Source organism: Lacrimispora indolis DSM 755, from assembly GCF_000526995.1.
In the GTDB taxonomy this organism is placed as follows: domain Bacteria; phylum Bacillota; class Clostridia; order Lachnospirales; family Lachnospiraceae; genus Lacrimispora; species Lacrimispora indolis.
The window spans coordinates 576,714-692,056 of record NZ_AZUI01000001.1 but is presented as its reverse complement, the minus strand read 5'-3'; the positions used below and the strand labels follow the sequence as shown (position 1 = coordinate 692,056).

Genomic DNA, 115,343 nt, shown 5'->3' with positions numbered 1-115,343 from the left:
CAGAAAAATGCATCGGCCAATACCATTGGTGCAGCTTATGCAGATGCAGCCAATGCATTTATGAGCAAAAGCGCAGCCATTATATGCAACGGTTCCTGGATGGCCTCAGACTTTGATGAAGCATCAGCAGACAAGTGGTCCAACGGATTTACCGGTGAGGAAGTGACCTCAGATATTTATCCCGGCAACTTTGCCATTGCAAATCCAAGAGTATTTGGTGAATTCTGGATCGCGGATACCGCTTCTGATGAGGAAAAAGAGCTGGCAAAAGCTTTCTTTGCCTTCCGTGATTCCAAGGAAGAAATCGAACAGCTGGTCTTGACCGAAGGGGGAGTGGCTCCAAAGCTGGATTACAGCGACGAGTTTTTAAAGAAACAGGCGGAAAACCGAATCTTATCCCAGCTTGCTGAAAGCATGGATGGAAATACAAAATACACGGCATCAATTTTTGATGTGATGCCAGCCTCCGTTGCTGATACGGAATTTGGAAAGCTGCTTCCCAAGCTGGCGGATGGAACTCTTACGCCGGAGGAATTTTGCAGCCAGCTGACTCAGAAGGCTGAGGAAGCAAAAAACTAATAGCAATATGGGAATTAAATACTGTTGCAAAAAGCCTGTAATAGGGGTGTATTGCAGCAGTATTTTTTAGAAAGAAGGGAAGAAAATGAAAGCAGGAAAGTCAAATTCCACCGTTTTGGAGAGAAGGAATTATAAGTGGTGTTACTTATTTTTACTGCCCTCCCTCTTAATATTTTTGCTGTTTTACTTATCGCCCATCCTTACGGTGATCGCTACATCCTTTACCAAGTGGGATGGCTTTAACAAACCGGTTTTCATAGGACTTAAAAATTACATAGACCTTTTTCATTCAAAAACCTTTCTCATATCCTTGAAAAATCTTCTTGCCTGGTCAATGATTGCCGCCACCTTTCATGTGGGGTTTGGCGTACTTATGGCATTTGTTCTGTACGCAAAACCCAGGGGCTGGAAATTCACCAGAGTGATTTTTATGGTGCCTAACGTGATCTCAGCGGCTGCATGGGCCATGATCTATAAATTTATTTTCAATGATGATATGGGAATTTTAAATAACCTGATCCGAAGGTTTTCCCCGGACTTTCATGTCCAATGGTTTTTTCAGTCCCCGTATGCATTCTGGGCAGTTACATGTACATGGATCTTTTATGCGGTGATTGTAACTCTGGTTGTATTAAATGATTTGATGGCAGTACCTGAGGAAGTGGTGGAAGCTGCAAGAGTAGACGGGGCCTCCCCGTGGCAGCTGACCCGGCATATCATGCTTCCCCTTTGCAGGAATGCCATTGGAACAGGGGTGATCTGTTCCATTACTTCCAGAATTGCCATGTATGAGCAGATCAGGCTGACCACCGCAGGCGGCCCTGGAGACGATACCATGAATATACCGCTGATCCTGGTCAATTCCATATCCGATATGAAATACGGGTATGCCAATGCCAACGGTATGATCATGTTTGCCCTGGGTCTTATAATTCTGGCAGCTGTCAATGTTACATTCCGCATGAATGACAGTATCTATTAGGAGGAGGGCGTAATGAAGAAAAAAATCACTGTATTTTGCATGTATCTCCTTATGATCTTTACTGTGATCATATCGGTTTTTCCAATTCTCTGGGTGATCATGTCATCCTTTAAAACGAATGCGCAGATTCTTGGAAATCCATTTACGCTGCCTTCCGCTATAAGCTTTGAACCGTATATATACCTGTTTGAGAAATACGATTTTCTCCGGTATGCGGCCAATTCCTTTTTGGTGTGCATCTCCTCAACGCTCCTGTCTTTGTTGTTCTTTGCCATGGGTGCTTATGTGATCGGAAAATACCGTTTCCCGGGAAAGTCCCTGATTTTTGCCTTGTTTACCATTACCTTATTGGTCCCATCCCATTCCAAGGCACAGCCCATATTCTCTCTGATCATGAAGATGAATCTGTATGACAATATCTGGGGACTGGCAGTTGTTTACTTATCCATGGGGCTGGCAATGTCCATGTTTATTTTAAAATCCACCTTTATGTCCATTCCTTCATCCTTAGATGAGGCGGCAAGGCTGGAGGGGGCAGGCTTTCTCCGGGTATTTTTCCAGATCAACCTTCCCCTGGCAAAAGGCGGACTGGCTACGGCCGGAATCCTCATGTTTTTAAATAACTGGAATGAATTTTTCTACGCTTCCCTGCTGACCTCTTCCAATAAGAACAGGACTCTGCCGGTAGCACTGCAATTTTTCACCGAATCATTTTCTTATGATTATACAAAGCTGTTTGCCGCTTTGACCCTTGTCGTGCTTCCTGGCATTATTTTGTATGCGCTGGCCCAGGAGCAGGTACAGGCAAGTGTTGCAGCATCAGGAGTAAAAGGCTGACAATTTAGGAGGACAGAATGCTTAACACAATGAATTTTTTTAAGGGCCAGGGAGATTTGAAAAACTGGCTGATAGAGGAAACAGAATTTGATGCCCGGAATCTGGGAAAATACGAGGCAATTTTTGCCCAGGGAAACGGTTACATAGGGATGCGCAATGCTCTGGAGGAGCGGTATGTGGAAGAGGTGAGGAATACCTTTATTACCGGAACCTTCAATAAAGCAGGAGATGAGGAGGTAACTGAGCTTCCCAACATTCCGGATGTAACTGCCATGGACATTACTGTTAACGGATACCGTCTGAATCTCCAGTCAGGAAAGGTTGTGGAGTATTCCAGGGTTATGAACTTTAAAAACGGCGAAACCACCAGAAAGATTGTATGGAAATGCCCGGAAGGGACAGTGGTAACGGCCCTATTTAAACGGTTTGTTTCTCTGAAAAATGAACATGTAGCGGCGGAATACTTAGAACTCTCCTGTGATAGCAGCGCCCAGCTGGTGATTGAAACGGGGATTCATGGGGATGTGACAAACCATGGAGCCATGCATTTCGAGAATTTGAGGCGCAGAATTTATGATGGAGTTACTATGCAGTTCCTTTCGGAAACCACCCAGTCCCGGGTTCTGGCGGCAGTCCACAGTGCCTGCCGGATAAACCGGGAGGAAAAGCCCCTTCCCATTATGGGAAGAAGAAATATGGATCTGCGCTGGTCCATCACAGCAGAGGCCGGAGAACCCATCCGCCTGGAAAAGATATCCTGTTTTCATTCCTCCAGGGATCTGGCTTATGAAAAAGAAGAACACTCCGGCATGTCTGAGCGTTTGAAGGCCGACGGAATGGACTGCTTACGGATTGAGTTTGAAAAAGGATATGATAGACTGCTGGCGGAATCTGAAGCAGTGTGGGAAGATTTCTGGAAAGACCATGAGGTGACCATACGGGGAAATGATGATTTTGATCAGCTTGCCCTCCGTTTTGCCCAGTACCATTTGAATATTATGGTGAAAAAGGACGATAACCGGGTGGGAATCGGTGCAAAGGCCCTGACAGGAGAGGGGTATAAGGGCCATTCCTTTTGGGATACGGAAATGTTCATCTTACCCTACTTTACCCTTACGGAGCCAAAAACTGCAAGAACGCTTCTGGAATACCGCTACAGAAATCTCTATGGCGCCCGCAAAAAGGCTGGTGAAAACGGCTGGGAGGGAGCGATGTATCCATGGGAGTGCGCCTGGATCGACGACGGCGAGGTAACCCCCTTATACCTGGGCACCGACGTGGTAACGGGAAAAGTGCAAAAGTGCCTGACAGGCTTAATTGAGCACCATATCAGCGCGGATGTGGCCTATGCGGTGTGGCAATATTATCAGGCCTCCGGAGACCGAAACTATATGGAGCGGTACGGGTACGAGATCATACTGGATACAGCTCTTTTCTGGGCCAGCCGTCTGGAATGGAATGAGAATAAGGGCTGTTACGAGATACTTGATGTGATCGGCCCGGATGAGTATAAAGAGCATGTGGACAATAATGCTTATACCAATTATATGGCGGATTATAATATGGAGCTGGCAGAGCATATTATGGAAGCTTTGCCAAAGGAAAATAAGGAAGTTTCAGACCGGCTTGACCGGAAATTCCGTTTCAGCCAGTTAAAACAAAAGCTTATGGAAAAGAGGGCAAAGTTCTATTTGCCCGCACCCGATGAAAACGGCATTGTTCCTCAGACAGACCAGTATATGAGCCTGGAACCCATTGACCTGGCACCCTATAAGGCGTCAGGAAGGGTCCTGGGAATCCACCAGGATTATAATATGGAGCAGATGGGAAAACTGATGGTTTCCAAACAGGCTGATACGGTTATGCTGGATTTTTTGCTGCCTGATCTGTTCCCTCTGGAAACAAAAAGAAAGAATTTTGAATTTTATGAAGATAAGACCCTCCATGATTCTTCCTTAAGCCGCTGCGTTCATGCAGTTTTAGCCAATGATTACGGAATGGATGACATGGCCTACCAAATGCATCAGGCGGCATGCTACACTGATCTGGGACCTAATATGAAATCCTCAGAGGAAGGAATTCACAGTGCCTCCATCGGAGGGATCTGGTTAAGCTGTGTCATGGGCTTTGGAGGTGTGAGGATCCGCCATGACAGTCTGGAGCTTAATCCAAAGCTTCCAAAGGCCTGGGAGGAGCTTCGTTTTCCATTGGTTTGGAAGGGTCAGAAACTGACGGTTACAGTGGAAAAGAAAGGCGTCAGAATCGCAAACAACGGAAGCTGTCCGGTAAAGCTTGTGGTATTTGGAAGGAGCAGCAAGGTGGAACCAAAAGAGTCTGTCTACGTGGAGAAGAAAACTTATGAAGCAGTTATTTTTGATTTGGATGGAGTGATCTGCCATACCGACCATTACCACTATCTTGCTTGGAAAAAGGTGGCGGATGAGCTGGGAATTTATTTTGACGAAATCATCAATAACCGTCTGAGAGGAGTCAGCCGAAAGGAAAGCTTTGATATTATACTGGAACGATATGATAGGGTTATGAAGGAAGAAGAAAAGGAAACATATCTTACGAAAAAAAATGAGAGTTATAAAAAACTGCTGGAAGGCATGACCCCTTCCGATTTGTCTGTTGAAACAAAAGATACATTAACGGAGCTTAGAAAACGGGGGATCAAGCTGGCCATCGGCTCTTCCAGCAAGAATGCGGGACTGATCTTAAAGCAGTTAGGCTTGGAACACTTCTTTGATGCAGTTTCCGATGGAAATGCAATCACCCATTCAAAGCCTCATCCGGAAGTATTTCAAAAAGCAGCCTCAATGCTGAACTGCGAACCAGAAAACTGTCTTGTGGTAGAAGATGCGGAGGCCGGGCTGGCAGCAGCAAAATCCTGCGGAATGGATTGCGCGGCAGTGGAAGATGGGGTAAAATCTTCATTAGCAGAGTATAAACTGTCATCCTTCAGGCAGTTGCTGGAAATCGTGGAATGAGGAGGAGCGGTGATGGAAGACTACAGCATGGAACTGGATATCCGCTCCGTTCCCTTTAGCAGGTACGGCTCTTACCTGGCATTTTCCTACCCTCAGGATGGCACAAAGGAGTTTGACGGCCACATTGCGGTGCGGGTGCTTTACGGCGCTTTTTCCCAGCAGGAGACCTACCCCATCATACTTTTAAATGATGAAGGAAAGCCGGAAGAAAAGTTTGCTGTTTCCATGTCACCCTGGGAACTGAACGCAGCTTCTGAAACAGGAGGCTACTCCATATGCTTTAGGGATGAGGACACGTTTCTCTTAAAAGCGGACAGTCCCATATTGATCACAAAGACAAAAGCAGGCACCTATGACAGAGTGATGGAACATATGGATGGAAGCTTTGAAATTGCAGGAGATGATATGGCGCTGCGCGTGTCAATACAAAAGGGAAAAGCAAAGGATCAATCGGCCAGTCAGGGCAATGGCTTTGGAAGCAGCAGAACAGGGCTTCTTCTGAGCCCAAAGGAAGGGGAGCTGTTGGCAGCGGTCACTCTTACCGGTTTAAGCCCGCAAAAAGAGGAATATGAAAGCTATGATGTTTGCCGTCAGGCGGTAAAAGAGGAATATGAGAAATTTGAGTCAGGAATCATAAAAGGCCTTAAAAAGCCGGATCCTGCTTATGGAAAAGCCGGAAGAGAGGCTGCTTATATTTTGTGGCATTCCGTGCTCTATCCGTCCGGGTACATCAAAAGGCCGGTAATGGTCATGACAAAGAACTGGATGAATCTGGTATGGAGCTGGGATTATGCCTTTAACGGCCTTGCCCTGGTTTCCTCTCATCCGGACCTGGCATACGGCCAGTTTTTGGCCATGGCGGACCAACAGGATGAGTATGGGGCATATCCTGATGCTTATCAGGCGAGGAAGATCATACGCTCTTTTGTGAAGCCTCCTGTTCAGGGATTTATTCTGGAAAAAATGTTTCAGATCCATGATCCGGGCAGGGAGATCAAGGAAAGGCTGTATCATTCCACCGCCGCCTTTACCAACTGGTGGCTGACCTACCGGATGGAGGAAAACGGCATTCCTACCTATCATCATGGCAATGATTCCGGCTGGGACAATGCAACGGTTTTCCGCTTAGGCCTGCCGGTCCAGTCACCGGATTTATCGGCCTGGCTTGTTTTGCAGATGGAGTTTTTAGAACATACGGCAAGAGAGCTTGGGCGGCATTCTGAGGCTGAAACATGGAAGGAGAAAGGGGAAGAGCTTCTCTCTAAGCTGCAGGCTTATTTTGTCAGAAATAACCGCTTTATTGCAGTGAAAATTCCAGAGATGAAGGCGGTGCCCTCTGATTCTCTGATTCTGTACCTTCCTCTGATCCTTGGAAAGCGCCTGCCAAAGAAACTTCGGGAAGATCTCCTTTCAGGGCTCTTAAAGGACGGCCGTCTGGCCGGTATCTGGGGATTTGCATCAGAGCCTATGAACAGTGAGCTGTTTGAGGAGGACGGATACTGGCGGGGAGCTGTCTGGCCGGCTGCTGTCATGATTCTGACAGATGCGCTGAGACGGTGCGGCAGACAAAAAGAGGCACGGATTTACGCAGAACGTTTCTGCAGACTTTTGCGCGGAAAAGGGATTTTATGAGAATTACAGTGCACTGGACGGGAGTGGCCTGCGGGATCACGGCTTTACCTGGACAGCCAGCGTATTTTTCATTTTGCTTCGTGATTATATATTGAATTAGAAAGGGAAAAACTATGAAAAATTGGTGGAAAGAATCCGTAGTGTATCAAATTTACCCCAGAAGCTTCTGTGACAGCAATGGAGACGGGATCGGTGATATAGGGGGAATCATCAGCAAGCTGGATTATTTAAAGGAGCTGGGGATCGATGTGGTCTGGCTGTCTCCTGTATATGATTCTCCCAATGATGACAATGGCTACGATATCCGTGATTACCGTAAAATTATGAAAGAATTTGGAACCATGGAAGAGTTTGATAAGCTTTTAACGGAGCTTCATAATAGGGGAATCAGACTGGTCATGGATCTTGTGGTAAACCACACCTCTGATGAGCATTCATGGTTTGCGGAAAGCAGAAAGTCAAAGGACAATCCTTACCGTGATTATTACATATGGAGGGATGGAAAGGATGGAAAAGAGCCCAATAACTGGGGATCCTGCTTTTCCGGGCCTGCATGGAAATACGATGAGGAAACAAGCCAGTATTTCCTTCATCTTTTTTCTGAAAAGCAGCCTGACTTAAACTGGGATAATGAGAAAGTCCGGACAGAGGTATACGACATGATGAAATGGTGGCTGGATAAGGGCATTGACGGGTTCCGCATGGATGTGATCAGCCTGATTTCCAAGCGGGAAGGACTTCCTGACGGCCCGGCCATGATCAATGGGTATGCCAGCTTTAATGTTGCAGCCAACGGTCCCTTGGTCCACGAATATTTACAGGAAATGAACCGGGAGGTTTTATCCGGTTACGATATCATGACTGTGGGAGAGTGCTCAGGGGTCACTCTTGAGGAAGCCGCCAAATACGCATCTTCTGATGGTAAGGAGCTTAACATGGTATTCCAGTTCGAACATATGGATGTGGATGGGGACCCTGACAACAAGTGGACGGATAAGAAGATGCACCTGCCGGATTTAAAGGCGGTCATGACAAAGTGGCAGAAAGGGCTTGAGGGAATTGCCTGGAACAGTCTGTTCTGGGATAATCACGACCAGCCAAGAGTTGTTTCCCGCTTTGGCAGCGACTGTGAGGAATACAGAGAACGTTCAGCCAAGATGCTCGCCACCTGCCTTCATATGATGCAGGGGACTCCTTATGTATATCAGGGAGAGGAGCTAGGCATGACCAATGTTCCATTTGAAAGCATTGATGATTTCCGGGATCTTGACAGCATAAATGCATATCATGAGCTGACCGGAAAGGGGATTTTTACGGAAGAAGAAATGATGAAGTATATAAGGTACAAGAGCCGGGACAATGCCAGGACGCCTATGCAGTGGGATACAGGCGCTTATGCCGGATTTTCAGAAAGTGACCCGTGGATCATGGTAAATCCCAATTATAAAACCATCAATGCCAAAGAACAGATGAAACGGGAGACTTCTGTATTCCATTACTATAAAAAACTGATCGCTCTCCGCCATAAGTATGAGATCATTGTTTACGGCAGTTATGAGCTGCTTCTTCCGGATGACCCGGATATATATGCCTATGTGAGGACTTTGGGAGACAGGAAGCTTTTGGTGGTATGCAGCTTCAGCAGTAAGACCGTAAATTACTGCATACCGGAGGAATTTAAGTCAGGAACGGTTTTGATCAGCAATTATGAGGCAGGGGAGAAAAAGAGCAAAGAGCTTAGACCTTATGAAGCGCTGGTGATTTATCAATAGTTTTATATTATATAAAACAAAAAGGCTTTTGCAAAATGGGTCCGTATGAAACCATTTTGCAAAAGCCTTAAATTTATACAAAAATCCCATTCAGCGGGTTATTCTGAATGGGATAAAATTCTGTTCTATAAATTAAGCCATTGTGTTTACAGCTTTAGAGATTCTGGATACTTTTCTGGAAGCGGTATTCTTATGATATACGCCCTTTGTAGCAGCCTTATCGATCTCTGCGATAGCGCTTGCTAAAATTGCCTGTGCAGCAGCCTTGTCACCGGCAACAACAGCAGCCTCTACCTTCTTGATAGATGTTTTCACTTTGGATCTGATCGCTTTGTTTCTTGCAGCTTTTGTTTCGTTTACTAAAATTCTCTTTTTAGCAGATTTAATGTTAGCCAATCGGTACACCTCCAATAAAATGATATATGATTATTCTTTGTTTTGCATCAAAGCCTGGACACGGACAGTTCAATGTAAACATACTTTTTCATTCTATCGAATTTCGTCGCATATGTCAATACATAATTCCCGTATTTTTGCAGAAAATACCTTAGAAATGCTGGAAAGCCATACTGGCATAACTTTATGTCAAAAAGCATGGGCAATTAACAGGAAAGGTGGAAAAAATGGAAAATACATTTACAGTGCGCACAGATCTTGCAGTAGAAGAGAGAGAAAGCTTCCCAGGCGACGGCGGTGAAATATCGGGGGTATCCCTGCGGGAGTGGCACCGGGCAGACAGCCATATAAAGATGACCGAAGTAAAAATTCTTGATAAAAAGGGCGAAAAAGCCATGGGAAAACCAATTGGAACTTATATCACCCTGGAAGCCGATGAGCTTTCCATGAAAGACGAAGATTATCACAGGGAGGTTTCGGAAGAACTGGCGAGCCAGATCGAACGTCTCCTTGCGGGGAAAAATTACAGGAAGCCGGAATTTCATGTGCTGGTGGCAGGGCTTGGCAATTCTTCCGTGACCCCGGATTCCCTTGGTCCCAGAGTCCTTAAAAACCTTCAGGTGACAAGGCATTTGAAAGTCCAGTACGGGGATGATTTCTGGAAAGGAAGAAGTATGCCCACGATCAGCGGCATTGTTCCGGGGGTCATGGCTCAGACAGGCATGGAAAGCGCCGAGATTTTAAAGGGGATCATAAACGAAACAGAGCCTGATCTCATTATTGCAATTGATGCGCTTGCGGCCAGAAGCGTAAAGCGCCTTGGGACTACCATTCAGCTTACGGACACAGGGATCCACCCAGGTTCCGGAGTGGGCAATCACAGACACAGCCTTACCTTGGAAAGCCTTGGCGTGCCGGTCATGGCCATTGGAGTTCCCACCGTTGTAGGGGCTGCGGCCATTGTCCATGATACAGTTTCTGCCATGATAGGCGCACTTTCAAAAAGCATGGAAACAAAGGGAATGGGAGATTTTATGGGAAAGCTGAACTCCGATGAACAGTATGACCTTATTAGGGAATTGCTGGAGCCGGAGTTCGGACCTATGTATGTGACACCTCCGGATATTGATGAAACAGTAAAGGAATTGAGCTTCACCATCTCGGAAGGAATTCACTTGGCATTTTTGGGACAGGAAGTTTCGTAGTAAATGGCCGTCATTCTGCATAGGATATTATGAATAATTTATGCAGGAAGGCGGTTATGAAACAGAGAAACAAGGGAATTAACTGGTTTATAAGAAAAATGATGATTGCAGTAAGCCTGGTTCTGGCCGTTCTTCTCAGTATAAAAGAAGTATCAGAGGCCGGGAAAAAGGCCGATTTTAATAAAGCGGAAAATTGGGCAAAAGAAGGGGCCGGTCTTGGGGCTTCCTATATCTGGAGGCACCAGTATCCGGCCGTTGCTTGGGAAGAGGACGGACAGAACAGCATTTTGTCCGGAACACGTGAAAAATCCGTTATCAATGTGATCTGTGATTTCCTTTTCAACCAGTCTCCTCTATACCGGTATGCGGGCAGCAGTAAAAAGGCGGAAACAGATTATGGGGATATTGACCCAGCCTATGAGGGATATTTGGAAAGCGGGAGATTTTATGAGGAGCACAGCGTTCTGTTATATGACGGCGGAGAGGAAAGCGGAGAAGACGGAAGCATCAATGCCGGAACCAGCAAAGCGCAGCCCGAGGGGCAGCCGGCAAGCGGAGGATCGGAACAGAATCAGGCTGCTGAGACCAATCAGCCGACAGCTGAAAAAGGAAGTATCCAGACAACGGATAAGGACCCTTCCATGACCTGTGCGGTAAGCAATGTATGGCCCATATCAGGGACTTTATACCGCAAGGAACAGCTGGCTGACTATGACTTTCTGATACAGCATTTTTACAGCGTCCATACATCCACTACGGTTGGCAGGGATTTAATGAAGGCAGATAAATTCCTTTCCGAGGATTTTACCCTGGAAGGGGGAAATGACAAACCTCAGGTCCTTATTTACCATACCCATTCCCAGGAAGAATTTAAAGATCACGGGCCGGATAATCCCAATGCCACCGTAGTGGGAATCGGAAGCTATCTCACGGAACTTTTGACGGCAAAGGGCTATAATGTGATCCACGATACCTCGGTTTATGATTTACAGAACGGAAAACTGGACAGAAACAAGGCATATACTTATGCTCTTGATGGAATTACAGGCATCCTTCAGAATAATCCTTCCATTGAGGTGATCCTGGATGTCCACAGGGATGGGGTAAATGAGAATCTGCACATGGTAAACCAGGTCAATGGGAAACCCACAGCGCCCATTATGTTTTTCAATGGAGTCAGCCAGACACCAAAAGGGCCGATTGAATATCTTCCCAACCCATACAGGGATCAGAACCTTGCTTTCAGCTTTCAGATGCAGCTTGACGCAGCGGCCTATTTTCCAAATCTGACCCGGAAAATATACATAAAAGGACTTCGGTATAACCTGCATTTAAGAGCAAGGTCAGCCCTGATCGAGGTAGGCGCCCAGACCAATACATACCAGGAAGCGTTAAACGCTATGGAACCTCTGGCAGAAGTTTTAGATATGGTGCTGCAAGGAAATTAAAAACTGTAAGAACTATGTATATCCCGCCCTATCTGGTATAATGATAACAGGTGAACAGAATATTGACATAGTACCCCAGGCAACAACCTGGAAGCCATAATAAGGCGTGGGAATAGGATAATCCGGTTATGGATTTTCTTGTTTCTGCGCTTTTTTTGTTTGCATGATTCAGAGAGTGAGCAGTGGAAGGAATGTTTTCCGGAAACATAGAAGGGGCCGGCCAAAAGAAGGGTTACGGCTTTTTGATTGACCTGCTCCCACTGTACACTTGTCGAAATTTGACCGATAGGTGTTTTCTTTTGATATACATATTAGTAAGAATGGCATATATTGAATTAGAAGTTTATTTAGAGAGGAGAGTTTTTATGCCCAGCTTTGAAATCAAGGTATGGGGGTTTAAATACAAAGAGCCGTATCCCTCTAGATGTACAAGAAGAATTTGTTATTTAAAGGGTTGTCGGGAAGTCGAAGTGCCCTGCGGGCTAAAAGGAACCCAATTTTATGAAGTGATGGTCAGTTTTACTTTCCCGGATCTTGATGAAAAATATGAAGCGATCATCTTTCAGTGCGCTAATGAAGTTACGTATCTTGCAAGCGGCATTGTGGGTAATGCTCTCAGTTCTTGCGTGGAAATTGATGAATCATGTATGAAAGTTGTTCAAGATTCAGTTGCTTTGGCAAATGAAGTAGTGGAAAAAGCATATCATAAGTGTTTAAGCCAGTTGCGCATGCCTGAAGAAATAATTCGTAAAAGCGAAGTTAAAGTCTATATTAGAGAAAATTATATGTAAGTACGTACTTATCTGAAAAGTATGTCTGCACACAGAGGCGGTCAACCCCGTCTCTTTCTCATTCGGAAAATAAATGAATGGGACAAGACCGCTTAACTAGTAGCCTTTTCTCTGTATAGTTTATCAAAGACATAACAGAATATAGATATCCATCTTTTTGCTGCCAGGAAAGTAATTGCAGATGGAAATGGGATATGATACCATAGTGACAGGGACAATGGTGTCACTGCAAGGGCGTTGGCCTTCCATTATTAAAGTCCCGGTAATGAGCCCATCCTTGTAAACTTTGAAGAGTGAAAAGGGCGGATTTCTATCTTTTTATTGGCAACCCCTTGTATTGGGGCGGTTGTTTCTTTAATATTAACCTAACACAGATTTACTGTATTTGCATGTGAAGGAAATGTCATTTCAGTAACACTATAATACTAAAATGATACTGCTATTTTTAGCAAGGACAGCAAGACAGGCGGTCATTCATATTTTTCCAACGGAATTACAGGGAAATTCAATGCTTTCACGGTGGACAATCAGTCATTTTAATGGTATATTTTTAAAGATATCATAGTAATCTGGCGGATTTTGCCCTTTTGACGGGTGCTTGCCGGAGAACACCAGAAACATCAGAAAAGAGGAATTAATCATATGGCAGCTGCCCAGCAGAATAAGATACGCAACTTTTGTATTATCGCTCATATTGATCACGGAAAGTCAACCCTTGCGGACAGGATTATAGAAAAGACAGGGTTGTTGACCAGCAGGGAAATGCAGTCCCAGGTGCTTGATAACATGGATTTGGAACGAGAGAGGGGAATCACCATCAAGGCCCAGGCGGTCCGGACCGTTTACAAGGCTCAAAATGGCGAAGAATACATCTTTAACATGATCGATACACCGGGTCATGTGGACTTTAACTATGAGGTTTCCCGAAGCCTTGCAGCCTGCGACGGAGCCATCCTGGTGGTGGATGCATCCCAGGGGATCGAGGCACAGACTCTTGCCAACGTTTATATGGCTCTTGATCACGATCTTGACGTATTTCCGGTATTAAATAAAATTGATCTCCCAAGCGCAGAGCCGGAGCGTGTGGTGGAGGAGATCGAAGATGTAATAGGGATAGAGGCTCACAATGCTCCCAGGATTTCCGCAAAGACAGGAGAAAATGTGGAAGCAGTCCTGGAAGCCATAGTTGAAAAGATCCCGGCTCCTCTGGGAGACCCGGAAGCTCCCCTTCAGGCCCTGATTTTCGACTCTCTTTATGATTCCTATAAAGGCGTCATCGTTTTCTTCCGGGTAAAAGAAGGAACAGTGAGAAAAGGCGATAAGGTGCGCATGATGGCTACCGGAGCAATAGAAGAGGTGGTGGAGGTAGGTTATTTCGGTGCAGGACAGTTTCTTCCCTGTGAATTCTTAAGTGCAGGCATGGTAGGATATCTCACAGCCAGCATTAAGAATGTAAAGGATACTGCGGTGGGTGATACCATCACCCATGCGGACCGCCCCTGCAAGGTGCCCCTTCCGGGCTATAAGAAGGTGACTTCCATGGTTTACTGCGGCCTATATCCTGCGGATGGAGCCCGCTACAATGATTTGAGGGATGCCTTAGAAAAGCTGCAGCTTAACGATGCTTCCCTGTTCTTTGAACCTGAGACTTCCCTTGCCCTTGGCTTTGGTTTCCGCTGCGGATTTTTAGGTCTCCTTCATCTGGAAGTCATTCAGGAGCGTCTGGAGCGGGAATATAACCTGGATCTGGTGACAACGGCTCCCGGCGTTGTTTACCGTGTGTATAAAAAGAACGGGGAGAAGCTGGAACTGACAAACCCCTCCAACCTGCCTGATCCAACGGAAATTGAATATATGGAAGAGCCAATCGTCAGCGCGGAGATCATGGTGACCACGGAATTTGTAGGCGCCATCATGACTTTGTGCCAGGAACGGCGCGGTGTGTACCTTGGCATGGAATACATGGAAGCTACCAGGGCGCTCTTAAAATATGAGCTTCCTTTAAATGAAATCATTTACGATTTCTTTGATGCCTTAAAGTCCCGTTCCAGGGGATATGCGTCTTTTGACTATGAGCTGAAGGGCTACCAGCGGTCAGAGCTTGTAAAGCTGGACATCCTGGTGAACAAGGAAGAAGTGGATGCCCTTTCCTTTATTGTCCATGCATTATCCGCCTATGACAGGGGCCGGAGAATGTGCGAGAAGCTTAAGGATGAGATTCCCAGACAGCTTTTCGAAATCCCCATCCAGGCGGCCATCGGAGGCAAGATCATTGCCCGTGAGACGGTGAAGGCCATGAGAAAGGACGTTCTTGCCAAGTGTTATGGCGGTGATATTTCCCGTAAGAAAAAACTTCTTGAAAAGCAGAAGGAAGGTAAAAAACGTATGCGCCAGGTCGGTAACGTAGAGATACCGCAAAAGGCATTTATGAGCGTACTGAAATTAGATGATGAATAAAAAGAATCTGGAGATTTATGTGCATATCCCGTTCTGTGTACGTAAATGCGCTTACTGCGATTTCCTCTCTTTTCCCGGAAATCAGCAGATGCAGCGGGAATATACTGAAAAGTTAATAGAAGAAATCAGATGCCAGAGTGCCAAAGTCAAAGAATACCAGGTGATCAGTGTATTCATAGGGGGAGGCACTCCTTCTATATTAAATATGGAGGACATGGCAGCAGTACTTCAGGCTCTTGCCAGTGGGTTTGAGATTCTGGCTGATGCGGAGATCACCATGGAGGTAAATCCCGGCACGGTCACGGCCGAATCCCTTTCCTGTTACAGGAAAGCCGGGGTAAACCGGATCAGCATGGGCCTTCAGTCCGCTGATGACAAAGAACTGAGCTACCTGGGCAGAATCCATACTTTTGATGAATTCTTAAAAAGTTATCAGAGGGTCCGTATGGCAGGATTTGATAATGTGAATGTGGATCTGATTTCAGCAATTCCAGGACAGACCCTGGAATCATGGAAGAATACCTTAAAAAAGGTGACCATGCTGAAGCCGGAGCATATATCCGCCTATAGTCTGATCGTGGAAGAGGGAACCCCTTATTTTGAACGGTATGGGGAATGTGCTGAGAGGAAAAATCATTTTCTGTCACAAGAAGGCAATTGCCTTAAGTCTTTGCCGGATTTGCCTGACGAGGATACAGAGCGTGAAATGTATTACCTGACTCAGGAATTTTTAACTGAGCAGGGGTATGAAAGATATGAAATATCCAATTACTCTAAAAAAGGCAACGAGTGCAGGCACAACATCGGCTATTGGACAGGAACAGAGTATTTAGGCTTAGGCCTTGGCGCATCCTCCTATATAAACGGATGCCGTTTTCACAATACCCCTGTTTACAACCAGTATTGCAGCGCCTCCTTTGACCAGGAAGAAGCATTTCAGGGAGTGCTCAGGCAGGAGTTTGAGCGGCTGACCATAGAGGAAAAAATGGAAGAATACATGTTTTTGGGACTGCGCCTGACGCAAGGTGTCTCTGCCCAGGGGTTTGTCGGCAGCTTTGGCCACAATATCAGGAATGTTTACGGTACGGTGTTAAATGCCATGGAAAAGGAGGGCCTTATGGAGTATAAAAATGGTTGTTACTGTCTGACCTCCAGAGGGACCGACATCAGCAATTATGTCATGAGCCAGTTCTTAATATAAGCATATACCCCATACAGTAATGATAGCTGTTATTCAATACAATTAACCCCAAATTCAGAACATAAAACAAGTAATTTGATTTCAGTTAAAGTAAAGTAAAAGGCGAAGATAAGAAGAAAAATCTTGGATTTTATGTCTGATATTATCATACTATAACAAGAATCATGTAATTGAAATATGCTATGAATATGGACTTTTGTCTGATTGCATATGAGGTGAAGCTTTGTTAAAGACGATGGCACGGAAAGCAAATTGATTTGATGAGTTTTCTTTTCAATAACAGACAGAAATCTTCTTGTTCTTTTTTACAAGAGGGTTTCTGTTTTTTGTTCATAACTTTCCGGAAATGTAGAATATTTTTCCCCGAACTTGGGAACGATTCGTATTTAAAATATGGTATAGCATAATAGGAGGACAACATGGATAAGGCCTGTAAACGAAAAGAAAGAATCGTTACGGATACGCTGATCGATGAATATTGTACATGGTTGCATGGATGTGAAAAAAGCAAGGAAACAATACTGAGATACCGGCATCATCTTTGCTTATTCATGAACTATCTCAATGGAAGATCTGCTAACAAAGAAATTGTAATAATGTGGAAAGGTGCGTTGCGGGGAAATATGGCTCCTGTGACTGTTAATGGGGCTTTGGCTGCTCTTAATGGCTTTTTTAATTATTGCAATTGGGGGGATTGTAAAGTAAAGTTCCTTAAAATCAGCCGCAACACTTTTTGTTCAGAAAACAAAGAGCTGTCAAAGGCTGAGTATAAGAGATTGGTAAAGACTGCTTTGGATAAAGGCAATGAACGAATGGCTTTACTTCTGCAAACGATCTGTTCAACCGGAATTCGAGTGTCCGAATTACCTTATATTACGGTTGAGGCTGCTGTAAAAGGAAAGGCGGAAGTGGATTGTAAGGGGAAGGTGAGAACGGTATTTCTTACAAGACAGTTATCTCAGATGTTAATTAGATATGCACAGAAACAGCATATCAAAAGCGGTATGATTTTTATAACAAGGAATGGAGCTGCGCTGGACAGAAGCAATATCTGGAGAGATATGAAGGCATTGGGATCAGAGGCGGGAGTTGCACGGGAAAAAATTTATCCCCATAATTTGCGCCACTTATTTGCCAGGTCTTATTATGATTCAGAAAAAGATTTATCCAGGCTTGCGGATATATTGGGACATAGCAGCGTTAACACGACCCGTATTTATACTATGGAAAGCGGCTATAACCATATAAGGCAGCTGGAAGGTCTCCAATTGCTGGTTGGCATTGACGACAGAATTCCTCTTTTGTTGTAAAAGCAGAACAGTATCTTTAAATATTCTACTACATAAAGGAAATAAAATCCAGTATTTTTCTTTCAAATCTCCCTTTTTGAAAATTTGCGCACAATAAACAGGCTGGTCTGTATAAATCTTGTAAAACCAGCTTTTTTTTCGTGTTTATCTTTAAATTTTTACAACCAGAATGTAAAATCAGACCCGGCTTTTCTTTCTCTTATACAACAAAAGAGGAATTCTGTTGTAATTTGCAGGCAGATATCAATAGATGCGGCAAGTTTTTTTTGTGTAAAGGAAAATTTGTCTCCAAATGTAACTAAAGAGAAAGGAAGGTAATAATGAGGAATGAAAAAGAGGTTATGTGTATTGACAGTTCTTGCGTTTTCAATAGGATTTTTAACATCTTCTTTTTACGAAGATGCCTTAGCGGCGGAAGGCTGGAAAATCGAAAATGGTGAATGGTCATACCTGGATTCGGATGACCATCAGGTGACAAATGCCTGGAAAAAGTCAAAGGATAGCTGGTATTACTTATCATCCGAAGGGACGATTCTTAAGAACTGTATATTCAGTCTTGGAAGCACCAGTTATTTTGTGGATGAAGAGGGAAAGATGGTTCAAAACACCTGGATCCGGATCGATGAATCCAAGGATCCGGAAGGAAACTTTGAAGAAGGCTGGTACTATTTCGGAACAGACGGCAAGGCATATCAGAGGAAGAATAACAGTTTCAAAAAGAAGATCAACGGAAATACCTATATCTTTCACGAGGACGGTCGGATGATGACCGGCTGGTTTGATGAAAATGGAAATTCCGTCAATGATTCTGATGATCCCTTTGTGGAAGGGGCCTATTATTCTGGAGAAGACGGCATTCTGTATACAGACAAATGGCTGGATTATGGCGAAATCGGCAATGGAGTCGGCGGTTCAGAACTGCTAAGTGCCATTACTGACCGCTATTATTCAGATTATGAAAAAATGTGGATTTATTTTGACGGAAACTCCAAAAAGGTTTACAGCAAAGGAGAGAATTTACGGCAAAGGAACATTGGCGGATATACTTATGGATTTGACGAAAATGGAATTATGATCCCATGGTGGAGCAAAGTGGCTACCATCAGCAATGCGGATAAAAGCAATCCTACCAGTTCCACCTCCGCAAGATATTATTCCGCATATGATGGAGGCAGGCTTTTAAAAAATATGTGGTTCTGGATGTATCCGTCGGAAGATCTGGATGAAACGGATTATGATGATCAGGAATGCAGCTGGTGGCATACAGATGAAAGCGGAGAAGTCTACCGGAACCGGATCCGTAATATCAGCGGAAAGAATTATGCTTTTGACGGAATCGGAAGGATGAAGACCGGCTTTGTATTGTTTGACGGAAAATCAGAGTTTGTAGCCCAGTACGATATGGATGCCTGGAGTTCAGAGGACTTTATAAACGGCTCTTTATATGGGATCGAAAAATCTGACCTTTATCTGTTTTCTCCTGATGAATTAAACGACGGTTCCATGCAGACCGGAAAAGAAATCAAAGTGGAACTGGAAGACGGGGTCTTTACATTTGGATTTTCCGGAAACGGAAAGGCATATGGTAACAGGAACCAGCTTCAGAGAAAAGATGACCGGTATTACATCAACGGACTTAAGCTGGAAGCAGATGAGGGATATGGCTACGGTGTTGTAGAGGTCCGGAAAAATGATGAAACGTATTACCAGGTAGTTGATATCAACGGAAAGATTGTAAAGGGTGATAAAAAGGCGGTAAAGGATAAAGACGGGGGATATCTCCTTATCATAAATGACAGATTCGCAGCCTGGGTGGGAGATGATGAAAAACCCAGATGGAGAAATGGAGCTGATGGAACCGGTTTCTATCATTATGACAAGAATAACAAGGAGAACCCATATGAAGGAGGCATGATTGCCGGCTATGATACGGAGCCTTCCACAGATGAATTGCCTTCAGAAGAGAGACTTAATTTTTAGCATGAGTATTTCTAGAAAATAAACCATTTATTGCATATGGAAAAACAGTATCAGAACTGTTTGTTTTCCATAGAAATACTAATTGCGAGGAGGAAAGTCAGAGTGGGAATAAAAACAAGAATCAAGCGAATAATAGCTGGGCTGCTGGCCTTCTGTATTGTGCTTGGCGGGATCCCCGTTACAGGCGGGATCACTGCATATGCCTTGCCGGAGATTGATAATTCTCAAATTGCCAATGGACATAATGATAATACAATATGGGCAAGTTTAAGCAACGGAGCCAGATTTGATTTGGTCGGCATTAAAAAAAGCGGTGTATATGATTATCAAACAAGTAACAGCCAGGTTTTACAAACGGTTTTTAGTTTTGGAGGATATCACACCTACATGAATGATTCTGCGCTGAATAGCGGCCAAATCACCTATGTGCCTAATTCCGGTGCATACAATGGAGGTGTCATGGAATTTGCTTCCAACCATGCAAAGTTTCCCAATATGGAAGTGTCGGTGAAAACCAATACCAGCCCGGATGGACAGTATGTTTTTGTGGATTACTATATTTACAATAAAAATACTACCTCAAAGACCATGTATATTGGGACTACCGCAGATGTTCAGATAGGTGATGATGATGGTGCAAATCTCAGCAGAACCTTTGGGACAAGAGAAGGCTTTTACATGGTGAATGGAAAGTCCGGGGCTGATGCAATGGCCACGTTTGAATGCATTACCAATGATCCTGCCTTAAGGATCTATGGGGAAGAGTGGGGGGTAAAGCGATGGATCGGCGCATATAGTTCAGGTTACAATTGTAATCATTTGATTACAGCACCGGATGAATTTGAATCTACTTACCCAGCAAACCAAGGTTATCAGTATTATACATTTAAAGAGAATAAGAATGATTTTAATTCAAGTAATGACATTAAGACAAATGCAATGGGAAATGCAAGTGCATACCTGGATTCAGCATTTGCCTACTCATGGAAAGTAGAGGTCCGTCCATACGAGATTGCTCGCAGACGGGTGGCATACACAGTCAGGCCGACATCTTATTATGTTTCATCAGACAGAGGAGCTGACAGTACCTCCCGGGATGGTTCATATCTTAATCCATTTGCAACAATTGATTATGCAATGTCAAAGCTGAATGGTAAGAGGGGATACATTTATATTATGGACTATGATCCTATTAATGGATCAATAAATGTTCCCTCTGGAGCTGGAACAGATATTACAATTTTAAGCAGTAATTTTGATGAAAATGGTGAAACAATCTCAGACATTGTGGAACTGGAGCGTGGAACCAACCCCACCGGCCCCATGTTTCATGTCAGTTCAAATAACAGTAAATTAAGAGTCAATCATATCACCATAAATGGCAATGGTGTTGTAAGCAATTATCCATTAGTGAAAGCGAGTGCAGGGGAACTCTATATTAATGCAGAAACTACTTTTACGGGCAATAAGATAACAAATCCCGCATCAGGCAGTGCATTGGATGTAACAGGAAGTGCCAGCCTGATTATAAACTCAGGTACGGTTTCCAACAACATTTCAAATGGTTCAGGTGCTGTTAATTTCAATAGTACCGGAGAAATCTCAGTATTAAATGATATCCATATTACAGATAATACAAATACGGCAGGAGAAAAGGCAAATGTCTTTTTGTCTGCAGGAAAGTACATTACTGTAGAGGGAGACCTTGGCACTTCCCGGATCGGTGTGACTTCAGAACAGATTCCAGAGGCTTCTGTGGGAGAGTCAACGACTGCCGGGCAGGAAGTTGTTATAGCCGTTCCTTCGGCTGATTATTCCGGAAGTCTTTCCTCCTGTCCGTTCGCAGATAACTTTTTGGCGGACGCAGATAGCGGAAACGGGGCAGGGATTTATGCCACCATTGGCTCCTCCTCCTTAAGCAATTCCCGGAATACGGTCTTAAAGCGCAATGGATATGCCGTAAGCTTTGCTTACCGGGATTCCTCTTCGGGAGGAACCGTGACAGGTGCGCCGGATACCCCCAGCCTGTCCCTTGCATCGGGCGATGGAGTGGTTATTCCGCCGCCGTCAGCTATTTCCGGGTATGAACTGTCCGGAATCATCATTGAACAGGGGACCGGCAGTACCTTGACTGCGGTGGAAACAGCAGGGGATACCTTTGGAAAGATAACCGGTACCATGCCGGGGCAGGATGTAATGGTTACCTATGAGTACACCAGGATCAATGCCTCCATCGCCTTTGTCGTCAACGGAGGAACGCCCCAGCCGGAAATCCTGACCGGAACAGCCGGAAACAGCGTAAATGCTCTCCTTCCCAACGTAACCAGATATGGATATGTATTTAAGGGCTGGAGCAAGGTAAACAGCCAGTCCGGTCCGGAATACATTTCATCTCTTCCGGCCGTTTATCCGGAAGATCCGGTTACCTACTACGCCATATGGGAATCAGATCCTAATGTGAAGTTTGATTACACGGTGGATTACACCAACCAGAACGGTTCCATCGTGTTCCAGACAACGACCACGGAAAATACTTATTCCGTGGAGGCGGAGATCCAGTCCCAGAAAAAGAACATTCATGGGTATCTGTGGAGTCTTCTGGATTCCCATACCAGTCCGGTTGAATACAATTATGACGGGCTGGGGGCGGTGCCCATAGGAAACTTTAACGGCGCCACAGGTCAATTTACCGGAAAAATGCCGGGACAGGATGCCGCGGTGAAATACGCATACAAGGTAGACCGAAATAACCCGGATGCCAGATCCAGTTTAACAGTGCGCTATGTGACGGAGAACGGAACCGTGATTCATGAGCCTGGCGTAACGCCCTATTACCCGGAAGATGCCATAAGTACAGCTCCTTTGGACCTCTATGGATACCAGTTTGTGTCGGGACGCATAACAGCCGGAGATACTCCGGATGACGCAGATGGAAATCTGGTCAGTGCTGTTCAGGGAAGCTTTGGAAACAACGGAAGTTTTACGGGAGTTATGCCCAACCAGCCGGTGGAGATTACATATATATATGAAGCAACAGAAGAAGGATATGCCTTTGCCGTGAACTTCCTGGACAATGGTACCAGCGACAGCAGTTTAAAAAATATCATTAATCCGGAAGTTCAGCAGAAAACAGCGGATACAGCGGTCAGTGCAGAGTTCCGGGAGTTATACGGATACACCTATGAAAGTGCTGCGGCAGTTCCTGCTTCCGGCGGAAGCTTTGACGGAACCCATGACTTTACGGGAATCATGCCAAACGATGACCTGACCGTCAGCTACCGGTATGACCGTGTTCCGTCCCAGTGGACCCGGATCATTTTCAAATCAGGCATTAATGGTGCTATTTCCCACGGAAGCGGAGTTTCTTCTGATGTACAGGAACAGGGGAACGGAACCGGAGTCTATGAGGCTTCCGTATTGAAAAATGACGGCACTACAGCAGGCCAGACAGACAGCTATACCTGGAGCACCATAAAAGAAAAACGCCTGGTGCCACTGGCTCAGGCTGACCAGTACTACCGGTTTGCCGGTTGGTTTATTGACCAGAACGGAAACGGATCCTTAGATGCGGGAGAACAGCTTCTGGAAGAGGATCACCGCTTTACCGGAGATGAGACCGTTACGGCCCTGTTTGAAGAAGATCCGGAAAAGTGGATCAACATTCAGTTTGCGGCAGGAGAACACGGTTCCCTGGCAGACGGAAGTATTTCCTCCCTTCATATCCAGTATGACAGGACCTGGGGAGATATCGCAGGCCAGATCCCAGGCTATGTGCCGGAGGTCAACTATCTGGTGGATGGCTGGTATGACGGGGATACGGAAGTGGAATCAACAGATGGATTAAAGAACGGACACACCTATACCATACGCTTCTATCCGGATCCGGCAGTATTCGGAACGGATGTGGCAGCTCCCGATGCCTCTGGCGGACTTAACGGAGAAGGAAAGGGAAAGATTACGGTTTACCACACCACGGCAGGCTATCAGTATGTCATTACGGATCTAAGCGGAAAAATCGTGGGAGTGCAGACAGGAACCATTGCAGGCCGGGTGTATTTTGACGGACTTTATCCGGGAGCCAGATACCTTGTGTACGAGGCAGCAGGAACTGTGAATGCAGTCGTAGGAAACCAGATCGGAGAAACAGCAGGAAACATCAGTGATCCGGTGGAGGTGCTGACTCCGGTGGTGGAGACCAACTACCAGATCTTGTATGATGAGAACCACGAAGGAAAGACGGTGCTGGTGATCAAGCCTGCCGATAAGAAGTCGGATTACGCAGTCTTAAGTAAAGAAGGAACCGTGATCCTTACTCAGGAAACCGGAAGTGACGGATGGCAGACAGTGACAGGAAATCCGGGAAGCGTGACTTTTTCCGGGCTGAACTACAACGAGGAGTATATCGTAGTAGCCAGACCAAAAGGAGAGACAGGGATTACGGCAGAAAGCAGGCTGCCAGACGGATCGGCAATTACCACAGATCCGGGCGGTGCTCTGGAAATCCCCAACTATATCGTGGAGACTCTGGAAGGCCGTGTGGTGAGTGTTGATCAGGAAGAGATCGATGCAGCCAGATATGAAGAAGCCCATAAGGGAGACAAGGTAAAGATCACAGCAGACGCGTCCAAGGGAGCCGGGGAGACCTTCCTTTATTGGAAGATTACCATAGGATCGGTTCCGGGACTTACCGGAAAGCTTTATGAGAGAGAGCTGGCCTTTGACATGCCGGATACCAACCTGGTGTTTACCGCGTACTATTCCAGGCCGGTTGCCAGTCCGAGCATTGCAACGGTAGTGGATGAGGTCCGGGGTGGAAGCGGAAATGACATCGCCCTTGATCCGGGGGAGATACCGGATTTAGAAGAAGAGCTGACCACTGATGCAGACCGGATCCTGATGGATCAGAACCATGCGGATGTGACCTATAAGGTGGTATATACAAAGAATGCCGCAAAGGCAACGGAATCCAATGCAGTGAAGGCATCGCCAGAATACAACAGCGATCACAGCCAGGCGTTTAAGGCTGCTTGGGGACTGAATGTAGATATCGAAAGATATGTCAACGGAAGAAAGACGGCCATGGCCACGCCATCGGATGCAGAATTCGTCACCTATGTCCAGCTGAATAAGGATGATGTGGACATGATGGATTACCAGCTGTACCGGATCACTACGGACCCGGATGACGGATCAGCCCAGGCGGAACTGGTAGAACTGTCAGAGGACCCGGAAGAGACCGGCGGCTTATTCACCTTTACTGCCCAGGCAGGAACCCGTTATGTGCTGGTGTATTCCAAGGCATACCGGCTGTATTTCCTAAACCGGATAGCCATTCCTAAGTACCAGTATTATTTCAAGGTAAGAAAGGGAGAAGCCCCCAGTGACGGGTATTATAGCTTTGAATACGGGCAGGTAGAAGAACCGGAAGACCTTTTCATCAGTGAAGAGGGAGTGGAATATAACTATATAGGCTGGAGTTACCGTGAGGACCGTCTGAATGAATTCGATCCGGACCGTGAGATCAGCAGGAAAACCTACGTCTATGCCTATTACCAGGACAATCAGAAAGAAGTGGACCATGCCAGGAAAGAGCTGGAGGATGCCATAAAGGCTGCCATAGATAAGAGCGATGACTATTTCCTCACATTAAAGGAAACCGGTAAGTTAAAGGAAGCCATTGAAGAGGCCCTGGAGGTACTGGAGCGGACATCTCCGAAGGCAACGCTGGATGAGCTGTTAGAGGCCCTGGAAAAGCTTCAGGAAGTCACAAAGCCTTTGGATGAAGTATTGGAGGACCGCTATGACCACTATGACAAGATCCAGGGCTCCGGAAGCAAAGGAGGAAGCAAGGGCGGAGGAGGAAGCGGAAGCGGAATCAAAGCCAGCCCATACAATCCGTCAAGGAGCAGGAGCTATACCGTAGGAACCAATGGAAACTGGGAAGAACTGTCCGGAACCGGAAGGCAGTGGGTCTTTGTGTTAAACGGAGGGATCCGTCTGACGGGAATGTGGGCAAAGCTGGATTATGCAAGCGGAGACGTAAGCAAGAACGGCTGGTATCATTTCAATGCCAACGGGATCATGGATTACGGCTGGTTCCGTGACGAAAAGCTGGACTGGTATTACTGCAATACAGAAGCTGACGGATGGTTTGGAAAGATGAAGACAGGCTGGCACTATGACAAGGAAGACAGCCGCTGGTATTATTTAGACCCGGAAACCGGAATGATGGCAAAGGGCTGGAGGAACATCAACGGAAAGTGGTATTACTTTACAGAGCAGAACAGTATGGAAACCTATCATTACGATCCGGCAACGGAGAAATGGATCTATAAAAACAATGAAGGGAGACCGCTGGGCTCCATGTACATCAGCGAAATGACGCCGGACGGATACAGCGTCGGCGGAGATGGAGCATGGCTGCACTAAGGAGGAGACTATGAAAAACAGGAAGAAATGGAAAGCACAGACTGCTTTGATACTGGCAGCCGCCATGGTTATTACCATGGCGGCACCGCCCGCGTCAATGGCAGCATTGAATTACGGCGATCCTTCGATCATTCAATTTGATCCTCAGAGGGGGCCGAATCTGTCACATTCCACATATGCGAATGTGCCAAGATACGAAAACGGAATTTCATACGCAACCGGGCAGGCAGGGTATGCCCTGACGTCTGCACCCGTTTTTAGTGGAATTGAAACAGAAGACAGAGGATCCGGGCCAAGGCCCAAGCTGCCGGTATTTCAGGTTGAGTGGCCGGGCTATACCTTTGACGGCTGGTACAATGAAGACGGGAATAAGGTTCTTAATTTGCCTTACGCATTTCCCTATTTGTCACCGGAAACCTATAAAGCGGTGTGGAATGGAAACAGCAGCAGTCAGTTTAATTTTACTGTCATGCATTACCGCGATCTAAATGCGGCAAGAGACAGTATGACGGATGGCAGCAATCAGTCTGCCTGGCCATCAGCCGGCGACAGCCAGGCGATCCGATTTTTTGACGACGGAACCTGGGTCCATCCGGTAACGGCCAATACACCGGTTTCAGCCACATATAAAAGGAATATACCGGGGTATAAATTAAAATCAGTGCTGATTAAAAATAACAAAATCAGAAGATTTGATGATGAGAGCGGGGCAGGAACCCTGGATGAAGCGGCAACTGTCAACACTTCTACCAATGCGATCCGGGGATATATGCCCAATGACGATCTTACGGTTGCTTACCGCTATGAGCCGGATACCAGCAAGAAATTCACGCTGCGTGTGGAATATGTGGACGTAGACGGCACAGCAATAAAAACACCGGATGCTTATGCTTACTCTGCAGAAACTTCATTTTCAGTTTCTCCGGAAAGCATCACGGCATATGAACTTATTGATGCAGAAGTAAAGTCAGGATACGGTGATACGGATGATTTAAGCGGCAGAGGTATTTATTCTGCAGCTACCGCCGGCTGCGGATTTGATGAGGTTAAGGATTATACAGGGAAGATGCCCAATCAGATGGTGATCATTACTTATAAGTATCAGTTAGATCCGGATTACACGACTCATATCATCGTAAATACGGTGGACAATCACAATAACATTCTTTCAGAGCCTCAGAATCTGTCCGTTTCACCGGCTGATCCTGTTGAGCTGACGGTAGAAAGAAAATCAGGATACTCGTATCCGCCCAACATCACATGGAATGGCAATTTCACGAATCTCGCTCTGGATCAGACGGAAGAAAAGCTGACCTTTCAGACCGATGTTCTTGGAGGCGCCGTTACCATTACTTATAACGAAGACTTGACAGATCCCGATTATTGGGCCCGAATTGATTATTATAACAGTGCCAATGGAACTCTGTCCGGAGACACATCTCCCAAGTCCTTCCGCTTGAATACCTATTCAATTGACGAGCTGACTCAGAATATCACCCCGTCACCGGCATCTCACTACATATTTGACGGTTGGTATAAGGCCAATTTAAGTGGAACCGGAAAGACCGGAGCAAGGCTTACCGGTGATGTGGAGTTAAATGAGAACTTAAAGTTAATTGCAAATTTTGAAGAGGATCCTAATGAATGGTTTGATCTGGTCTTTGTATCCGGAAGCCATGGGAGCATTTCAGGAACCGCCACAGCCCATGTGGCTAAGGAGACGGCCTGGACCGATCTTGTGCTTCCTGAAACCCATGCGGACAACAACTATCTTTTTGCCGGTTGGTATGATGAAAATGGAAACCAGGTACAAAACAGCCTTCAGATTCTTTCAGATCAAAGATATACGGCCAGATTTACGCCAATTGCAGGAGACGACGGAATATTAAGTATTCCTGATGCTGCCGGAACCGTAGCAGCGAATGGAACCGGACAAATCCAGATAAATGGTGCAAATGAAGAGCGGAAGTATGTAGTTACGGATACCGAGGGCGTTGTGATATCTGTTATGACAGGTTCCCAGCTGCAAAACGGGAAATTTACAGGACTGGGTCCTTGTACCTATTATTATATTTATGAACTTTCATTAACCGCAGCTCCCGTTGCCGGTGACCTGCTGACCGATCATGTGGATGGATCCCTGACAAGCCAGCCTGCAAGAGTGGGCATTGTTACACTTGGCAGCAACTATTCCATTGCAAATGACGGAAATGAAGGCAGGAAAAAAATTACCATCAGTCCTGCGGCAGGGGATACGCTTTATGCGCTTCTTGATGGCGATGAGAATGTGGTTTTACCCGCCGGATCATCAGACGGCTGGCTGACAGCTTCAGGAAGTCCGTCTGCAGTCGTATTCCCGGATCTGGAATCAGGACGGGAATACACGGTAGTTGCAAAGCATTTGGGAGAGACAGAAGCTCCATCTGAGAAATTATTGCTGGGAAATCGGATCCTTTTAGAAGAATCAACCCAGACAGATAACAGGACTTATACTCTGTATATCACTAACGGAGGCTATGCAGCGGAAGTCATCAGAGATGGTGCAGCCCTGGAGATCGAAGAGGGAGCGACCCAAATAAGCGTCCGCAAAGGAGATAAAATTAGGATAAAAGCTCCGGATATAACCGGATACAACTTTGTAAAGTGGGAGTGCCTGCTTGGTTCTATGTCTATTTTTGCAGCCCAGCAGAATCAACAGGTTACCATGCCGGCCGGTGATGTAGTTCTTCAGGCTCGGTATGAGTCCATGACCGTAGCCACTGCCTCCAATGCAACCGTGGATTATTCACCTAAAAATGGAGCCTTTGCTCTTAATAAACAAACAGATCTGTTGGAAGCTTTAAAGCTGGATCTGATTGATAACACCTCCGATCCGAATTTACTGGTATCAGGACATGAGGTGGAATATACGGTCAAATTTGACCGGAGAAGTACGCCGACTGCCACGGTGTCCAATGCAGTGAGAGCAGCTGCATCAGTGGACAGTGAGGCATTAAAGATCCCCTGGGTTTTAGATATATCATTATCACGAAAGGTGGATGGCATTAATAAGAACCTGCCCTCCGATGGAAACCACACGCCTGATATACAGGTTTATGGAATCCTGGATGCCGGCATTCTGGGCCATATGGATTATCAGTTGTGGAAGGTTGAAAATGGGGATGACGATCCGGCATGCACGGAGATTATCCCCCTGGGACCTGATTTAAATGATCCGGATGCCGGTTTTACCGGTACGTTCCTGTTTGATGCAAATGTGGGAGACACGATTCTATTGACCTATTCCAAATCCTATAAGGTTACCATTGCCGATACAAAACGGGGAACAGTAGCAAGTCTTAAGGTAAGAGCCGGTAGTGCTCTTGAAGATGCGGACGGTTATATGGATCTTGAATGCCTGGAAGACTATACGGATCCGGTTACCGGCATCGTATATGAATTTGCAGGATTGGGAAAACAGGCAGGAGCTTCCGCTACGTATGATGTCACGGCTCCGGTTAACAAAGATCTCCAGCTTTATGCAGTGTATGAACAGGAAGATGATTCCTTGTGGCAGGCAGCAAAAAAACAGCTGGAGGATGAGATCGATATTGCCAATGCTTTGAAAAACAATGGCACGGTAAGTGAGGAAGACAGGAACTTACTGGCTGATGCGATCCAGGATGCAATCACCGTGCGGGATACCCTGCCCCGTCCTACGATTGAACAGCTGAATGATGCTTATCAAACATTAAAGGATATTGTTGACGGAATCAGAAACGGAAGTGGCTCTGGAGGAGAAAACGGCTCCGGAGGAGAAAACGGTTCCGGAGGAGGCAATGGTTCCGGCGGCGGGAATGGCTCTGGAGGAGGAAGTGGTTCCGGCGGCGGAAGCGGTTCCGGTGGCGGAAGCAGCTCCGGCAGAGGAAGCAGTTCCGGAAGCAGCGGCCTTGGACCAGGGGCTTACCGCTTTGGAAGCTATAAAACTTATACAAATGATGTGGATGGCTACTGGGATAATTTTGACGCCGCGAATAATGGCTGGTCCTTTGTTTTAAGCAGCGGAACGAAACTAAAAGGCCAGTGGGCGAATATCCGCTACTCTCATAACGGAACAACGCTGATTTATACATACCATTTTGATATGGAAGGAACAATGGACAGCGGCTGGTTTCTGGATGAAGAAGGAAAATGGTATTTCATGTCCACGATTCACGACGGCTGGTTTGGCCGCCTTAAAACCGGCTGGCATCTTGATGAAAATGACGGAAGATGGTACTACCTAAATCTGTTTAACGGTGCCATGCTTACCGGCTGGCAGAAAATAGACGGTGAATGGTATTATCTGGCACCGGAAAACAGCAGGCAGACATGGCATCTGGATCAGAAAACCGGAAAGTGGTTTTTTGCAGACAAATCAGAACGGCCATTGGGCTCCATGTACCGGAATGAAGTGACACCGGATGGATATTATGTGGAGGACAGCGGGGAATGGATACCGGAGACCCCGTAGCCTAAATTGAAATAATTCTTATAGAAAGGGAAAGTGTTTGAATTTTGCACTCTCCCTTTCTTAAAAGGACTACATATAAAAGTTGATACGAAATAAGCTTATCACCATGCAGGAGAGATTGCTGTAAGAATAAAGAAAAATGAGTGATGAGATCATTTTTCCTTGTATGAAATCCTTTATTTTGAATTATTGAATAGTCATAACAGATTTTTATGGTAGGAGATTTAAAAGTACAAATAAAATCAGGATTTTGTTGAAAAAAGATTTTATGGTTAGGAGGGAAGCAATTGAAGTTTATACATAGGCTGAAACGGATTGTAGCAAGAGTGTTGGCTTTTGCAATGTTACTGAATACGCTATCCATATCAGGAATTACTGCTTATGCCGATACTGAGCTGAATCCTGATACAAGTATGAAAAATAACGGAGGTGGTTTAAACTCTGCTTATTATTGGGGTAGGAACGATCCAAATGGACAAGTGTCTTATGATCGATGGTATGGGTTTAATATTCAGGGAATTCTTGATCCGGAGCGGATTGGGGCAGAGCATCCATATATCAATCTGGATCCTGGAAAATACCAGAATAACAATACTGGAGGTATCCAATTACAACCTCATGATGCAGTTCCTGTTACATGGGACTATTCTGGTTTTAAAACAGTAATCAGGTCTGGAAGTGAAAACGATACCATCGCCTATCCAATAACAATTGAGAATAATGGCGGTGTACAAAAGATTACTGACCGTGGTTATAATGTGGAAGTGCAGATGAAGGTATATCCCAGTGCTGACCGAAAATGGACCATGGTAGAGTATGTTATGTACAATAATGAAAATATTCCTAAAACCATGTACATGGCGACTGGTGCGGATATCATGGTAGGAGATGGAATCGGATATTCCGGGGGGCCTTCTGACCCGGCTGATGCATCTACCCTTTATCTTGATGACCAGGGATTCCATATGGTAAATGAAGCCACCAAGCAAACCTTTGATGTTGTTACAAATGGTGACAGCGAGGTGGGAAGGGAATTGGGGGTAACAACAGTAGATTCCAGATGGGCCGGAAGTGACTATATGGTATTTTCTAATTCGATAACCAACAACAGTAGCAGTTACCATAATGCCAGGTATTATGCTAACTTATCTGATGAGCCGACAAATGCGAATCATAAGACCGATGGAACAGTCCATTGGATTGAAAACATGGACACAAAAATGTCTTATTCATGGAAGCTTGATTTGGGTCCTTATCAGAAGGTGGTTAGAAAAGTTGCCTTTAAAGCGCAGGAACAAACTTATTATGTCTCGTCCGTTCATGGAGACGACGTAACTGGAACAGGTGAATATGATAAACCGTTTAATACAATAGAAAGAGCAAAACAGGCCATTGGTACAAAGAAAGGATATATCTATATTCAGGATTACGCTCCGGTTAACCAAACCATTGTAATTGGTGAAAGTGGGGGAAGCCCTGATATTACAATTAAAACTGCAGATGTTGACCATCAGCGGAACCGCATAACAACGCCGGTTGCATTAAAAAAAGACTGTGACGGACCACTGATTGAAATGGATCAGTCAGGAACAGGTTCTATTCTCCGCCTTGATGGGATTAACTTAAGCGGAGAAAATGTTTCCGACAAAAATGATCCGCTGATTCTGGCTGACCGGGGAACCATCCAATTAAATAAGGATGCTGTTCTGGAGAAAAATATTGTGACCAGCAGTGATCCTGATTCGGCTGTGGGCAGTGCAGTACATATTACCAACAGCGCAAATCTTATATTAGATGGTGCGGAGGTTAGGATGAACCAGTCTGCCTTACGGGGAGCGATTTATTTTAACAGCACAGGAAAGTTTCAGGTTTTAAATGAAGTTACCATTAAAGATAATGTAAATGCAGAAGGCAAAAAAGCAAATGTTTATCTGGCTGACGGGAAGTATATTACCGTAGACGGAGATCTTGGTTCGTCCCGGATCGGTATCACTTCGGAGCAGATTCCAGAGGCTTCCGTGGGAGAGACAACAATTTCGGGACAGGAAGTTGTTATAGCTGTACCTTCGGCTGATTATTCCGGAAGCTTTTCCTCCTGCCCGTTTGCAGACAACTTTTTTGCGGATGCAGATAGCGGAAACGGGGTCGGGATATATGCTACCGTCGGATCCTCCGCCTTAAATAATTCCCGGAATACGGTCTTAAAGCGCAATGGATATGCCGTAAGCTTTGCTTACCGGGATTCCTCTACAGGAGGAACCGTAACCAGTGCGCCGGATATCCCCAGCCTGTCTTTCGCATCGGGTGATGAGGTAGTAATCCCACCGCCGTCAGGTATTTCCGGGTATGAACTGACGGGAATTTCCATTGATCAGGGAACAGGCAGTACCTTGACTGCAGTGGAAACAGCAGGGGATACCTTTGGAAAAATAACCGGTACCATGCCGGGACAGGATGTGGTAGTCACCTATGAATATACCCGGCTTGAGGCCTCCATTGCTTTTGTGGTCAACGGAGGGACGCCTCAGCCTGAAACACTGACCGGAACAGCCGGAAACAGCGTAAACGCCCTCCTTCCCAGCGTAACCAGGTATGGATACGTGTTTAAGGGCTGGAGCAAGGTGAATAATCAGGCCAGCCCGGAATACATTTCATCCCTACCGGCTGTCTATCAGGCAGATCCGGTTACCTACTATGCCATATGGGAATCAGATCCGAATGTGAAGTTTGATTACACGGTGGATTACACCAACCAGAACGGTTCCATCGTGTTCCAGACAACGACCGCGGAAAGTGCTTATTCCGTGGAGGCGGAGATCCAGTCCCAGAAAAAGAGCATTCATGGATATCTGTGGAGTCTCCTGGATTCCCTTACCAGTCCGGTTGAATATAATTATGACGGGCTGGGGGCAGCGCCCATAGGAAACTTTGACGGCTCTACAGGACAATTTACAGGAAGGATGCCGGGACAGGATGCGGCGGTGAAATACGCATACAAGGTAGACCGGAACAATCCGTCAGCCAGATCCGATTTAACGGTGCGGTATGTGACGGAGAACGGAACCGTGATCCATGATCCTGCCGCAACCGCTTATTACCCGGAGGATGCTATAAATACAGCTCCTTTGGACCTCTATGGATACCAGTTTGTGTCGGGAAGCATAACAGCCGGAGATACTCCGGATGACGCAGATGGAAATCTGGTCAGTGCCGTTCAGGGAAGCTTTGGAAACAACGGCAGTTTTACGGGAGTTATGCCCAACCAGCCGGTGGAGATTACATATATATATGAAGCAACAGGCGAAGGGTATCGGTTTACGGTCAGTTATCTGGATAATAACACCCTTGATAATAACTTAAGGAATATCATTAATCCGGAGATACAGCAGAAAACAGCGGATACGGCGGTCAGTGCAGAGTTCCGGGAATTATACGGATACACCTATGAAAGTGCTGCGGCAGTACCGCTTTCCGGCGGAAGCTTTGACGGAACCCATGATTTTACGGGGATCATGCCAAACGATGACCTGACCGTCAGCTACCGGTATGACCGTGTTCCGTCCCAGTGGACCCGGATCATTTTCAAATCAGGCATTAATGGTGCTATTTCCCACGGAAGCGGAGTTTCTTCTGATGTACAGGAACAGGGGAACGGAACCGGAGTCTATGAGGCTTCCGTATTGAAAAATGACGGCACTACAGCAGGCCAGACAGACAGCTATACCTGGAGCACCATAAAAGAAAAACGCCTGGTGCCACTGGCTCAGGCTGACCAGTACTACCGGTTTGCCGGTTGGTTTATTGACCAGAACGGAAACGGATCCTTAGATGCGGGAGAACAGCTTCTGGAAGAGGATCACCGCTTTACCGGAGATGAGACCGTTACGGCCCTGTTTGAAGAAGATCCGGAAAAGTGGATCAACATTCAGTTTGCGGCAGGAGAACACGGTTCCCTGGCAGACGGAAGTATTTCCTCCCTTCATATCCAGTATGACAGGACCTGGGGAGATATCGCAGGCCAGATCCCAGGCTATGTGCCGGAGGTCAACTATCTGGTGGATGGCTGGTATGACGGGGATACGGAAGTGGAATCAACAGATGGATTAAAGAACGGACACACCTATACCATACGCTTCTATCCGGATCCGGCAGTATTCGGAACGGATGTGGCAGCTCCCGATGCCTCTGGCGGACTTAACGGAGAAGGAAAGGGAAAGATTACGGTTTACCACACCACGGCAGGCTATCAGTATGTCATTACGGATCTAAGCGGAAAAATCGTGGGAGTGCAGACAGGAACCATTGCAGGCCGGGTGTATTTTGACGGACTTTATCCGGGAGCCAGATACCTTGTGTACGAGGCAGCAGGAACTGTGAATGCAGTCGTAGGAAACCAGATCGGAGAAACAGCAGGAAACATCAGTGATCCGGTGGAGGTGCTGACTCCGGTGGTGGAGACCAACTACCAGATCTTGTATGATGAGAACCACGAAGGAAAGACGGTGCTGGTGATCAAGCCTGCCGATAAGAAGTCGGATTACGCAGTCTTAAGTAAAGAAGGAACCGTGATCCTTACTCAGGAAACCGGAAGTGACGGATGGCAGACAGTGACAGGAAATCCGGGAAGCGTGACTTTTTCCGGGCTGAACTACAACGAGGAGTATATCGTAGTAGCCAGACCAAAAGGAGAGACAGGGATTACGGCAGAAAGCAGGCTGCCAGACGGATCGGCAATTACCACAGATCCGGGCGGTGCTCTGGAAATCCCCAACTATATCGTGGAGACTCTGGAAGGCCGTGTGGTGAGTGTTGATCAGGAAGAGATCGATGCAGCCAGATATGAAGAAGCCCATAAGGGAGACAAGGTAAAGATCACAGCAGACGCGTCCAAGGGAGCCGGGGAGACCTTCCTTTATTGGAAGATTACCATAGGATCGGTTCCGGGACTTACCGGAAAGCTGTATGAGAGAGAGCTGGCCTTTGACATGCCGGATACCAATCTGGTGTTTACCGCGTACTATTCCAGGCCGGTTGCCAGTCCGAGCAATGCAACGGTAGTGGATGAGGTCCGGGGTGGAAGCGGAAATGACATCGCCCTTGATCCGGGGGAGATACCGGATTTAGAAGAAGAGCTGACCACTGATGCAGACCGGATCCTGATGGATCAGAACCATGCGGATGTGACCTATAAGGTGGTATATACAAAGAATGCCGCAAAGGCAACGGAATCCAATGCAGTGAAGGCATCACCAGAATACAACAGCGATCACAGCCAGGCGTTTAAGGCGGCCTGGGGACTGAATGTAGATATCGAGAGATACGTCAACGGAAGAAAGACGGCCATGGCCACACCATCGGATGCAGAGTTTACTACCTTTATCCAGTTGGGTAAGGATGATGTGGACATGATGGACTATCAGCTGTACCGGATTTTTACGGATCCGGATGATGGGTCAGTCCAGACAGAGCTTGTGGAGATGTCGGATGATCCGGAAGAGACCGGAGGGTTGTTTACCTTTACCGCCCAGGCGGGAATGAGGTATGTGATGGTGTATTCCAAGGCATACCGGCTGTATTTCTTAAACCAGATAGCCATTCCTAAGTACCAGTACTATTTCAAGGTAAGAAAGGGAGAAGCCCCCAGTGACGGGTATTATAGCTTTGAATACGGGCAGGTAGAAGAACCGGAAGACCTTTTCATCAGTGAAGAGGGAGTGGAATATAACTATGTAGGCTGGAGTTACCGTGAGGACCGTCTGAATGAATTCGATCCGGACCGTGAGATCAGCAGGAAAACCTACGTCTATGCCTATTACCAGGACAATCAGAAGGAAGTGGACCATGCCAGGAAAGAGCTGGAGGATGCCATAAAGGCTGCCATAGATAAGAGCGATGACTATTTCCTCACATTAAAGGAAACCGGTAAGTTAAAGGAAGCCATTGAAGAGGCCCTGGAGGTACTGGAGCGGACATCTCCGAAGGCAACGCTGGATGAGCTGTTAGAGGCCCTGGAAAAGCTTCAGGAAGTCACAAAGCCTTTGGATGAAGCATTGGAGGACCGCTATGACCACTATGACAAGATCCAGGGCTCCGGAAGCAAAGGAGGAAGCAAGGGCGGAGGAGGAAGCGGAAGCGGAATCAAAGCCAGCCCATACAATCCGTCAAGGAGCAGGAGCTATACCGTTGGAACCAATGGAAACTGGGAAGAACTGTCCGGAACCGGAAGGCAGTGGGCCTTTGTGTTAAACGGAGGGATCCGTCTGACGGGAATGTGGGCAAAGCTGGATTATGCAAGCGGAGACGTAAGCAAGAACGGCTGGTATCATTTCAATGCCAACGGGATCATGGATTACGGCTGGTTCCGTGACGAAAAGCTGGACTGGTATTACTGCAATACAGAAGCTGACGGATGGTTTGGAAAGATGAAGACAGGCTGGCACTATGACAAGGAAGACAGCCGCTGGTATTATTTAGACCCGGAAACCGGAATGATGGCAAAGGGCTGGAGAAACATCAACGGAAAGTGGTATTACTTTACAGAGCAGAACAGTATGGAAACCTATCATTACGATCCGGCAACGGAGAAATGGATCTATAAAAACAACGAAGGGAGACCGCTGGGCTCCATGTACATCAGCGAAATGACGCCGGACGGATACAGCGTCGGCGGAGATGGCGCCTGGCTGCAGTAAGGAGGAAACTTAAAAACCGGCCTAATCCCATTAACTCCTCTCATAAGGCTCCTCTGGAATCAGGACATAGGTGAAAAATAAATAGAAATAATTTATTGAAAGGGAAAGTATTCGGATCCTGTGCTTTCCCTTTCCGCAAAAAAGATCTGATAAAGCATGATAGATAAAGAGGATAAAAACATATGATAAAAAACGAAGAAATGCAGAACGTGTGCCACGGCATGATTGCAACGGACCGGGTCAGCACCATGCTTGTTTGTTTTCACGGAAAAAAAGAAGGAGATTTATATGGTGAAATTCTTAACAGTTACATAGACAGGCCTGTCTGGTTTTCCGGTGTAGGCGATTTAATTCTTAAATTAGATGAAATATGTGACTGGATCGGAACGCCCCATCCATCCACGGAACCAAGGTTTCTTACAAAAAAGATGTCGGAGGAATATGCATACAGAAATAAAAGGACAAACACTATACCGGTTAAGGCAAAGATTCAGCTGCAGGACAGCAAAACCTTAAGCTCCCGGGCTATTCTGGCAAAAGAAACGCTGATCATTAAAATAGAGCATCGTCAGAATGCCAGCATGCAGGGGAGAGTGATAGGAAAGCTTACATCAAAAGAGTATGTGGGATTTCGAAGCGCATTAGAATTGATGCGCATGATTAAAGAAGTTGCCGTAAGAACGGAAAGATGCGGAAACGGAATGAAGAGTTCCGTATAAATAAAAGCCTGGTGAAAGGTAAAATCTTCACCGGGCTTTTATACTGGGATCCTGCGTTATTGAACCAGATATGCTTCCACGCTCCTGGTGCCATAGGAGCGGGTCTCCCCATGGGTGTTGAAGAAAATATCAATGTGGTTTCCCTTGACTCCGCCTCCGCAGTCCTCCGCCGTATAGATGACTCCGTTGACCATGATGCGGCTTCCGTAGGGAATGACTCTTGGGTCAACAGAAATGGTATGGTTTGCAGTGGCAATGGTTCCTGTGCTGGTACGTCCGCCCCACCCTCCGGAGCATTTGCGGCAGGGGCAGTAAGCTGTGGTTTTAAATACTCCCAGAGAACGGAGGTTAGAACCGCTGTTTTGGAGGTTTGCGGCAGCGAGATCGCCCACAGGGTGGACTTTAGTGCCAGACAGCTTCTGACCGCCGGAATAGGCTTCTACCAGGTAGGTGCCGTCTCCGTAAGAACTCCATGGAACCGGTATCTCAAAACCATAATTTCCGGTCCCGTGGGATACTAAATCCTCCCGGTATTTGGAGGCAGCGGCAGTAAGCTCCGCCACAACCTGCCCGTTTGCCTGATTGGTAATAACAACTTTTACTTCTGCAGCAGTATTGGGATCAGAGTTGTTAAGGGCCCAGCCTCTGACGCTGCTTTCGTCGGCGTTGTCAATGATGCCAGCGGTCTGCGCTGCAAAAATGAGAAATGTATTTATCAGAAAAAATGTCATCATTAGTAAGGCTCCCAGGAACCAGTGAATTCGGTTTGTTTTATGCATATTACAAATACTTCCTTTCTTTTTTACAAACTGTAATATAATTTAATATATTTATAATTATATGTAACAGTTTTGTAATAAATGAGGTACAAGTAATCATTTTACACATTTTTCCAAATTTGTCAAGAATAAACACTAAAAAATCTCTCTGTGCTTCTTTTCTTAGTTGCCTCGGCATTTGTTTAATGAATATACAAGCATATTTGTCCGGCTCATTGTTTGCGCAAAAAAAACACCGCAGAACAGCGATGTGGTTCGCTGTTCTGCGGCGTAATGGGGACATTTTTACTGTTCAATGACTGCAAATAATTCTTTTGTCTGTCTTCCAAAATCCAGGGCTTCTGCGCGGCTTGCGAAGAAAATATCTACTTTATTTCCCTTCACACTGCTTCCGATATCCTCAACGGTATAGACGATACCGTCGATCATAACCTTGGTTCCGAGAGGAAGGATGGTGATATCTGCGGATATGGTATGCTGCGGCTTGGGAACCGTACCGGAATAGGTCAGGCCCTGCTTGCCGGTGTTTTCGCTGTTAGGGCAGTATGCAGTGGCGGTGAAGAACCCAAGAGATTCTCCTTTTTCATAAACGGGCGCCGCCGGCTCCTCCGGTTTTACCGGTTCCTTTTTCTTGATACCAGGTCCGATTTCCTCAGGAAGTGTCTCCGTATTGGCTGCTGCTGTCTGATTTTCGGTACCGGTTTGTATGGTTTGGTGATCTGTTCCAGAGCTTTCGGACTGTACTTGATTCACAGTTTGGTCTTTTCCCGTAGTTTCGGCTGCCAGTGCAGACATAGATAACAGCAGAATACAAAGAAGTGTCAGGAATCCGGTAATACATTTCTTCCCTGAAAAACTTTTCATAATTTTACCTCGCAATGAGCAGTGCGGATTGGAACAAGAACAAATTTTTCGTCGTGCCCGCACGTAAGAAAATTTGTTCTTGTTCCAATTCATAGGGCGAATGCCCGTAAGCCTGTGGAGCCGTAGGATTCACAGGCAACACTGCGGACTAGATCGTGTTGCTATGATCGTGTTGTTATGGTGTCTTCCTTACCATTATATTACAAAAGTGTTAAATGTCAAGAAAAAGTTGTCAACAGCTTTGTAATATTTAATAAAAGAATGAGGAAAAATGTACAAACAAGCCACAAAAACTTCACCAAAAATTTTTATAGGAATGTATTGACAAAAGTAGAAAAAAAGAATATATTATGAAAAGAAGATGTTAGCACTCCCAAACGTTGAGTGCTAACAAAAAACTCAGAAAGGAAGTGGAGCAGCTTGAGTGATAAGGATCAGTTAGATGAGCGGAAGGTAACCATATTAAAAGCCATCATCAAGACTTATCTGGAAACAGGAGAACCGGTCGGTTCCCGTACCATATCAAAGTATACGGATTTGAACTTGAGTTCCGCTACCATCCGGAATGAGATGTCTGATCTGGAGGAGCTGGGGTACATTATGCAGCCTCACACCTCGGCAGGAAGGATTCCTTCCGACAGAGGATACCGCTTTTATGTGGACCAGATCATGCAGGAAAAAGAAGAGGAAGTCACTGAGATCAAGGATATGATGCTGAAACGGGTAGACAGGGTGGAGCTGTTGTTAAAGCAGATGGCAAAGCTTCTTGCCCAGAACACCAATTACGCGGCAATGATCAGCGCTCCCCAGTACCACAGGAACAAACTGAAGTTTATCCAGCTTTCCAAGGTTGATGAAGAAAAGCTTCTTGTAGTAATCGTGGTGGAGGGAAACATCATTAAGAATACCATAATTCCCATTCATACGGAATTAAATGACGAAGGACTTCTGAATCTGAATATTCTTCTTAACAATGCCCTTAACGGGCTGACCATAGAAGAGATCAATCTTGAAGTGATCAGCAGGCTGAAAATTCAGGCAGGGCCCCACTGTGATGTGGTGGACCGGGTACTGACCGAGGTGGCAGGAGCCATCCAGGGCGATGATGAAGACCTTCAGATTTACACCAGCGGGGCCACCAATATTTTCAAGTATCCGGAGTTAAGTGATGGAGAAAGGGCCAGTAAGCTTATCGGCACGCTGGAACAAAAGGAGCTTTTGCAGGGGCTGATCGATGATGTGAACAGCTCGGAGAGCGGATCCGGAATCCAGGTATACATCGGTGATGAAGCACCCGTTAAGACCATGAAGGACTGCAGCATTGTAACTGCCAACTATGAGCTGGGCGAAGGCTTAAGGGGTACCATTGGAATCATAGGACCGAAACGCATGGATTATGAAAAGGTACTCAGCACATTGCGCAATCTCATGACGCAGCTGGATGCCATTTTGAAAAAAGATGAAAGGTAAAGGGAAGAGCATTGAGCATGGAAGATGTGAAAACAGATGAAAGACTGGCAGATGAGACTGTTCAGGCGGAAGATGCCGCTTTCACTGAAAAAGAAATAGAAGGCACAGAAGCCTGTGCAGACGACGGAATCCAGGAAGGCGTTTCAGAGGAAGAAACGGCGGAAGAGGATTCTAAGGAAGAATCCGTGAAAAAGGGTCTTTTCGGGAAAAAGAAAGAGAAAAAAGACCCAAGAGATGAAAAGATAGAAGAACTGACAGACCGCCTTCAGAGGAACATGGCTGAATTCGATAATTACCGCAAGAGAACAGAGAAGGAAAAGACAGCCATGTTTGAAATCGGGGCAAAGGATATTGTGGAACGGATCCTCCCTGTAGTAGATAATTTTGAAAGAGGCCTTGCAGCCATTTCCGAGGAGGAGAAGAACGCTCCTTTTGCAGATGGCATGGAAAAGATATACAAACAGCTGATGAAAACACTGGAAGAAGCAGGCGTAAAGCCCATTGAAGCAGTGGGAAAGCCGTTTGATCCCAATTTCCATAATGCGGTCATGCATATTGAAGATGAGTCACTGGGAGAGAATGTTGTTTCCCAGGAACTCCAGAAGGGTTACACCTACCGCGACACCGTGGTAAGACATTCCATGGTGCAGGTGGCGAATTAGTCATATAAAACTCAGAAAACAGATAACATTCACATTTGGTTTATTAAATAGGAGGAAAAAACTATGGGCAAGATCATTGGTATTGACTTAGGTACAACAAACAGCTGTGTGGCCGTTATGGAAGGCGGTAAACCGGTTGTAATCCCCAACAGCGAAGGCGTAAGAACCACACCATCCGTTGTTGCATTTACTAAGAACGGAGAGAGGCTTGTAGGCGAGCCTGCAAAGCGTCAGGCTGTAACAAACGCTGACCGCACCATCTCTTCCATCAAAAGACATATGGGTACGGACTACAAGGTAACCATTGACGGAAAGAATTACAGCCCTCAGGAGATTTCTGCCATGATCCTTCAGAAATTAAAGGCAGATGCAGAGGCTTATTTAGGAGAAAAGGTGACCGAAGCGGTTATTACCGTACCGGCATATTTTAACGACGCACAGCGTCAGGCAACCAAGGATGCAGGTAAGATCGCAGGCCTTGACGTAAAGCGTATCATCAACGAGCCGACGGCAGCAGCCCTGGCTTATGGACTTGATAATGAAAAAGAGCAGAAGATCATGGTGTATGACTTAGGCGGCGGTACCTTCGACGTTTCTATCATTGAGATCGGCGACGGCGTCATCGAAGTTCTTTCCACCAACGGTGATACCCGTCTGGGCGGTGATGATTTTGACAACCGCATTACCCAGTGGATGGTAGATGAATTCAAGAAAGCAGAAGGCGTTGACTTGTCCGGAGACAAGATGGCCATGCAGAGATTAAGAGAGGCGGCTGAAAAGGCAAAGAAGGAATTATCTTCTTCTACCACCACAAACATCAACCTGCCATTTATCACCGCTACCTCAGAGGGTCCAAAGCATCTGGATATGAACCTGACCAGAGCAAAATTTGATGAACTGACTGCTGACCTCATCGAGCGCACAGCAGTTCCGGTACAGAACGCGTTAAGAGATGCAGGCATTACTTCCGCAGAATTAGGAAAAGTACTGTTGGTAGGCGGATCTACCCGTATGCTGTCCGCTCAGGATAAAGTAAAACAGCTGACAGGCAAGGAGCCTTCCAAGTCCTTGAACCCGGATGAATGTGTTGCCATCGGCGCCAGCATCCAGGGCGGAAAGCTTGCAGGCGATGCAGGCGCAGGCGATATTCTTCTTCTGGACGTTACTCCTCTTTCCTTATCCATTGAGACCATGGGCGGCGTAGCTACCAGACTGATCGAGAGAAATACTACGATCCCGACAAAGAAGAGCCAGATCTTCTCCACAGCGGCAGATAACCAGACAGCGGTTGATATCCACGTGGTACAGGGTGAGAGACAGTTTGCAAGAGATAATAAGACGTTAGGCCAGTTCCGTCTGGATGGAATTCCGCCTGCAAGAAGAGGCGTTCCTCAGATCGAGGTTACATTTGATATCGATGCCAACGGTATTGTAAATGTTTCTGCAAAGGATCTTGGAACAGGCAAAGAACAGCATATTACCATTACTTCAGGCTCCAACATGTCTGATTCCGATATTGATAAGGCAGTAAGGGAAGCAGCCGAGTATGAGGCTCAGGATAAGAAGCGCAAGGAAGGCATTGATGCAAGAAACGATGCTGACTCCATGGTATTCCAGACAGAGAAGGCTCTGCAGGAAGTAGGAGACAAGATCGATGCAAACGATAAGGCAACTGTGGAAGCAGACTTAAATGCATTAAAAGAAGCGATTAACAGAGCTCCGATCGATGAGATGACCGATGCGCAGATTGAAGATATCAAGGCAGGCAGAGAAAGACTGATGAACAGCGCACAGGCCTTGTTTGCAAAGGTTTATGAGCAGGCACAGTCCCAGGCCGGAGCACAGGGTGCAGGCCCTGACATGGGAGCAGGAGACGCTTCCTATCAGGAGAGCGATGTGGTTGACGGAGATTACAAAGAGGTGTAAACTAGTCTGGACGGTTGACGGGACTTTGGGAAAAGTGTTGTAGCGATACAGCACTTTTTCCGGAGTCTTTCAGTGCAATTGCTGTGTCATCCTGTGCTCATATATGAATGCAGAATGCGGATTGAAACATGAAAGGTAGACCTAAGATGGCAGAGAATAAAAAAGATTATTATGAAACCCTGGGCGTTCCAAAGGATGCGGATGACGCAGCCATTAAGAAAGCTTACAGGGCATTAGCTAAGAAATACCATCCTGACACTAACCCCGGAGATGCCGCAGCTGCTGAGAAATTTAAGCAGGCTTCCGAAGCATACAGTGTCCTTAGCGACCCTGACAAGAGGCGTCAGTATGACCAGTTTGGTTCCGCTGCTTTTGACGGAAGCGGAGGAGCAGGCGGTTTCGGCGGCTTTGATTTCAACGGAGCGGACATGGGAGATATTTTCGGGGATATTTTCGGAGATATCTTTGGCGGAGGACGAAGAAGCAGCAGCGCCCGTTACAATGGGCCATCTAGGGGAGCCAATGTCAGAACCAGCATCCGAATTACTTTTGAGGATGCGATTTTCGGCTGTGAAAAAGAGATTGAGATGAACTATAAGGAAGAGTGTTCCTCCTGCCACGGAAGCGGTGCAAAGGCGGGAACCTCACCGGTTACATGTCCAAAATGTAATGGAAAAGGAAAGATCATGTATACCCAGCAATCCTTTTTCGGCCAGATACAGAATGTTCAGACCTGTCCGGATTGCGGCGGCACAGGGAAAATCGTTAAGGAAAAATGTCCGGACTGCTACGGCAGCGGATATATTACAAAGAGAAAGAAATTCAAAGTCACTATTCCTGCGGGAATTGACAACGGCCAGTCCGTGCGCCTTGCAGGTGCAGGAGAGCCGGGAACCAATGGCGGCGAGAGAGGCGATCTGCTGGTAGAGGCAGTGGTATCCAACCATCCCATCTTCAAGCGTCAGGATACCAGCATTTTCTCAACAGTGCCCATTTCCTTTACAAATGCTGCCTTAGGCGGAAGCATCCGCATTAAGACCGTGGATGGGGACGTGGAATACGAGGTGAAGCCGGGAACCCAGACCGATACTAAGGTGCGCTTAAAAGGAAAGGGCGTTCCCTCCTTACGCAACCGGACGATCCGGGGCGACCATTTTGTCACTTTGGTGGTTCAAGTGCCGGAGCGCATGAACGAGGCTCAAAAAGAAGCGCTTCGCAAGTTTGATGAAGCCATGAACGGCACAGGTGAAGGCGAAAAACATAAAAAGAAGGGGATCTTTAAATAGGAACTCCGGAAGGTACATGGGTAGGAAAGAAGGGAAAGTATGGGAAGGTTTACAAAAAAGCTGGCCTTAGGAGCTGTTGTATTGTGGCTGGCAGTTTTATTTCCTGCGGCCGTTTTGGCCGCTGACGGGCAGTCTGTCCGGGATTTTCCAGGATGGAACGGTTCCGGCACAAAAATCAAAGGGCCTATTGAAGGAAGTGAATCCTTTGATTTTTGGGATGACGACGATGATGACGATGACGGTCCAGGCAGCTACAGCTACCAGAGGGGCTGGCGGTACAGCCCTTCCGGCTGGTGGTTTCAGTACAGTGACGGAAGCTGGCCTTCCAACAGCTGGAAGTATCTTGACGGCAGATGGTACCGGTTTAACTGGGAAGGCCATATGCTCACCGGCTGGTATTCCGATGAAGGCGGCTTGCGGTACTACTTAAATCCCGTGGATGACGGAACATTAGGTGCCATGAGAACTGGCTGGCAGATCATTGACGGTAAGGCTTATTATTTTAACACCATGTCTGATGGTTATCTGGGGAGGCTGCTCACCAATACGGTGACTCCCGACGGATATAAGGTGGGGGCTGACGGTGCATGGATACAGTGAGTTTGATGGAACGGACTTAAAAGGTATGGCGGGAAATTTCTGCTGTACCTTTTTTATTTGATTTTTATGTATAATAATAATGAAATTTTCAGGTGAATATTTGAGCGGAGGAATTTCATGGAGCGGCATATGCAGGCAATAAATAATGCTTTAAAGGTACTTTGCAGTGAAGAATTTCTGCCTTATGCAGAGGCAGTTTATCTTTAGGGAGTTGTGCCGGAGGAAACCAAAGGTTTGACAATGCCGACGTGAAAGGAGGCATATAAAGCAGCCTTTTATTATGAATAAATGATAGTATTTTTAAAGTTTTTGAATCAAATATGATTTTTTATATTTTAGTGGAGATATTCCATATTCTTTTTTAAATAAATGATAGAAATGGCTGATGTTTTGAAAACCGCTTTCGTAAATAACATCTGCGATTTCCATATCTGTGTGGGATAGCAGGTTGGCGGCATAATTCAGCCGTTTTGCGTTGATATAGGCTGAGGGTGAGATTCCCAGATACTTACGGAAAGTTCGGCAGATGTGCTCAGGGGAGCGTTCTGTCTGCTGGATCAGATAATCCATTCCCATTACAAGGTTTGCTGCATTTAAAAGTCCATCTAAAGCAGACGAAAACCAGGCGGGCAGATCAGGAGACTGATCTGTCCGTTTCTGCCGCATTAGCTCCGGCATAAGGTAAGAATACAGAATATCGATTAAAATCGCCCGAAGATGGGTGTTTTTTTCTTCCATAGCAGATGTGGAAAACTGGTTGAGGAAGGCCAGGCGATTCTGGATCATAACGGTATCAATTGTGGTCAGGCGTGCAACGGGAACGTGAGAGCTTTCCGAAAGCTCCTGAAAAGGATTGGGAGAATTGTAGAGGTAGCAGAACAGTGCCTTCAATGTATAGGTGGGAAAAGCCAGGTTGATATGTGTCGCGGCTCCGTTTTGTATTTTTGTGTGGACATCCCCGGGGCGAATCAGAAGAAGATCTCCGCGGGAGAGTCTTAAATGATCATTATTTAACAAGATATCCAGTACATTTTCCGTTACTAGTATTATTTCATAAAAATCATGTATCTGAGGGTATTCATTTTTGTCAATAAGTGTACGAATGGAATAGTAAACTTCACAATCACTTGGAAATACCAATGGAGTATTGACGGTTTTAGGATCAGTTTGCATAGTAAACCTCCTGGAAGTTTATAGTAAAATCCAAATCATTTCCATATATATATCAATATAATACAAAAAATATCAAACGTAAAGAAGAAATCTGAACGGAATTAAGATATAGTATCAGTATAAAGAAATGAGCTTCTGTAAACAGTGGCAACAATTCATTTAATACTAGGAAAATAAATGATAGAATCGGTTTAGGAGGACAGAAATGAAGCTGGGAGTCGGTTTATACCGTTACATGCTAAAGGATGAAGAATTTACCTTTGCAAGGCAGTGCGGCTGTACGGATTTGATTATCCATCTTGCAAATTATTACGACGGCGAAGGGGATATTGTCAAAGCAACGAACGACAAGGAAAATTACGGAACAGCCAAAGCAGGGGAGTCTGTGTGGAGCCTGGAAAGCATGCTGGCCCTTCAGCAGAAGGCAAAGGATAAGGGACTTAACATTTACGGAATTGAAAACTTCAATCCGGCAGACTGGTACGATGTACTGTTAGATGGCCCTGGAAAAGAAGAACAGATGGAAAGCTTAAAGAGGATTATCCGTAATGCAGGAAAAGCGGGTATCCGTTGTTTCGGATATAATTTCAGCCTTGCGGGAGTGTGGGGACACCAGAAGACCACAGACGCAAGAGGTGGAGCGGTAAGTACCTGCTTTGACGCAGATCTTCTAGAACTGGATGCCAGGATTCCCAAAGGTGAAATATGGAATATGACCTATTCTGGAAATGAACAGGAAGGATATATTGAAGATATAGGATATGAGGAGCTTTGGAGACGGATGAGATGGTTTTTGGAAAACATTCTTCCTGTAGCTGAAGAAGCTGGGGTAATGATGGCGCTTCATCCCGATGATCCGCCTATGCCGTTTTTGAGAAATACGCCAAGGCTTGTTTATCAGCCGGAGCTGTACCAGAAGGTGCTGGATCTGGTTCCCAGCCCGTCAAACGGAATCGATTTCTGCATGGGCAGCATTCAGGAAATGACAAACGGAAATATTTATGATGCCCTGGAGCAGTACTCCTCCCAGGGAAAGATTGCCTATGCCCATGTGAGGAATGTACGGGGAAAGGTTCCAAAATATACAGAAGTATTCGTAGATGACGGAGATATTGACATAAGAAGAACTCTGGATATTCTATATAAAAACAATTTCACGGGCGTACTGGTTCCGGATCATACGCCTCAAATACAGTGCGGTGATTCATGGCATGCGGGCATGGCCTATGCCCTTGGATTTATAAAAGCAGAATTAATGAGTCTGAAGGACTGAAAATGCTGGAGAAGGAAATTTCTCTAAAGAATGGGGAAAGTGCTGTAACAATCAGGGAAAAAATCACAAACTTGGCGGAGGAGCCCATGGAACTTATGTGGGGGCATCATCCGACGGTGGGAAAGCCGTTTCTGGATGAAAGCTGTCAGATTCATACAAATGGAACCATAGGATTTACCATGGATGAAATGGATTTTGAGACCCAACGCGTAAAGCCGGGAACAAAGTTTGAATGGCTGGTGACAGACGATGAAACAGATCTTTCTCTGATTCCAGGAGAAAAAGCCGGAACAGCAGATATGCTGTATGTGACCGGTTTCCCGGAAAAGGCGTGGTACAGAGTATACAATGAAAACAAAGGCTTAAGCTATGGAATGAGCTGGGACAGCAGTTTTTTTCCATATATGTGGATGTGGCTGGTCTGCAGGCCTGGAAAAAGCGGTTGAAAATGGAGGTGCTTTCCGCCTGCAGGCAAATGAGGAGAAAAGAACAGAACTGTGCTTTTGGATTGAAAAAGGAGGAGATTTAAAATGGCGTTAGATAGACATGAATTGCTGGCAATTATGAAAAAAGAGCTTTACACTCCGGTTGTAGGTGATATACTGGATCAGATAGGACTGTATCATCAGTTCCTTCCTCAGGCAATCCGGCCTTTGAGGGAGGACATGAAGCTGGCAGGCTATGCTATGACAGTTTTGATGATTGACGTATATGGTGAGCAGAAAAAGCCTTTTGGACTTCTGACAGAGGCATTAGATGATTTGCAGGAGGATGAGATCTACCTGGCAACGGGAGGCGATATGCGCTGCGCCTATTGGGGAGAACTGCTGACAGCCACCGCAAAAAAGCGGGGAGCAGCAGGAGCAGTGGTCAACGGCTGGCACAGGGATACACCCCAGGTACTGGATCAGAACTGGCCTGTATTTTCCAGAGGCTGTTATGCTCAGGATTCCTCAGTACGGACGCAGGTAGTGGATTACCGCTGCAGGATTGAGCTGGACGGAGTCACCGTAATGCCCGGAGACCTGATTTTTGGCGATATTGATGGTGTTTTGGTGATTCCTGCAGAGCATATTGAATATGTAATTAAAAAGGCTCTTGAGAAGGCACGGGGAGAAAAAACGGTCAGAAAGGCCATTGAGGATGGAATGAGCGCAACAGAAGCCTTTGCAACATTTGGAATACTGTAAGGGAGAAATGATGGAGAGAGATTACGCGGTTTATGTGGGCACTTATGCAAACGAGAATGAGTCGGGAATTTTTAGGTATGAGCTGAATGGGGCTCAGAGAAAGCTTAAGCTTAGGCTGGAGCAGCAGGGAATTGCCAATCCATCCTATCTGGCACTTTCCGGGGATGATAACACCTGAACAGGAAATAACAGACTGCCGCTCTCCGGTATGTCTGACAGCTATAGCTGCTGACATATCTTAACATCGGCTTTTCAGCTTTACATGGACGTTAAATCAGTCCTTCCATATAATTATCAGACGGACATGAATTTTTTATCATAAAAAACAGGGGACGCGCCAGACAGCTGAAATGCTTCAGCCATATGACGCGCCTCCTGTTTTTCATTACAAATGTTTTTGGTTTGTAATTTGTGAAAATAGATCCTGTTCCGGTCCAATCACTCAGGCGGGTGTGATGGGGTGTAATGCATCAAGGAATTTCGTTTACTTGATATTTTTTTTGCCCTTGTTCTCGGAACGAAACAAAAGTATTTTCATCCGTTCAATTAGTTAATGCAGCAGCATCAATTTTTATTGCATCCTTTTTCAAAAAAAATTATTTATTTTAAAAAAGATGAAATATCCCTTCAAATTTCGTTCATGTTATACGCTTGCAACACATTTCATTGTATGTTATGATATCATGTGGTTTAATAATAAGAACGTTCGGTGCCCTGGCGGCTGACCGAGGGGCTGGTTTTCTGTTTTTTGAATTCAGCATTGCTTTTTTCGGGAAAACCATACCAAAGAAAGGAAACAATACATGTACCAGTATTTGATCGTCTGCCCTCTTGTTTTTCTGGCGGGTTTTGTAGATTCCATAGCCGGAGGGGGAGGGCTTATCTCCCTTCCGGCATATTTAGCGGCAGGAATACCGCCCCATTTTGCCATTGGTACCAATAAGCTGGGTTCTACCATGGGAACCGTTATCTCCACGGCCAGATATGCCAAAGACGGCTATATTAAAGCAAAGCTGTCGCTGTTTGCCGCCCTGTTTGCCGTGGTTGGTTCTGCCATTGGGGCGCATTTGTCAATGCTTGCCAGTGAGCGGGTATTAAAGGGAATGATGCTGGCAGTGCTTCCCATAGTCGCTTTTTATGTTCTCAAGAACAAAAATCTGGGAGAGCATGAGGCAGACACGGAATTGCCTGAGAAAAAAATGTTTTTGATCAGCATGTGTGCGGCCCTGATCATTGGCTGTTATGACGGATTTTACGGGCCGGGAACAGGGACCTTTTTGCTGCTGATCCTGACCGGACTTGCGAAAATGGATGTCAGGAGCGCATCAGGCACCACGAAGGTGATCAACTTATCATCCAACGTCGCGGCATTGGCAACTTTTTTAATAAACGGAAAGGTTTTGATTCCCTTAGGACTGGCGTCAGGTCTTTTCTGCATTGCAGGCCATTACATCGGGTCAGGCCTTGTGGTGAAAAATGGGTTAAAGGTCGTGCGCCCGGTGGTTTTAGTTGTGCTTTTGTGCCTGTTTGTGAAAATTATAAAAGGATAGGGAATTGCTATGAAATGGAAAAAGTTTACGCTGACCACTACCACGGAAGCCGTGGACTTGATCAGCAGCATGTTTGATGAGATCGGAATAGAAGGAATTGAAATTGAGGATAACACTCCCCTTACGGAAGCGGAGACAAAAGGCATGTTTATCGACATCCTGCCGGAGCTGCCGCCAGATGAAGGTCTTGCAAAGGTCAGCTTTTACTTAGAACCGGATTCTGACATAGATGGTATGTTAAAGCGGGTGGAAGAAGGACTTTCCCAGCTTTCCATGTTCACGGACTTGGGAGAATGTACCATAGAGTCCGGCGAGACAGAGGACAAGGACTGGATCAATAACTGGAAACAGTATTTTAAGCCGTTTACCGTTGACAATATTCTCATAAAACCCACCTGGGAGGAGATCCCGGAGGAACACAGGGACAAGCTTTTGATCCAAATTGATCCTGGAACTGCCTTTGGAACAGGACAGCATGAGACGACCCAGCTTTGTATCCGGCAGCTGCAAAAATACGTGACACCGGAGACCACTCTCCTTGACGTGGGCACCGGAAGCGGCATCCTTGGAATCACCGCCTTAAAGCTGGGGGTAAAAGAAGCATTTGGAACGGACCTTGACGAAAATGCCATTGCTGCTGTTAAGGAGAATATGGAAGCCAATGATATCCCCGGGGAGAAATTTAAAGTATTGCAGGGAAATATCATTGATGACAGGGACGTACAGGAGAAAGCCGGCTTTGAAAAGTATGATCTGGTTGTAGCCAATATTCTGGCGGACATCATCATCCTGCTTCAGAAGGAAATCTCCGTTCATATGAAGAAAAACGCTGTTTTCATCACTTCCGGCATCATCAATATGAAAGAGGAAGCTGTGAAGAAGGCATTTGAGGAAAATGAAGCCTTTGAGCTTGTGGAAACCACCTATCAGGGCGAATGGGTTTCCATAACTGTCAGAAAAAAATAGGAAGAGGAACGCCTTGCAGGCATATCTTTATGTCCAAAAGGCATGGACAGGGAAGAGGAAAGCGGATGTATCACTTTTTTGTAAATCCGGACCAGATCGGAGAGTCGGCGATACGGATTCTGGGACCGGATGTGAACCATATGAAAAATGTCCTGCGAATGGGAGCTGGGGAACAGATACTAATCAGCAATGGTGTGGATAAGGATTACTTATGTGAGGTCGTGGAAGTGGCTTCTTCAGAAGTTACGGCTAAGATCCTGTCTGTAGAAGAAGGCGGCGTGGAGCTTCCTGCCAGGCTTTATCTGTTTCAGGGACTGCCAAAGGGGGACAAGATGGAGCTGATCATCCAGAAGGCCGTGGAGCTTGGAGTATACCGGATCATTCCTGTGGAAACAAAGCGTACCGTGGTGCGTCTGGATAAAAAGAAGGAAGAATCAAAGCTCCGCCGCTGGAGGGCGGTTTCAGAAAGCGCTGCCAAGCAGTCCAAGCGGCTTATCATACCGGAGGTGGCCGGGATCATGACCTTTCAGGAGGCGCTGGCCTTTGCAGAAGAGCTGGACATGACTGTCATTCCCTTTGAACATGCAAAGGATATGGCTAAAACCAAAGAGATTCTGTCCGGAATCAAGCCGGCAATGAGCGCAGGGATATTTATCGGACCGGAAGGTGGATTTGAGGATTCTGAAATGGAGCTTGCAGAGCGTTTTGGAGCAAAGCAGATCACCCTGGGCAAACGGATCTTGAGAACGGAAACCGCCGGCCTTGCCATTTTATCCGTGCTGGCTTTCCAGCTGGAGGACTGACAGGCGCAGGAAATACCCTGCGGTATCCCTTGGCACCCGGTACACCCGATCATGCGGGGGGCACTGAAGCGGGGCGGCACTGCCGGAAATACGGGCAGTAAGAGGAACGCCTTTCAGGCATACCTTTATGTCCAAAAAGCATGGACAGGGAAGAGGAAGCACCCTTCGGGCATACCTTTATGTCCAAAAAGCATGGACAGGAAAGCAGAAAGGAAAGAGCCATATATGGAAGCTTACTTTGATAATTCGGCGACGACCAAGGTGTTGGAGCCTGTAAAAGATATTGTTGTAAAAATTATGACAGAGGACTATGGAAATCCTTCTGCCAAGCATAAAAAGGGAATGGAAGCGGAAAAGTATATTAAGGAAGCGGCGGAGATCATAGCCGGGACTTTAAAGGTAGCGGCAAAGGAGATCGTCTTTACCTCCGGAGGTTCCGAGTCCAACAACATGGCCTTAATTGAGGGGGCAATGGCCAATAAAAGGGCAGGAAACCACATCATCAGCACCGGCATTGAACACGCCTCTGTATACAATCCTCTGGCATATTTAGAAGAACAGGGTTTTTCCGTGACGTATCTGCCTGTGGATGCCCATGGCCATATCCGTCTGGAAGAACTGGAAGCGGCTATCCGCCCGGAGACCATTCTGGTTTCCATCATGTATGTGAATAATGAGATCGGCGCTGTGGAGCCTATCGAAGCTATTTCAAAGATCATTAAAAAGAAGAATCCGTCCATCCTGTTTCATGTAGATGCCATTCAGGCTTACGGAAAGTTTGTTATCAGGCCAAAGCGCCAGGGGATTGACCTTTTATCCGTCAGCGCCCATAAGATACACGGACCAAAAGGGGTGGGCTTTTTATACATTGACCAGAAAGTGAAAATAAGGCCCTTGATTTATGGAGGCGGCCAGCAGAGAGGCATGCGTTCCGGTACGGAAAATGTTCCGGGGATCGCAGGCATGGCAGCGGCGGCTAAAATCATGTATACGGATCATGGAGAGAAAATTCAGGCTTTGATTGCCCTTAAGGATTACATGATCAGCAGGCTTTCGGAGATCCATGGCGTTACGGTAAACAGCCTTCCCGGCGATTTATCAGCGCCTCAGATTGTCAGTGCCAGCTTTTCCGGCATCAGGAGCGAGGTGCTTTTGCATGCCCTTGAGGAACGGGATATTTATGTTTCCTCAGGTTCTGCCTGTTCTTCAAATCATCCGGCTGTCAGCGGAACTTTAAAGGGGATCGGCGTGAAAACGGAACTTTTAGATTCCACGCTGCGGTTCAGCTTTGGGGCTTATAACACAAAAGAGGAAGTGGATTACTGCATGGATGCGCTAAAGGAGCTTTTGCCTGTTTTAAGGCGGTATCAGAGAGGCTGAGGGAGTCTGCAGGAAAATAGTAATACCCTCCGGGTATACCTTTATGCCCAAAAGTCATGGGAAGGAAAGAGGAAAGGATAACAGATGCAATATCAATCATTTTTAATCAAATATGCGGAGATCGGAGTAAAAGGAAAAAACCGTTATCTGTTTGAGGATGCCCTGGTAGCCCAGATCCGCCACTCATTAAAAAGAGTGGAAGGCGATTTTGTGGTTTCCAAGGAGTCAGGACGTATTTATGTGACCGCTGAGTCGGAATATGACTTTGATGAGGTCGTGGAGGCTTTAAAATGCATTTTCGGCATTGCCGCCATCTGCCCCATGGTGCAGGTGGAGGACGATGGTTATGAGGATTTAAAAAAACAGGTGCTGTCCTATGTGGATGAATTCTACGAGGATAAGAATTTTACCTTTAAGGTCAATGCCCGCAGGGGAAATAAAAAGTATCCGGTAAATTCGGAACAGATCAACCGGGAACTGGGGGAACTGATCCTTAACGCTTTTCCGGAGACAAAGGTGGATGTCCATAAGCCGGATATGATGCTTCATGTGGAAGTACGGAATAAGATCAACATTTACTCCCATTCCATTCCAGGTCCCGGCGGAATGCCGGTAGGTACCAACGGAAAGGCCATGCTTCTTTTATCCGGAGGTATCGACAGCCCGGTGGCAGGTTATATGATCGCAAAACGGGGAGTGAAAATCGATGCCGTTTATTTCCATGCGCCTCCTTATACCAGCGAACGGGCAAAGCAGAAGGTGATCGATCTGGCTAAGCTGGTTTCTAAGTATTCCGGGCCGGTCCATCTGCATATTGTGAATTTCACGGATATTCAGCTTTATATTTACGATCAATGCCCTCATGAGGAGCTTACCATCATCATGAGGCGCTATATGATGCGGATCGCAGAACGGCTGGCAGGGGATTGCGGGGCAATGGCCCTTATAACCGGAGAGAGCATCGGACAGGTGGCTTCCCAGACCATGCAGTCCCTGGCAGCAACGGACGCAGCAACCACCATGCCTGTATTCCGCCCTGTCATTGGCTTTGACAAGCAGGAGATTGTGGATGTATCGGAAAAGATCGGTACTTATGAGACATCCGTGCTTCCTTTTGAGGATTGCTGTACCATTTTTGTGGCAAAGCATCCGGTGACAAAGCCCAATTTAAAGATGATTGAGCGGTCAGAGGAAAAATTAGAGGAAAAGATCGGGGAAATGGTTGAGACAGCCATAAGCACTGTGGAAAAGGTCTGGTGTTAAAAGAAAAATAAAATCGGGGTCCGGCTCCTTTTGGAAAAGGCCGGGCCCCGAAAGACATTAATTATGCTTAATCTACAATATATGGAGATAAAATATTTAAGATTTCATCGGCGTTGTTTTCGGAGTGAATATTTAAATCAATGGGTTTGGAAAGATCCAGGCTGAAAATGCCCATAATAGACTTTGCGTCGATTACGTATCTGCCGGAAACCAGATCAAAATCAGTATCAAATTTTGTTAAATCATTTACGAAAGATTTTACTTTGTCGATGGAATTTAAAGATATGCGAACTGTTTTCATGTGAAAAACCTCCTTAAGTGAGCTGTTTTTATTTTATCAGGGAACCGCCCCTTTTTCACTTCAATACTACTGATATATTGTATAAAAGTCAATGGTAATTTTACATGAAAATACTGAAAATAATCTGATTATTTAGATAGGAGAAAATAAAATGAAAAAGGCAGCCCTGCATAATCTTGGATGCAAGGTCAATTCCTATGAGACAGAGGCCATGCAGCAGCTTCTTGAAAACGCCGGATATGAAATTGTTCCCTTTGCAGAAGGTGCGGATGTTTATATCATCAATACCTGCTCCGTTACGAATATTGCAGACCGCAAATCCAGGCAGATGCTTCACAGAGCAAAGAAAATGAATCCTGAGGCAGTGGTGGTTGCGGCCGGGTGCTACGTTCAGGCAGCCGGGGAAGAGCTTAAAAAGGATGAGGCGGTGGATCTGGTCATCGGCAACAACAAAAAGACCGAGCTGGTTTCCGTTTTGGAGGATTATTTTGCCAGCAGGAAAGGGCCTGAAGAGGAAACAATTATTGATATCAGTGACACCAGGGAGTATGAGAACCTGTCCATTGGCAAGATTGCAGATCACACAAGGGCCTTTATCAAGGTCCAGGATGGCTGCAACCAGTTTTGCAGCTACTGCATCATTCCCTATACCAGAGGGCGGGTGAGGAGCCGGAAGCCGGCTGAAGTGGTGGAAGAGGTAAAACGTCTGACTTCCTCCGGTTATCAGGAGATCGTGCTCACGGGGATCCATTTAAGCTCTTATGGAATGGATTTTCCGGAGGAGGAGCGGCTTACCCTTTTGGATCTGGTGAAAAGCATTCATGAAGTGGAAGGCTTAAAACGGATCCGCCTTGGTTCCTTAGAACCAAGGATTGTGACCGAAGAGTTCGGCGGGGAGCTTGCAGGACTTCATAAAATATGCCCCCACTTCCATTTGTCCCTTCAAAGCGGGTGCGATGATACTTTAAAGAGGATGAACCGCCGCTACACCACGAAGGAGTATTTAAACTGCTGTAATATTTTGCGGAAGGTCTTTAAAAATCCTGCCATCACCACTGATGTGATCGTAGGATTTCCCGGGGAAAGGCCAGAGGAATTTAAGGCCACCAGGGAATACTTAGAAAAAGTCCGGTTCTATGAGATGCATGTTTTTAAATATTCTAAAAGAAACGGCACCAGAGCAGCGGTGATGCCGGAACAGATACCGGAATCCATCAAGGCGGAACGCAGCAATGAACTCCTTTGCCTGGAAAAGGAAATGTCCCTTGAGTACCGGAAATCGTGGCTGGGATGCAGGACAGAGGTGCTTATGGAAGAGGAATACTGGTGGAATGAGGCCCGTTACATGATCGGTCATACGAGAGAATATGTAAAGGCGGCGGTTCCATTTGAAGAAGGCTTAAAGGGTGCGGTGATAGAAGGAATTCTTGTGGAAATGATGAATGATGAAGTGGCATTTTTACAGCGCTGACAGACAAAATTTATTTTTGTCTTGCCGAATCCATAATTTTGGTTTAGAATATAGTAGAACAGTTAAAGGACGTGAGAAACATGGGCGATATTCATAATACGCAATTTTTCAAGGCAGTACAGGAAAACAAACTGAATGTAAGCCAGGTATTGGAACAGGTTTATATTGCCCTCACTGAAAAGGGCTATAATCCTATTAACCAGATCGTGGGTTATATTATGTCAGGGGATCCTACTTATATTACCAGCCATAAGAACGCCAGAAGTCTTATCATGAAAGTGGAGCGGGATGAGATTTTAGAAGAGCTTATGAGGGTATATATTAATACGAAGTTGAAGTAAGTTTGTGGATAATCTTAAGTCTAGCTGTCAGATGAAGTGAAAGAAGGCGGAGTCTGGCAGTTTGTTTTTATACGGTTGGCTTTGGACCAGCTTTATTTTGCTGCACAAATTATGACAGAATACGCGAAACCCTGGCAGCCTGCCGGATTCGTTAGGAGACAAAATATGAGGATTATGGGGCTTGATTACGGTTCTAAAACTGTAGGAGTTGCAGTTTCCGACTCACTTGGTATAACAGCCCAGGGAGTGGAGACAATTACGAGAGAAGAAGAGAATAAACTGAGAAAGACCTGTGCCAGGATTGAGGAACTGATCCGGGAATATGAGATTGAAACCATTGTCCTTGGGTATCCTAAAAATATGAATAACTCAGCAGGCGACCGGGCTGAGAAAACGGAACAGTTTAAAGAGATGCTTATCAGGCGGACAGGGCTTCCCGTCATCCTTTGGGATGAGAGGCTTACGACTGTTGCATCGGAGAGAATATTACAGGAAAGCGGCGTGAGGCGGGAACACCGCAAGGCGGTCATTGATAAGGTGGCAGCAGGACTGATTCTGCAGGGCTATCTGGACAGCTTACCGACAGGAGGCAGGAATGAACAGTGAAGAAATGAAAATTACCCTGACAACAGATACAGGGGAGGACGTGGAATTTTACGTTCTGGAAGAAACCAGAATCAATGGAATGAATTATCTGCTGGTAACCGATGCGGCAGATGATGAAGATGAAGGAGAATGTTACATCTTAAAGGATTTGTCAAAGCAGGAAGAGACTCAGGCTTTGTATGAGTTTGTAGAGGATGATAACGAGATAGATTATTTATTTAAGATATTTTCCGAACTGCTGGACGGAGCAGACGTGGATATTGAAGTTTGAAAGAAAAACATCTTTCATGATGGTGAGCAATTGAGGGACTGTCACATGAAACAGGAAGTTTTTAAAAATATGCTTCGAGAGAAAGGACTCAAGGTGACCAACCAGCGTATGCTGGTGCTGGAACTCATGGCAGAGCGCCCCGGGCAGCATCTGACTGCGGAAGAGATCTATGATCTGGCCAGGCAGAAGTACCCGGAGATTGGGCTTGCTACGATTTACAGGACCGTGCAGGTGCTGGTGGATTTATCAGTGATCGATAAGGTCAGTTTTGACGACGGATTTGCCCGCTATGAATTAGGGGGCTTGGATCGTGAGTCCAGACATCACCACCACCACGCAATTTGCAACCGATGCGGAAACGTATTTTCCTTTCAAGGCGATTTGCTGGATACGCTGGAGCAGGCTCTTCTTGACAGGTCAGGTTTTTTAGTGACTGATCATGAAGTGAAGCTGCACGGGTATTGCAGGGAATGCCGGGAGGCAATGGAAGAAGAACAGGACGGAAAATCATAAGATGGAGGTAAAATATTGAAAAAACAAGACAGCAACGCGAAAGTTAAAATCATTCCTTTAGGAGGAATGGAGCAGATTGGTATGAATATCACTGCTTTTGAATATGAAGACAGCATCATCGTTGTGGACTGCGGACTGGCATTCCCTACGGATGATATGCTTGGGATCGATCTGGTAATACCGGATGTTTCTTATCTGAAACAGAACATTGATAAGGTAAAGGGATTTCTCATCACCCATGGACATGAGGACCATATCGGCGCCCTTCCCTATATCTTAAGGGACATTAATGTACCGGTATATGGAACAAAGCTGACCATTGCCCTGATCGAGAACAAATTAAAAGAACATAATTTACTGAAAAACACCAAGAGAAAGGTGATCAAGCACGGACAGTCCGTTAACTTAGGCTGTTTCCGTATTGAATTTATTAAAACAAACCACAGCATCGCCGATGCTTCCGCACTTGCCATTTTCTCTCCGGCAGGCGTGATCCTGCATACAGGCGATTTTAAGATTGACTATACTCCCGTATTCGGGGAACCGGCTGATTTGGAGCGTTTTGCAGAGCTGGGCAAAAAGGGAGTTCTTGCCATGATGTGTGACAGCACCAATGCCATCAGGCCAGGATTCACTCCTTCGGAAAAGACCGTGGGAAAAACCTTTGACAACATTTTTGCAGACCATAAGAACAACCGCATCCTTGTGGCGACCTTTGCCTCAAACGTGGACCGGGTGCAGCAGGTCATCAACTCCGCGGCCAAGTACGGACGGAAGGTAGTGGTAGAGGGCCGCAGCATGGTCAACGTCATCGGTACGGCCAGCGAGCTTGGCTATATCAATATTCCGGACGGGACCCTTATTGATATTGACCAGCTGAAAAATTATCCTGATGAGCAGACGGTACTTATCACCACCGGAAGCCAGGGGGAATCCATGGCAGCCCTTTCCCGAATGGCAAGCAGCACCCATAAGAAGATCTCCATCAAGCCAACCGATGTGATAATTTTAAGTTCTCATCCCATTCCGGGAAATGAAAAGGCTGTTTCCAAGGTCATCAACGAGCTTTCCATGAAGGGAGCAGAGGTGATCAGCGATGATACTCATGTGTCGGGACATGCCTGCCAGGAGGAAATCAAGCTGATGTATGCCCTGGTCCGCCCCAAATATGCCATTCCGGTCCATGGCGAATACCGTCACATCATGGCTCAGAAAAATCTGGTTCAGGCCATGGGAATTCCCAAGGAGAATGTGGTCGTTATGTCCTCCGGCGATGTGGTGGAGGTAGGACAGGAATCCTGGAAGATTGTAGATCACGTGCAGGCGGGAGGAATCCTGGTAGACGGCCTTGGCGTGGGAGATGTGGGAAATATTGTTTTAAGAGACAGACAGAACCTGGCCCAGAACGGAATCATTGTGGTGGTTCTGACCCTGGAGAAATACTCCAACCAGCTTTTGGCAGGGCCGGACATTGTGTCCAGAGGATTTGTTTATGTGCGTGAGTCGGAGGATTTAATGGAGCAGGCCAGAAATATTGTTAACGATGCTGTTTCTGATTGTCTGGACCGCCATGTCAATGACTGGGGAAAGATTAAAAACGTTATTCGGGACAGCTTAAGCGACTTCTTATGGAAGCGCATGAAGCGGAATCCTATGATTCTGCCGATCATCATGGAAGTATAACAGGGGGCATACCTTTATGTCCTGTGAAACGGACAGTAAGAAGGAAACACCCTTCGGGTATACCTTTATGCCCTGTGAAGCGGGCGGTAATAATGAAAGGAATGCAGGATATGAGCCGGGCAACGAAAGAGATTAATAAAATAACAGGAGCAGTCATAGGGATTTCAAGCAGGCTTATTATCGTCGCCCTGGTGATCCTTCTGCTTTATGAGGGAGTTACCAGAGGATATGAGTTCGGCCATGAAATATTCTACGCTTCTGCCATGGAAGCGGAGCCGGGGCGGAACAAGGAAATAACCGTAAGTAAGGAAACCTCTGTGGCTCAGGCAGCAAAGCTTCTAAAGGACAATGGTCTGATTGCCAATGAATATTCCTTTATCATACAGGCGGAGTTTTTTGATTATAAGGTAAATCCGGGAGAATATACCTTCAACACTTCCATGACCTCCAAGGAGATCCTTCAGATGATGAATGAGAATACAGGGGAAAAGGAAGAGAAAAAATGATTGTAAATGACAGGATAACGGATTATATCAAGTCTCTGGAAACAGACAGAAGCCCGCTCCTTTCAAAAATCGGAAAAAAGGCGAGACAGGAAGGTGTCCCAATTATCAGGGAAGAGACCGCTGCCTTCCTTCAGACCATGACGGCGGCCATGAGGCCAAAGTCCATTTTAGAGGTGGGAACAGCGGTGGGTTATTCCACTCTTTTAATGGCTGAGACCATGCCGCCTGACTGCCATATCACTACCATAGAAAAATATGAAAAGAGGATCCCCCAGGCCAGGGAAAACTTTAAAGCGGCCGGGGAGACCCAGCGGATCACCCTTCTTGAAGGAGATGCGCAGGAGATATTAAAGGGGCTGTCCGGCCCCTTTGATCTTGTCTTTTTGGATGCGGCCAAGGGACAATATCTCCTGTGGCTGCCCAGGCTCCTGGAGCTTATGAGATCCGGCGGAATGCTGATTTCTGATAATGTCCTTCAGGATGGAGATATCATAGAATCCCGCTATGTGGTGGAACGCCGGAACAGGACCATTCACGGACGGATGCGGGAATACCTGTATGAATTAAAGCATTCAAAGCAGCTTACCACCTCCATTGTTCCTATCGGTGACGGCATTACCGTCAGCATCCTAAAATAATTTACTTAATGAAGGCGGACAAGGTGTGCCTGAATTTACACTGGAGAATTTAGAAAATAGAAAATCAGCCGTTCGGCGGGCCATAAGCCAGCCGGACTTTCATAATTTATCAGGAGACAAATACGAGAGAGGAGTTTTATGAGAAAGACCGAACTTTTGATTCCTGCAGGCAGCCTGGAGGTATTAAAAACCGCTGTGATTTACGGCGCCGACGCTGTCTACATCGGAGGAGAAGCCTTTGGCCTTCGAGCCAAGGCCAAGAATTTTACAATGGAGGAAATCCGGGAAGGGATTGCCTTTGCTCACGAAAAAGGGGTAAAGGTCTATATTACGGCCAACATACTGGCCCATAATGACGACCTGGCCGGAGTGGAAGAATATTTTAAAGAATTAAAGGAAACAGGGCCTGATGCCCTGATCATTTCCGATCCGGGAGTATTTGAGATCGCAAAGCGGATCTTGCCGGATATGGAGATCCACATCAGCACCCAGGCAAATAATACCAATTACGGGACTTATTTATTCTGGCACCGGCTTGGGGCCAAGAGGGTGGTATCCGCCAGAGAGCTTTCCCTGGCAGAGATCAAGGAAATACGCAGCCGGATTCCGGAGGACATGGAGATCGAAAGCTTTATTCACGGAGCCATGTGCATCTCCTATTCCGGGCGCTGCCTTTTAAGCAATTTCATGACCGGAAGAGATGCCAATCAGGGAGCCTGTACCCATCCCTGCCGCTGGAAATATTCCATTGTTGAGGAAAAACGTCCGGGAGAATATATGCCTGTTTATGAAAACGAGCGGGGGACTTATATCTTCAATTCCAAGGACTTGTGTATGATCGAACACATTCCGGAGATGATGGATGCGGGAATCGACAGCCTTAAGATCGAGGGACGCATGAAAACAGCCCTTTATGTAGCTGCCGTGGCAAGGACTTACCGGAAGGCCATTGATGACTTTAACAAAGATCCGGAGCTTTATCAGGCCAACATGGAGTGGTACCGTTCCGAAATCGGCAAATGCACTTACCGGGAATTTACCACCGGCTTTTACTTTGGAAAGGCCGATTCCACCACGCAGATTTATGATAACAATACCTACGTAAAAAACTACACGTATCTGGGAACCATTGAAGCGGTGGATGAGAGAGGTTTTGCCCGCACCACGCAGAAAAACAAGTTTATTGTTGGCGAGACTATTGAAGTGATGAAGCCTGACGGACGTAATCTGGAAGCCGTTGTGAAAGCCATCTATGATGATGAGGGCAAATCCCAGGAAAGCGCACCTCATTCCAGAGAAGTCCTTTTTGTTGATTTAAGTGTGGAAATGGAGCCTTATGACATCCTGCGCCGCAGTGAGATGGACTGATATAAAATAAAAACCCTCAGGGCCGCTGATATCCTGATCATGTTTGCAGTTGTAAGATGCAAACAAAAATGTGGTATAATTCCATATGCAAACAAATAAGTTTGACATTCCGCCGGTTGCGTGTATAATGGAAATTGGAGGCAGGAACTAATATGAACTACAGTGCGCTGATTATAGATATTAAAAAATCCAAATCTTATGATATAGGTACACGCAATGAGGTACAGGAATATTTAACGAAATGCATTAAGATGTTAAATGACATCAACAAAGAAGTACTTGCGTGTGAGGTGACGTTTAGCGGAGGCGACGAGCTTCAGGGACTGTTTCTAACCCCTTTTGCAGCGGTATCATATTGGAGAATTCTGGAACTTATGGTTCACCCGGTACAAATACGCGCGGGCCTGGGAGTGGGGGAATGGAATGTGAGGATAGAGGGAGGAACCTCTGCCCAGCAGGATGGCCCGGCATATCACCATGCCAGATATGCCATTGAAGAGGTATATAAAAAACAATTTCAAAATATCAGAATATACTCAAAATCAGAAAAAGATGTATTTGCCAATTATCTGCTGAATGTTTCCTGCGGTTACAAAGGCGGTCAGAATTATATGCAGAATTTTCTTCAGCTGGTCTCAGAGCTTCTTTACCCTTTTGTGGAAGAACGGAAGCGGGGAGCAGTGAGAGATCATGCTTTGGAAATGCTTAAATTAAAAGAAAGCTATGGAGTGAAGGAAAAAACATACGGCAGGATTCAGAAACAAGATGTGGATTTTTCCAATGGGAATGTGGCCATCCAGGATGAAATATTGATAACCGGCAATACGACAGAGGCTGATGAGGCTGTTTACAGAAAAGGAATGAATACCAGGATCGCTGACATCATGCAGAGATCCAGGCAAAATATAGACACAGTCATGAAACGGGGAAATGTCCAGGTGATCCGCAGTATGGATTATATGGCGCTTCAATATTTAAAAAACAATTACGGTGAAAAATATGATTCTTAAATTACTGTTGATAGGGCATATCATAGGCGATTTCTATGTCCAGACTGATGAGATCGCAGAAAAGAAAAAGAATAATTTCTCCATCCTGGTGATGCACTGTATGTGCTATTCCTTTTCCCTGTTTATTTGTGCGGTGATTCCCCTGACCAGGGATCAGGTGCCCGGACTCCTTATTTTTTCTGTTCTTGCCGGAATATCCCATGGAGCCATTGATGATTGTAAGATATGGATTGAAAAAAACAGAAATTTAAAACCCGGTCAGGATATCTGTCTGTTTTTCATTGACCAGATCTTACATGCTGCCATCCTTATAATCGGATGCAGCCTGACAGGGCTTACAGGCGGGGCGTATATACATATTTTAACAGGAAGCTATGATACAAAAGTACTGGCTGACATCATTAAGATGGCAATGGGAATCTTAATCTGCGGCCATCCGGCTTCCATACTGATCAAGCTGGTCTTTGCAGCAGTGACAAAGGAACGTGACACAGAAAATCCCAAAATCGGATCCTATATAGGAATATTGGAACGTGAAATCATATTCCTGCTGGGCATGATAGGGCAGTACAGTACCATTGGATTTGTGCTGACGGCAAAAAGTGTGGCACGTTTTAAAAAGCTGGAAGATCAGGCGTTTGCAGAAAAATATCTGGTGGGCACATTATTAAGTGCATTCATAGCCATTGCCTGTGCCGTGACAAACAGCTATTTTAAGATATAAAATCAGATTACCCATATGCTTTGGGCGGAAGAGGCGGAGAGAACCGGAAAGAGGTTTTCTCCAGCCTCTTTTTTATGCTAAAAAATGAAAGCGGGATTTTCTTTCTTTGAATGATCACAGTTTAAGGTAAAAGTATAAAGAAAATGTGTATTATTTATAAAAAATTATTTATTTTTTATAAATAATGCATATAGTATCTGCATCTTTCATGTGATATATTATATGAGAAAACTGATATATCAGATGAAATTTTAGTTGCGACACCAAGAATCAAATCCGGAAACAGACATGACGTAGCTGTAAAAAATTACAATTAAAAAGGAGAGAGAAACGATGCTTGACATTATTACTGGCATATTGCTGCTGCTGGTCTTTGTGGGGCTGGTAGTGTACTGCATGAAAGGCGGAAATCTTTTGATCGGATTTATTGCCACAGCCGTTTTATGGTGTTTGATCGGACGTGTGCCGATCAATGAGGTGGTAAGCGATGTATTTCAAAAGCCGCTGGATGATTACGGAAAGACCATAGCAATTATAATCTTTGGTGCATGGTTTGGACGTATTCTGGTTGATACGGGAATTGCCGGCTATATCATTAAAAAGACCGTGGAATTTGCAGGAGACAGACCCCTGGTAACCACATTGCTGCTGTGCATTATCTGCAACCTGCTTTTTACCAGCGTTTTTGGAGTAGGCTCCGTTATGGCCATCGGTATGATCGTGCTTCCCATTCTGTTTTCCATGGGAGTGGAGAAGAGGGCGGCTTTAGGCGCTTATATGCTGTCCGTTGCAGGGGGAATGTACTTAAACATCGCTTATGTGAGCCAGTTTGAAAAAGTATTTGGTGAAGATGTGGCTTCCTACAATGACAACTACATCCGCTTTGCCCTGATGGCAACTGCCATTCACATGGTCATTATGATCGCATTTGTTGTGTTCCATCATTTCAAAAACAGCAAAAGAGGAAGAAGGCGGGCCTGGGAAGCGGGCGTACAGGAAAGCTACGAAGAAAAGCCCCTTGGCTGGTACTGCTTTATCGTGCCTTTTGTGCCCATTGCAATGGTAGGAATTTTCAAATGGCAGCCGGTTCCGGCTTTCCTGTTAGGCAGCTTTATAGGACTTTTGTTCACACGGAATTTAAGGACTTACAAGACTGCTGTGGATAAGACACAAAAGACATTATACGACGGTGTTGCGGACAGCGGACTTTTGATCGGTATGCTTTACAGCGTAAACATTTTCCAGGGAGCTGCGACGAAGGTGGTGCCTTATCTTCAGACCTTGCTTGGTGATGTAGTTCCAAGATCCGAAATTGTAGTTCTGGCGGCCTTCTGTATTCTGGCGCCTCTGGCATTGTTCCGCGGACCGCTGATGATCTGGGGCTCCGGCATTGCTCTGTATTCGATTTTAAATGCAACGGGTGCGTTTAATCCTCATTTCCTGTTTGCCATGTTCCTGATTCCTCCGGTTGCTATTGTAGCAAGTGCTTGTCCTACCCAGTCCTGGACCATGTGGGGCTTAAGCTATGCAAAGGTAGAGCCAAAACAGTACATAAAGACCAATCTGCCGTGGGCCTGGGCAAGCCTTGTTGCCATTGAAATCCTTATTTATTTTACCATAGGAAGAATGGTTTAATGCTCAGCTTTGGCAGATGAAAAAGTTTCACAGATAAGGGCATGCAAAATGTCTGTATGCCCTTGCCTGTTTTAGATGGAGGACAACGAATGAGCAACCGAGCAATAAGAATTGGCATTGATGTGGGAGGAACCCACACAAAGGCCGTAGCAATAGACAACAGTACAAACGAGATTGTGGGAAAAGGATCCGTAATGACAACCCACCATGACGAAAACGGAGTGGCAGCAGGTGTTGTGGAAGCATTTAAGAAATGCCTTTCTGAGAACGATATTAAACCAGAGGAAGTGATTTTTATTGCTCACAGCACCACTCAGGCTACCAATGCCCTGCTGGAGGGAGACGTGGCAAAAGTGGGTGTCATTGGAATGAGCGGCGGCGGTCTGGAGGCATTCTTTACAAAGCGCCAGACAAAGATCAAGGATATTGATCTGGGAACCGGAAAGTGGATCAATATTGACCATAGCTTTATGAAAACCAAGGACATGACTCCGGATAACGTATCTTCTGTGATCAAAAAGATGGCAGATCAGGGGGATAAGGTGATCGTGGCCAGCAAGGCATTTGGCGTGGACAATATGAAGGAAGAGCGCATGGTTGCGGAGATTGCAGAAGGTCAGGGAATCCCCTGTACCGTAGCTTCTGATATTACAAAGCTCTATGGTCTGACCACCCGAACCCGAACCGCCTGCTTAAATGCGTCCATCCTGCCCAAAATGCTGGATACGGCCAATTCCACAGAGCGAAGCGTACGTGCCGCAAAGGTAACGGTCCCTCTTATGATCATGCGCGGGGACGGCGGGGTCATGGAAATCAACGAAATGAAAAAGCGCCCGATCCTTACCATGCTCTCAGGACCTGCGGCCAGTGTAATTGGTGCCCTTATGTATCTGCGGGCTTCCAATGGCATTTATTTTGAGGTCGGCGGAACCTCCACCAATATCGGGGTGATCAAAAACGGCCGTCCGGCTGTGGATTATTCCATTATCGGAGGGCACAGAACCTACGTAAACAGCTTAGATGTCCGGGTACTTGGTGTTGCCGGCGGAAGTATGATCCGTGCGAAAAAGGGCGCGATCGTTGATGTGGGCCCCCGTTCCGCACATATTGCAAATATGGGATATGCCTGTTTTACAGAGCCTGCGCTGTTTGAAGGGGCAGAATTATATTACATCAAGCCACGTGAAAATGACCCCAGCGACTATGTGGCGGTACGCTTGAAGAACGGCGAAAGCGTAACCATCACAAATACCTGTGCTGCCAATGTACTGGGAATCCTGGAAGACGGGGATTATGCAATGGGTAATTACGAATCCAGCTGCAAAGCCATGCAGCTGCTGGCCGATGAAGTGGGGATGTCCCTGGAAGATACGGCAAGGGCGGTTCTTCAAAAAGCTTGTGATAAAATCAAACCCGTCATTGAAGACCTGATCGATAAATACAAAATTGAAAGAGAACAGATCGTACTGGTAGGTGCAGGAGGCGGTGCCGGAACACTGTTGACCTTTACGGCAAATGAAATGAATTTTAAATACCAGATACCGGTGAATGCCGAGGTTATTTCTTCTATCGGCGTGGCGCTGGCCATGGTCAGGGAAATGGTAGAGCGGACCATTCCCAATCCAACTGCAGAAGATATTGCCGCCCTTAAGAAAGAAGCAAAGGCTTTGGCAATGAACAGCGGTGCAGTGGAAGACAGCATTGAAGTCTATGTGGAAATTGATGAGCAGGCCCAGAAGGTTACGGCCATTGCCATGGGATCCACAGAAGTGAAGACCACGGACTTAATGAAGAATTGTGATGAGGAAGAGGCGCTTACAATTGCGGCGGAATCCATTGGCCTGGAACGGTCTAAGATGAAGCTGGCAGGAAGCAATGGTTCCATATTTGTGGTGACTGCTGAAAAAGACGGGAAAACTCCCGTGAGAGTGATAGATAAAAAAGGCTTTGTGAAGGTGCAAAGATCCAATGGCACGGTGCTGGTTACAACAAAATCCAGGCTCCGTGAGGATTTGAAACTTGCCTGGGATAAGGCCAGCAACTTTTCAAGTGAAGTCAGGATCAATCCGGATTGTTATATTGCCTCAGAATCCAGAGTTATCGATTATTCCGGAATTCCGGCCTTGGATCAGGTATCAGGATTAGCCGGGGTTGAGCTTATTGATATCAAGGAAGATGCTGAAATCATCCTGATCCTGGCGCGCAACGAGCTGTAAAAAATGGAGTGTATGCGGGAGCTTATAGAAAAAATTGCTGCTGTCCATGATGTAAAATGGTATAGCCGTGTGCTAAAAAATCAACCGGCTTCCTGTGAACTGTCAAAAGAGGAAGAACGGGAAATTCTGTTTTACTCCATGGAAACGGCAGAAAAATATGCGTCACAGTTAAAGAAGGACTATGGGGCCGTTTCCGGCGCTTCTCTTGCCGGTACACTGGGTTTAACCATAAAAAGAACAAAAGAAGAACTTAGAAAACCATTTTTATATATGGGAATATATGAACCGGAAGAAGGTACTGTCATTTTAAATGACAGTACCTTAAACGCAATAAAAGGTTTTATAAAAGAATACGGTTTAACGGAAATAATCCGGGAGGAAGCACTGGAAGAAATCGTTCTGTTCCATGAAATTTTCCACTGTATTGAAGAAAATACGCCGGGAATCTATACCCGCAGCAAAATGTTAAAAAGGCCGGTATGGAATCTGTTTCCTAAGTCCAGAGGCCTTGACGGGGCAGGAGAGGTGGGAGCCATTCATTTTTCCAAAATAATGAGTGGGCTATCCTATTCTCCCTGCCTGTATGAAATGTGTTTATTGATTAAGACGGGTGTTTGCTCTATTGATTTTTTCTCCTCTATCCTATAAAATGGAATATGATTATTTTATTGTTGGAAAATGGCGATTATTAAAAAAATATGGTCAATTATAAAAGGAGGTTCAAAGTTGGAAGTATATAATGGAGCCATATCGTCTTCCGCTGACGGCCAGGAGGAGGCTTCCCGTCAGGGGGAAAGCACAGATAACAATGCGTACCAGCTTCTCCGTGAAAAAATCCTGGATCTTCATTTAAGACCGGGGATCAACTTAAGTATCAGGGATATTTGTGATTTATTAAACATTGGGCGCACTCCGGTCAGAGATGCGCTCATCAGGCTTGAACAGGAAGATCTGGTGACTCTTCTCCCACAGAGAGGAACAAGGGTGTCCAAGATAGATTTAGATAGAGTGGAACAGGAACGTTTTTTAAGGCTTGCCGTAGAAGAAGAGGTTATGAAGCTGTTTATGGCATGCCATACTCCTACGGATTTGTTGGAATTACAGAACAACCTGATGGAACAGAAAGCCTTTACTGAGACAGGCAATGGTGATGTAAGGAAGTTCCTGCATATGGATGATGAGTTTCATAAGATATTTTACCGGGTAACAGACCGCCTTTTCAGCTTTCAGACCATCAATAATGTTGGAGGCCATTTCAGGAGAATACGGCTTCTAAGCTGCCGGGAAATGCAGAGTGTAAAAGAAATTGTTGCACAGCATGAAGAAATCATACTCGCTCTCCAGACAAGAGATACCAAGGCAATGCTGTACGTGCTGCAAAAGCACCTCTTTAAATTGGACAGGGACAAAAAAGACTTAATTAAAAAGTATCCCAGTTTGTTTAAGCGCAACATCAATGAAGATTACGTGAATATTCCATGGACAGATGATTTCTTTGAAACATTTCAGTCCTTTATGTAGGGAGGACTTGAATCCGGTAAAACTCAAGTATAAATGATTGACAAATAACAATTCCCGTGGTAGAGTTTTTTTAAACCTATGAGGAAGAGCAAGTACCGTTGTACTTACCACACAGAGAGCCGCAGGCGGTGGGATTGCGGCAGGGAAAGGCAATTGGGAATGGGCTTCTGAGGGCGAACTGAATGGTAAGTAGGTAAGCCGGAGAGTAAACTCCGTTATAAAAGTCAGCATATGTCAGTATGCGTGAGAGGATGCGCCAGATGCATCAAGCCGGGTGGCACCGCAGGAGTTATGACGATTCATACTCTTGTCCCTGCAATAATTTATTGTGTGGGATAAGAGTTTTTTTATTGTAAAAATCTACTTATCCCGGAAAGAAGAAACACCCTACGGGTATACCTTTATGCCCATAAATCGTGGGCGGGAAAGAAGAAAGGAGATTTTTGCATGAGTGAAAACAAGATTCCCTACAAAATTTATCTGGAAGAAAGCGAGATGCCAAAGGAGTGGTACAATGTTCGTGCCGATATGAAGAATAAGCCGGCCCCTCTTTTAAATCCCGGAACCTTACAGCCAATGTCAGAGGAAGAACTTGGAACTGTATTTTGTAAAGAACTGGTAAAACAGGAGCTGGATAATGATAATCGTTTTATAGAAATTCCGGAAAAAATCCGTGACTTTTATAAAATGTACCGTCCGGCACCGTTAGTAAGAGCATACTGCCTGGAAGAGAAGCTTCAGACTCCGGCTAAAATTTATTACAAATTTGAAGGAAATAATACAAGCGGAAGCCATAAGCTGAATTCCGCTATTGCACAGGCTTATTACGCAAAGGAACAGGGGTTAAAGGGAGTGACCACTGAGACCGGGGCAGGGCAGTGGGGAACGGCTCTTTCCATGGCATGCTCTTATCTGGAACTGGATTGCAAGGTGTATATGGTGAAGTGTTCTTATGAACAAAAGCCCTTCCGCAGAGAAGTAATGCGCACCTATGGGGCAAGCGTGACTCCGTCCCCGTCTGAGACAACAGAGATAGGAAGAAAGATCCTGGCTGATCATCCCGGGACCACAGGAAGTCTGGGATGTGCCATTTCTGAGGCGGTGGAAGTGGCAACCCATACAGATGGGTACCGGTATGTGCTGGGAAGCGTTTTAAACCAGGTGCTGCTTCATCAGTCAGTGATTGGAGTGGAAGCCAAGATTGCCATGGATAAATACGGAATCAAGCCTGATATTATCATCGGATGTGCGGGCGGCGGCTCCAATCTGGGAGGATTGATATCTCCGTTTATGGGTGAAAAACTCAGGGGCGAAGCAGATTACCGGTTTATTGCCGTAGAACCTGCATCCTGCCCAAGCCTGACACGAGGCGTTTTTGCTTATGATTTTTGCGATACCGGAATGGTATGTCCGCTGGCTAAAATGTATACCCTCGGAAGTGGATTTATCCCATCAGCAAACCATGCGGGTGGCCTGCGGTATCATGGGATGAGTTCCACATTGTCACAGCTTTATCATGACGGATACATGGAAGCTCGCTCAGTAGAACAGACAGCTGTATTTGAGGCAGCGGAACAGTTTGCGAGAGTAGAAGGAATCCTTCCGGCCCCGGAAAGCAGTCATGCGATTAAGGCGGCGATTGACGAGGCTTTAAAGTGCAAAGAGACAGGAGAAGAAAAGACCATCCTCTTTGGCCTTACCGGCACAGGATATTTTGATATGTTGGCATATGAGAAGTTCCATGACGGAGTGATGACAGACTATATCCCCGCCGATGATGATCTGAAGGTCGGATTTGACGGAATTCCAAGATTCCCGGGTAATATGGAATAGAAACACCTTTTATGAGGAACAAGGGCGGCTTGCAAAAGAAAACAGGTACTGGTTTTCTTCTGCAAGCCGCCTTTTCTGCTTCATTATAAGAGTATCAGGTGCATCCATACCTGATTTTCCTATAATTTCAGTGACAGTTGTAGAAATTCCTATATTGTGGTATGCTATAAAAGAATTATGCCCAGAATTTACCTGATTTTAAAACGTGTAGAATGGAGGCTGGCATATGGCGTTAATATTTTGGCTGATAGCCGTTTCCTGCATTATTTATTATGTTGTGATCATTCTTTATTCAGGTCTGACCACATCTCTTTCTTTTATATGGCTTGTATTTGCTGGCATATGCATATTGCTGCCGGTGGGTTGGGAGACTTATGCGAAGCATAAGGATAAGGTTCCCTTATGGATTCCGGTGTCGGTGATTACCATGTGCTGTACGGGAATTCTGGTATTTCTGGTGGTGGAGATCCTGGTGTTTACGGGAGTTGCTGCCAGGGATGCTTCCAATCTGGACTATGTCATTGTGCTGGGAGCCAGGGTAAAGGAAACAGGAATCAGCAAATCCTTAAAGAATCGGCTGGATCAAGCCATGGAGTACTTGGATGACAATCCGTCCACGATTTTGGTGCTGTCCGGCGGCCAGGGTGATGATGAGCCTGTCAGCGAAGCAGCAGCCATGCGGGATTATCTGGTCTTTAACGGAGTGAGAGAGGAACAGCTGATCTTGGAGACCCGTTCCACCAGCACGGTTGAGAATATTGCATACAGCCGTGTGGCCATTGAAGAGGACCAGGCGGAAAGGAAAGCACGCCGGCAAGATCAGCCGATTTTCATGGAGCCGGGAACCTTTGAGGAGGTGCCGGATAAGCCCATTAAAATTGGTGTCCTCACCAGTGATTTTCATGTGTTCCGCGCGCTTCAGATTGGAAAAAAGTGGGGAATACCGGATATCTATGGCATATCCTGTGAATCAGACCCCATTCTTTTCGTACACTTTTGCATCAGAGAGTGCGCAGCCATATTAAAAGACAAATTAGTGGGCAACATGTAATTACACGAATGCAATGAGCAGTGCGAAACAGGACAGGAGAAAAGTTACGTTGTGTCCGCACATAAAAAACTCTTTTCATGGCCTGTTTCATAGGGCGAATGCCCGTGGGCAAGGGAATCTTACAGATTCCCTTGCTGCGCTGCTGACTTACGTATAATATGAACATGCAGGAGGAAATAACAAGGAATGAATCAATTTAAAAACCTTGCAGCCTATGAGGTTGTGGAAGAAAAAGTAATTAAGGAGATCAACGCATCGGGATGCGTGCTCCGCCATAAAAAAAGCGGGGCCAGAGTCTTTTGTGTGTCCTGCGATGATGAGAATAAGGTATTTTCCATCGGATTCCGTACCCCGCCGTCTGACAGCACAGGAGTTGCCCATATTCTGGAGCACAGTGTGCTCTGCGGTTCCGATCAGTTTCCTGTGAAAGATCCGTTTGTGGAGCTGGTGAAAGGCTCTCTTAACACCTTCTTAAATGCGATGACCTATCCCGATAAAACGGTATACCCGGTAGCGAGCTGCAATGACAAAGATTTTCAGAATTTGATGAACGTGTATCTGGATGCAGTATTTCATCCCAATATTTATAAAGAACCAAAGATTTTCATGCAGGAAGGCTGGCATTATGAGCTGGAAAGCCTGGAATCTGATCTGATTTACAATGGAGTGGTATATAATGAGATGAAGGGAGCATTTTCTTCTCCGGAAGAAGTGCTGGACCGTTACACCAGGAAAACTCTTTTCCCGGATAACTGCTATGGCCAGGAATCAGGGGGAGATCCTGCCTTTATTCCGGACTTAACCTATGAAGACTTCCTGGCTTTTCATCAGAGATATTATCATCCCTCCAACAGCTATATTTATCTTTACGGAGATATGGATATGGCAGAAAAGCTTGAATGGATCGATGAGAAATACTTAAGTCATTACGATGAAATAACCATTGATTCCAGGATTCCAAGGCAGAAGCCATTTTTAAAACCAGTGGAAGGGGAGACTTTCTACTCCATCACCGAAGGGGAATCCGAAGAAAATGCTACCTATCTTTCCATCAGCACGGCAGTTGGTACGGGGCTGGATCCCAGGCTTTATATAGCCTTTCAGATCCTGGAATACACCCTTTTGGATGCTCCTGGGGCGCCCTTAAAGCAGGCCTTAATTGACGCCGGGATCGGCCAGGATATTTTAGGCGGATATGAAAACGGCATTCTTCAGCCCTATTTCTCCGTTATTGCAAAAAATGCAAATAAGGAACAGAGAGGGGAATTCCTGGCTGTTGTAAAAGGGACTTTAAGAAAGCTTGCTGATGAGGGGATCAATAAAAAGAGCTTGAAGGCCGGAATGAACTACTATGAATTCCGCTATCGTGAGGCGGATTACGGTTCAGCGCCAAAGGGCCTGATGTATGGTCTTCAATGCATGGACAGCTGGCTTTATGACGGGGATCCCATGATGCACTTAGAATATCAGAATACCTTTGCCTATTTAAAGAAAGTGGTGGAGGACGGATATTTTGAACAGCTCATCAGGGAATATCTTCTGGATAATCCTTTTGAAGCCTTCTTAAGCGTGAGTCCCAAAAAGAACTTAACGGCAATGGAAGAGGAGAAGGTGGCGAAAAAGCTGGCTGTTTACAAAGCTTCTCTCTCAGAGGAAGAGCTTCTTAGGCTGACGGAAGAGACAAGAGCCTTAAGGGAATACCAGGAAACTCCATCTTCCCAGGAGGTGCTGGAACTGATACCCATGCTTCGGAGAGAGGATATCACCAGAGAGCCGGAGGAGATCATATGGGAGGAAAAGTCGGCCCATGGCGTCAAGGTCATCCATCATGAGATGTTTACATCCGGAATCGGGTATTTAAAAGTGATGTTTGATACCTCCGCAGTTCCTGTGGAGGACCTGCCTTATGTGGGATTTTTGAAATCCCTGCTGGGTTATGTGAATACGGAAAATTTCACCTACGGAGATCTGACCAGTGAGATCCATTTAAACAGCGGCGGCGTCAGCTTCAGCGTGACCTCTTACCCTGATTTAAGGAATAAGGGAGAGTTTAAAGGATTTTTCATGGCAAGCGCCAGGGTGCTTTATGAGAAACTGGATTTTGGCTTCTCCATACTCGGTGAGATCCTGACCCGTTCTATTTTGGATGATGAAAAGCGGGTAGGAGAGATAATCAGTGAGACCAGGTCAAGGGCCAGAATGAAGCTGGAAGGTTCCTGCCATTCGGCTGCAGTTGCCAGGGCAACTTCCTATTTTTCCGCCACCTCTTATTTTAACGATCTGACCGGCGGGATCGGGTATTATGAATTTTTAGAGAATCTGGAAAAGGAATATCCTTCCCATAAAAAGGAGATCATTGCCCGTTTAAAAGCGGTGATGGATAAGATTTTTACCGTGAAAAACATGCTGGTCAGCTATACGGCCGATGAAGAAGGATATAAACTGCTTCCCAATGCTTTGGAAAAGCTTACCGCATTACTGCCTGAAGGAGAAGGAACCCGCTATCCCTTTGTTTTTTTTCCAGGAAACAGAAACGAAGGCTTCTGCACGGCTTCCCAGGTCAATTATGTGGCAAGATGCGGGACCTTTGCAGGCAGCGGACAGGAATATACCGGGGTTCTTAAAATATTAAAGGTCATTTTAAGCTATGATTACCTGTGGATCAATCTAAGGGTCAAGGGCGGTGCCTATGGCTGTATGAGCGGATTCGGCCGTTCAGGAGAAGGGTACTTTACCTCTTACCGGGATCCTAATGTAGTTGAAACAAACCGGATCTATGACGGAATTGTGGATTATTTAAAGAACTTCCAGGCAACAGACCGGGATATGACAAAATACGTGATCGGCACTGTCAGCGACATGGATGTGCCATATCCTCCATCCACCAGGGGAAACCGGGGCCTTTCCGCCTATTTATCCGGTGTGGACCGGGAAATGATGGGAAAAGAGCGGGAAGAGGTATTAAATGCCAGTCAGGAAGATATCAGAAGCCTGGCGCCTCTTGTAAAAGCCGTTCTGGATACGGGAAGTCTCTGCGTCATTGGCAATGAAGACAAAATCGGTGCGGATAAAGAGCTATTTGGAGAAACCAAGAACCTGTTCCACTCATAATACAAGGCCTTACAGATATACCTTTATGTCCAGAAACCAAGGACATGAAAGAGGAACGCCTTACAGGCATACCTTTATGTCCAGAAGTCATGGACATGAAAGAGGAAAGGAAAACTCACATGGAAAACAATTATAAATCAGGCTTTGTAACCCTGATCGGGCGTCCCAACGTTGGAAAATCTACCTTGATGAACCATCTCATCGGCCAGAAGATCGCTATCACTTCCGATAAGCCCCAGACCACCAGGAACAGGATCCAGACCGTGTATACGGATGAAAGGGGACAGATCATTTTCCTTGATACTCCCGGGATCCATAAGGCAAAGAACAAGCTGGGGGAATATATGGTAAGCGTTGCAGAGCGCACCTTAAGGGAAGTGGATGTGGTACTCTGGCTGGTTGAACCCACCACCTATATCGGTGCTGGGGAACAGCATATTGCAGAGCAGTTAAACCAGGTCAAAACTCCTGTGATTCTGGCTATCAATAAAATTGATACCCTGAAAAATCAGGAGGATATCCTGACCTTTATAAACGCTTATAAAGATGTGTGCCAATTTGCTGAAATTGTCCCTGTTTCTGCTTTAAAGGAGAAAAATACGGATCTCATGCTGGAACTCATCTATAAGTATCTTCCAAGCGGACCTCAGTATTACGATGAGGATACGGTAACAGACCAGCCCATGCGCCAGATATCAGCGGAGCTTATCAGGGAAAAGGCCCTTCGTCTTTTAAATGACGAGATTCCCCATGGGATCGCTGTGACCATTGAGAAGATGAAAGAGCGGAATAACGGCATCATGGATATTGAAGCAGACATTATCTGCGAGAGGGATTCCCATAAGGGGATCATCATTGGAAAAGGCGGTTCCATGCTCAAAAAGATCGGAAGTGCTGCCCGCAGGGAAATTGAAGATCTGATGGATACAAAAGTAAATTTACAGCTTTGGGTAAAGGTCAGGAAGGAATGGCGTGACAGCGAGCTGTATATGAAGAATTATGGATACAATGAAAAAGACATTTAAAAGTGGTGGTAGGAATTGAGGGAAGTTGAAACCATGATGGGGATGGTGATCCGAATGTCCCCGGTTGGAGAAATGGATAGGCGCCTTGTGATACTCACAAGGGAAAGAGGGAAAATTACCGCATTTGCCAGAGGTGCCAGAAGGCCGGGGAATTCCCTTATGGCGGTAAGCCGCCCCTTTGCCTTCGGGCAGTTTTCCCTGTATGAAGGCAGAGATTCCTATACTCTTCGGTCGGCAGAGATCAGCAATTATTTTGAAGCGCTGGCCCTGGATATGGAAGGAACCTGTTATGGTTCATATTTTCTGGAGCTGGCAGATTATTACGCCCGGGAGAACATGGATGGAACAGGGCTTTTAAAGCTTTTATACCAGTCCATACGGGCTCTTTTAAAGCCGGCTTTGAAAAATGAGCTGGTCCAGAGGGTCTTTGAGCTGAAAGCCATGGTGCTGAACGGGGAATATACGGAAAAACCTCCCCACTCCGTCAGTGACTCGGCGGTCTATGCATGGGAATACGTAATCGCCTCCCCGGCAGAACACCTTTATACCTTCACCCTGACGGACCCGGTTCTGGAAGAATTCGGCCGCTGCGTAGAAATCAACAAAAAGCGCTACGTAGACCGGGAATTCCACTCCCTTGAGATTTTAAAAACCATGACAGGCGGGAAACTATTGAAATGAGGGGGGGCATTTGGTATAATGTTCAAGAATGCTATGAGCAGTGCGAATCAGGTTACGGAAAAGTTTTCGTTGTGCTCGCACATAAGAAAACTTTTCCGTAACCTGATTCATAGGGCGAATGCCCGTGAGCCAGTGAACACGCAGGGTTCACTGGCTGCACAGCGGACTCACTGGCTGCACAGCGGACTCACTGGCTGCACAGCGGACTCACTGGCTGCACAGCGGACTCACTGGCTGCACAGCGGACTCACTGGCTGCACAGCGGACTCACTGGCTGCACAGCGGACTCACTGGCTGCACAGCGGACTCACTGGCTGCACAGCGGACTCACTGGCTGCACAGCGGACTCACTGGCTGCACAGCGGACTCACTGGCTGCACAGCGGACTCACTGGCTGCACAGCGGACTCACTGGCTGCACAGCGGACTCACTGGCTTGCACAGCGGACTCACGGGCTGCACAGCGGACTCACTGGCTGCACAGCGGACTCACTGGCTGCACAGCGGACTCACTGGCTGCACAGCGGACTCACTGGCTGCACAGCGGACTCACGGCCCACACAACGGACTCACGGTCCACACAGCGGACTTCATGATCCATAGTAAGTTTCACCGGCCGCCCAGCAGGCTCATAGGCAACAGTACGGCGGATTTTCAAAGCAGGAGGGAAATGGATGAAAAAAAAGAAAGCGGTTCTGGCGGCTTTCCTGGCTGCCGGAATGCTGACAGGCTGCTTGGGCAGAAGCGGCGGAGGCGCCTTAAACGGGGAGAGCAGCAGAATCTATGTAACGCAGGAAGGAACATTTCAGACTGCGACAGTGGAAACCTATGCGGAACAGGATTATTATCGTGCGGATGAATTAAAGGCTTATCTGGAAGAAGCCGCTTTAAAATACAATGAAACTCACGGACAGGAAGCGGTGGCCCTGGATTCCTGTACTCTGGAAAAAGGGATTGCCACCATGGTATTCCGCTATGGGTCAGGAAATGACCTGGTGAGCTTTGTTTCCGAGTATGAGGATAAGGAAAATCAGGTAAATTCCATTGCTGTTACTACTTTGGGGGATGTATTAGGCCAGAGTGAATCAGAAGGAGTAGCCTTTGTAAAGGCCGACGGAAAACCGGCAGAAAAAAAGGCCTTATCCAGCAAAGGAGAATGCTTTGCAATCGTTGTGGAGGCAGACCAGCCGGTAACGGTACAGACTCAGGGTAAGCTTTTATTTGTCTCCAACAATGTAGTCATAAAGGATCGCTATACCGTTCAGACAGCGCAAGGAAAGAATTACATCATTTTTAAATAAGAGAGGTTAAGATCATGGAAAAGACAATGGAAAAGATTGTGGGACTTGCAAAATCAAGGGGATTTGTATATCCTGGCTCCGAAATTTACGGAGGCCTTGCCAACACCTGGGATTACGGCAACTTAGGCGTGGAACTGAAAAATAATGTAAAAAAAGCATGGTGGCAGAAATTTGTTCAGGAGAGTCCCTATAATGTGGGCGTTGACTGCGCTATTTTAATGAATTCCCAGACCTGGGTCGCTTCCGGGCATTTAGGCGGCTTTTCCGATCCTCTGATGGACTGTAAAGCATGTAAAGAGCGTTTCCGTGCGGATAAGCTGATTGAAGATTATATGGCTGAGAACAACATTACTATCGAAGGATCTGTGGATGCCTGGTCTCAGGAAGAGATGAAGAACTACATCGATGAGAAGAACATCTGCTGCCCAAGCTGCGGAAAGCATGATTTTACAGATATCCGTCAGTTTAACCTGATGTTTAAGACATTCCAGGGAGTTACAGAAGATGCCAAGAATACTGTATACTTAAGACCTGAGACAGCACAGGGTATTTTCGTAAACTTTAAAAACGTCCAGAGAACCTCCCGCAAGAAAATTCCATTTGGAATCGCACAGGTCGGCAAGTCCTTCCGTAACGAAATCACTCCTGGAAACTTCACCTTTCGCACCAGGGAGTTTGAGCAGATGGAGCTGGAATTTTTCTGTGAGCCGGATACGGATCTGGAATGGTTTGCATATTGGAAAGAATTCTGCATCAATTGGCTGAAGACTCTGGGAATCAAGGATGACGAGATGCGCGTCAGGGATCATGAGAAGGAAGAGCTTTCCTTCTACAGCAAGGCAACCTCTGATATTGAATTCCTGTTCCCATTCGGCTGGGGTGAGTTATGGGGAATTGCTGACAGAACAGATTACGACTTAACCCAGCACCAGAACACCTCCGGACAGGATCTGACATATTTTGACGACGAAAAGAAGGAGCGGTACATTCCTTATGTTGTGGAGCCGTCTCTTGGAGCTGACCGCGTAACCCTTGCATTCCTTTGCGCCGCATATGACGAGGAGGAAATCGCAGAAGGAGATGTGCGTACAGTGCTTCACTTCCATCCTGCCATAGCCCCTGTTAAGATCGGCGTGCTGCCTCTTTCCAAAAAGCTGAATGAAGGAGCAGAAAAGGTGTATGAAGAGCTCTGTAAATATTATAACTGTGAATTTGATGACAGAGGCAATATTGGAAAGCGCTACAGAAGACAGGATGAGATCGGTACCCCATTCTGTGTTACCTATGATTTTGATTCAGAAGAGGACTTTGCCGTGACTGTGCGTGACCGCGATACCATGGATCAGGTGAGAGTTCCTATTGCAGAGCTGAAAAGCTATTTTGAGGATAAGTTCCGTTTCTAGGATCATTGCTGCCCTATAACAGGCAGCGATCCATGGAATTTCTTAAAAAAGGTACAGGATGTGAGGCAGATTGCCTCATTCCTGCACCTTTTTATTTTTTCACAGCTATTCCTCTGCCACTGAATCGGATTGTTTCCAATGTACCGTTCCGGAAGAGTGTTCCGGAGGGGAATAGAGGGAATAAAGCTTTAATGGTTCGTCACCGGTATTTACGATATTGTGCCAGGTATTGGCGGGGATGAGGACGGCGCAGTTGTCATTCACGGGCTGCTGAAATGAAAAATTATAGGGGCTGTCTCCCATGAGCAGCAGCCCTTCTCCCTGTTCTACGCGGATGAACTGATCCTCCTCCGAATGATTTTCCATACCGATATCTCCGCCCACAGGGATGCTCATGAGAGTAAGCTGCATGTGGTTTCCGGTCCAGCGGGTCGTTCGGAAGGTGGGATTTCGGATCGTATCATGGACAATGTTCAGCACCAGGGGGGCTGGCCCGTAGTCGTTTATATCCCAGGTAAGATAAGTATTGTCCGATACGCAGTTAGACTGGCAGGTGTGGTATTTATATGGCATCATAGGCTCACTCTTTTCATGCATTGTAATGTATTATATGGTTTTGACTTTTCCAGGTGACAGATATTGGAGAGAAAGTATACAGATAACAGAGGATTTTTGTGGGAAGTCTTTTATGAAATACAGTAAATTGCATTTCCAAAACACGGTTTTATTTACTGTAAGCGGGGAGATCTATTTATGATTTAGTGCGCATTATTTTAACAGTGCCCGATTCAGATTCAAAATACAGTGTATTTGTCGAATCATCATCGCTTTCAATTTCAGATTTCACATTACGAGCTTTCCACGAAAGATTTAAGCCAATATCATTCTGAAACATATAGGTAACATCTCCAGAAGTGCTTTTTGAGGTGGCATTCAGTTGGCTGATATCGCTGCTAAAGTAAACGGTGCATTGACCGCTTTCAGAGCTGTTATTAAATTCCTTTGCAATGATGTTTTCTGCTTGGATTTCTCCAGATTTACTGCTTACCGATAACTCGTTAGATATAATATCTATTAATGATATTTTCCCCGAATGAGAACTTATTTCTATCTGTTCAGACTTTATACCTTGGACTTTTATAGCTCCGGATTTTGTGGCAAGTAAAAATCTATCAATATCGTCTTTATCCGAAAAAATAAGTATAACTTCTACTTTTACACTTCCTCCGATATTGGGTATAAAGTTTCCTTTTGGATGTTGTTCAATATTCAATACACCATTTTGTTCACCCACAGATATATTTTGAATATTATTCGCCCCACTTGCAGAAATACCAATAATAGTCTTGTTCTCATTTCCTTTCTCTACAATCATTTTTATTTCCGCATTTTCAAGACTGATATCATAAGAAATTATATCATTGAATTGATACTGGACAGATTTTTTTAAAAACACATTTGTTGTAACAAACAAGGCTAAAATGATAAACCCAATAATTGAGACTGCAATAACGACATTTTTAATTATTCTATTGTTCATAAAAATTTGATTCCTCCTAAAATTAATTTGTAGCGATTTTAATACTGTATGAGTAAGTTTCGATAATATGGTCAATCAATTTATCAAAATGCTCTTTATTATCACAATCGGTTTTCAATATTGTACAAATACTGTCAATCAGAGTTTGAGCAATAATATGAGCAAGTCTGTCATAGTAAGAGTTTTCATTAATCATATCCGCAATGGCATTTGAAAAAATGCTTTTAGTAACCATGTAAGACAAGAAAACCAATTCTTGTTTCACACATTGATAAGCGGAACCTGTTGATCCAGTAAAAAGTAAAGACATTTGTGGAGTAAAACTTTTTATTAAGTGAATGATGGTGCTTTCAACGCCATCAAAATATTCGATAGAAGGCCCATCTTCTGTGTCATCTCTTATCGAAAGTTTGTTTTTAATGATATTAATAGAATTTTGGTACTCTGAAAATGCAGGCTCAACTATAAATTCAAATAGCGCCTGCTTATTTGGATAGTAACGATAGATATTACCAATTGTCATGTTGGATGCTTTGGCAATGTTTCTCATGGATGCTTTTTCAAATCCCTGCTGTTGAAATTCATGTAACGCAGCTAGTATTAATGTATCCTTTATATCTTTTTTTAAAACTTGCATTAGTAATCACCTGTTCATTTTTGATCAAGGATATCACACGCTTGAATAAAAGTCAATAAAATCTTATAAGCTTTTTTCTTATTTTTGCTAAATGGCAAGCAGGGCAAGTGTACACACACTTGCCAATTTTGAGTATTTTCCCTTACGGTCAAATCTCAAAATTGCTTGTTAGGGTAGCCACCCCAAACCCGGCTTTTGTTGCGTCATTTCGCTGTCGCTCATTCCTTATTTGACTTCGGGCCAAGTTGGCCCGAAGTCCTAAAGTGCAACCAGCTTTGCAAGGTGTTCCAATAGTTTTGTATACTGTTTCCATAGTTCGTCATAGCCTTTTTGCAGTTCCGTAATTTCAGATTGATAGGCATTTGGGGCCGTTGCATACTTAGCAATTTGGGAAAGGTTATTTACACTTCGGCGTTGTAAGGATAGGAGTTCCTTTACAGGCGCAAGGTCAACATTTACGATATATCCATCAATCATCATCTTTCGGAGAAACGCACTCCGATTTTGACTGTTCACCTCTGCCATGCGTTTCCGTATGGCGGCTAATTCTTCATGTGTTACCATGATATGAAGCCGCAAATTGCGTTCTCTTTTCGGCATGATATTTGCCCTCCAATTCAAATATTTCTCTCTACTTATAAGGACACAAAACAAAAAAACAAGTATATCGTCCACAAAGAACGATACACTTGTTTTTGACATTTCACTTGGCAGACGCCCATTAACAGTTTAAGTTTTCATACTGTCTTATGACGGATTGCCTTATGGATTCTCTTTTTTGCGGCTGCCTTCCTTTGTTTCTACCTCTGTCCCTTATCGTAAGGAATACCCTCTGCCTTTGGAGCCTGAGAGTTTCTGGAGGTGAAGATCAGCACGATCAGTGTGATGATATAAGGCACCATCTTGTAGAAATAGCTTGGAATGCCTATTGCGTTTAAGAACGGGATTCCGGAATAAGCGGATGCAATAGCCTTCATCAGCCCGAAGAACAGAGAGGCAAGCATGATGTTCACCGGCTTCCACTGGCCAAAGATCAAAACGGCCAGAGCCAGGAATCCGTATCCGGCTACGTCTGCGTTAAAGTTGGTGGAGGTGGGAACCACAAATACCAGTCCGCCAAGTCCTCCAAGAGCACCGGAGATCAGAACGCCTGCATACTGCATGTGGTACACATTAATACCGGCGGAATCGGCTGCCTGTGGATGCTCGCCGCAGGCCTGAAGCCTTAAACCAAACCGGGTTTTATAAAGAACAACGGCTGAGAGCACAAAGATCGCAATGCCGATGTAAGTAGTGATATAAGCGTTCTGGAACAGGAGAGGGCCGAAGAACGGGATCTTTCCCAATACCGGAACAGATGAAATGCGGAAGGTGTTGCTGAACTGCACCTGCTGCACGTTCTGGATAACGCGGGCCACGAAAATGGCAAAGGCGGGAGCAAACATGTTTAATGCCGTACCGCTGATTACCTGATTGGACTTCATGTTAATGGAAGCGTAGGCGTGGAACAGGGAAAACACCATGCCAGTGGCCATGGAGATCAGCACTGCAATGATGAGCTGAAGCTGCCCGCTCATGGTGCTGCCTGTAAAATGGATGAACAGGACCCCGGTAAAGGCTCCCATGGTCATGATTCCTTCCAAAGCAATGTTGATGATACCGCTTCGTTCGGAGAACATGGCTCCTAAAGCTACGATCATGAGAGGAATCATGAAATACATGGTCTGCTGAAAAATGAAATAAACTACATTCATGATTTCGTTCCTCCTTCCTTGGCTTCTTCTGCTTTTGCACCTTTTTGCTTCTGGATCTTGGAAATAATGATTTTAACCATAAGAGCAAAGGCGCTGAAATAGATGATAACAGCAACGATGATATCGATGATTTCCGTTGAAAATTCCAGCAGCTGCAAGTAAAAACCACCGGCTGTCAAATAGGCGATAAAGATGCCGGAGAAAAGAACTCCAATGGGATTGCTTAAGCCCAGCAAAGCAACGGAAATACCTGTAAAGCCTTCTGATGCCAGTACGTCCTTGATTTCAATGTGCTTTCCGGTACCTGCCAGATACAAAAGTCCTCCTGCAAGACCGGCAATGGCTCCTGCGATCATCATGGACAGGATGATGCTCTTTTTTTCGTTGATGCCGGCGTATTTGCTGGCATCCCGGTTAAAGCCAACTGCCTTTAACTCATAACCAAAGGTGGTCTTGTTTAAAAGGATCCAGATCAGGATTACCGCAATGATTGCAATGAGGATTCCTCCGTTTACGCTGGAGCCTGGAAATATCTTATCAAGGCCCATTTTCGGAATATTGGCAGTTGCGGCCACATTCCGGGATTCATTGCGCAGGTTATTGAATAAGGGTTTATAGCTTTTTACGATCCAGTTTACCAGATACATGCCAATGTAGTTCATCATAATGGAGGCAATTACTTCATTGACGTTAAAATAAGCCTTCAAAAGTCCCGGAACCAGACCCCATACCGCACCCATAATAACGCTTGCAAGAAGGGCCGCCATCCAGTGGGCCGGTCCCAGAGAGGTCCAAAGGATCCCCACATAGACGGCGCCAAATCCGCCCATAATGAACTGGCCGGGAGTCCCGATGTTGAAAAGCCCTGTTTTAAAAGCAAATCCCACGGAAAGACCGGTCAGGATGATGGGCGTTGCATAATAAAATACCTGTCCCACACCCTTAGCTCCATGGGTAAATGCGCCTGTTAAAATTGTCGCAAATCCTGGAAGGGCCTGCTTGGGATTGCAGAGGAACAGAATGATCAGGCCTACGATTAATCCAAGCACAATGGCAAAGACAGAAGAGAGAATGCCTGTATGGTCTTTGATCTGTTTTGGTTTCATGACTTGCCACCTTCTTTCTTTGCGCCTGCCATATAAAGACCCAATTCCTGAACCGTGACGGCCTTGGGATCTAAGTCGGCTGCGATTCCGCCTTCAAATATGACCAGAATCCGGTCGCTTAAATTCATGACTTCATCTAATTCCAGAGATACCAGGAGGATAGCTGCTCCCGCATCTCTTTGCTTAACCAGCTGCCTGTGGATGTATTCAATGGCCCCTACGTCTAAGCCTCTGGTGGGCTGAACGGCCAGAAGAATATCCGGAGTTTTTGAGATTTCCCGTGCTACGATGGCTTTTTGCTGATTGCCCCCCGACATGCTGCGGGTAGTGGTAAAGGGACCTTCACTGCTTCTGATGTCATAATCCTGGATCAGCTTTTCCGCATATTCATAAATCTTGTCATTTTTTAAAAATGTGCCGCTTTGGAAATCCTTTTCAAAATACTGCTGAAGGACCAGGTTATAAGCCAGGTTATAATCCAGGACAAGGCCGTGCTTGTGCCGGTCTTCCGGTATATGGGATAATCCATGAGTGTTTTTGTAGCGAATGCTCTTTTTGGTCATGTCTTCCCCATTGATGGTAACGGTACCGGTGCTCATGTCGGAAATACCGGTGATGGCATGAATGAGCTCTGTCTGGCCGTTGCCGTCAATGCCGGCGATACAGACGATTTCGCCTCTTCTCACCTTAAAAGAAACATCATGCACCAGCTTCTTTGTCTGGCCTTCCCTTTTGGCTTCCACGGAAAGCTCTTTTACCTCCAGCACAACTTCTCCCGGCTTGGAAGGATTCTTTTCAACGGTTAAGTTTACCTTTCGGCCAACCATCATCTCGGACATTTCTTCAGGCGTTGTATCTGCCACATCTACCGTTCCAATATATTTACCGCGGCGCAGGACAGAACAGCGGTCCGCAACCGCCTTGATTTCATTGAGCTTATGGGTAATGAACAGGATGGATTTTCCTTCCTTTACCAGGTCTCTCATGATCTGCATCAGTTCATCAATTTCCTGGGGAGTAAGAACCGCAGTGGGTTCATCAAAAATCATGATTTCGTTGTCTCGATAAAGCATTTTTAAAATTTCAACCCTTTGCTGCATGCCCACGGTGATATCTGATATAACCGCATCAGGGTCCACGAACAATTTGTATTTCTCGCTTAAATCCATAACCTTTTTACGGGCGTCATCCATTTTTAGAAACCCGTGCTTTGTTGTTTCAATGCCCAGAACAATATTCTGGAGTACAGTAAAATTCTCTACCAGCTTAAAATGCTGGTGAACCATGCCAATACCCAAAGCATTGGCATCTAAAGGACCGGTGATTTTTTCGTCTTTGCCTCTTACCCTGATCACGCCTTTTTCCGGCTGGTACAGACCGAATAAGACGCTCATAAGCGTGGATTTCCCTGCACCGTTTTCTCCAAGCAGAGCGTGTATTTCGCCTTTCTTTAATTGAAGAGTGATGTCATCATTGGCGATGATACCAGGAAATTCTTTTGTGATGTGAAGCATCTCAATAATGTAATCCATAAAATCCCCCTTAATTCGGTACCTATCCATGGGACCTGGTTAATAAAATATGCCTTGGTATATTCCTGCTTTTATAGAAAATAAAAAAGAGATGCCGTAAGAGACCAGATCTGTTCTGACTGGTGAATCAAACGGCATCTCCTTTCCTCTTTTATTGCCCATGGGTTTCGGGCGCGTTACTTTTGCAGGTTATTCTACAAAGGTGATTTTTGTCTTTTCAAGCTTTAAGTCAACCGTAGGATTATTGTTATCCTGGGAAGGCTGTACCAGCTCGATCTTACCGTCTTTTAACTGGGTAAAGACCGTATCATAATCCTGCTGTGTGAACTTGGTGAATTTGGAAGTTTCCATTGGAAGTCCGATACCGTCGTTCTTAGCAGAGAAGATGCTGGTTTTTCCGCCTGGGAAAGCATTGTCATAAAATGCCTTTACTCCGTCGTAAACGGAAACAGACAGCTCTTTCATAGCAGAGGTGATAACCGTATTGGACTCGAAGCTCTGGTCAACGTCAACGCCGATCACCTTTGCGTTCTTCTCTTCCGCAGCAGCCATAACGGAGTTACCAACCGCGCCGCCGCATCCGAAGATCACTTCGGTTCCGTTCTGGTACCAGGAAGCTGCCATGGACTGTGCTTCCGGTGTGGCAGCAAATGCGCCTGTGTAGTTGTACATGATTTCTATGCCGTCGATTCCCATTTCCTTTGCCGCATAGTCAGCACCTTCTGCAAATCCGTAGCCATAACGGATAACTGCAGGAACTGCCATACCGCCTAAGAAACCAAGCTTTGTATAGCCGTCTTTTACTGCTGCATAGCCGGCTAAGAAACCAGGCTCGTCTTCCTGGAACAGGATAGGCATTACGTTAGCTTCTGTCTTGAATTCTGAATAATCGGCATTGTGAGGTTCCCCATCCAGAAGGATGAAATGTACGTCCTTGTACTGCTCCTGGGCAAGAAATACAGGCTCTTCAAATAAGAATCCGGGGCAAACAACCAATTTGGCGCCGCCTTCGATGGCAAGGCCGATGGTCTCAAGATAGGAATCTGTAGTACCTTCCTGCGGCTGGTAGTACTTGTAGGAAATCTTGTTTTCCTCCGCATACTTTTTCATGCCTTCCCATGCACCCTGGTTAAAGGACTTATCATCAATGGTTCCTAAGTCTGTAACCAGTGCAAGCTCGTACCCGTTCTCAGACTTTTCTGAGGCTGCAGCGGTTGTCTCTGCCGTTTTCTCGGCGGCAGTTGTGGTTTCCGCAGGTGCGGCTGTTGTAGCGTTGTTGTCTGGTGTGGAAGAACCGCAGCCGCTTAAGGCTGCAGCCATCATGACTGCCATAGCTAATGCTAATGCTCTCTTTTTCATAATCTTGTTTTTCCTCCTGTTATTGATTAATTTTCAGAGATACCATTAATGTACCACATTTTCCTTCCAGAAACAATCATATTTGGTGTTATTTTACAGAAAAAATCAAAAAACAATCAAGCATTTTATGAAATATATTAGTCAATCCTGTGGGAAGGGCAGATCTTTCCTGGCTTTACCTGTGATTTAAGAAAATAAGGTTTAGCTGAAAAATGACCTAAAAAATAGAGGCTGTCTGTGAAGAAATGAAACTTGCCAGAAGAGCAGTTGAAGAAATTATTTTTAAGGTGTCTCATGCTTTTCAATTTTCTGAAAACTCATTGCCCAATCTGCACGCCCCACTTTGCTGCATATTTGCTCCAGATTCAGCTTGCAGCCCACTACGCCCCTTCATCTGGAACAAATCTCCCACAAAGAGTCACACACATCTTGGAACAAGCAGTTTTCAGACACATTCTAGCAGTTTTTTTGACATAAAATTCGTATATACGAATTAAAATCGCATATCAGAAAATGACAGACTATGGAAGCACTTTCAGAGTAATTGTATTGAAAAAAGAGCTAATTTTTGGTAATAATTAAAGAAACCCCCTTTACTAGCGTTTGAATTATGCTATAATATCTGCAGGGCTTTTTTGCAGATGAAACCGGCAGAGGAGCTGAATAACCAACACATTTTGAGGAGGAAATATACTTATGGCAAGAAAATGGGTTTATTTGTTTACCGAAGGTAATACAAGCATGAAAAACCTGTTAGGTGGAAAAGGCGCCAATTTGGCAGAGATGACAAATTTAGGTCTTCCTGTTCCCCAGGGATTTACCATAACAACAGAGGCTTGTACTCAGTACTATGAAGACGGCGAAAAGATCAATGATGAGATCATGGGCCAGATCATGGAGCACATTACAAAGATGGAAGAGATCACCGGAAAGAAATTCGGTGATAAGGAAAATCCTCTTCTGGTTTCTGTTCGTTCCGGTGCCAGAGCATCCATGCCTGGTATGATGGATACCATCTTAAACCTTGGTTTAAATGAAGAAGTAGTGGAAGTTCTGGCTGAAAAATCAGGCAATCCACGCTGGGCATATGACTGCTACCGCAGATTTATCCAGATGTTCTCCGATGTAGTTATGGAGGTTGGTAAAAAGTATTTTGAAGAGCTCATCGATAAGATGAAGGAAGAAAAGGGCATTACAGAGGACGTAGAGTTAACGGCTGAGGATTTAAAGGAGCTTGCAAAACAGTTCCAGGATGAGTACAAGGAAAAGATCGGTGCAGAATTCCCCACAGATCCAAAGGTACAGCTGATGGAAGCCATCAAGGCTGTTTTCCGTTCCTGGAATAACCCAAGAGCAAACGTATACCGCCGTGACAACGATATCCCTTATTCCTGGGGTACTGCTGTAAACGTTCAGATGATGGCTTTCGGAAACATGGGCGAGACCTCCGGTACCGGCGTTGCATTTACACGTGACCCAGCAACCGGTGAAAAGCACCTCATGGGTGAGTTCTTAATGAACGCACAGGGTGAGGACGTAGTTGCCGGTATCCGCACTCCGCAGAAGATCGACCAGTTAAAGGATGTTATGCCGGAAGTCTATGAGCAGTTTGTAGGAATCTGCAACAAGCTGGAAGACCACTACAGAGATATGCAGGATATGGAATTTACCATTGAAGATAAAAAGCTTTACATGCTTCAGACCCGTAACGGCAAGAGAACAGCAAAGGCTGCTTTAACCATTGCATGCAACCTGGTTGATGAAGGCATGATCTCAGAGGAAAAGGCAGTTAAGATGATCGATCCGAGAAACTTGGATACCTTACTCCATCCTCAGTTTGATACGGAAGCATTAAAGAAGACAGAACCCATTGGAAAGGCTCTGGCAGCATCTCCGGGAGCTGCATGCGGTAAGATCGTATTTACAGCTGACGAAGCAAAAGCATGGCATGAAAGAGGAGAGAAGGTTGTTTTGGTTCGTCTTGAGACCTCTCCGGAAGATATTGAAGGAATGAAGGCCGCTCAGGGTATCTTAACCGTACGTGGCGGTATGACCTCCCATGCAGCCGTTGTTGCACGCGGTATGGGTACATGCTGTGTATCCGGCTGTTCTGAAATCGTTATGGATGAAGAGAACAAGAAATTCGTTCTTGGAGGCAAGGAATATCATGAAGGAGACTTCTTATCCCTTGATGGTTCTACCGGAAAAATCTATGACGGAATTATTCCTACAGTAGACGCAGCCATTATCGGTGAATTCGGAAGAATCATGGCATGGGCGGACAAGTATAGAAGGCTGAAAGTAAGAACCAATGCTGATACACCTGCTGATGCAAGAAAAGCCAGAGAACTGGGCGCAGAAGGAATCGGTCTTTGCCGTACTGAGCATATGTTCTTTGAAGGAGACAGAATCGACGCATTCCGTGAGATGATCTGCTCCGATACCGTTGAAGCGAGAGAAGCTGCTCTGGAAAAGATCCTTCCTGTACAGCAGGGCGACTTTGAGGCACTTTATGAGGCTCTGGAAGGAAATCCTGTTACCATCCGTTTCTTAGATCCGCCTCTTCATGAGTTCGTTCCAACAGAGGAAGATGACATTAAGAAGCTGGCAGATGCACAGGGCAAGACCGTTGCTCAGATCAAGAGCATCATCGATTCTTTACACGAGTTCAACCCAATGATGGGCCATCGGGGCTGCCGTCTGACAGTCACCTATCCTGAGATTGCAAAAATGCAGACAAAGGCAGTGATCCGTGCAGCGATCAACGTACAGAAGGCACATGCAGACTGGAACGTTTGCCCGGAGATCATGATCCCCCTGATCTGCGATGAGAAGGAATTAAAGTTCGTTAAGAAGATTGTTGTTGAGACTGCTGATGCAGAAATTGCTGCAGCAGGAAGCAGCTTAAAATATGAAGTAGGAACCATGATCGAGATTCCAAGAGCATGCCTGACCGCTGATGACATTGCAAAAGAGGCTGAATTCTTCTGCTTCGGAACCAATGACTTGACTCAGATGACCTACGGCTTCTCCCGTGATGATGCAGGCAAGTTCTTAGATGCTTACTATGATACCAAGATCTTTGAGAATGATCCATTTGCAAAACTGGATCAGACCGGTGTGGGCAAGCTTATGGAAACTGCAATTAAGTTAGGTAAGGCTGTTCGTCCGGAAATGCATGTTGGTATCTGCGGTGAGCACGGCGGAGATCCTTCTTCCGTAGAGTTCTGCCATAAGATCGGTCTGGATTATGTATCCTGTTCTCCATTCCGTGTGCCCATCGCTAAGCTGGCAGCAGCACAGGCAGCACTGAACGAGAAATAATCTTTAAATCGGATTTAATCAGGAAAAGGAATGAAATAAAGGCTTAGAATCAATGGTTTTAAGCGCAGAGGGGTCCATCAGCATAGCTGATGGACCCCTCTGTTTGTTCCGGATAGCGGCAGCATAAAAATTTACTATACAACGATCAGTTCATTCTCCTGCTCTAAGTAGCGGCAGAATACAAAAATACCGCATATGATCTCAGGGCTGAATTCTTCCGGCGCTTCAATATTCCAGCCGCCAATGACGCCACGGTGGAAAACATTAAGGGTACCCTGACCGGACGTGTCGGACAGCAGATAGTTCTGACTGTTTATCATTTGCAGGGAGCCGTAATGATCCTGCAGCAAAAGGTCGACAGAATCTATACGGGGCATTCTGTAAACAGGCCAGCCTGTATCAGCAGGATCCTGGCCTTTGGCATATTTGGGAAAACCGGACATGAGTATTTCACCATTGTGGTTTTTCAAAAAATACTTTTTAGGGCAGGCCCCCTTAACATGTTCCGTTGGTTTTAAGTCTGTCTGGATGCCTGTAAGAAATTGCTGTTCTTCCACAAAAATCTGTCTTTCCAGACCACATAAACGATTTTTAATGTTTGCCAGGGCAGGGCCAATGGTTTCCTGTTCCCTTTTGTAAAGAATTCCTGATTTTAAAAGATATTTCTTCATATGGCGCCTCCTGGAAAAAACTGGTAACAGATCAGACCTAATATGCCGGAACATACCATAACAACTATGGGATTTGGTTTCCACTTCCGTAATGTGACCAATGCGGTTAAAAAGATTAACACGGCTATCCAGTCAGTCATTGAAATGGATATTACCCCGTCATTACCCCAAAAGGATGAAAGGAGCAGGGACACTCCGGCGCTGGCAATCATAGCCACCACAGCAGGCCGCAGCCCGGAAAGGACTCCCTGAATAATAGTAAGTGTCCGGTATTTATAATAGACAAAGGCCAAAAGCATAACAATCACACAGGAAGGGAACACACACCCAAGGGTCGCAACCACTGCGCCCCCAATACCGCCTACCTGGATCCCCACAAAAGTTGCTGAGTTGATTGCAATGGGACCGGGGGTCATTTGGGAAATCGTGATGATGTCGCTGAACTGGGTCATTGTCAGCCAGGGATGGACCTCAACCACCTGATGTTCAATAAGGGGCATAGCAGCATAGCCGCCGCCAATGCTGAACAATCCGATTTGAAAAAAACTCCAGAATAACTCTAAATAGATCATTCTCCCTGCCTCCTTGTATGCCGTTCTCTATGCAAGGTATCCAATGCCCCTGCAATTCCGCAGATTAATATAATTGGAATCACATTCACCTTGAAGATGCAGGCTGCGGCAAAGGCGCCTAAAAGCACTGCCAGCAATAAAAGACGTTTTTCCTGTAATACGGAACGTGCCATGGTGAACACCACATCGAAAATAACGGCAACCACGCCTGCAGCCATACCTTTCATAACAAGGTTTACTATATGATTATTGCGAAAGGCCACATAAAAGTATGAGATGATTGACAATATAATCAAGGGAGGCAATACCGTACCGAGTACGGTTACAAGTGCTCCTAATATTCCGGCAACGCGATAGCCTACCAAAATGGAGGCATTTACGGCAATTGCGCCGGGAGCGGACTGGGCGATGGCCGTAAGATCCATCATTTCATCTTCCTCCAGCCAATGGAGCTTCTCCACAAATTTTTTTCGCATAAGCGGGATGATTACAAAGCCGCCGCCGAATGTAAATGAACTTAATTGAAATGTTGAGGCAAATAATTGCCAGTATATTTTGCTTTTTTTCATTGTACTTCCTCCTGTGGCTTCAGTATATCACTTGCAGATTTATATTAAAAATAGTATTATTTTATCATAATCATAAGTAATAGAATATGAATCGGAGGTACGGCCATGACACTTCGTCACATTAAAATATTTCTTGCAGTTTGTGAGAATGGGAACAGTGTCACCAGAGCGGCGGAGGTCTTATTTATGACCCAGCCTGCCGTAAGCCTGGCGCTGAAAGAACTGGAAAATTATTATGGCGTTCTTCTGTTTGAGAGAATGTCAAGGCAGCTCTTTATCACGGAGGCGGGGAACCAGATGCGGGAATATGCTACCCATATCCTGTCATTGTTTGATAATATGGAAAAAGGATTGCGGGATTGGGATTCAATCGGAATATTGCGGGTCGGGGCCAGCATTACCATCGGGTCACAGTTCATGCCAAGCTACATAAGTGCTTATGGCGTTCTGCATCCGGGAATCGATGTGAGGGTCTGCATCAGCTCGTCAGATTTGTTAGAAGGTCAGCTGCAGTCCAACAAGCTGGATTTTGCATTTATAGAGGGGGCAGTTCATACCCCCAATTTGATTTGTGAGGAATATATGGAGGACTCCTTAACAGCCATATGTTCTGTAAATGGGCCATTCTCCCCCGGCCAGAAGGTATCCATTGAACAGTTTAAAAAGCAGAGGTTTTTATTGCGTGAAAAAGGCAGCGGCACCCGGGAGGAATTTGACAGCGCGACGCAGGCTGAGGGATTTTCGGTTTTTCCTGTATGGGAATCCACCAGTACTACTGCGCTGGTAAATGCGGTCATTCATGGTTTGGGCATTGCCGTTCTTCCGCGGAGAATGATATTGGGACCGCTGAAACATGGATTGATCCATGCTTTTGATGTGGATGGGATAAATCTTCAGCGGAAGTTTTCCATTGTATATCACAAAAATAAATTTTTAACACAGTCGGCCCGCGGATTTATTGATTTGTGTAAAAACTATGAGCTGGACTTTCCGATTCCTAAATATAACGGCCTGTACTGACAACCCGGTATATTTGCCTGAGGTGGAATTATGGAACGGGAAAAAATGGCAATACTTTTTATATGATTTAAATTAAGAAGAAAAAACGGAGGAAACGTGTATGAGAATTCCAAAGCACATCGGAATTATACCAGACGGAAACCGCCGCTGGGCCGTTGGAAAGGGAATGGAAAAAGAGGACGGGTATGACAGGGGAATATCACCTGGAATGACTCTTTACCATCTTTGCAGGAAGCTGGGAATAAAGGAAATGACTTTTTATGGGTTTACGGTGGATAATACAAAGCGCCCTTCCATTCAGAGAGAGGCTTTTTCAAAGGCATGTGTAAAGGCAGTGGAGGAGCTGGCAAAAGAAGATGCGGAATTGCTGGTTTTGGGAAAGACCACATCTGCCATGTTTCCGGAGGAGCTGAAGCCTTATACCAGCAGACACCAGTTCGGAAGCGGCGGGATAAAAATCAATTTTCTGGTGAATTACAGCTGGGAATGGGATTTGGGACTTCATGACGGGGCCATAGGCCCTGCTTTAAAAACCGCCGATGTATCCAGGATCGATCTGGTGATCCGGTGGGGAGGGCGCAGGAGGCTGTCCGGTTTTTTGCCGGTGCAGTCCGTTTATTCGGATATGTATGTTGTTGATGATTTTTGGCCGGATTTCACGCCCCAGCACGTATATGATGCCATTGAATGGTATTCCAGGCAGGATGTGACCCTGGGAGGGTGAGAGGACAGGCCTAAGGATTGCTGAATATTGTATCAAAATAGAATAGGTATTTCTAAAATTTGGCATACTACTGACTGAATCATATTTTAATGGAGGTAATTATGCCAGAGACGGTTTTAGAAAAAACAGAAGGACGGGTAAGCTATCATGACTCCGTAGAAGAGATGCTGGTGAGAATACGGGATGACGGCTTATCCAGTGTATTTTCCAGATGGGATGAGCAGGAAAAGATACGGTGCAAATTTTGTTTGCAGGGATTAAGCTGTCAATTATGTACCAATGGACCCTGCAGGCTCAACGGGCAGAAGGGGCCGGAAAAGGGTGTCTGCGGAATCGGCCCGGACGCCATGGCCATGAGAAATCTTCTCATGAGAAATATTATGGGAGCAGCCACCTATGCCCACCATGCATATGAAGCCTTCCGGACCTTAAAGGAAACAGGGAAGGGCAATACGGTTTTCCAGATCAAGGATGTTGATAAGTTGAAATGGATGTGTGAAAAAACCGGAATCAACACAAATCAGGATGTGAATCAGATGGCTGTCTGCCTTGCAGAGTTTCTTGATCAGGAAATGAAATTAGGCCCTGATGAGGAAAGCGTCATGGTGAAGGTCTTTTCTCCGAAGAAACGGAAAAAGGTTTGGGAAGATTTACACATTTACCCCTCCGGTGTGGAGCATGAAGTTCAGAACAGCATTGCAAGCTGTCTGACTAACGTAGACGGTGATTACGTTTCCCTGGCAACAAAAGCCCTGCGCTTAGGTTTGTCCACAATCTACACCGCTCAAATCGGTCTGGAAATGACCCAGGATATTTTATTCGGAACGCCCATGCCTCATGAAGTGGATGTGGATTTGGGAATCATGGACCCTGATTATGTAAATATAGCATTTAACGGACATCAGCCATGGATCGGAGTCGCCGCTTTACAGATGGCAAGGAAGCAGCAGTTTCAGGATCTGGCCAAACAGGCCGGGGCAAAGGGGATCCATATTGTGGGGTCCATTGAAACAGGGCAGGAAATGCTCCAGAGATTTGAAGTGGATGATGTATTTGTAGGCCTTATGGGAAACTGGCTGGCCATTGAGCCGTTTTTGGCAACAGGGACTGTGGACGCATTTGTCATGGAGGAGAACTGTTCTCCGCCGGCCATTGACCAGTATGCGGAAAAATACCAGGTTGCCCTGGTGAGTGTCAGCACGATCATCGGAGTTCCAGGTACAGAACACAAAATGCCTTATTATCCCAAGAAGGCAGAAGAGATGGCGGAAAAATGCATCCACATTGCCATTGATAATTTTAAGAAACGGCATAAGCAAATCAAGCCAATGGTGCCAAAATACAAACAAAAGGCCATAGCCGGATTTTCCACGGAAGCGGTGCTGGGCGCTATAGGAAATGATTTAAATAATCTGGTGGATGTGATTGCAAAAGGCCAGTTAAAGGGAATTGTGGCCTTAGCTAACTGCTCCACATTAAGAAACGGACCCCAGGATTGGAATACGGTGAATTTAGCAAAGGAACTGATTAAAAAGGACATCCTGGTGGTGGCAGGAGGCTGTGGAAACCATGGGCTGGAAGTTGCTGGAATGTGCAATTTAGATGCCATTGATCAGGCAGGAGAAGGCTTGCAGGGAGTGTGCAGAGCACTTGGGATCCCCCCGGTGTTAAGCTTTGGAACCTGTACGGATACAGGAAGGATGTCAATGCTTGTAACGGCCCTGGCTGATCATTTAGATGCTGACATTTCCGATCTGCCGATTGCGGTAACAGCGCCGGAATGGATGGAACAAAAGGCGACCATAGACGGCTTGTTTGCAGTAGCATATGGAGCTTATACCCATCTGTCCCCAACACCCTTTATCACCGGCGCGCCAGAACTTGTGAAATTATTCACAGAGGATGTGGAGGGCTTAACCGGAGGAAAAGTGGCTTTGGGAGATGACCCGGTGCAGGTGGCAAAGGATATTGAAGATCATATCATGAAAAAGAGAAAGAAAATGGGTCTGAGTTAGATTTCCGGCAGGAAAAGAAATGCCCTGGAAGATAAAAGGTCAGGCTTTGAGGAAAGAAGGCCCGGCGGATTTTGCCGAAGCCTTCTTTTGCTGCGGATACCCTTTAAGTGATTTTAGAAAAGTCCGGATAAACAAAGCGGAATTGATGTTCAGCCACCATGTTCACATCCTTGGTCTGCTGGAAACAGGGCTGTATTTCCCCTTGTTCAGCAAAGTAATTACAAAAGTTCACGGTAAACAGCTTTGAAAGTATATATCCGGCAAGATCGGCTGACAATGTGTTTTTTACAGCGATAAAAGAAGGAACGGTTAAGGCCCCCTCTTTCGGATACCGGAGTGAAAGCAGTGTTTCATCTGCCCGGAAAGCGAAGATGGAGGGGGTGATTGCCGCAGGAGTGAGCCCTTTTTGGACACTTAGAAGAGACTGAACCGGCATATCCAGGATCGCGGCATTCTCCAAAAACAAGTCCGTAAACTCTTTGCCGTACAGCCAGGTGAGCTGCTTTATCACACCCCGTCCGGCTGAGTTTGCCTTTCCTCCAAACGCCTTGGGATATAGGGCCAGCTCTTTAAGGGCCTCAGGCAAAGGCTGACCGGCCAATAACTGTTTGTTGAATACCATAACAAGGGGGATCACTAAAAAAGGAAGAAGGCGCTTGTCCTGACAGAGATTGGTGTTTTTGATCTCCTTTTTTAATGGAAATAAGTCCTGTATTTTCAGCAGTTCTTTTTTAAACAAACCATAGATTTCCGGATCCTCAAACACCTCTAAATCAGTGGAGACTATGATGTCCGGTGCGATCCCGGTGTTTTTTACCTCTTCTGACAGCTTTTTCGGATATCCCAGACCAAAATATTCTGTTTCCAGCTGGATATCCTGTTCTTTCAGAAGGGCTGTCACTTCTTCTATATGTTTCTTTTCATACCGGTGGAGGACACAGATATTATTCCAGTACATACTTATTTTACGCATAATTCACCGATTCTCATCTTTCTTTGCATTTCTGCAATATATTGCTGGTATGTATGCAGGCGTTCCCAGGTTTCCTGTTCTTTTTCATTTCGTTGGATCACCGACTGTATTCCGCCGTTTTTCATACAGATCCGGCAGTCACTCATTAAGGCTGTGTGGGGATCGTGTGTGGCGATCAGTACCAGTTTCTGCTTTTTTAACAGCAGATGCAAGGCTTTCTCTTTGTGAATGCCGGCATTTTCCACTTCGTCAATCAGAACAATGGGACTTTCGCACAAAACGGCCACATCAGCGATCATCAGGGCGCGGCTTTGGCCTCCGCTTAAAAGATTTAAGCTGTCTTCTTTATGTAAATGTTCCGGAGTAATGGTATTGGCATGGTCAATGACTTCCGGAAGAACCCTATGCCAGTCCCGCTGCCTGCAGGTGCAGTGCATTCGGATAAATTCCTCTACCGTCACATCCAGTACGAAGCGCATATTCTGGCTTAAATGGGCGATCAGCTGCCTGGATGTGTGAAAGCGGTCTTGTCTTTCCGGCAGTTTTCCGTTGATCCATACATGCCGTCCGGTGACCGTGTCGCCGCAGGCCAGCTGTTCCAAATCCTGAATCAGCCGGCTTTTTCCTGAACCGGTATGGCCTACCACTGCGTACAGCTGTCCAGGCTTCATGGTTAAGGGAAAAGAAGCTTCCGGCTGTCCGTTTTTATTGCTGCCGGGTATAATTGTCAGTTCATGAAACACGGGGCACCTCCTTAAAATCCATTTTTTCCACAACGCCATGCTGATACATGGTGCCGATCCGCTTTTCTCCCACACAGTAAGAGCAGACACCGGCAGGCATGGTGTGACGCAGGGTATCATTGCTGTTCCAGCCCGTTTCAGGAAGGCTTTCTAAATACTGAAAGAGAAGTCCGCTGCCGTAACCGGATAATCCGTCTACAGGAAAGATATGAGCAGTTGGATTTAAGGAGCTGATATTATAATGGATAATTTCTTTTTCTGCCTGGGAAACCATATCGATTTTGGTCATGAGAATGATATCGGCGGTTGTCAGCATTGGCCCAAGCTTTTTAGGGGAACGCAGGCTGCTGGTACAATCTGTCACGCAGATGCTGACCGTGTGAACGGTGGCAGGGGAACAGCGGTTACAAAGTCCGGCAGTTTCGATGATTAAATATTCCGTTTCCTGCAGTTCATTCCAGGCGATCATTTCCTCCAGATTTGAAACCAGGAAATGATCCGGGCATATGTCACCGGACAGACCAAGTATAAACGGAACACCCAGAGCCTCATAGGCAGCCGGATCATCGGAATGCAGACAGTCGATCTTGCAGACAGAGGAGCGCTTGCCGGCGGACTGAATATGCCGGATCAGATTTGTGGCGGCCAGGGTTTTGCCGGAGGCAGAGCCGCCGCTAATGAGAATTATTTTACTTTTCATTTTTTCCGTCTCCTTGTATAATAATGGTATTTCCAACGTATTATAGCAGACTGATGAAGAAGGAGGTGTCTCATGTGACACAACGGGAAAAGGACCTGGAATTTTTAAAAACCACAGAATTATTCCGGGGAATGAATGTGGGGGACATGGAGTTTGGTATGTGCAGCTTAAAAAAAGGCAGCCTTGTGAGCAACCGCTACATGGGAGAGAAATCCATCGGCATTGTGGTAACAGGCGAGATCGCTGTTTCATCGGTTACTCAGGACGGGAAGGAATTAACCATGAAACGGATTTATCCCAAAGACTGTTTCGGCATCTGCACGATTTTTACTCATGCCGAGATGCCCAACACACTCCAGTGCATGTGCCACACAACCGTACTGTACATAAAGAAAAGCGAACTTTTGAAGGTGTTTAAAAGGGATCCGGAGCTGATGCTTCATATCATGACGATCTTTAACAAAAAAATCCTGTTTCTGCAGAAGAAAATCGAAATGCTTAATACCACCTCTGCAAAGGCCCGCCTGGCAGATTATTTAGTGAGTCACGCCAACAGCAATGGGGTGATTTTCCTGCGCACAGGCAAGACCGGGTTGTGCTCCAGCCTGGGAATCAGCCGTGCAACCCTGTATCGGGAGCTGGACAGCTTCCGGCTTTCAAAAGCCATTGAGTATACGGATCAGAAGATTGTGATCAGGGATGTATCTCATTTGAGACAGTTTTCCAGGCATCATCTTGACTCCCAGGCAGCTTCATGTTAGTATGCAGAGGTTAGTTGATACTAACTAAAAGCGACCTAAGGAGAGTTATATATGTTAAAAATAGCGGTATACGGGAAGGGAGGAATTGGCAAGAGCACGACCACCTCAAACCTGGCAGCAGCATTGTCTGACATGGGATACCGGGTGATGCAGATCGGATGTGACCCGAAAGCAGACTCCACACAGAATCTCACATTGGGAAAGCCGGTAAAGACGGTTTTGGATGCGATTAAGGAAAAGTCTGATCATGTGGAGCTTTCGGATATTGTATTTCCCGGCTACAACGGGGTGTTATGTGTGGAAGCCGGAGGCCCGACTCCAGGAATAGGCTGTGCCGGGCGGGGGATTATTACCGCTTTTGAGCGGTTGGAAGCGCTGAATGCTTATGAGATATACAAGCCGGATATCGTACTTTATGATGTTCTTGGCGATGTGGTATGCGGAGGCTTCGCCATGCCCATTCGCGGCGGCTATGCGGAGCATGTATTTGTCGTTACTTCGGGTGAGAAGATGTCCCTTTATGCGGCTGCCAATATTGTCAGTGCTGTGGGACAGTTTTCAAAGAGGGGATATGCCCGGTATTCAGGTATCATTTTAAACTCAAGGAATATTGAAAAAGAGCAGGAACTGGTATCAGAATTTGCAGAGGAAAGCGGCGGGAAGATCGTGCGGATTCTGCCCAGGGATGGAGTGGTACAGGAGGCAGAGAACCAGAAAAAAACAGTGGTGGAAGCATTTCCCCACAGTGCCATGGCAGGAGAATACCGTTCCCTGGCCAAATCCATTCTGGAGGTGTGTGGTCATGAAAATTGATTGCAGTACGCTTCATTATACATCGCCTGCCCACGGCGGGTGGGGAGTAGTCCGTCTGGGGATGCTGGTTCCGGAAAGTTACCAGCTGTTTGTCTGCCCTTTTGCCTGTGGAAGGCATGGGGCCCTGGGAGCAATCGGCCATGGTTTAAAAGACCGCCTTTCCTATTTATACATTGATGAAAGTGACATTGTATCGGGAGGATACGAGGATCTGATTCCGGAAGCGGTGGCAGAGCTTTTAGATACTCTGGAGAAACGGCCTAAGGTTCTGATGATCTTTGTCAGCTGCCTGGATGACTTACTGGGAACAGACCATGAGTCCATACTGGAGGTGCTGAGGGAACAGCACGAAGATGTCCGGTTTACTTTCTGCCATATGAATCCCATCACCCTGGATACGGATAATCCGCCGCCGGTCAATATCCGCCGGAAAATGTACGGCCTCCTGGAACCGCGGGAAAGTAAAAAAAGCCAGGTAAACCTCATTGGAAATCCGGTGCAGATCAGGCCGGAATCCGAATTGTTTGGGTTTTTACAGGCCCTGGGAGTGGAACAAGTCAACCATATTGCACAGTTTGAAACCTTTGAAGCATACCAGCATATGGCGGCTGCAAAATGGAACCTGGTGGTAGCCCCTCCGGCAGTGAAAGCGGCCATGGACATGAAAGCCCGGCTGAATATTGATTTTGAGTTAGTCTACACTAACTATCGGGAAGAAGATATTCTGAACACCTATAAACGGCTGATGGAAAAGCTGGCTGACAAAGAGGAGGTCAAGTTTGATCTGGAACAATACCAAAGGAAGGCAAGGCAGGCTGTCAGGGAAGCGAGAGAGGCAGTGGGGGACAGACCGGTTTTTATTGATTACACGGCTGTGGTTTTTCCTTTTGCAGCAGCCAGGGCATTGTGTGAGGCAGGATTCTATGTTGCCGGCATTTTTGCCCAGACAGCCCAGGGAGCAGAAAAGGAACATGCAGACTGGATCCATGAACATATGCCGGAAATTCAGGTTTTAAATCCCATTGCACATGATATTCCCACTAAGATCGGCACATTTCCAAAGGACAGCCTTGCCATTGGCTTTGAAGCAGCCTATATTACCCGTGCCCGCCATGTGTATGGTCTGGTAAACAATGAAGGGAACTTTGGATTTGACGGTTTGGTCCGGTTGATGGAAGGAATCGTCCATGGGGTTCAAAGGGAAGAAGATCTAGAAACGCTGATAAAAAATTATGGGTTGGTGATATAATGCATAAACTTTCGATACAACTGCCTCCCTTTGCTCCTGATTATTCCGGTGTATGTTCCGCACTGTTTGCCCTTGGCGGCTTACTGGTGATTCATGATGCTTCCGGCTGTACAGGAAATTATACCGGCTATGATGAACCGAGATGGTATGATTCACGCAGTCTGGTGTACTGTTCAGGACTCAGGGAAATGGATGCGATCCTTGGCAATGATGAAAAATTTATACAAAAGATAGAAAATGCCGCAAATGATTTAAAGCCGAATTTTATTTGCTTTCTGGGAAGCCCTGCTCCCATGGTCATTGGTACTGATTTAGAAGGAATTGCGGCAGAGCTGGAAGAACGTACGGGGATTCCTTCCATGGGACTTGCCACAACCGGTTTGCATTACTATGATAAAGGGATTTCTGATGCTTACATAGCTTTTGGGAAAAAGTTCTTTCCGCCGCCCCAGGCAGCTTGCCCGTCCGGGAACCGTGTCAATATTCTGGGACTGACACCCCTTGATTTTTCCAACAACAGCAATGCGGCTGACTTAATCGGCGAGCTGGAGAAACGGGGTCTTACCATTCAGGCTGATTTTTCCATGATATCTGATTTCCATAAGGTTTGCCAGGCACCGTCTGCCGGTGTAAACCTGGTGGTGTCAAAAAGCGGGCTGGGCCTGGCAGAATATATGAAAAAACGGTATCAGATTCCTTACGTGGCGGGAGTGCCTGTTGGGGAATCAGGAGCTGACCGTCTGGCCGGAATGCTGAAAGAAACAATTGCAGACAAACGGGAGCGGGCACTGGAAACGGATGGAGAAGAAACAAGTCAGGTTCTGATGATCGGTGAAGAGGTGTTGATCCGGTCACTGGCGTTTTATTTCCGAGAAGAGAGGGGAATAAGGGGAATTCAGCCGGCTGTTTTATTTGGTAGGACACAGGGAGTGTACCGGCAGGACAGCCTTGCATTAAACAGCGAAAGCGATATCCGGAAACTGGTGAACAGCGGAAAATACCATACCATTATAGCTGATCCGCTGATCTGGCAGCTGATCCGGGAAAAAGAAAAGATACAATTCATGGATCTGCCTCATGTGGCGGTTTCCAGCAAGGTATGCTGGGACCATGTGCCGCAGCTGATGGGAGGACGATTGACTGAAAGCTCATTTGCTCATGGGCTCGAAGGTTGAATTCCAAGCAGGAACCACAGGTTCATGATACAAGAAGGGAGAATTGAAAAAATGAAAAAGACAGTAACGCGTGTATTAAGCCTGGTTCTGTGTATGGCCGTATTATCCGGCTGCACGGCCAAGACGGCTTCCACAGAGACTACGGCACCAGGCACAGAGGCGGCCGCAGCAGAAACCGCACCCGAGGCAGGGAAAGAAGAGGAAACCACACCGGCAGCCGGAGAGACCAAAACGATCATTGACCATGGCGGCAACGAAGTGGTGATACCTGCTGATATTGAACGTGTGGCAATTGCATCCTTGTGGCCGCTGCCATCGGTTTATGTATTGTATCAGGGTTCAGGAGCCAAGCTGGTGGGCATGCATCCGGCTTCTAAAAGTGCGGCAGAACATTCTCTTTTAATGAAGGTGGCTCCGGAGTTAAAGGATGTGGATACTTCCTTTGTTCAGGGCGGCGAGATCAATGTGGAAGAACTCATTAAACTGAAGCCGGATGTGATCTTTTGCAACGCCAACAATGCAAAAGAAAGGGACGTGCTGTTAAAGACCGGTATTCCGGTGGTTGGCTTCAGCACTTCCATAGCCGGGTTTAATACGGTGGAAACTGTAAACAAATGGGTTGAGCTGCTGGGAGAAGTATTTGATGAGCCGGATAAAGTGGCTGGTATTACGGAATACGGACGTGAAGTGGCCGCTGATATTGAAAAGCGATTAAAAGACGTAAAAGAGGAAGACAAGCCCAAGGTGATGATGATCTATCATTATAAAGACGGGGTGTTCCAGACCTCCGGCAACCAGTTCTTCGGACAGTACTGGTGCGATGCCACAGGAGCGGTCAGCGTATCAAAGGATATTCCAGGATCAGGCGTGGATTTAACCATGGAGCAGATCTATGAGTGGGATCCGGATATTATCTACGTAACAAACTTCAGCCCATACCTGCCTCAGGATTTCTATGACAACAGCATTGAAGGGTTTGACTGGAGTCCGGTTAAGGCCGTACGGGAACACAAGGTTTATAAATTCCCTCTGGGAATGTACCGCTGGTTCCCGCCGTCCTCTGACTCTTCCTTGTGCCTTTACTGGATGGCCCAGAAAAATCACCCGGAAGCTTTTGCAGATCTTGATTTGAACCAGACAATTAAAGATTTTTATCTGAAGTTTTATAATGTGGAGCTGACGGATGAAGAGGTGGAAGGCATGTTCAATCCTCCCCGTGAAGCAGCGGACGGAGTATAAGCATGTTGATGAAACGATATGGAGCCGGAATCAGGATCTTACTGATCCTGGCTCCGGTATTAACGGCCCTGATCTGTCTGGGCATCGGACGCTATTCTTTTAACCTGATTGACATTTGTAAGCTGTTATATACCTATGCTGTTTCCGGAAAGGAGACAATTGAGCCCCAGGCATACAGTGTTGTATTCAATATCCGGCTGCCGAGGATCATTCTGGCGGTTCTTTGCGGAGCGGGCCTGGCTGTCTCAGGAGCGGCATTTCAGCCCTTATTTTCCAATGCGCTGGCGACTCCCGACACCCTGGGTGTGGCACAGGGAGCATGTTTCGGTGCGGCAATGGCCCTTTTATTTTCAGACAGCCTTTTATGGGTTCAGCTGGTGGCCCTGGTATTTGGCCTGATTGCCATTATGCTCACTTATTCCATCAGCAAGGTCAAAGGTCAATCTTCCACATTTATGATCATTCTGGCGGGAATTGCGGTTTCTTCTCTTTTTACTTCTCTGGTATCGCTGGTTAAATACGTGGCTGATCCGGAGTCTCAGCTGCCGACAATTACCTACTGGCTGCTGGGAAGTATGGCCGGAATTACCTACAAGAGTCTGGCCATTGGCGGTCCCCTGATCTGCGGCGGGATATTGATGATCTATCTGCTGCGCTGGCGGCTGAATATTCTGTCAATGTCTGAGGATGAGGCAAGATCCATGGGAATTGACTTAAAAAAGCTTCGCATCATCATTATTCTGGCAGCGGCATTGATTACGGCTTCCTGTGCCTCCATGTGCGGACGGATTGAGTGGGTGGGACTGTTAATTCCCCATGGGGTCCGGATGCTGTTTGGAAGCAATAATGAACGGGTCATTCCGGCCAGCATCAGCCTGGGCGCAGTATTTATGCTGGTTATGGATACCACTGCCAGGGCTGCGACCACTGCTGAAATTCCCTTGTCAATCCTGACAGCAGTCATCGGAGCGCCGGTATTTATTCTATTGCTGAGAAAGACAGGAGGAGGATGGCTGTGATTTTTGAAGTGAAGAAAGGATGCTTTGGATATAAGGCGGGGGAAGAAATATTAAAAGAAATTACATTCCGGCTTCAGGATGGAGAGGTTCTGGCAGTCCTGGGGCCTAACGGTGTGGGAAAAACCACACTGCTTCGAAATATGATGGGTCTGCTGAAATGGAAATCAGGGGGAAGCTATCTGGATGGAACATGTCTGGCAAATATGCCTGTAAAAGATATCTGGCAGACCATTGCATATGTCCCTCAGGCAAAAGCATCCCTTTTTTCCTATACGGTGGAAGAGATGGTTTTACTGGGGCGCAGTGCCCACATCGGGAACTTCAGCCGCCCTAAAAAGGCGGATGTGGAAATTGCCGACGAGGCGATCCGGAGTGTGGGAATTGATTATTTAAGAGGAAAGCTGGTGAGCCGGATCAGCGGCGGAGAGCTGCAGATGGTTTTAATTGCCAGGGCCTTAACTGCCAAGCCCCGGATGCTGGTGCTGGATGAGCCGGAAAGCAATCTGGACTTTAAAAACCAGCTGATTATTCTGGATACCATCCGGCGGCTGGCGGATGAAAAGAACATATCCTGTATTTTTAATACCCATTATCCGGCACATGCGCTGAAGATCTCTGATAAGGCGCTGATTTTGAACCGCAGCGGGAAAAGCATATTCGGCAAAGTGGATGATGTGGTGACAAAGGAACATATGGAAGAGGCATTTGGCGTAAAAGTCCTGATCAGTGAAATAGAAGAGGAAGGCCACCGCTTTAAATCCGTAACAGCCCTGGCGTTAACGTAAGCAGCTGAGGTGGGCGCGGGCTTTTCCTTGAAAAATCCCCGCACAAATCAGACCAAGGCCCCGGCAATTTTGCCGGGGCCTTCTTTTTGTACCGGGCTGACTGAAAATCTTATCCTTATTTATAAATTATGTTATAATACAAAAATGAGAATAAAATTGGAAGAATTTACCGAATCAAGTAAAAGATGGATTGGAAATATCCGCTTGACCAAGGGGGGGAATAGGCTTGATCAAATATTTGGTAAACAGATACCGGAGCTGGGGAATTGCAAAAAAGACACTGATCATCCTGCTTTTTGTCTCCATTGTCCCTGTCATGGTAATTGAAATCATAACCTGTGTCATTGCGGCAAACACCTTAAAAAAGCAGATGGATATTCTGGTGGAAAGCAATATGAAATTATCCCAGAAAGGGCTGGAGGATTTCTTTTCCGAATATGACAGCATCATCATGTCCATTTATACGGAAAATGAATACGCCGTAAAGCTGGAAAAGCTGAATGTGTGGGATTCCAGGAATTATTATCTGCTGAAAAAGCAGCTGGAGGATGATCTGGAAAACATCTCTTATCTCCACCCGGAAATATTGGGGATCGCGGTGGTGACCCTGAAAAAGGAATGCATCCTATATGATTCCATCACAAACAGCACCATGGACAGCTACTGCTTTCCGGAAAAGGACAAGAGCTGGCTGAATTTGACTGATGAGACCTTTCACAATACCCGGACCGTTTATTCCGGTGTCATAAGCCGGGAAGAGGCGGGCGGCAAAAAAAGAAACATCTTGTATCTGGGGCACCGGATCGCGGATATCAACAATTACAGACAGGGGACTGTTGGAAGTATTTTGATCTGCCTTGACGAGACCAATATACGGGAAACCTATTCCCAGGAAAATGAAAACGAGGTCAATGTTTCCTTCCTCTGTGACGGCGGCGGAAACATCATTTCCAGCACCAGGGCAGACTTGATCGGAACGGGCATTTTTGATGGATTGGATGGCAGCAAAGGGGAGCTGTTTTCCCAGACGGACGCAAAGATCCGTCAGGCTGTGGAAGCCCGTCAGATCATGAAAAGTAAGTCTTACAGCATTTACACAAAGCCTGTGATGAAAGATCAGTTTGTGCTGGTCAGCATCCGGGATAACAAGGAGCCTTTGAAGGATTTTAAATACATCTTTGAAGTGATCATCCTGCTTACCATTCTGATTATCATTACCAGCGTTCTTATTATGATCCAGTTTGCAGGCTCTCTACAGGTCTGCGTGGAAAAGATAACCTCTGCCATGGACAGGGCTTATAAGGGAGATTATACGGTTCAGATCCGGCATACCTGGCAGGACGAGTTTGGAAAGATCGCAAAGCATTTTAATCACATGGTACAAAAGATCGACCAGTCGGGAAAGATAGAAAAGGAAGCCCTGCTTCGTGAGAAAAACGCGGAATTAAAGGCTTTGGAAGCTCAGATCAACCCGCATTTCTTATACAATACCTTAGATGCCATCAACTGGATCGCCATAGAAAATGAACAGTTCCTCATCAGTAAAATGCTTAAAAACCTTGCCACCATCCTGCGTTACAGCGTACATAAAAGCAATGGTGTGGTCAGTGTGAGAAGCGAGATGGAATATTTAAAGCAGTATATTTTTCTTCAGCAGCAAAGGTTTTCCTTTTCCTTTCACTGCATCATGGATGTGGATGAAGAGGTTCTGGATTTAAAAATGCACAAGCTTTTGTTCCAGCCTTTGATTGAAAATGCCATCATTCACGGATTTCCAGGCAATACAGGGCAGGATGAGATCACCATTTCCATCAGAAAAAAGGGAGATAAGCATCTGGTGGTCTGTGTGGAGGATAATGGGAAGGGCATGGATGAGGAGCTTGTCAGGGAACTGAACCACTATGATTATTTAAGCGGAACCATGGAAGGGAGCATCGGAGTGCGGAATGTGATCATGAGGATCAAATATTATTATGGGGAGGAGGGGCATTTCTTCATTGAATCAGATGACAGGGGAACGAAAATAACGGCAGAGATTTTATTTGAAGAATAGACAGGGGGATTTATAAAGCGGTATGAGAGTTGTAATTGTGGAAGATGAGCCAAACACCAGAAACGGGATCATAAAGATCATTGAAAAGTACACACCCCATGAAGTGGTTGCAGGGGAAAGCGATGGAGAGGCGGGCCTTGAAACGGTACTATCCTTACGGCCTGATGTTGTTATAACGGATATCAATATGCCAAAGATGGACGGGCTGACCATGGTCAATAAGATCCGGGAAGCGGGAAGTTTAACAGCGGCAATCCTGCTTACAGGGTATTCGGAGTTTGAATATGCCCAGCGGGCCATACAGCTGTCGGTTATGGAATATTTGCTGAAGCCTTTGGATGTGGAGGATATTATGGAGGTCCTTGGGACCGTAGAAGAGAGGATCTCAAAGAACAAGGTGGAAAAGGTATCGGCGGAACAGCTTTTATTTTCCCTTCTGACAGGGGATGAAAATGATCAGGAAATGGTTCAAAGGCAATTGGCCGAAAGGATAAGGAATCAAAAGGACCAGGTCATTTCCATGTTCCTGATCCAGTCGGAAAGCATACTGGAGGATACGACGGCACAGATGGCAGAAGTCCTTAAGGACAGCCTTGATGCCATCTGCCTCACAGGCTTTTTTATCTTCAAGCTTCCCTATGAGAAGCAGATCCTGGTCATGATCTCCGACGGCCAGAACGTTAAGTATTTAAAGTCCATATTTAAAACCCAGATTTTAAAGGAACTGAAAAAGAAAGGGGAATTTCTCATCAGCTACGGGGAACTGAAAAGTCTCTCCATGCTGAAAGATACCTTAAAGCAGATGCAGGAATACCTTTCCTATGCCTTTGTGTTTCCCGACAGCTGCATCATCGACGGCCAGCTGATCCAGGATTTGTCCTTTGAAAAGGTGGAGTATCCGGAGTATTTGGAACGGGGGATAAAAAGGGACATCAGAAACGGAAATAAGGAAGGGATTAAAAGAAACGCCAGGAAATTTGAGGAGGCTGTCATTGAAAGCAGGGAAGAGCCAAGTGTGGTCAAGAACCATACCGTCCGTTTTGTCATGGCGGCCTTAAACACTGCAAGGGATTTAATGAAAAACAAAGACATTGAGGCCCTTTACCAATACTTGTTAAACGATATGATGAAAACCAGCATCAGGGAAAACTTTTTAAATAACTACTGGAAGATGATGGATATGGTGGCAGATGACAAGGAAACGGCTGCTTTGACCGGCAATGGCATGATTTTAAATGTCATAGAATTCATCAGGCAGAATTATGATAAAGAAATTTCCCTTTCCGATGCGGCTGATCTGGTGGGCATTACACCGGAATATTTAAGCAAGCTGTTCACCAGGGAAATGGGAATCAACTTCTGCACCTTTTTAGGGGAATTCCGTATCAGCATTGCAAAAAAGCTTCTGGCAACCGGCAATTATAAGATCCACGAGGTAGCTGAAATGGTGGGGTACCGGGATACCAAGTATTTCAACAAGGTATTTCGTTCCATTATGGGAGTGTCTCCCTCAGACTACAGAAAGGTGTTTTAGATTATGAACAGGACCGTACAAAGACTTCTGATCGGTTTATGGCTGCTGGTTTCCTGTTTACTCATCAGTGTGATCGTCAAGTATTACAGGGAATCCAACGAGACGGCAGCGGCGGAGGAGAAAAGGGACCAGCTTGTGATCATGGCCGTCTGCGAGGAAGACGAAAGCGGGAAATACTTAAAAGAGCTTGTGGATGAATATTCCCAAATGCCGGGAAACCCGGAAGTCAGGATCCAGTATGTTTCCCAATCCGGCTTTCAAAAGCAGCTTTGTCTTGATAAGGATCAGAATACCCTTCCCGATCTGATCATCTGCGAAAACGTCATGACCCCTGCCCTGGAATCCATGGGCATACTCAGAGATTTATCCGGCTATATGACAGCAGACAGGACAACCCTGTATTTAAAGAATGCTTACAGCAGTACGGTGGTAAACGGCGTCTGCTATGCGGTTCCCTTTACCAGCAACCCCTATGTGGTATTTTATAATGAGGATCATTTGAAAAAGTACGGCGCTTCCATACCTGAAGATATGGAAGGGTTTTATAAGCTGTGCAGGGAAACCAATACCCTTGGCACCTATAATTTCGGCATTGCCATGAAAAATAAAGAGGACATTACTTCCAGCTTTTTACAGATGATCTATTCCGCCGGAGGGACTTTACGGAGCCTGGATACGGAAAACTGCATGCAGCTCTACGAGATGCTGGGAAATATGAGGGATGAGGGCATCATGGCCCAGGATGTGATCAACTGGAACCAGAAGGACTTAATGAAGGCGTTTTCAAGGGGATATGTGAAAATCGCCATAGCAGAGTTAAGCTCCATGTCCATACTGGAGAATTCAGATAAAAAGAGCCCGTACAGGATCGCGGAGATTCCCTATATCCAGAAACAGACCTATTTGCTCCAGGGAGACAACATAGGAATCACTGCCACAGCGGACTGGAACGAGTCCATAAAGCTTCTGGATTACTTAACTTCCAGGGAGGTCATAAAAAGCTATTACGAAAACACCTTCTGTCTTTCCGTGAGGACCGATTTAACGGTGAATCCGGGACTGGAAAAAGGTCTTACGGATGAGTTTGTGGAAAGAGAGAGGAACCAGAGCATTTTAAAGAATGCCTACTCCACATGGTTTATCATATCAGACGGGATTGCAGGGAACTTAACGGATTTTTTCGGGGATAAGACCATTTCGCCGGAGGAGGTTGCCAAAAGGCTTTCAGTGGACATCAGGAATGCCATTATGGAAAGATAAACGAAAGATTAAAATTATACCCCTTTTCTAAAATTTTGGAATACTCCGTGAAACCGACTTATGCTATCATCTGCTTAACAGTAAAAATACCTTACAGGTATACCTTTATTCCCGGGAAGACCGGGAAGTGAATAGGAGATGGGAGGTTTTATGAAGAGAATGAAGAAACTCACGTTGGCAGCGCTTGCGTCGGCCATGGCTCTTTCCCTGGCAGCGTGTCAGGGTTCCGGGACAAATACGGAAACAGCGGCCCCGGACAAGACAGAAACAGCTTCCGGGGAAACCGGAAAAACAGCAGACACCCAGGGGGCAGGCGGAAAGACGAAAATTTCCATTACCTTCCGGGATGGGGGAAGCGATACGTTAAAGAACTGGTTTGAAAACGCATATGAGACTTACGATAAAAAGGATTCCATTGAACTTGACATTGCCCCGATCACTGCCTCGGAAGGAGATTACTTTGCAAAGGTGGCCCTGGCGCTCCAGTCGGCGGATACGGCTCCTGACATTGTCTGCGAAGATACGTTCCAGCTTCCTTCGGACGTGGCGGCCGGTTATCTTACGGATCTTTCTTCTTACTTAAAGGATTATAAGGAATGGAGTGACGGAACCTTCTACGGGCCTTTGGTGGATGGTGTTACATATGCTGACGGAAGTGTTTACGGAGTTCCCTATTGTACGGATACCCGGGGGCTTTGGTACAACAAGGAAGTATTTCAGGCAGCCGGTTTGGATACGCAGTGGCAGCCGAAAACATGGCAGGAGGTCTTAGACACCTGTAAGATCATCAAGGAGAAATGCCCGGATGTGGTACCCTTCTGGTGCAACTCAGGAGTAGCCACCGGAGAAGCCACTTCCATGCAGACTTATGAAATGCTTCTTTACGGAACCGGTGAGCAGCTTTTGGATGAGAATGACAAATGGATCGTATCCAGTGAAAATATTTTAAAGTCCTTAAACTTTATCAGCACCATTTATAAAGAGGGATACGGGCCTTCCTTATCCAAGGTATTAAACGGAGAAGCAGGAAACATCGCTTCCAGAGAGTACTTACCAGGAGGCAAGCTTGCCATCTCCCTAGACGGATATTGGATGACCGGAAACTACAAGGATACAGGGGCCGCTCCATGGCCGGAATACGAGGAGAAGCTGGGCATTGCAGCCATGCCCACCTCCGAGGGACAGGAACCGGGAAGCGTTACCATGTCAGGCGGCTGGGCCTTATCCATTCCCCAGCTTTCTGATCAGAAGGATGCTGCCATGGACTTTATCAAGCACTGCATGAGCTATGATGTGTACTTAGATACCATCATTGCCCAGGGTAATATTGCAACCAGGACCGATATTGCGAAAGATTCCACCTACGCCTCCCAGCCATTCATGGAAAAGTGCACCGGCTTCCTGTCAGGAGCCTTTTACCGGCCGAGAAACAGCCAGTATTCCACGGTCACCACACATATCCAGACCATGGTAGAATCGGTTGTATCAGGAAACAGCCCGGAGGATGCAATGGCACAATATAAATCAGACGTGACCAACAGCGTTGGTGCAGAAAATACCGTGGAAAAATAAACATTCAGGATTTAAAGGGGAGGGCAAACGTGCAACAGCAAAGCACCTGGCCCTCCCTGATTCTATCCTAAAGGAGGAGATAAAGACCATGAATAAAAAAAACAGCCGGTTGTTTGCGGAAGCAAAGAAATCGGTATTGATCCTGCCCTCTATGGTCCTTTTGCTGGTGTTTTTTGTGACGCCGATTTTATTGACCATTTATTATTCCTTTACAAACCTGGCCTTGTCAGGGGAAAATGCAAAGCAGCTTAAATTCATCGGCCTGTCCAATTATGTCAGCATGTTCAAAGACCGTACCGTGCGGATCAGCATTGCAAATACCCTTGTTTTTCTCCTTGGAAGCCTGGTCGGGCAGCAGGTGCTGGGATTTTTCATCGCCCTTAACATGAGGAACAGAAACAGGATTTTCCGGGGGATCACAGGCCCTATTTTTCTGGCAGGCTGGATCATGCCGGAGGTGGTGGTGGCCTTGTGCTGCAGCACCTTTTTCGGAGATGAAGGCACCTTAAACCAGATCTTTTCTTTTTTCCATCTGCCCACCGTGGAATTTCTGTTTGCCATCCCCATGGCAACGGTAATTCTGGCAAATATATGGCATGGAACCGCATTTTCCATGATGAACTTTCAGTCGGCCTTAGATGGGGTTCCGGCGGATATTGAGGAAGCTGCAAGAGTGGATGGGGCCGGCCCTGCCCAGACCATGCTCCGGATCATCCTTCCCTGTATCAAAAATACCATTGCCACAAATACCATGCTGAATACCCTTTCCACCCTTGGCGTATTCGGCCTGATCTATATGATGACAGGAGGAGGGCCTGGAACAAAAACCCTGACCCTGCCTATTTTCATGTACCGGCAGGCATTTATTTCCCAGCAGCTGGGGTACGGAACGGCTATTTCCATGATCCTGCTTGTGATCGGGATCGTGCTCAGTGTTTTCTATACAAGAGTCATGAGAAAGGATTAGAGGAGGTGCTTCATGTATTGGAAATTCAGAAAAACGGTGCCCTATGGGGTACTGACCATACTTGCCATTATTTTTGTTCTTCCGCTGCTCTGGATCGTGCTTGCCTCCTTTGACGGCAATGCCTCCCAGGCGGTTAAGGTGCCTGCCCAGTGGACCTTAAAAAACTACAGGGAAATCCTGTCCAGCCGGACCAACCAGCGGGCATTTGCCAACGGATTGTTTATTTCTTTCGGACAGTCCCTTCTGGTGGTGTTCCTTGCAGGTCTGGCGGCTTATCCTTTATCAAGATATGAGCTTCGTTATAAAAGCCTGTTTTTATATACGATTTTATTTATGACCTCCCTTCCCATTACGGCGGTCATGGTTCCGGTGTATAAGATGTTTTTAACCATCGGCCTGTACGACAAGACTCTGGGGCTTATTTTGTTTTTAACGGCCACTTCCATGCCTTATGGGATCTGGCTCATGAAAAATTTTATGGACAATGTCCCTATTGAATTAGAAGAGGCAGCCTGGGTAGACGGTGCCTCCACCTTAGACAGCATCCGGAAAATCATCGCTCCCTTAATGTTTCCGGGAATCTGTGTGGTGTTCATCTTTACCTTTTCAGGAAGCTGGGGCAATTTTTTCATACCATATATCCTGCTGCAGACACTGAATAAATTACCGGCTTCCGTTACCCTATACCAATTTTTCGGTCAGCATGGTATGATAATATACGGACAGTTAGCCGCATACTCTGCTGTCTATGCCATTCCTTCCATTTTACTTTATATTTTATCGCAAAACTATATGTCAAAGGGCTTTAATATGGCCGGTGCAGCCAAAGGCTGACACAAAAGGAGGAGATTACAATGATACTGATCAAAGAACGGATTGGAAAACTGGTGGAGGACTTAAAAGGTTTGATCTATGCCAGGAAAGTACCCGTCACAAGCTACCGGATGTTAAAATCAGGGGAACGCTTTTTAAGTCTCCAGGACCTTCCTGCCCATGGCTGGGAAGAGCTTACCAACACAGAGCTGTGGGGCGGGCACAGGGAATATTTCTGGTTTGAAACAGTCATTACCATTCCAGGGGAGTTTCAGGATGAATGTGTGGTATATGAGTTGAAAACAGGTAGAGAAGGGCTGTGGGATGCCACCAATCCCCAGTTTACCATTTATGTCAACGGTGTGAGACGGCAGGGGCTTGATGTGAATCACAGAGAGATCATATTGACGGAAAAGGCAGCGGCAGGAGAATCATATCAAATCGTTTTATCCGCATTTACCGGGGATCAGAATTTTAAGCTCGTTATGGATTCCATGATCAAGGTGCTGGACCGGGAAACGGAGCAGTATTATTATGATATTTCCGTTCCCTATCAGGT

91 protein-coding genes (2 of these 91 cut by a window edge) are annotated in these 115,343 nt (G+C 46.0%); 72 read left to right on the top strand and 19 right to left on the bottom strand.

Annotation, left to right across the window (positions count from 1 at the left end):
* From K401_RS0103220 to K401_RS0103195, 6 genes are all read left to right on the top strand, one after another.
* On the top strand, nucleotides 1-579 hold the final stretch of the coding sequence (locus K401_RS0103220) for an ABC transporter substrate-binding protein (RefSeq protein ID WP_024291622.1). Its footprint begins 780 nt before the window's first position; only the last 579 of its 1,359 coding nucleotides appear in the window; its start codon lies off the left edge, out of view; its stop codon occupies nucleotides 577-579.
* A gap of 85 nt (nucleotides 580-664) precedes the next feature.
* Nucleotides 665-1,561 carry a carbohydrate ABC transporter permease gene (locus K401_RS0103215; RefSeq protein ID WP_024291621.1) on the top strand — a complete coding sequence of 299 codons (897 nt, stop codon included), beginning with the start codon at nucleotides 665-667 and terminating at the stop codon, nucleotides 1,559-1,561.
* 12 nt (nucleotides 1,562-1,573) lie between these two features.
* On the top strand, nucleotides 1,574-2,398 hold the full coding sequence (locus tag K401_RS0103210; protein ID WP_024291620.1) for a carbohydrate ABC transporter permease: 825 nt from the start codon (nucleotides 1,574-1,576) through the stop codon (nucleotides 2,396-2,398).
* Nucleotides 2,399-2,415: 17 nt separating this feature from the next.
* On the top strand, nucleotides 2,416-5,388 hold the full coding sequence (gene pgmB / locus K401_RS0103205) for a beta-phosphoglucomutase (RefSeq protein ID WP_027352197.1): 2,973 nt from the start codon (nucleotides 2,416-2,418) through the stop codon (nucleotides 5,386-5,388).
* Nucleotides 5,389-5,400: 12 nt separating this feature from the next.
* On the top strand, nucleotides 5,401-7,020 hold the full coding sequence (locus K401_RS31695) for an MGH1-like glycoside hydrolase domain-containing protein (protein ID WP_051464005.1): 1,620 nt from the start codon (nucleotides 5,401-5,403) through the stop codon (nucleotides 7,018-7,020).
* Between the two features lie 113 nt (nucleotides 7,021-7,133).
* Entirely contained in the window at nucleotides 7,134-8,792 is a 1,659-nt protein-coding gene (locus tag K401_RS0103195; RefSeq protein WP_024291618.1) for a glycoside hydrolase family 13 protein, read from the top strand.
* Between the two features lie 132 nt (nucleotides 8,793-8,924).
* On the opposite strand, the gene rpsT is transcribed toward K401_RS0103195, so the two are convergent.
* The gene (gene rpsT / locus K401_RS0103190; RefSeq protein WP_024291617.1) at nucleotides 8,925-9,188 is read right to left on the bottom strand and encodes a 30S ribosomal protein S20; all 264 of its coding nucleotides are present in this window, start codon (nucleotides 9,186-9,188) and stop codon (nucleotides 8,925-8,927) included.
* Nucleotides 9,189-9,415: 227 nt separating this feature from the next.
* On the opposite strand from rpsT, the gene gpr reads away from it, so the two are divergent.
* From gpr to K401_RS0103130, 11 genes are all read left to right on the top strand, one after another.
* Nucleotides 9,416-10,393: a GPR endopeptidase gene (gene gpr, locus K401_RS0103185; protein ID WP_024291616.1), complete on the top strand. Its 978-nt coding sequence runs from the start codon at nucleotides 9,416-9,418 to the stop codon at nucleotides 10,391-10,393.
* Between the two features lie 56 nt (nucleotides 10,394-10,449).
* Nucleotides 10,450-11,841 carry a stage II sporulation protein P gene (locus tag K401_RS0103180; protein ID WP_024291615.1) on the top strand — a complete coding sequence of 464 codons (1,392 nt, stop codon included), beginning with the start codon at nucleotides 10,450-10,452 and terminating at the stop codon, nucleotides 11,839-11,841.
* 365 nt (nucleotides 11,842-12,206) lie between these two features.
* Nucleotides 12,207-12,632, top strand: a complete 426-nt coding sequence (locus tag K401_RS0103170; RefSeq protein WP_024291613.1) for a hypothetical protein — start codon at nucleotides 12,207-12,209, stop codon at nucleotides 12,630-12,632.
* A gap of 642 nt (nucleotides 12,633-13,274) precedes the next feature.
* Nucleotides 13,275-15,089: a translation elongation factor 4 gene (gene lepA / locus K401_RS0103165; protein WP_024291612.1), complete on the top strand. Its 1,815-nt coding sequence runs from the start codon at nucleotides 13,275-13,277 to the stop codon at nucleotides 15,087-15,089.
* Nucleotides 15,079-16,290 carry a radical SAM family heme chaperone HemW gene (gene hemW, locus K401_RS0103160; RefSeq protein WP_024291611.1) on the top strand — a complete coding sequence of 404 codons (1,212 nt, stop codon included), beginning with the start codon at nucleotides 15,079-15,081 and terminating at the stop codon, nucleotides 16,288-16,290. Before lepA ends, hemW begins: the two co-directional genes overlap by 11 nt.
* A 419-nt stretch (nucleotides 16,291-16,709) precedes the next feature.
* Complete coding sequence (locus K401_RS0103155) at nucleotides 16,710-17,600, top strand: tyrosine-type recombinase/integrase (RefSeq protein WP_024291610.1); 891 nt, start codon at nucleotides 16,710-16,712, stop codon at nucleotides 17,598-17,600.
* A gap of 327 nt (nucleotides 17,601-17,927) precedes the next feature.
* Nucleotides 17,928-19,580 (top strand): cell surface protein, encoded by a 1,653-nt coding sequence (locus tag K401_RS0103150; RefSeq protein ID WP_024291609.1) that lies wholly within the window; start codon nucleotides 17,928-17,930, stop codon nucleotides 19,578-19,580.
* A 102-nt stretch (nucleotides 19,581-19,682) separates the two neighbouring features.
* Nucleotides 19,683-26,009 carry an InlB B-repeat-containing protein gene (locus K401_RS0103145; protein WP_024291608.1) on the top strand — a complete coding sequence of 2,109 codons (6,327 nt, stop codon included), beginning with the start codon at nucleotides 19,683-19,685 and terminating at the stop codon, nucleotides 26,007-26,009.
* Nucleotides 26,010-26,019: 10 nt separating this feature from the next.
* Entirely contained in the window at nucleotides 26,020-30,501 is a 4,482-nt protein-coding gene (locus tag K401_RS0103140) for an InlB B-repeat-containing protein (protein ID WP_024291607.1), read from the top strand.
* Between the two features lie 287 nt (nucleotides 30,502-30,788).
* Entirely contained in the window at nucleotides 30,789-37,193 is a 6,405-nt protein-coding gene (locus tag K401_RS0103135) for a hypothetical protein (RefSeq protein WP_024291606.1), read from the top strand.
* A gap of 182 nt (nucleotides 37,194-37,375) precedes the next feature.
* Nucleotides 37,376-37,912, top strand: coding sequence for a hypothetical protein (locus K401_RS0103130; RefSeq protein ID WP_024291605.1), 537 nt, complete (start codon nucleotides 37,376-37,378; stop codon nucleotides 37,910-37,912).
* A 56-nt stretch (nucleotides 37,913-37,968) separates the two neighbouring features.
* Here the strand turns inward: K401_RS0103130 and K401_RS0103125 are convergent, their stop codons facing one another.
* Together K401_RS0103125 and K401_RS0103120 are read right to left on the bottom strand one after the other, a co-directional pair.
* On the bottom strand, nucleotides 37,969-38,646 hold the full coding sequence (locus K401_RS0103125) for a 3D domain-containing protein (protein WP_242837893.1): 678 nt from the start codon (nucleotides 38,644-38,646) through the stop codon (nucleotides 37,969-37,971).
* A gap of 330 nt (nucleotides 38,647-38,976) precedes the next feature.
* Nucleotides 38,977-39,555, bottom strand: coding sequence for a 3D domain-containing protein (locus tag K401_RS0103120; RefSeq protein ID WP_024291603.1), 579 nt, complete (start codon nucleotides 39,553-39,555; stop codon nucleotides 38,977-38,979).
* 420 nt (nucleotides 39,556-39,975) lie between these two features.
* Between K401_RS0103120 and hrcA the strand changes: the two genes are divergently transcribed.
* The 5 genes from hrcA (at nucleotide 39,976) to K401_RS0103095 (ending at nucleotide 45,499) form a co-directional block, all read left to right on the top strand.
* Entirely contained in the window at nucleotides 39,976-41,025 is a 1,050-nt protein-coding gene (gene hrcA, locus K401_RS0103115) for a heat-inducible transcriptional repressor HrcA (RefSeq protein ID WP_024291602.1), read from the top strand.
* 17 nt (nucleotides 41,026-41,042) lie between these two features.
* The gene (grpE, locus tag K401_RS0103110; RefSeq protein ID WP_024291601.1) at nucleotides 41,043-41,687 is read left to right on the top strand and encodes a nucleotide exchange factor GrpE; all 645 of its coding nucleotides are present in this window, start codon (nucleotides 41,043-41,045) and stop codon (nucleotides 41,685-41,687) included.
* A 63-nt stretch (nucleotides 41,688-41,750) separates the two neighbouring features.
* Nucleotides 41,751-43,613 (top strand): molecular chaperone DnaK, encoded by a 1,863-nt coding sequence (dnaK, locus tag K401_RS0103105; protein ID WP_024291600.1) that lies wholly within the window; start codon nucleotides 41,751-41,753, stop codon nucleotides 43,611-43,613.
* Between the two features lie 146 nt (nucleotides 43,614-43,759).
* Nucleotides 43,760-44,899 carry a molecular chaperone DnaJ gene (gene dnaJ / locus K401_RS0103100; protein ID WP_024291599.1) on the top strand — a complete coding sequence of 380 codons (1,140 nt, stop codon included), beginning with the start codon at nucleotides 43,760-43,762 and terminating at the stop codon, nucleotides 44,897-44,899.
* Between the two features lie 39 nt (nucleotides 44,900-44,938).
* Nucleotides 44,939-45,499, top strand: coding sequence for a hypothetical protein (locus K401_RS0103095; protein WP_024291598.1), 561 nt, complete (start codon nucleotides 44,939-44,941; stop codon nucleotides 45,497-45,499).
* Nucleotides 45,500-45,799: 300 nt separating this feature from the next.
* On the opposite strand, the gene K401_RS0103085 is transcribed toward K401_RS0103095, so the two are convergent.
* On the bottom strand, nucleotides 45,800-46,672 hold the full coding sequence (locus K401_RS0103085; protein ID WP_024291597.1) for a helix-turn-helix domain-containing protein: 873 nt from the start codon (nucleotides 46,670-46,672) through the stop codon (nucleotides 45,800-45,802).
* Between the two features lie 205 nt (nucleotides 46,673-46,877).
* Between K401_RS0103085 and K401_RS0103080 the strand changes: the two genes are divergently transcribed.
* From K401_RS0103080 to thiI, 9 genes are all read left to right on the top strand, one after another.
* Nucleotides 46,878-47,945, top strand: coding sequence for a mannonate dehydratase (locus K401_RS0103080; RefSeq protein WP_024291596.1), 1,068 nt, complete (start codon nucleotides 46,878-46,880; stop codon nucleotides 47,943-47,945).
* A 2-nt stretch (nucleotides 47,946-47,947) separates the two neighbouring features.
* Nucleotides 47,948-48,391 (top strand): DUF4432 family protein, encoded by a 444-nt coding sequence (locus tag K401_RS30950; protein WP_051153083.1) that lies wholly within the window; start codon nucleotides 47,948-47,950, stop codon nucleotides 48,389-48,391.
* Between the two features lie 84 nt (nucleotides 48,392-48,475).
* A complete protein-coding gene (locus K401_RS0103070; protein WP_024291595.1) occupies nucleotides 48,476-49,135 on the top strand; it encodes an RraA family protein in 660 nt (219 codons plus the stop codon).
* 7 nt (nucleotides 49,136-49,142) lie between these two features.
* Entirely contained in the window at nucleotides 49,143-49,313 is a 171-nt protein-coding gene (locus K401_RS32710; RefSeq protein WP_156882319.1) for a beta-propeller fold lactonase family protein, read from the top strand.
* 625 nt (nucleotides 49,314-49,938) lie between these two features.
* Entirely contained in the window at nucleotides 49,939-50,685 is a 747-nt protein-coding gene (locus tag K401_RS0103060; protein ID WP_024291594.1) for a sulfite exporter TauE/SafE family protein, read from the top strand.
* Nucleotides 50,686-50,694: 9 nt separating this feature from the next.
* A complete protein-coding gene (gene prmA / locus K401_RS0103055) occupies nucleotides 50,695-51,651 on the top strand; it encodes a 50S ribosomal protein L11 methyltransferase (RefSeq protein ID WP_024291593.1) in 957 nt (318 codons plus the stop codon).
* Nucleotides 51,652-51,716: 65 nt separating this feature from the next.
* Nucleotides 51,717-52,454 (top strand): 16S rRNA (uracil(1498)-N(3))-methyltransferase, encoded by a 738-nt coding sequence (locus tag K401_RS0103050; RefSeq protein ID WP_024291592.1) that lies wholly within the window; start codon nucleotides 51,717-51,719, stop codon nucleotides 52,452-52,454.
* A 225-nt stretch (nucleotides 52,455-52,679) separates the two neighbouring features.
* Complete coding sequence (locus K401_RS0103045) at nucleotides 52,680-53,834, top strand: cysteine desulfurase family protein (RefSeq protein ID WP_024291591.1); 1,155 nt, start codon at nucleotides 52,680-52,682, stop codon at nucleotides 53,832-53,834.
* Nucleotides 53,835-53,918: 84 nt separating this feature from the next.
* The gene (gene thiI, locus K401_RS0103040) at nucleotides 53,919-55,097 is read left to right on the top strand and encodes a tRNA uracil 4-sulfurtransferase ThiI (RefSeq protein ID WP_024291590.1); all 1,179 of its coding nucleotides are present in this window, start codon (nucleotides 53,919-53,921) and stop codon (nucleotides 55,095-55,097) included.
* Between the two features lie 67 nt (nucleotides 55,098-55,164).
* On the opposite strand, the gene K401_RS0103035 is transcribed toward thiI, so the two are convergent.
* The gene (locus K401_RS0103035; RefSeq protein WP_024291589.1) at nucleotides 55,165-55,398 is read right to left on the bottom strand and encodes an HPr family phosphocarrier protein; all 234 of its coding nucleotides are present in this window, start codon (nucleotides 55,396-55,398) and stop codon (nucleotides 55,165-55,167) included.
* A gap of 151 nt (nucleotides 55,399-55,549) precedes the next feature.
* On the opposite strand from K401_RS0103035, the gene mtaB reads away from it, so the two are divergent.
* From mtaB to K401_RS0102910, 22 genes are all read left to right on the top strand, one after another.
* Nucleotides 55,550-56,869, top strand: coding sequence for a tRNA (N(6)-L-threonylcarbamoyladenosine(37)-C(2))-methylthiotransferase MtaB (mtaB, locus tag K401_RS0103030; RefSeq protein WP_024291588.1), 1,320 nt, complete (start codon nucleotides 55,550-55,552; stop codon nucleotides 56,867-56,869).
* 80 nt (nucleotides 56,870-56,949) lie between these two features.
* Nucleotides 56,950-57,210, top strand: a complete 261-nt coding sequence (locus K401_RS0103025) for an IreB family regulatory phosphoprotein (RefSeq protein ID WP_024291587.1) — start codon at nucleotides 56,950-56,952, stop codon at nucleotides 57,208-57,210.
* 165 nt (nucleotides 57,211-57,375) lie between these two features.
* The gene (ruvX, locus tag K401_RS0103020; RefSeq protein WP_024291586.1) at nucleotides 57,376-57,816 is read left to right on the top strand and encodes a Holliday junction resolvase RuvX; all 441 of its coding nucleotides are present in this window, start codon (nucleotides 57,376-57,378) and stop codon (nucleotides 57,814-57,816) included.
* Nucleotides 57,806-58,087: a DUF1292 domain-containing protein gene (locus K401_RS0103015; RefSeq protein ID WP_024291585.1), complete on the top strand. Its 282-nt coding sequence runs from the start codon at nucleotides 57,806-57,808 to the stop codon at nucleotides 58,085-58,087. Before ruvX ends, K401_RS0103015 begins: the two co-directional genes overlap by 11 nt.
* Before the next feature lie 45 nt (nucleotides 58,088-58,132).
* Nucleotides 58,133-58,600 (top strand): Fur family transcriptional regulator, encoded by a 468-nt coding sequence (locus K401_RS0103010; RefSeq protein WP_024291584.1) that lies wholly within the window; start codon nucleotides 58,133-58,135, stop codon nucleotides 58,598-58,600.
* Between the two features lie 15 nt (nucleotides 58,601-58,615).
* Nucleotides 58,616-60,283: a ribonuclease J gene (locus tag K401_RS0103005; RefSeq protein WP_024291583.1), complete on the top strand. Its 1,668-nt coding sequence runs from the start codon at nucleotides 58,616-58,618 to the stop codon at nucleotides 60,281-60,283.
* 92 nt (nucleotides 60,284-60,375) lie between these two features.
* On the top strand, nucleotides 60,376-60,789 hold the full coding sequence (locus tag K401_RS0102995) for an MltG/YceG/YrrL family protein (protein ID WP_242837894.1): 414 nt from the start codon (nucleotides 60,376-60,378) through the stop codon (nucleotides 60,787-60,789).
* Nucleotides 60,786-61,427, top strand: coding sequence for an O-methyltransferase (locus K401_RS0102990; RefSeq protein WP_024291581.1), 642 nt, complete (start codon nucleotides 60,786-60,788; stop codon nucleotides 61,425-61,427). The genes K401_RS0102995 and K401_RS0102990 overlap by 4 nt, the downstream gene beginning before the upstream one ends.
* Before the next feature lie 138 nt (nucleotides 61,428-61,565).
* Nucleotides 61,566-62,795 carry a peptidase U32 family protein gene (locus K401_RS0102980; RefSeq protein ID WP_024291580.1) on the top strand — a complete coding sequence of 410 codons (1,230 nt, stop codon included), beginning with the start codon at nucleotides 61,566-61,568 and terminating at the stop codon, nucleotides 62,793-62,795.
* A gap of 152 nt (nucleotides 62,796-62,947) precedes the next feature.
* A complete protein-coding gene (locus K401_RS0102975; RefSeq protein ID WP_024291579.1) occupies nucleotides 62,948-63,805 on the top strand; it encodes a SatD family protein in 858 nt (285 codons plus the stop codon).
* Nucleotides 63,795-64,529, top strand: a complete 735-nt coding sequence (locus K401_RS31690) for a DUF3307 domain-containing protein (RefSeq protein WP_024291578.1) — start codon at nucleotides 63,795-63,797, stop codon at nucleotides 64,527-64,529. The genes K401_RS0102975 and K401_RS31690 overlap by 11 nt, the downstream gene beginning before the upstream one ends.
* Nucleotides 64,530-64,862: 333 nt before the next feature.
* Nucleotides 64,863-66,164: a citrate transporter gene (locus K401_RS0102965; RefSeq protein ID WP_024291577.1), complete on the top strand. Its 1,302-nt coding sequence runs from the start codon at nucleotides 64,863-64,865 to the stop codon at nucleotides 66,162-66,164.
* An 89-nt stretch (nucleotides 66,165-66,253) separates the two neighbouring features.
* Nucleotides 66,254-68,380, top strand: a complete 2,127-nt coding sequence (locus K401_RS0102960) for a hydantoinase/oxoprolinase family protein (RefSeq protein WP_024291576.1) — start codon at nucleotides 66,254-66,256, stop codon at nucleotides 68,378-68,380.
* Between the two features lie 12 nt (nucleotides 68,381-68,392).
* Nucleotides 68,393-69,028, top strand: a complete 636-nt coding sequence (locus K401_RS0102955) for a hypothetical protein (RefSeq protein WP_024291575.1) — start codon at nucleotides 68,393-68,395, stop codon at nucleotides 69,026-69,028.
* A 78-nt stretch (nucleotides 69,029-69,106) separates the two neighbouring features.
* A complete protein-coding gene (locus tag K401_RS0102950; protein WP_024291574.1) occupies nucleotides 69,107-69,901 on the top strand; it encodes a GntR family transcriptional regulator in 795 nt (264 codons plus the stop codon).
* 447 nt (nucleotides 69,902-70,348) lie between these two features.
* Complete coding sequence (locus K401_RS0102945) at nucleotides 70,349-71,734, top strand: TrpB-like pyridoxal phosphate-dependent enzyme (protein WP_024291573.1); 1,386 nt, start codon at nucleotides 70,349-70,351, stop codon at nucleotides 71,732-71,734.
* A gap of 226 nt (nucleotides 71,735-71,960) precedes the next feature.
* Nucleotides 71,961-72,785 (top strand): YdcF family protein, encoded by an 825-nt coding sequence (locus tag K401_RS0102935; protein WP_024291572.1) that lies wholly within the window; start codon nucleotides 71,961-71,963, stop codon nucleotides 72,783-72,785.
* Nucleotides 72,786-72,971: 186 nt separating this feature from the next.
* The gene (locus tag K401_RS0102930) at nucleotides 72,972-75,896 is read left to right on the top strand and encodes an insulinase family protein (protein WP_024291571.1); all 2,925 of its coding nucleotides are present in this window, start codon (nucleotides 72,972-72,974) and stop codon (nucleotides 75,894-75,896) included.
* Between the two features lie 119 nt (nucleotides 75,897-76,015).
* On the top strand, nucleotides 76,016-76,921 hold the full coding sequence (era, locus tag K401_RS0102925) for a GTPase Era (protein ID WP_024291570.1): 906 nt from the start codon (nucleotides 76,016-76,018) through the stop codon (nucleotides 76,919-76,921).
* A 15-nt stretch (nucleotides 76,922-76,936) separates the two neighbouring features.
* Nucleotides 76,937-77,602 (top strand): DNA repair protein RecO, encoded by a 666-nt coding sequence (gene recO, locus K401_RS0102920; RefSeq protein WP_024291569.1) that lies wholly within the window; start codon nucleotides 76,937-76,939, stop codon nucleotides 77,600-77,602.
* A gap of 673 nt (nucleotides 77,603-78,275) precedes the next feature.
* A complete protein-coding gene (locus tag K401_RS0102915) occupies nucleotides 78,276-78,902 on the top strand; it encodes a hypothetical protein (protein ID WP_024291568.1) in 627 nt (208 codons plus the stop codon).
* A 14-nt stretch (nucleotides 78,903-78,916) separates the two neighbouring features.
* Nucleotides 78,917-80,305 carry a glycine--tRNA ligase gene (locus K401_RS0102910; RefSeq protein ID WP_024291567.1) on the top strand — a complete coding sequence of 463 codons (1,389 nt, stop codon included), beginning with the start codon at nucleotides 78,917-78,919 and terminating at the stop codon, nucleotides 80,303-80,305.
* Between the two features lie 105 nt (nucleotides 80,306-80,410).
* On the opposite strand, the gene K401_RS0102905 is transcribed toward K401_RS0102910, so the two are convergent.
* The 8 genes from K401_RS0102905 to K401_RS0102865 all read right to left on the bottom strand — a co-directional run bounded on the left by K401_RS0102905 (nucleotide 80,411) and on the right by K401_RS0102865 (nucleotide 88,233).
* Nucleotides 80,411-80,881 (bottom strand): cupin domain-containing protein, encoded by a 471-nt coding sequence (locus K401_RS0102905; protein ID WP_024291566.1) that lies wholly within the window; start codon nucleotides 80,879-80,881, stop codon nucleotides 80,411-80,413.
* Between the two features lie 175 nt (nucleotides 80,882-81,056).
* Entirely contained in the window at nucleotides 81,057-81,845 is a 789-nt protein-coding gene (locus tag K401_RS0102900; protein WP_024291565.1) for a DUF4097 family beta strand repeat-containing protein, read from the bottom strand.
* Between the two features lie 22 nt (nucleotides 81,846-81,867).
* Entirely contained in the window at nucleotides 81,868-82,482 is a 615-nt protein-coding gene (locus K401_RS31685) for a TetR/AcrR family transcriptional regulator (RefSeq protein ID WP_024291564.1), read from the bottom strand.
* Nucleotides 82,483-82,740: 258 nt separating this feature from the next.
* Complete coding sequence (locus tag K401_RS0102890) at nucleotides 82,741-83,082, bottom strand: plasmid mobilization protein (protein WP_024291563.1); 342 nt, start codon at nucleotides 83,080-83,082, stop codon at nucleotides 82,741-82,743.
* A gap of 200 nt (nucleotides 83,083-83,282) precedes the next feature.
* Nucleotides 83,283-84,236 carry an ABC transporter permease gene (locus tag K401_RS0102885; protein WP_024291562.1) on the bottom strand — a complete coding sequence of 318 codons (954 nt, stop codon included), beginning with the start codon at nucleotides 84,234-84,236 and terminating at the stop codon, nucleotides 83,283-83,285.
* Nucleotides 84,233-85,342, bottom strand: a complete 1,110-nt coding sequence (locus K401_RS0102880; protein WP_024291561.1) for an ABC transporter permease — start codon at nucleotides 85,340-85,342, stop codon at nucleotides 84,233-84,235. Before K401_RS0102880 ends, K401_RS0102885 begins: the two co-directional genes overlap by 4 nt.
* Nucleotides 85,339-86,874 carry an ABC transporter ATP-binding protein gene (locus K401_RS0102875; RefSeq protein ID WP_024291560.1) on the bottom strand — a complete coding sequence of 512 codons (1,536 nt, stop codon included), beginning with the start codon at nucleotides 86,872-86,874 and terminating at the stop codon, nucleotides 85,339-85,341. Before K401_RS0102875 ends, K401_RS0102880 begins: the two co-directional genes overlap by 4 nt.
* A 189-nt stretch (nucleotides 86,875-87,063) precedes the next feature.
* A complete protein-coding gene (locus tag K401_RS0102865) occupies nucleotides 87,064-88,233 on the bottom strand; it encodes a BMP family lipoprotein (RefSeq protein WP_024291559.1) in 1,170 nt (389 codons plus the stop codon).
* A 245-nt stretch (nucleotides 88,234-88,478) separates the two neighbouring features.
* On the opposite strand from K401_RS0102865, the gene K401_RS34035 reads away from it, so the two are divergent.
* On the top strand, nucleotides 88,479-88,730 hold the full coding sequence (locus tag K401_RS34035) for a DUF6783 domain-containing protein (RefSeq protein WP_334291564.1): 252 nt from the start codon (nucleotides 88,479-88,481) through the stop codon (nucleotides 88,728-88,730).
* A 199-nt stretch (nucleotides 88,731-88,929) separates the two neighbouring features.
* Nucleotides 88,930-91,557 carry a pyruvate, phosphate dikinase gene (gene ppdK, locus K401_RS0102860; RefSeq protein WP_024291558.1) on the top strand — a complete coding sequence of 876 codons (2,628 nt, stop codon included), beginning with the start codon at nucleotides 88,930-88,932 and terminating at the stop codon, nucleotides 91,555-91,557.
* A gap of 134 nt (nucleotides 91,558-91,691) precedes the next feature.
* On the opposite strand, the gene K401_RS32705 is transcribed toward ppdK, so the two are convergent.
* The 3 genes from K401_RS32705 to K401_RS0102845 are packed head-to-tail and all read right to left on the bottom strand — an operon-like array spanning nucleotide 91,692 to nucleotide 93,369.
* Nucleotides 91,692-92,228 carry a hypothetical protein gene (locus tag K401_RS32705; protein ID WP_024291557.1) on the bottom strand — a complete coding sequence of 179 codons (537 nt, stop codon included), beginning with the start codon at nucleotides 92,226-92,228 and terminating at the stop codon, nucleotides 91,692-91,694.
* Entirely contained in the window at nucleotides 92,225-92,800 is a 576-nt protein-coding gene (locus tag K401_RS0102850) for a chromate transporter (protein WP_024291556.1), read from the bottom strand. Before K401_RS0102850 ends, K401_RS32705 begins: the two co-directional genes overlap by 4 nt.
* Nucleotides 92,797-93,369, bottom strand: a complete 573-nt coding sequence (locus K401_RS0102845) for a chromate transporter (protein WP_024291555.1) — start codon at nucleotides 93,367-93,369, stop codon at nucleotides 92,797-92,799. Before K401_RS0102845 ends, K401_RS0102850 begins: the two co-directional genes overlap by 4 nt.
* Before the next feature lie 105 nt (nucleotides 93,370-93,474).
* Here K401_RS0102845 and K401_RS0102840 point away from each other — a divergent pair, with 105 nt between their 5' ends.
* From K401_RS0102840 to cooS, 3 genes are all read left to right on the top strand, one after another.
* The gene (locus K401_RS0102840) at nucleotides 93,475-94,389 is read left to right on the top strand and encodes a LysR family transcriptional regulator (RefSeq protein WP_024291554.1); all 915 of its coding nucleotides are present in this window, start codon (nucleotides 93,475-93,477) and stop codon (nucleotides 94,387-94,389) included.
* A gap of 100 nt (nucleotides 94,390-94,489) precedes the next feature.
* On the top strand, nucleotides 94,490-95,113 hold the full coding sequence (locus tag K401_RS0102835; protein WP_024291553.1) for an undecaprenyl diphosphate synthase family protein: 624 nt from the start codon (nucleotides 94,490-94,492) through the stop codon (nucleotides 95,111-95,113).
* Nucleotides 95,114-95,214: 101 nt separating this feature from the next.
* Nucleotides 95,215-97,128 carry an anaerobic carbon-monoxide dehydrogenase catalytic subunit gene (gene cooS / locus K401_RS0102830; RefSeq protein ID WP_024291552.1) on the top strand — a complete coding sequence of 638 codons (1,914 nt, stop codon included), beginning with the start codon at nucleotides 95,215-95,217 and terminating at the stop codon, nucleotides 97,126-97,128.
* A 103-nt stretch (nucleotides 97,129-97,231) separates the two neighbouring features.
* Here cooS and K401_RS0102825 read toward each other — a convergent pair whose 3' ends face one another.
* Genes K401_RS0102825 through K401_RS0102815 form a run of 3 tightly spaced genes read right to left on the bottom strand, consistent with a single transcriptional unit; the run spans nucleotide 97,232 to nucleotide 99,544 of the window.
* Nucleotides 97,232-98,101, bottom strand: a complete 870-nt coding sequence (locus K401_RS0102825) for a type 2 periplasmic-binding domain-containing protein (protein WP_024291551.1) — start codon at nucleotides 98,099-98,101, stop codon at nucleotides 97,232-97,234.
* Nucleotides 98,089-98,844 (bottom strand): ATP-binding cassette domain-containing protein, encoded by a 756-nt coding sequence (locus K401_RS0102820; protein ID WP_024291550.1) that lies wholly within the window; start codon nucleotides 98,842-98,844, stop codon nucleotides 98,089-98,091. Before K401_RS0102820 ends, K401_RS0102825 begins: the two co-directional genes overlap by 13 nt.
* A complete protein-coding gene (locus K401_RS0102815) occupies nucleotides 98,834-99,544 on the bottom strand; it encodes a GTP-binding protein (protein ID WP_024291549.1) in 711 nt (236 codons plus the stop codon). The genes K401_RS0102820 and K401_RS0102815 overlap by 11 nt, the downstream gene beginning before the upstream one ends.
* A 74-nt stretch (nucleotides 99,545-99,618) precedes the next feature.
* Between K401_RS0102815 and K401_RS0102810 the strand changes: the two genes are divergently transcribed.
* The 14 genes from K401_RS0102810 to K401_RS0102745 all read left to right on the top strand — a co-directional run.
* Nucleotides 99,619-100,305, top strand: coding sequence for a Crp/Fnr family transcriptional regulator (locus K401_RS0102810; protein ID WP_024291548.1), 687 nt, complete (start codon nucleotides 99,619-99,621; stop codon nucleotides 100,303-100,305).
* 51 nt (nucleotides 100,306-100,356) lie between these two features.
* A complete protein-coding gene (locus K401_RS0102805) occupies nucleotides 100,357-101,118 on the top strand; it encodes a nucleotide-binding protein (protein WP_024291547.1) in 762 nt (253 codons plus the stop codon).
* The gene (locus K401_RS0102800) at nucleotides 101,108-102,367 is read left to right on the top strand and encodes a nitrogenase component 1 (RefSeq protein WP_024291546.1); all 1,260 of its coding nucleotides are present in this window, start codon (nucleotides 101,108-101,110) and stop codon (nucleotides 102,365-102,367) included. Before K401_RS0102805 ends, K401_RS0102800 begins: the two co-directional genes overlap by 11 nt.
* Complete coding sequence (locus K401_RS0102795) at nucleotides 102,367-103,542, top strand: nitrogenase component 1 (RefSeq protein WP_024291545.1); 1,176 nt, start codon at nucleotides 102,367-102,369, stop codon at nucleotides 103,540-103,542. The genes K401_RS0102800 and K401_RS0102795 overlap by 1 nt, the downstream gene beginning before the upstream one ends.
* A 51-nt stretch (nucleotides 103,543-103,593) precedes the next feature.
* A complete protein-coding gene (locus K401_RS0102790) occupies nucleotides 103,594-104,781 on the top strand; it encodes an ABC transporter substrate-binding protein (RefSeq protein WP_024291544.1) in 1,188 nt (395 codons plus the stop codon).
* Between the two features lie 2 nt (nucleotides 104,782-104,783).
* Nucleotides 104,784-105,800 (top strand): FecCD family ABC transporter permease, encoded by a 1,017-nt coding sequence (locus K401_RS0102785; protein ID WP_051153087.1) that lies wholly within the window; start codon nucleotides 104,784-104,786, stop codon nucleotides 105,798-105,800.
* Nucleotides 105,791-106,585 carry an ABC transporter ATP-binding protein gene (locus tag K401_RS0102780; RefSeq protein WP_438830314.1) on the top strand — a complete coding sequence of 265 codons (795 nt, stop codon included), beginning with the start codon at nucleotides 105,791-105,793 and terminating at the stop codon, nucleotides 106,583-106,585. Before K401_RS0102785 ends, K401_RS0102780 begins: the two co-directional genes overlap by 10 nt.
* Nucleotides 106,586-106,811: 226 nt before the next feature.
* Nucleotides 106,812-108,638, top strand: a complete 1,827-nt coding sequence (locus K401_RS0102775; RefSeq protein WP_024291541.1) for a sensor histidine kinase — start codon at nucleotides 106,812-106,814, stop codon at nucleotides 108,636-108,638.
* Between the two features lie 22 nt (nucleotides 108,639-108,660).
* Entirely contained in the window at nucleotides 108,661-110,172 is a 1,512-nt protein-coding gene (locus K401_RS0102770; protein ID WP_024291540.1) for a response regulator transcription factor, read from the top strand.
* 3 nt (nucleotides 110,173-110,175) lie between these two features.
* Nucleotides 110,176-111,432 (top strand): ABC transporter substrate-binding protein, encoded by a 1,257-nt coding sequence (locus K401_RS0102765; protein WP_024291539.1) that lies wholly within the window; start codon nucleotides 110,176-110,178, stop codon nucleotides 111,430-111,432.
* A gap of 150 nt (nucleotides 111,433-111,582) precedes the next feature.
* On the top strand, nucleotides 111,583-113,004 hold the full coding sequence (locus K401_RS0102760) for an extracellular solute-binding protein (protein ID WP_024291538.1): 1,422 nt from the start codon (nucleotides 111,583-111,585) through the stop codon (nucleotides 113,002-113,004).
* 88 nt (nucleotides 113,005-113,092) lie between these two features.
* Complete coding sequence (locus K401_RS32700) at nucleotides 113,093-113,971, top strand: carbohydrate ABC transporter permease (protein ID WP_024291537.1); 879 nt, start codon at nucleotides 113,093-113,095, stop codon at nucleotides 113,969-113,971.
* 12 nt (nucleotides 113,972-113,983) lie between these two features.
* Nucleotides 113,984-114,805 (top strand): carbohydrate ABC transporter permease, encoded by an 822-nt coding sequence (locus K401_RS32695; protein ID WP_024291536.1) that lies wholly within the window; start codon nucleotides 113,984-113,986, stop codon nucleotides 114,803-114,805.
* A gap of 20 nt (nucleotides 114,806-114,825) precedes the next feature.
* A protein-coding gene (locus K401_RS0102745; RefSeq protein WP_024291535.1) for an alpha-mannosidase crosses the window boundary here: on the top strand, nucleotides 114,826-115,343 show its 5' portion. Its footprint extends 2,623 nt past the window's final position; only the first 518 of its 3,141 coding nucleotides appear in the window; the start codon lies at nucleotides 114,826-114,828; its stop codon lies beyond the right edge, outside the window.

Bases quoted from the DNA above. Each gene is read 5' to 3' on its own strand.
- K401_RS0102795 (WP_024291545.1), top strand. From the start codon at position 102,367: ATGCATAAACTTTCGATACAACTGCCTCCCTTTGCTCCTGATTATTCC.
- K401_RS0102990 (WP_024291581.1), top strand. From the start codon at position 60,786: ATGATTGTAAATGACAGGATAACGGATTATATCAAGTCTCTGGAAACA.
- K401_RS31690 (WP_024291578.1), top strand. From the start codon at position 63,795: ATGATTCTTAAATTACTGTTGATAGGGCATATCATAGGCGATTTCTAT.
- pgmB (WP_027352197.1), top strand. From the start codon at position 2,416: ATGCTTAACACAATGAATTTTTTTAAGGGCCAGGGAGATTTGAAAAAC.
- K401_RS0102955 (WP_024291575.1), top strand. From the start codon at position 68,393: ATGCGGGAGCTTATAGAAAAAATTGCTGCTGTCCATGATGTAAAATGG.
- K401_RS31695 (WP_051464005.1), top strand. From the start codon at position 5,401: ATGGAAGACTACAGCATGGAACTGGATATCCGCTCCGTTCCCTTTAGC.
- K401_RS0102765 (WP_024291539.1), top strand. From the start codon at position 110,176: ATGAACAGGACCGTACAAAGACTTCTGATCGGTTTATGGCTGCTGGTT.
- K401_RS0102845 (WP_024291555.1), bottom strand. From the start codon at position 93,369: ATGAAAAAAAGCAAAATATACTGGCAATTATTTGCCTCAACATTTCAA.
- K401_RS0103010 (WP_024291584.1), top strand. From the start codon at position 58,133: ATGAAACAGGAAGTTTTTAAAAATATGCTTCGAGAGAAAGGACTCAAG.
- K401_RS0102965 (WP_024291577.1), top strand. From the start codon at position 64,863: ATGCTTGACATTATTACTGGCATATTGCTGCTGCTGGTCTTTGTGGGG.
- K401_RS0102840 (WP_024291554.1), top strand. From the start codon at position 93,475: ATGACACTTCGTCACATTAAAATATTTCTTGCAGTTTGTGAGAATGGG.
- K401_RS0102930 (WP_024291571.1), top strand. From the start codon at position 72,972: ATGAATCAATTTAAAAACCTTGCAGCCTATGAGGTTGTGGAAGAAAAA.
- K401_RS0102875 (WP_024291560.1), bottom strand. From the start codon at position 86,874: ATGGATTACATTATTGAGATGCTTCACATCACAAAAGAATTTCCTGGT.
- K401_RS32700 (WP_024291537.1), top strand. From the start codon at position 113,093: ATGAATAAAAAAAACAGCCGGTTGTTTGCGGAAGCAAAGAAATCGGTA.
- era (WP_024291570.1), top strand. From the start codon at position 76,016: ATGGAAAACAATTATAAATCAGGCTTTGTAACCCTGATCGGGCGTCCC.
- K401_RS0103060 (WP_024291594.1), top strand. From the start codon at position 49,939: ATGTACCAGTATTTGATCGTCTGCCCTCTTGTTTTTCTGGCGGGTTTT.
- K401_RS0103170 (WP_024291613.1), top strand. From the start codon at position 12,207: ATGCCCAGCTTTGAAATCAAGGTATGGGGGTTTAAATACAAAGAGCCG.
- K401_RS0102890 (WP_024291563.1), bottom strand. From the start codon at position 83,082: ATGCCGAAAAGAGAACGCAATTTGCGGCTTCATATCATGGTAACACAT.
- K401_RS0102835 (WP_024291553.1), top strand. From the start codon at position 94,490: ATGAGAATTCCAAAGCACATCGGAATTATACCAGACGGAAACCGCCGC.
- K401_RS0102995 (WP_242837894.1), top strand. From the start codon at position 60,376: ATGAAAGGAATGCAGGATATGAGCCGGGCAACGAAAGAGATTAATAAA.
- hemW (WP_024291611.1), top strand. From the start codon at position 15,079: ATGATGAATAAAAAGAATCTGGAGATTTATGTGCATATCCCGTTCTGT.
- K401_RS0103125 (WP_242837893.1), bottom strand. From the start codon at position 38,646: ATGATGACATTTTTTCTGATAAATACATTTCTCATTTTTGCAGCGCAG.
- K401_RS0102980 (WP_024291580.1), top strand. From the start codon at position 61,566: ATGAGAAAGACCGAACTTTTGATTCCTGCAGGCAGCCTGGAGGTATTA.
- K401_RS0102815 (WP_024291549.1), bottom strand. From the start codon at position 99,544: ATGAAAAGTAAAATAATTCTCATTAGCGGCGGCTCTGCCTCCGGCAAA.
- K401_RS0103015 (WP_024291585.1), top strand. From the start codon at position 57,806: ATGAACAGTGAAGAAATGAAAATTACCCTGACAACAGATACAGGGGAG.
- K401_RS0102760 (WP_024291538.1), top strand. From the start codon at position 111,583: ATGAAGAGAATGAAGAAACTCACGTTGGCAGCGCTTGCGTCGGCCATG.
- K401_RS0102905 (WP_024291566.1), bottom strand. From the start codon at position 80,881: ATGATGCCATATAAATACCACACCTGCCAGTCTAACTGCGTATCGGAC.
- K401_RS34035 (WP_334291564.1), top strand. From the start codon at position 88,479: ATGAAACTTGCCAGAAGAGCAGTTGAAGAAATTATTTTTAAGGTGTCT.
- K401_RS0102805 (WP_024291547.1), top strand. From the start codon at position 100,357: ATGTTAAAAATAGCGGTATACGGGAAGGGAGGAATTGGCAAGAGCACG.
- K401_RS0103130 (WP_024291605.1), top strand. From the start codon at position 37,376: ATGATAAAAAACGAAGAAATGCAGAACGTGTGCCACGGCATGATTGCA.
- K401_RS0103195 (WP_024291618.1), top strand. From the start codon at position 7,134: ATGAAAAATTGGTGGAAAGAATCCGTAGTGTATCAAATTTACCCCAGA.
- K401_RS0102800 (WP_024291546.1), top strand. From the start codon at position 101,108: ATGAAAATTGATTGCAGTACGCTTCATTATACATCGCCTGCCCACGGC.
- K401_RS0102885 (WP_024291562.1), bottom strand. From the start codon at position 84,236: ATGAATGTAGTTTATTTCATTTTTCAGCAGACCATGTATTTCATGATT.
- dnaJ (WP_024291599.1), top strand. From the start codon at position 43,760: ATGGCAGAGAATAAAAAAGATTATTATGAAACCCTGGGCGTTCCAAAG.
- K401_RS0102880 (WP_024291561.1), bottom strand. From the start codon at position 85,342: ATGAAACCAAAACAGATCAAAGACCATACAGGCATTCTCTCTTCTGTC.
- K401_RS31685 (WP_024291564.1), bottom strand. From the start codon at position 82,482: ATGCAAGTTTTAAAAAAAGATATAAAGGATACATTAATACTAGCTGCG.
- thiI (WP_024291590.1), top strand. From the start codon at position 53,919: ATGCAATATCAATCATTTTTAATCAAATATGCGGAGATCGGAGTAAAA.
- K401_RS0102785 (WP_051153087.1), top strand. From the start codon at position 104,784: ATGTTGATGAAACGATATGGAGCCGGAATCAGGATCTTACTGATCCTG.
- K401_RS0102850 (WP_024291556.1), bottom strand. From the start codon at position 92,800: ATGATCTATTTAGAGTTATTCTGGAGTTTTTTTCAAATCGGATTGTTC.
- K401_RS0103085 (WP_024291597.1), bottom strand. From the start codon at position 46,672: ATGCAAACTGATCCTAAAACCGTCAATACTCCATTGGTATTTCCAAGT.
- K401_RS0102915 (WP_024291568.1), top strand. From the start codon at position 78,276: ATGAAAAAAAAGAAAGCGGTTCTGGCGGCTTTCCTGGCTGCCGGAATG.
- K401_RS32695 (WP_024291536.1), top strand. From the start codon at position 113,984: ATGTATTGGAAATTCAGAAAAACGGTGCCCTATGGGGTACTGACCATA.
- K401_RS0103050 (WP_024291592.1), top strand. From the start codon at position 51,717: ATGTATCACTTTTTTGTAAATCCGGACCAGATCGGAGAGTCGGCGATA.
- ruvX (WP_024291586.1), top strand. From the start codon at position 57,376: ATGAGGATTATGGGGCTTGATTACGGTTCTAAAACTGTAGGAGTTGCA.
- K401_RS0103025 (WP_024291587.1), top strand. From the start codon at position 56,950: ATGGGCGATATTCATAATACGCAATTTTTCAAGGCAGTACAGGAAAAC.
- dnaK (WP_024291600.1), top strand. From the start codon at position 41,751: ATGGGCAAGATCATTGGTATTGACTTAGGTACAACAAACAGCTGTGTG.
- K401_RS0102790 (WP_024291544.1), top strand. From the start codon at position 103,594: ATGAAAAAGACAGTAACGCGTGTATTAAGCCTGGTTCTGTGTATGGCC.
- K401_RS0102910 (WP_024291567.1), top strand. From the start codon at position 78,917: ATGGAAAAGACAATGGAAAAGATTGTGGGACTTGCAAAATCAAGGGGA.
- K401_RS0102975 (WP_024291579.1), top strand. From the start codon at position 62,948: ATGAACTACAGTGCGCTGATTATAGATATTAAAAAATCCAAATCTTAT.
- K401_RS0103070 (WP_024291595.1), top strand. From the start codon at position 48,476: ATGGCGTTAGATAGACATGAATTGCTGGCAATTATGAAAAAAGAGCTT.
- K401_RS0103150 (WP_024291609.1), top strand. From the start codon at position 17,928: ATGAAAAAGAGGTTATGTGTATTGACAGTTCTTGCGTTTTCAATAGGA.
- K401_RS0102960 (WP_024291576.1), top strand. From the start codon at position 66,254: ATGAGCAACCGAGCAATAAGAATTGGCATTGATGTGGGAGGAACCCAC.
- K401_RS0102945 (WP_024291573.1), top strand. From the start codon at position 70,349: ATGAGTGAAAACAAGATTCCCTACAAAATTTATCTGGAAGAAAGCGAG.
- K401_RS0103080 (WP_024291596.1), top strand. From the start codon at position 46,878: ATGAAGCTGGGAGTCGGTTTATACCGTTACATGCTAAAGGATGAAGAA.
- K401_RS0102865 (WP_024291559.1), bottom strand. From the start codon at position 88,233: ATGAAAAAGAGAGCATTAGCATTAGCTATGGCAGTCATGATGGCTGCA.
- cooS (WP_024291552.1), top strand. From the start codon at position 95,215: ATGCCAGAGACGGTTTTAGAAAAAACAGAAGGACGGGTAAGCTATCAT.
- K401_RS0103045 (WP_024291591.1), top strand. From the start codon at position 52,680: ATGGAAGCTTACTTTGATAATTCGGCGACGACCAAGGTGTTGGAGCCT.
- grpE (WP_024291601.1), top strand. From the start codon at position 41,043: ATGGAAGATGTGAAAACAGATGAAAGACTGGCAGATGAGACTGTTCAG.
- K401_RS0103120 (WP_024291603.1), bottom strand. From the start codon at position 39,555: ATGAAAAGTTTTTCAGGGAAGAAATGTATTACCGGATTCCTGACACTT.
- mtaB (WP_024291588.1), top strand. From the start codon at position 55,550: ATGAAAAAGGCAGCCCTGCATAATCTTGGATGCAAGGTCAATTCCTAT.
- K401_RS0102825 (WP_024291551.1), bottom strand. From the start codon at position 98,101: ATGCGTAAAATAAGTATGTACTGGAATAATATCTGTGTCCTCCACCGG.
- gpr (WP_024291616.1), top strand. From the start codon at position 9,416: ATGGAAAATACATTTACAGTGCGCACAGATCTTGCAGTAGAAGAGAGA.
- K401_RS32705 (WP_024291557.1), bottom strand. From the start codon at position 92,228: ATGAAGAAATATCTTTTAAAATCAGGAATTCTTTACAAAAGGGAACAG.
- prmA (WP_024291593.1), top strand. From the start codon at position 50,695: ATGAAATGGAAAAAGTTTACGCTGACCACTACCACGGAAGCCGTGGAC.
- K401_RS0103210 (WP_024291620.1), top strand. From the start codon at position 1,574: ATGAAGAAAAAAATCACTGTATTTTGCATGTATCTCCTTATGATCTTT.
- lepA (WP_024291612.1), top strand. From the start codon at position 13,275: ATGGCAGCTGCCCAGCAGAATAAGATACGCAACTTTTGTATTATCGCT.
- ppdK (WP_024291558.1), top strand. From the start codon at position 88,930: ATGGCAAGAAAATGGGTTTATTTGTTTACCGAAGGTAATACAAGCATG.
- K401_RS0103035 (WP_024291589.1), bottom strand. From the start codon at position 55,398: ATGAAAACAGTTCGCATATCTTTAAATTCCATCGACAAAGTAAAATCT.
- K401_RS0103095 (WP_024291598.1), top strand. From the start codon at position 44,939: ATGGGAAGGTTTACAAAAAAGCTGGCCTTAGGAGCTGTTGTATTGTGG.
- K401_RS30950 (WP_051153083.1), top strand. From the start codon at position 47,948: ATGCTGGAGAAGGAAATTTCTCTAAAGAATGGGGAAAGTGCTGTAACA.
- K401_RS0102935 (WP_024291572.1), top strand. From the start codon at position 71,961: ATGGCGTTAATATTTTGGCTGATAGCCGTTTCCTGCATTATTTATTAT.
- K401_RS0102770 (WP_024291540.1), top strand. From the start codon at position 108,661: ATGAGAGTTGTAATTGTGGAAGATGAGCCAAACACCAGAAACGGGATC.
- K401_RS0103155 (WP_024291610.1), top strand. From the start codon at position 16,710: ATGGATAAGGCCTGTAAACGAAAAGAAAGAATCGTTACGGATACGCTG.
- K401_RS32710 (WP_156882319.1), top strand. From the start codon at position 49,143: ATGATGGAGAGAGATTACGCGGTTTATGTGGGCACTTATGCAAACGAG.
- K401_RS0103140 (WP_024291607.1), top strand. From the start codon at position 26,020: ATGAAAAACAGGAAGAAATGGAAAGCACAGACTGCTTTGATACTGGCA.
- K401_RS0103215 (WP_024291621.1), top strand. From the start codon at position 665: ATGAAAGCAGGAAAGTCAAATTCCACCGTTTTGGAGAGAAGGAATTAT.
- K401_RS0103180 (WP_024291615.1), top strand. From the start codon at position 10,450: ATGAAACAGAGAAACAAGGGAATTAACTGGTTTATAAGAAAAATGATG.
- K401_RS0102780 (WP_438830314.1), top strand. From the start codon at position 105,791: ATGGCTGTGATTTTTGAAGTGAAGAAAGGATGCTTTGGATATAAGGCG.
- K401_RS0102900 (WP_024291565.1), bottom strand. From the start codon at position 81,845: ATGAACAATAGAATAATTAAAAATGTCGTTATTGCAGTCTCAATTATT.